At 54.4% G+C, this 115,343-nt stretch carries 90 protein-coding genes and 6 pseudogenes (2 of these 96 running past the window's edge); 50 read left to right on the top strand and 46 right to left on the bottom strand.

Annotated features, from left to right (window positions below; genetic code table 11):
• Positions 1-60, bottom strand: the 5' portion of a protein-coding gene (locus FYB92_RS11900) for a hypothetical protein (RefSeq protein WP_332828729.1). The gene continues 597 nt to the left of window position 1, outside the view; 60 of the gene's 657 nt are visible here — the first part of the coding sequence; it begins with the start codon at positions 58-60; its stop codon lies beyond the left edge, outside the window.
• Between the two features lie 229 nt (positions 61-289).
• On the opposite strand from FYB92_RS11900, the gene FYB92_RS11895 reads away from it, so the two are divergent.
• The 4 genes from FYB92_RS11895 to FYB92_RS11880 all read left to right on the top strand — a co-directional run bounded on the left by FYB92_RS11895 (position 290) and on the right by FYB92_RS11880 (position 3,348).
• A protein-coding gene (locus FYB92_RS11895; RefSeq protein WP_332829011.1) for an IS5 family transposase occupies positions 290-1,068 on the top strand; the annotation gives its coding sequence in 2 pieces (ribosomal slippage) (positions 290-629 and positions 629-1,068; 780 coding nt in all).
• A gap of 39 nt (positions 1,069-1,107) precedes the next feature.
• The gene (locus tag FYB92_RS11890) at positions 1,108-2,232 is read left to right on the top strand and encodes a DUF1176 domain-containing protein (RefSeq protein ID WP_332828728.1); all 1,125 of its coding nucleotides are present in this window, start codon (positions 1,108-1,110) and stop codon (positions 2,230-2,232) included.
• 535 nt (positions 2,233-2,767) lie between these two features.
• Positions 2,768-2,998, top strand: a complete 231-nt coding sequence (locus FYB92_RS11885) for a CopG family transcriptional regulator (RefSeq protein WP_040511764.1) — start codon at positions 2,768-2,770, stop codon at positions 2,996-2,998.
• 5 nt (positions 2,999-3,003) lie between these two features.
• Positions 3,004-3,348 carry a type II toxin-antitoxin system RelE/ParE family toxin gene (locus FYB92_RS11880; RefSeq protein ID WP_332828727.1) on the top strand — a complete coding sequence of 115 codons (345 nt, stop codon included), beginning with the start codon at positions 3,004-3,006 and terminating at the stop codon, positions 3,346-3,348.
• Positions 3,349-3,368: 20 nt separating this feature from the next.
• Here the strand turns inward: FYB92_RS11880 and FYB92_RS11875 are convergent.
• From FYB92_RS11875 to FYB92_RS11845, 7 genes and pseudogenes are all read right to left on the bottom strand, one after another.
• Positions 3,369-3,542: pseudogene (locus FYB92_RS11875) on the bottom strand (helix-turn-helix domain-containing protein); the annotation flags it as partial.
• 27 nt (positions 3,543-3,569) lie between these two features.
• Positions 3,570-3,791: pseudogene (locus FYB92_RS11870) on the bottom strand (transposase); the annotation flags it as partial.
• 38 nt (positions 3,792-3,829) lie between these two features.
• Positions 3,830-5,620 carry an NAD-dependent malic enzyme gene (locus tag FYB92_RS11865; protein WP_332828726.1) on the bottom strand — a complete coding sequence of 597 codons (1,791 nt, stop codon included), beginning with the start codon at positions 5,618-5,620 and terminating at the stop codon, positions 3,830-3,832.
• Positions 5,621-5,684: 64 nt separating this feature from the next.
• Entirely contained in the window at positions 5,685-6,242 is a 558-nt protein-coding gene (locus FYB92_RS11860; RefSeq protein WP_081380369.1) for a lipocalin-like domain-containing protein, read from the bottom strand.
• 24 nt (positions 6,243-6,266) lie between these two features.
• Positions 6,267-7,559 (bottom strand): cytochrome c, encoded by a 1,293-nt coding sequence (locus FYB92_RS11855; protein WP_239016008.1) that lies wholly within the window; start codon positions 7,557-7,559, stop codon positions 6,267-6,269.
• Between the two features lie 118 nt (positions 7,560-7,677).
• Complete coding sequence (locus tag FYB92_RS11850; RefSeq protein WP_332828725.1) at positions 7,678-9,321, bottom strand: GMC family oxidoreductase; 1,644 nt, start codon at positions 9,319-9,321, stop codon at positions 7,678-7,680.
• Positions 9,322-9,341: 20 nt separating this feature from the next.
• Positions 9,342-9,878, bottom strand: coding sequence for a sorbitol dehydrogenase family protein (locus FYB92_RS11845; RefSeq protein ID WP_332828724.1), 537 nt, complete (start codon positions 9,876-9,878; stop codon positions 9,342-9,344).
• A 534-nt stretch (positions 9,879-10,412) separates the two neighbouring features.
• Between FYB92_RS11845 and FYB92_RS11840 the strand changes: the two genes are divergently transcribed.
• From FYB92_RS11840 to FYB92_RS11830, 3 genes are all read left to right on the top strand, one after another.
• Positions 10,413-11,813: a sensor histidine kinase gene (locus FYB92_RS11840; protein WP_282759948.1), complete on the top strand. Its 1,401-nt coding sequence runs from the start codon at positions 10,413-10,415 to the stop codon at positions 11,811-11,813.
• The gene (fixJ, locus tag FYB92_RS11835) at positions 11,810-12,427 is read left to right on the top strand and encodes a response regulator FixJ (protein WP_075624220.1); all 618 of its coding nucleotides are present in this window, start codon (positions 11,810-11,812) and stop codon (positions 12,425-12,427) included. The genes FYB92_RS11840 and fixJ overlap by 4 nt, the downstream gene beginning before the upstream one ends.
• 194 nt (positions 12,428-12,621) lie before the next feature.
• Complete coding sequence (locus FYB92_RS11830; RefSeq protein ID WP_332828723.1) at positions 12,622-12,852, top strand: hypothetical protein; 231 nt, start codon at positions 12,622-12,624, stop codon at positions 12,850-12,852.
• 56 nt (positions 12,853-12,908) lie between these two features.
• Here FYB92_RS11830 and FYB92_RS11825 read toward each other — a convergent pair whose 3' ends face one another.
• From FYB92_RS11825 to FYB92_RS11800, 6 genes are read right to left on the bottom strand one after another with little or no spacing between them, the layout of a single operon-like run.
• Positions 12,909-14,447: an efflux transporter outer membrane subunit gene (locus FYB92_RS11825; RefSeq protein ID WP_332828722.1), complete on the bottom strand. Its 1,539-nt coding sequence runs from the start codon at positions 14,445-14,447 to the stop codon at positions 12,909-12,911.
• A gap of 18 nt (positions 14,448-14,465) precedes the next feature.
• Positions 14,466-17,801, bottom strand: a complete 3,336-nt coding sequence (locus FYB92_RS11820) for an efflux RND transporter permease subunit (protein WP_332828721.1) — start codon at positions 17,799-17,801, stop codon at positions 14,466-14,468.
• Positions 17,802-17,804: 3 nt separating this feature from the next.
• Entirely contained in the window at positions 17,805-20,969 is a 3,165-nt protein-coding gene (locus tag FYB92_RS11815) for an efflux RND transporter permease subunit (protein ID WP_332828720.1), read from the bottom strand.
• Positions 20,966-22,153 carry an efflux RND transporter periplasmic adaptor subunit gene (locus tag FYB92_RS11810; protein ID WP_332828719.1) on the bottom strand — a complete coding sequence of 396 codons (1,188 nt, stop codon included), beginning with the start codon at positions 22,151-22,153 and terminating at the stop codon, positions 20,966-20,968. Before FYB92_RS11810 ends, FYB92_RS11815 begins: the two co-directional genes overlap by 4 nt.
• A gap of 47 nt (positions 22,154-22,200) precedes the next feature.
• Entirely contained in the window at positions 22,201-23,550 is a 1,350-nt protein-coding gene (locus tag FYB92_RS11805; RefSeq protein WP_332828718.1) for an ATP-binding protein, read from the bottom strand.
• Positions 23,547-24,257 carry a response regulator transcription factor gene (locus FYB92_RS11800; protein WP_332828717.1) on the bottom strand — a complete coding sequence of 237 codons (711 nt, stop codon included), beginning with the start codon at positions 24,255-24,257 and terminating at the stop codon, positions 23,547-23,549. Before FYB92_RS11800 ends, FYB92_RS11805 begins: the two co-directional genes overlap by 4 nt.
• Positions 24,258-24,525: 268 nt before the next feature.
• On the opposite strand from FYB92_RS11800, the pseudogene FYB92_RS11795 reads away from it, so the two are divergent.
• Together FYB92_RS11795 and FYB92_RS11790 are read left to right on the top strand one after the other, a co-directional pair.
• Positions 24,526-25,346, top strand: a pseudogene (locus FYB92_RS11795) (IS5 family transposase); the annotation flags it as partial.
• Between the two features lie 24 nt (positions 25,347-25,370).
• Positions 25,371-25,754: pseudogene (locus FYB92_RS11790) on the top strand (IS5-like element IS1031C family transposase); the annotation flags it as partial.
• Between the two features lie 33 nt (positions 25,755-25,787).
• On the opposite strand, the pseudogene FYB92_RS11785 reads toward FYB92_RS11790, so the two are convergent.
• Positions 25,788-26,360, bottom strand: a pseudogene (locus tag FYB92_RS11785) (MFS transporter); the annotation flags it as partial.
• Positions 26,361-26,808: 448 nt separating this feature from the next.
• Between FYB92_RS11785 and FYB92_RS11780 the strand changes: the two are divergent.
• On the top strand, positions 26,809-27,684 hold the full coding sequence (locus FYB92_RS11780; RefSeq protein ID WP_332828716.1) for an arginase family protein: 876 nt from the start codon (positions 26,809-26,811) through the stop codon (positions 27,682-27,684).
• 42 nt (positions 27,685-27,726) lie between these two features.
• Here FYB92_RS11780 and FYB92_RS11775 read toward each other — a convergent pair whose 3' ends face one another.
• A complete protein-coding gene (locus FYB92_RS11775) occupies positions 27,727-28,617 on the bottom strand; it encodes a LysR family transcriptional regulator (RefSeq protein WP_332828715.1) in 891 nt (296 codons plus the stop codon).
• 95 nt (positions 28,618-28,712) lie between these two features.
• Between FYB92_RS11775 and FYB92_RS11770 the strand changes: the two are divergent.
• Both FYB92_RS11770 and FYB92_RS11765 read left to right on the top strand, forming a co-directional pair.
• A pseudogene (locus FYB92_RS11770) lies at positions 28,713-29,122 on the top strand (IS5 family transposase); the annotation flags it as partial.
• Positions 29,123-29,183: 61 nt separating this feature from the next.
• Positions 29,184-30,334, top strand: a protein-coding gene (locus FYB92_RS11765) for an IS3 family transposase (RefSeq protein ID WP_237915129.1) whose coding sequence is annotated in 2 segments (ribosomal slippage) — positions 29,184-29,442 and positions 29,442-30,334 — 1,152 coding nt in all. Because the reading frame shifts where the segments join, the coding sequence is not laid out codon by codon here.
• Here the strand turns inward: FYB92_RS11765 and FYB92_RS11760 are convergent.
• The gene (locus tag FYB92_RS11760; protein WP_332828714.1) at positions 30,288-30,599 is read right to left on the bottom strand and encodes a hypothetical protein; all 312 of its coding nucleotides are present in this window, start codon (positions 30,597-30,599) and stop codon (positions 30,288-30,290) included. The two genes, FYB92_RS11765 and FYB92_RS11760, sit on opposite strands and share 47 nt — an antisense overlap.
• Positions 30,600-30,730: 131 nt before the next feature.
• Here FYB92_RS11760 and FYB92_RS11755 point away from each other — a divergent pair, with 131 nt between their 5' ends.
• Positions 30,731-31,624, top strand: a complete 894-nt coding sequence (locus FYB92_RS11755) for a LysR family transcriptional regulator (RefSeq protein WP_062809342.1) — start codon at positions 30,731-30,733, stop codon at positions 31,622-31,624.
• A gap of 429 nt (positions 31,625-32,053) precedes the next feature.
• Here the strand turns inward: FYB92_RS11755 and FYB92_RS11750 are convergent, their stop codons facing one another.
• The 3 genes from FYB92_RS11750 to FYB92_RS11740 form a co-directional block, all read right to left on the bottom strand.
• Positions 32,054-33,268, bottom strand: coding sequence for an aspartate aminotransferase family protein (locus FYB92_RS11750; protein WP_332828713.1), 1,215 nt, complete (start codon positions 33,266-33,268; stop codon positions 32,054-32,056).
• A 129-nt stretch (positions 33,269-33,397) separates the two neighbouring features.
• The gene (locus tag FYB92_RS11745; protein WP_247067174.1) at positions 33,398-34,852 is read right to left on the bottom strand and encodes a sodium:solute symporter; all 1,455 of its coding nucleotides are present in this window, start codon (positions 34,850-34,852) and stop codon (positions 33,398-33,400) included.
• Between the two features lie 34 nt (positions 34,853-34,886).
• Entirely contained in the window at positions 34,887-35,984 is a 1,098-nt protein-coding gene (locus tag FYB92_RS11740; RefSeq protein WP_196760700.1) for a LysR family transcriptional regulator, read from the bottom strand.
• Between the two features lie 499 nt (positions 35,985-36,483).
• Here FYB92_RS11740 and FYB92_RS11735 point away from each other — a divergent pair, with 499 nt between their 5' ends.
• The 10 genes from FYB92_RS11735 (at position 36,484) to FYB92_RS11690 (ending at position 49,896) form a co-directional block, all read left to right on the top strand.
• A complete protein-coding gene (locus tag FYB92_RS11735; RefSeq protein WP_247067176.1) occupies positions 36,484-37,242 on the top strand; it encodes a class II aldolase/adducin family protein in 759 nt (252 codons plus the stop codon).
• 39 nt (positions 37,243-37,281) lie between these two features.
• The gene (locus FYB92_RS11730) at positions 37,282-38,667 is read left to right on the top strand and encodes an aspartate aminotransferase family protein (RefSeq protein ID WP_040511780.1); all 1,386 of its coding nucleotides are present in this window, start codon (positions 37,282-37,284) and stop codon (positions 38,665-38,667) included.
• A gap of 89 nt (positions 38,668-38,756) precedes the next feature.
• On the top strand, positions 38,757-39,704 hold the full coding sequence (locus FYB92_RS11725) for a glyoxylate/hydroxypyruvate reductase A (RefSeq protein WP_003619081.1): 948 nt from the start codon (positions 38,757-38,759) through the stop codon (positions 39,702-39,704).
• 292 nt (positions 39,705-39,996) lie between these two features.
• A complete protein-coding gene (locus FYB92_RS11720; RefSeq protein WP_075631469.1) occupies positions 39,997-42,468 on the top strand; it encodes a TonB-dependent receptor in 2,472 nt (823 codons plus the stop codon).
• Positions 42,469-42,586: 118 nt separating this feature from the next.
• Positions 42,587-42,790 carry a DUF3311 domain-containing protein gene (locus tag FYB92_RS11715; protein WP_003619084.1) on the top strand — a complete coding sequence of 68 codons (204 nt, stop codon included), beginning with the start codon at positions 42,587-42,589 and terminating at the stop codon, positions 42,788-42,790.
• 60 nt (positions 42,791-42,850) lie between these two features.
• Complete coding sequence (locus tag FYB92_RS11710) at positions 42,851-44,263, top strand: amidase family protein (RefSeq protein WP_075631468.1); 1,413 nt, start codon at positions 42,851-42,853, stop codon at positions 44,261-44,263.
• Between the two features lie 249 nt (positions 44,264-44,512).
• A complete protein-coding gene (locus FYB92_RS11705) occupies positions 44,513-45,934 on the top strand; it encodes an amidase family protein (RefSeq protein ID WP_332828712.1) in 1,422 nt (473 codons plus the stop codon).
• A 98-nt stretch (positions 45,935-46,032) separates the two neighbouring features.
• On the top strand, positions 46,033-47,475 hold the full coding sequence (locus FYB92_RS11700; RefSeq protein WP_282760076.1) for an NAD-dependent succinate-semialdehyde dehydrogenase: 1,443 nt from the start codon (positions 46,033-46,035) through the stop codon (positions 47,473-47,475).
• Positions 47,472-48,560, top strand: coding sequence for a phosphotransferase (locus FYB92_RS11695; RefSeq protein ID WP_225578648.1), 1,089 nt, complete (start codon positions 47,472-47,474; stop codon positions 48,558-48,560). Before FYB92_RS11700 ends, FYB92_RS11695 begins: the two co-directional genes overlap by 4 nt.
• Positions 48,561-48,642: 82 nt before the next feature.
• Entirely contained in the window at positions 48,643-49,896 is a 1,254-nt protein-coding gene (locus tag FYB92_RS11690; protein WP_282760008.1) for a M20 family metallo-hydrolase, read from the top strand.
• A 212-nt stretch (positions 49,897-50,108) separates the two neighbouring features.
• Here FYB92_RS11690 and FYB92_RS11685 read toward each other — a convergent pair whose 3' ends face one another.
• On the bottom strand, positions 50,109-52,460 hold the full coding sequence (locus FYB92_RS11685; RefSeq protein ID WP_332828711.1) for a TonB-dependent receptor domain-containing protein: 2,352 nt from the start codon (positions 52,458-52,460) through the stop codon (positions 50,109-50,111).
• Between the two features lie 602 nt (positions 52,461-53,062).
• Between FYB92_RS11685 and FYB92_RS11680 the strand changes: the two genes are divergently transcribed.
• The 8 genes from FYB92_RS11680 to FYB92_RS11645 all read left to right on the top strand — a co-directional run bounded on the left by FYB92_RS11680 (position 53,063) and on the right by FYB92_RS11645 (position 61,035).
• Positions 53,063-54,190: an FAD-dependent monooxygenase gene (locus FYB92_RS11680; protein WP_003619098.1), complete on the top strand. Its 1,128-nt coding sequence runs from the start codon at positions 53,063-53,065 to the stop codon at positions 54,188-54,190.
• Positions 54,191-54,286: 96 nt separating this feature from the next.
• Entirely contained in the window at positions 54,287-55,318 is a 1,032-nt protein-coding gene (locus FYB92_RS11675; protein ID WP_075623901.1) for a 2,5-dihydroxypyridine 5,6-dioxygenase, read from the top strand.
• Between the two features lie 51 nt (positions 55,319-55,369).
• Positions 55,370-56,032: an isochorismatase family protein gene (locus tag FYB92_RS11670; protein ID WP_003619102.1), complete on the top strand. Its 663-nt coding sequence runs from the start codon at positions 55,370-55,372 to the stop codon at positions 56,030-56,032.
• Complete coding sequence (locus tag FYB92_RS11665; RefSeq protein ID WP_332828710.1) at positions 56,032-56,787, top strand: Asp/Glu racemase; 756 nt, start codon at positions 56,032-56,034, stop codon at positions 56,785-56,787. The genes FYB92_RS11670 and FYB92_RS11665 overlap by 1 nt, the downstream gene beginning before the upstream one ends.
• A 23-nt stretch (positions 56,788-56,810) precedes the next feature.
• Positions 56,811-57,611, top strand: a complete 801-nt coding sequence (locus FYB92_RS11660; RefSeq protein ID WP_332828709.1) for an alpha/beta hydrolase — start codon at positions 56,811-56,813, stop codon at positions 57,609-57,611.
• Positions 57,612-57,794: 183 nt separating this feature from the next.
• Entirely contained in the window at positions 57,795-59,054 is a 1,260-nt protein-coding gene (locus FYB92_RS11655; RefSeq protein WP_075595834.1) for an MFS transporter, read from the top strand.
• A gap of 52 nt (positions 59,055-59,106) precedes the next feature.
• Positions 59,107-59,550, top strand: a complete 444-nt coding sequence (locus FYB92_RS11650; protein WP_040510643.1) for a MarR family winged helix-turn-helix transcriptional regulator — start codon at positions 59,107-59,109, stop codon at positions 59,548-59,550.
• 66 nt (positions 59,551-59,616) lie between these two features.
• A complete protein-coding gene (locus FYB92_RS11645; RefSeq protein WP_332828708.1) occupies positions 59,617-61,035 on the top strand; it encodes an NCS1 family nucleobase:cation symporter-1 in 1,419 nt (472 codons plus the stop codon).
• A 363-nt stretch (positions 61,036-61,398) separates the two neighbouring features.
• Here the strand turns inward: FYB92_RS11645 and FYB92_RS11640 are convergent, their stop codons facing one another.
• From FYB92_RS11640 to FYB92_RS11630, 3 genes are all read right to left on the bottom strand, one after another.
• Positions 61,399-61,983, bottom strand: coding sequence for a c-type cytochrome (locus FYB92_RS11640; RefSeq protein ID WP_332828707.1), 585 nt, complete (start codon positions 61,981-61,983; stop codon positions 61,399-61,401).
• Positions 61,970-63,193, bottom strand: coding sequence for a sulfite dehydrogenase (gene soxC / locus FYB92_RS11635; RefSeq protein WP_332828706.1), 1,224 nt, complete (start codon positions 63,191-63,193; stop codon positions 61,970-61,972). The genes FYB92_RS11640 and soxC overlap by 14 nt, the downstream gene beginning before the upstream one ends.
• 85 nt (positions 63,194-63,278) lie before the next feature.
• Positions 63,279-65,930, bottom strand: a complete 2,652-nt coding sequence (locus FYB92_RS11630) for a TonB-dependent receptor domain-containing protein (RefSeq protein ID WP_332828705.1) — start codon at positions 65,928-65,930, stop codon at positions 63,279-63,281.
• Between the two features lie 352 nt (positions 65,931-66,282).
• Here FYB92_RS11630 and FYB92_RS11625 point away from each other — a divergent pair, with 352 nt between their 5' ends.
• Entirely contained in the window at positions 66,283-67,155 is an 873-nt protein-coding gene (locus FYB92_RS11625; RefSeq protein WP_332828704.1) for an NADPH-dependent oxidoreductase, read from the top strand.
• 82 nt (positions 67,156-67,237) lie between these two features.
• Here the strand turns inward: FYB92_RS11625 and FYB92_RS11620 are convergent, their stop codons facing one another.
• A complete protein-coding gene (locus FYB92_RS11620) occupies positions 67,238-68,311 on the bottom strand; it encodes an LLM class flavin-dependent oxidoreductase (protein ID WP_332828703.1) in 1,074 nt (357 codons plus the stop codon).
• Positions 68,312-68,641: 330 nt separating this feature from the next.
• Between FYB92_RS11620 and FYB92_RS11615 the strand changes: the two genes are divergently transcribed.
• The 7 genes from FYB92_RS11615 to FYB92_RS11585 all read left to right on the top strand — a co-directional run bounded on the left by FYB92_RS11615 (position 68,642) and on the right by FYB92_RS11585 (position 75,046).
• Positions 68,642-69,766 carry an ABC transporter substrate-binding protein gene (locus tag FYB92_RS11615; RefSeq protein ID WP_332828702.1) on the top strand — a complete coding sequence of 375 codons (1,125 nt, stop codon included), beginning with the start codon at positions 68,642-68,644 and terminating at the stop codon, positions 69,764-69,766.
• Positions 69,766-70,656 carry an ABC transporter permease gene (locus FYB92_RS11610; protein ID WP_003619127.1) on the top strand — a complete coding sequence of 297 codons (891 nt, stop codon included), beginning with the start codon at positions 69,766-69,768 and terminating at the stop codon, positions 70,654-70,656. The genes FYB92_RS11615 and FYB92_RS11610 overlap by 1 nt, the downstream gene beginning before the upstream one ends.
• Positions 70,653-71,354 carry an ABC transporter ATP-binding protein gene (locus tag FYB92_RS11605; RefSeq protein WP_192264585.1) on the top strand — a complete coding sequence of 234 codons (702 nt, stop codon included), beginning with the start codon at positions 70,653-70,655 and terminating at the stop codon, positions 71,352-71,354. The genes FYB92_RS11610 and FYB92_RS11605 overlap by 4 nt, the downstream gene beginning before the upstream one ends.
• An 84-nt stretch (positions 71,355-71,438) precedes the next feature.
• Positions 71,439-71,825, top strand: a complete 387-nt coding sequence (locus tag FYB92_RS11600; protein ID WP_003619131.1) for a rhodanese-like domain-containing protein — start codon at positions 71,439-71,441, stop codon at positions 71,823-71,825.
• 369 nt (positions 71,826-72,194) lie between these two features.
• On the top strand, positions 72,195-73,199 hold the full coding sequence (locus FYB92_RS11595; RefSeq protein ID WP_332828701.1) for a TauD/TfdA family dioxygenase: 1,005 nt from the start codon (positions 72,195-72,197) through the stop codon (positions 73,197-73,199).
• A gap of 113 nt (positions 73,200-73,312) precedes the next feature.
• Positions 73,313-73,762 carry an Rrf2 family transcriptional regulator gene (locus FYB92_RS11590; RefSeq protein WP_192264580.1) on the top strand — a complete coding sequence of 150 codons (450 nt, stop codon included), beginning with the start codon at positions 73,313-73,315 and terminating at the stop codon, positions 73,760-73,762.
• Positions 73,763-74,035: 273 nt separating this feature from the next.
• A complete protein-coding gene (locus tag FYB92_RS11585; RefSeq protein ID WP_332828700.1) occupies positions 74,036-75,046 on the top strand; it encodes an aldo/keto reductase in 1,011 nt (336 codons plus the stop codon).
• Positions 75,047-75,276: 230 nt separating this feature from the next.
• Here the strand turns inward: FYB92_RS11585 and FYB92_RS11580 are convergent, their stop codons facing one another.
• The gene (locus FYB92_RS11580; protein ID WP_408902362.1) at positions 75,277-76,701 is read right to left on the bottom strand and encodes a DHA2 family efflux MFS transporter permease subunit; all 1,425 of its coding nucleotides are present in this window, start codon (positions 76,699-76,701) and stop codon (positions 75,277-75,279) included.
• A 17-nt stretch (positions 76,702-76,718) separates the two neighbouring features.
• Complete coding sequence (locus FYB92_RS11575; protein WP_332828699.1) at positions 76,719-77,288, bottom strand: hydrolase; 570 nt, start codon at positions 77,286-77,288, stop codon at positions 76,719-76,721.
• Positions 77,289-77,393: 105 nt separating this feature from the next.
• On the opposite strand from FYB92_RS11575, the gene FYB92_RS11570 reads away from it, so the two are divergent.
• Positions 77,394-78,017: a helix-turn-helix domain-containing protein gene (locus tag FYB92_RS11570; protein WP_332828698.1), complete on the top strand. Its 624-nt coding sequence runs from the start codon at positions 77,394-77,396 to the stop codon at positions 78,015-78,017.
• A gap of 316 nt (positions 78,018-78,333) precedes the next feature.
• Here FYB92_RS11570 and FYB92_RS11565 read toward each other — a convergent pair whose 3' ends face one another.
• From FYB92_RS11565 to FYB92_RS11550, 4 genes are all read right to left on the bottom strand, one after another.
• A complete protein-coding gene (locus tag FYB92_RS11565) occupies positions 78,334-78,837 on the bottom strand; it encodes a heme-degrading domain-containing protein (RefSeq protein WP_003619148.1) in 504 nt (167 codons plus the stop codon).
• Complete coding sequence (locus FYB92_RS11560; RefSeq protein ID WP_192264571.1) at positions 78,828-79,898, bottom strand: oxidoreductase; 1,071 nt, start codon at positions 79,896-79,898, stop codon at positions 78,828-78,830. Before FYB92_RS11560 ends, FYB92_RS11565 begins: the two co-directional genes overlap by 10 nt.
• Before the next feature lie 16 nt (positions 79,899-79,914).
• Complete coding sequence (locus FYB92_RS11555; RefSeq protein ID WP_332828697.1) at positions 79,915-80,322, bottom strand: hypothetical protein; 408 nt, start codon at positions 80,320-80,322, stop codon at positions 79,915-79,917.
• 78 nt (positions 80,323-80,400) lie between these two features.
• Entirely contained in the window at positions 80,401-81,831 is a 1,431-nt protein-coding gene (locus FYB92_RS11550; protein ID WP_332828696.1) for a PLP-dependent aminotransferase family protein, read from the bottom strand.
• Between the two features lie 101 nt (positions 81,832-81,932).
• Between FYB92_RS11550 and FYB92_RS11545 the strand changes: the two genes are divergently transcribed.
• Together FYB92_RS11545 and FYB92_RS11540 are read left to right on the top strand one after the other, a co-directional pair.
• A complete protein-coding gene (locus FYB92_RS11545; RefSeq protein WP_332828695.1) occupies positions 81,933-82,793 on the top strand; it encodes a DMT family transporter in 861 nt (286 codons plus the stop codon).
• A 443-nt stretch (positions 82,794-83,236) separates the two neighbouring features.
• Positions 83,237-84,151: a dihydrodipicolinate synthase family protein gene (locus tag FYB92_RS11540; protein ID WP_332828694.1), complete on the top strand. Its 915-nt coding sequence runs from the start codon at positions 83,237-83,239 to the stop codon at positions 84,149-84,151.
• A 125-nt stretch (positions 84,152-84,276) separates the two neighbouring features.
• Here FYB92_RS11540 and FYB92_RS11535 read toward each other — a convergent pair whose 3' ends face one another.
• Positions 84,277-84,945, bottom strand: coding sequence for a DUF1826 domain-containing protein (locus FYB92_RS11535; RefSeq protein ID WP_159107947.1), 669 nt, complete (start codon positions 84,943-84,945; stop codon positions 84,277-84,279).
• Positions 84,946-85,331: 386 nt separating this feature from the next.
• Here FYB92_RS11535 and zigA point away from each other — a divergent pair, with 386 nt between their 5' ends.
• Complete coding sequence (zigA, locus tag FYB92_RS11530) at positions 85,332-86,555, top strand: zinc metallochaperone GTPase ZigA (protein ID WP_332828693.1); 1,224 nt, start codon at positions 85,332-85,334, stop codon at positions 86,553-86,555.
• 372 nt (positions 86,556-86,927) lie between these two features.
• Here the strand turns inward: zigA and FYB92_RS11525 are convergent, their stop codons facing one another.
• Positions 86,928-87,821 (bottom strand): LysR family transcriptional regulator, encoded by an 894-nt coding sequence (locus FYB92_RS11525; RefSeq protein ID WP_332828692.1) that lies wholly within the window; start codon positions 87,819-87,821, stop codon positions 86,928-86,930.
• A 920-nt stretch (positions 87,822-88,741) separates the two neighbouring features.
• Between FYB92_RS11525 and FYB92_RS11520 the strand changes: the two genes are divergently transcribed.
• A complete protein-coding gene (locus FYB92_RS11520) occupies positions 88,742-89,602 on the top strand; it encodes an aldo/keto reductase (RefSeq protein ID WP_075624774.1) in 861 nt (286 codons plus the stop codon).
• Positions 89,603-89,689: 87 nt separating this feature from the next.
• On the opposite strand, the gene FYB92_RS11515 is transcribed toward FYB92_RS11520, so the two are convergent.
• Both FYB92_RS11515 and FYB92_RS11510 read right to left on the bottom strand, forming a co-directional pair.
• Positions 89,690-90,433, bottom strand: a complete 744-nt coding sequence (locus tag FYB92_RS11515) for an SDR family oxidoreductase (RefSeq protein WP_003619172.1) — start codon at positions 90,431-90,433, stop codon at positions 89,690-89,692.
• 30 nt (positions 90,434-90,463) lie between these two features.
• A complete protein-coding gene (locus FYB92_RS11510) occupies positions 90,464-90,859 on the bottom strand; it encodes a cupin domain-containing protein (RefSeq protein ID WP_003619174.1) in 396 nt (131 codons plus the stop codon).
• A gap of 115 nt (positions 90,860-90,974) precedes the next feature.
• Here FYB92_RS11510 and FYB92_RS11505 point away from each other — a divergent pair, with 115 nt between their 5' ends.
• A complete protein-coding gene (locus FYB92_RS11505) occupies positions 90,975-91,871 on the top strand; it encodes a LysR family transcriptional regulator (RefSeq protein ID WP_332828691.1) in 897 nt (298 codons plus the stop codon).
• Between the two features lie 316 nt (positions 91,872-92,187).
• Here the strand turns inward: FYB92_RS11505 and FYB92_RS11500 are convergent, their stop codons facing one another.
• Positions 92,188-92,787: a TetR/AcrR family transcriptional regulator gene (locus FYB92_RS11500; RefSeq protein WP_081254453.1), complete on the bottom strand. Its 600-nt coding sequence runs from the start codon at positions 92,785-92,787 to the stop codon at positions 92,188-92,190.
• Positions 92,788-92,918: 131 nt separating this feature from the next.
• Between FYB92_RS11500 and FYB92_RS11495 the strand changes: the two genes are divergently transcribed.
• Positions 92,919-94,142 carry an MFS transporter gene (locus FYB92_RS11495; protein ID WP_332828690.1) on the top strand — a complete coding sequence of 408 codons (1,224 nt, stop codon included), beginning with the start codon at positions 92,919-92,921 and terminating at the stop codon, positions 94,140-94,142.
• 210 nt (positions 94,143-94,352) lie between these two features.
• Here FYB92_RS11495 and FYB92_RS11490 read toward each other — a convergent pair whose 3' ends face one another.
• From FYB92_RS11490 to FYB92_RS11480, 3 genes are all read right to left on the bottom strand, one after another.
• A complete protein-coding gene (locus FYB92_RS11490; RefSeq protein WP_332828689.1) occupies positions 94,353-95,912 on the bottom strand; it encodes an oligopeptide:H+ symporter in 1,560 nt (519 codons plus the stop codon).
• Between the two features lies 1 nt (position 95,913).
• The gene (locus tag FYB92_RS11485) at positions 95,914-98,262 is read right to left on the bottom strand and encodes a TonB-dependent receptor domain-containing protein (RefSeq protein WP_080545423.1); all 2,349 of its coding nucleotides are present in this window, start codon (positions 98,260-98,262) and stop codon (positions 95,914-95,916) included.
• A 722-nt stretch (positions 98,263-98,984) separates the two neighbouring features.
• On the bottom strand, positions 98,985-99,449 hold the full coding sequence (locus tag FYB92_RS11480) for a hypothetical protein (RefSeq protein ID WP_040510661.1): 465 nt from the start codon (positions 99,447-99,449) through the stop codon (positions 98,985-98,987).
• A 720-nt stretch (positions 99,450-100,169) separates the two neighbouring features.
• Here FYB92_RS11480 and FYB92_RS11475 point away from each other — a divergent pair.
• Together FYB92_RS11475 and FYB92_RS11470 are read left to right on the top strand one after the other, a co-directional pair.
• Positions 100,170-101,234 carry a hypothetical protein gene (locus tag FYB92_RS11475; RefSeq protein WP_062809301.1) on the top strand — a complete coding sequence of 355 codons (1,065 nt, stop codon included), beginning with the start codon at positions 100,170-100,172 and terminating at the stop codon, positions 101,232-101,234.
• Positions 101,235-101,555: 321 nt separating this feature from the next.
• Positions 101,556-102,170 carry a YceI family protein gene (locus FYB92_RS11470; RefSeq protein ID WP_332828688.1) on the top strand — a complete coding sequence of 205 codons (615 nt, stop codon included), beginning with the start codon at positions 101,556-101,558 and terminating at the stop codon, positions 102,168-102,170.
• A gap of 124 nt (positions 102,171-102,294) precedes the next feature.
• Here the strand turns inward: FYB92_RS11470 and FYB92_RS11465 are convergent, their stop codons facing one another.
• The 7 genes from FYB92_RS11465 to FYB92_RS11435 all read right to left on the bottom strand — a co-directional run bounded on the left by FYB92_RS11465 (position 102,295) and on the right by FYB92_RS11435 (position 112,150).
• A complete protein-coding gene (locus tag FYB92_RS11465) occupies positions 102,295-103,209 on the bottom strand; it encodes a LysR family transcriptional regulator (protein WP_332828687.1) in 915 nt (304 codons plus the stop codon).
• Positions 103,210-103,690: 481 nt separating this feature from the next.
• Entirely contained in the window at positions 103,691-104,980 is a 1,290-nt protein-coding gene (locus FYB92_RS11460; protein ID WP_075623862.1) for a cation:dicarboxylate symporter family transporter, read from the bottom strand.
• Between the two features lie 25 nt (positions 104,981-105,005).
• Entirely contained in the window at positions 105,006-105,974 is a 969-nt protein-coding gene (locus FYB92_RS11455) for an LLM class flavin-dependent oxidoreductase (protein WP_332828686.1), read from the bottom strand.
• Between the two features lie 4 nt (positions 105,975-105,978).
• Positions 105,979-106,989: an LLM class flavin-dependent oxidoreductase gene (locus FYB92_RS11450; RefSeq protein WP_062809297.1), complete on the bottom strand. Its 1,011-nt coding sequence runs from the start codon at positions 106,987-106,989 to the stop codon at positions 105,979-105,981.
• Positions 106,986-108,767 carry a hydantoinase B/oxoprolinase family protein gene (locus FYB92_RS11445; RefSeq protein ID WP_062809296.1) on the bottom strand — a complete coding sequence of 594 codons (1,782 nt, stop codon included), beginning with the start codon at positions 108,765-108,767 and terminating at the stop codon, positions 106,986-106,988. Before FYB92_RS11445 ends, FYB92_RS11450 begins: the two co-directional genes overlap by 4 nt.
• A complete protein-coding gene (locus FYB92_RS11440) occupies positions 108,764-110,842 on the bottom strand; it encodes a hydantoinase/oxoprolinase family protein (protein WP_332828685.1) in 2,079 nt (692 codons plus the stop codon). Before FYB92_RS11440 ends, FYB92_RS11445 begins: the two co-directional genes overlap by 4 nt.
• A gap of 36 nt (positions 110,843-110,878) precedes the next feature.
• Positions 110,879-112,150, bottom strand: coding sequence for a pyridoxal-phosphate dependent enzyme (locus tag FYB92_RS11435; RefSeq protein WP_332828684.1), 1,272 nt, complete (start codon positions 112,148-112,150; stop codon positions 110,879-110,881).
• A 256-nt stretch (positions 112,151-112,406) separates the two neighbouring features.
• Between FYB92_RS11435 and cofH the strand changes: the two genes are divergently transcribed.
• Complete coding sequence (gene cofH / locus FYB92_RS11430; RefSeq protein WP_332828683.1) at positions 112,407-114,809, top strand: 5-amino-6-(D-ribitylamino)uracil--L-tyrosine 4-hydroxyphenyl transferase CofH; 2,403 nt, start codon at positions 112,407-112,409, stop codon at positions 114,807-114,809.
• 35 nt (positions 114,810-114,844) lie between these two features.
• On the top strand, positions 114,845-115,343 hold the 5' portion of the coding sequence (gene fgd / locus FYB92_RS11425) for a glucose-6-phosphate dehydrogenase (coenzyme-F420) (RefSeq protein ID WP_332828682.1). It continues 512 nt past the right edge of the window; 499 of the gene's 1,011 nt are visible here — the first part of the coding sequence; its start codon is at positions 114,845-114,847; the stop codon falls past the right edge of the window.

Genomic DNA, 115,343 nt, shown 5'->3' with positions numbered 1-115,343 from the left:
GGTAAAGTATTCCTCCTCCGGCTTGATGTCTGATCGCTCCCCGTATAATGAGACGTACACTTTATTCTTTCCACCACTAGGCTATATTGAAGTTGGTCAGCAGTATAATATAAAATTATCTGGCCATATCATTCTAACGCCGTTTACGGACCGGCCGCAATTGCCGTCATGTTGGATATCAGCCATTCAGGTTGTTCGCCTGAAAACGGACCCTATTACAAGGGTGGCTTTAGGGCCTGTTAGGCCTTGAATGACGGAACGGATTGCATAGCTGTTTATGATGAGCATGATGCAGTCTGTCTTTTCCGATACCGCATGGTCTGTCTGGGAGCCTTTGATCGAGGAAGTCCGTCCGAAGGGCAAGACCCCACCAAAGAACCTTCGACGGACGATATCCGCGATTTTCTGGCGCCATCAGAACGGCGCGAAGTGGCGTGCCTTGCCATCAGAGTTTGGTCCCTGGTGGATTGCAGCACAGTTGTTCATTCGCTGGTCGAAACTCGGTGTGTGGCAGCGCCTCTTTGAAAAGGCCAAAGACAGGGATCAAGACCTCGGCATGGTCTTTCTTGATGGCACGACAATCCGTGCCCATCATAAAGCGGCCGGAGCGGCTAAAAAAGGGGGCACAGAGAACGCCGAAAGGATCGTGAGGCTCTTGGCCGCTCACGTGGAGGATTTGGCACCAAGGTCTGCGTAGCTGCGGACAGTCATGGCAGGGCACTGTCCTTCACGCTGGCACCCGGACAGGCACATGAATTACCGTGTGCCTACGCCCTGCTTGACGCTCTGCCATACCCACCAATCCATGTCGTCTGCGATCGTGGGTATGCCTCACATAAATTTCGTGAAGATCTTTGGAACCGTGGATCTCGTCCTGTCATCCCGCCAAGGAAGAATGATCCAGAAGTCGCTTGTCCCAAATGGGCTTACAGACACCGGCATCTGGTCGAAAACCTGTGGGCAAGGCTCAAGGAGTGGCGGGCTGTCGCGACCCGATATGAGAAAACCGCCGCATCCTTCCTCTCCGTCATTCTCATCGCTGCTACAGCAGACTATATCAAGGCCTAACAGGCCCTAGCTTAATCAGACATGTAGAAAGAGAATAGGATGAAAAATGGATGTATGCCCTTAATCTTTCTATTCCTGATTGTGACCGGGGCAGCTCAGGCGGCAATGCCATCTTATGACGTTTATGGATCGTGGTTGATTGCATGCGACAATATTTTGACCTGCGAAGCCAAGGGATTTGTACAGGGTGATGACGATGTCACTTCGACCATGCCAGACGACAGGCCAATCAACGGATCGGTTGACCTGCGCTTTATTCGTGATGCCGGACCGGATGGTGTGATTGAAGCGCGGTTGGCCGCCGGGTTTCCCTTTGGGCTGGCGGATCTGCGTGTGGACGGCAGGCCGTTGTTGTTGGACCGTTCGGCATGGGCACTCAACACACGGGACGGAATCACGATTCTGTCTGGAAAACGGCCTGAAGTCGTTACGGCGTTTGTGGCGCAGTTGCGCAACGGGACAATGCTGCAGGTACGTGATGGGATCGTGCCATTGAACGGGTTAAGTGCTGCAATGTTGCACATGGATGACCGACAGGGAAGATTGGACGGTGTAACAGCACTGATCCGTACGGGGACGAAATCAGCCAGCGCCGTACCTCCCGCGCCATTACTGCCGCCCGCTCCATCCGCTCATCGCTCCATCGTTCTTGCCCGCAGAGAGCGGGCCCGCTTGATGGCATGGACAGAAAGAACGCAGGCTAAGCTCATAAAAAAGCAGAGTTGTGATAGTCTGGATAAAGGAACTGATAGCCTTCTGGAAACAGAGGCTTACGGGTTGGACAAGAACAATGCGCTTATTTTGTTCGGATGTTCGATGGCGGCATATCAGGGGACGTCCTTGGTTTTTGTCGTCCCGCGCACCGGCAATGGCCAACCTGAGCCCGCCAGCCTGCCAAGTCCCGTCCTGATCGAGGGGGACACAGGCGATGAAGGAAGTATTGTGACAAACCCTGATTTTGACGTGGCGACTGGAACGTTTACGGACTTTTACAAAGGCATGGGTCTGGCTTATTGCGGTGCTTCTCATGAATGGCGGTGGGATGGCCACCATTTTGTTCTGATGAGGATGACCTTTCAGCTTGGCTGTGGCGGCAGCATGTCGGGTGACTGGCCGGTTCTGTATCGATCGAAGGTCCAGCAAAGGGAACAGAGGACGGAGTAGGCAAGTTCTGTGTGGACGATCCCGCTCGCCTGGTATTATTGCCATGTCATGCAGCAAGCCCGGGGTATTCTGCAGCCAACCAATCGCAAGTATCGTTGGTTGTCTTTCCCCGCAACCATATATAAGTGTCTGAAAATACATAAGAAAAACCACCATCAAGGGTGGCTTTTTTTGCCCAAATCACACCGCAGGATGCAAATGGGAGTGAAAACGCAGCGTAGTTGGGGCTGATTTCATGTGTGCGTGAACATGGGAGCGAGGTTCTTTAGGCAGTCCGGTCAGACTCGAACCAGCGCCTCGATATCGGCGACCAGAGCCCGCGATGTCCGGGACGGATCATCCGAAAGCTTACGCTTCCTTCATCCATTGCGTAAATTTTTGCGCCACATCCTCGCCTTGCGCGTCGCCGATCAGCGGCGCCATGCGCGCGGGTGCTATGGACTGGCAACTCGGGCATCAGCGGGGGCTGGGATTATGACGCGGGCAGGCATGAATCATGTTGCCAATTTTTGCCATACTCGAGTATTCTGCCTCCATGAGCACCATGAACATCTCTCTGCCAGAAGCCCTGAAAAGCTTCGTTGACCAGCAGGTTGCCGGCCGTGGCTTTGGCACCAGCAGCGAGTACGTGCGCGAGCTGATCCGCAAGGACCAGGACAGGCAGCGTCTGCGTGGTATGTTGCTTGAGGGTGGTCGATCCGCAGCAGGCTCCACGGCGGATGCCGCATATTTCGAACGCCTGCGGTCGCGTGTGCGCGGTGCCTGATCATCATGACGACCAGACGTGCGGTACTGCGCGAGCAGGCCGAGCGGGATATCGATCGGATCATTGACGATTATGTCGGGAAAGCCGGAAGTGCTGTGGCCGACCGGTTTGTCGGTGCGCTCGAAGAGGGGATGACCCTGATCGGGCAATATCCCGGCATCGGCTCGCCGCGTTGCGGGTATGAACTCGATCTTCCGGGACTTCGTGCGCTCACTCTTCGGAACTGGCCGTTCGTGGTTTTCTACATCGAACGTGAGGACCATCTGGATGTATGGCGCGTTCTGCACGCCCATCAGGATATTCCGGGCTGGCTGCGAGATCCTGATGAAGGCGATAGTTCGGAACAGTGATCGAATGAGGCTGCACTGATTCAGTGATCTTCCAGGAGACTGGCAAGAATGTCAGCGGCATCGAGTCCGATGGCGGTTGTGATGTCGAGGAATTCGATCACGTCGATCCGGCGCTCGCCGGTTTCGTATTTCGCGACATAGGATTGGGGTTTGCCGAGCCGCTCCGCCAGCGTGGCCTGGGTCAGGCCTTTGCCGCGCCTTGCTGCGATCAGCAGTGACCTGCGGATGAAAAACTGTGCCGCCCGCCACCACGGCCCCAGTTCCGCAGGGATGCTTCGCCATTTTGCACCATTCTCATGACGCCAGAAAATCACTGCTATCGTGCGCCGCGGATCATGGGACGGCGTCTTGCCCATCGGGCGAACCGCCTCAATCAGAGGTTCCCAGATCGCCCATGCCTTGTCCGTAAAAGTCCCGCTACTGGTTCCGTCGCCTTCTCGCATCCCTATAAGATTGTAAGAATTTCAAGTTCTAACAGGCGCTAAATTGCGGTCACAGTTTCGTAAACAGGCCACCACTGATGGACATTCACGGCTTCAACTATATCCGTGATTTCAGACTGTGCCAGACCCTGCTCCTGTGCCTTGCGCGCAACCTCGATGGCGACAACGCTTGATGTTGCACGAAGGTCTGCGTTGGACGGCAATAGGGCCGAACCGGGAGCGGTATCTGTTGCCTGGCTGGCGACTGCTTGTGCGGCAGCAAAGATCATTTCGTCAGAAACCTGACGCGCTCGCGATACGATCGTCCCGAAGCCAAGGCCCGGATACAAGGCTGCATTGTTCGCCTGGCCTATTGTGTAGGAAACACCTTGATAGACGACATTATCAAACGGCGCGCCCGTTGCGACGAGCACTCGGCCTTCTGTCCACTCAATAAGCTGGGTGGGGGTAGCTTCGTGCAGGTTTGTCGGGTTGGATAGCGGAAGAATAATCGGGCGCTCGACATGCGCGGCCATATCCTTCACTAGTTCTTCGGTAAAGAGGTGAGGGGTGGTCGAGGTGCCGATAAGAATGGTTGGATGCACATTTTTAACGACTTCAGCCAGCTCGATAATGCCGCCATTCTGTGCTTTTTCATGACGCAAGGCAGCCATTGCCGGCCATCTGGTTTCGGTGGCAGCCAAAGTATCGGCTGAGGCACGAGTCCATGACTGAACTTCAGAAGATGGTCTGGCATAGCTGATCTGAAAATCAAGAAGTCCATGCTGCATGTCGTCGGTTAACAGGCCGGGCAGATCTACCAGCCAGATGCGACGGGTCGCTTCGTCCCGTGAAAGGCCATGCCGCATCATCTGATCACGAATTTGATCGGCAATACCCACACCGGCTGTCCCGGCTCCCAGAATGACCACACGCTGATCGGACCAGAGGGTATCGCTGCGTTGGACTGCATTGAGCAACGCCCCCAGTACAATGGCGCCAGTTCCCTGCATATCGTCGTTAAAGGTGGGAACCGTGTCACGGAAACGGCTTAAAATACGGCGGGCATTTGTTGAGCCGAAATCTTCCCAGTGCAGCATGGCTTTGGGGAAGAGTTTTCTGGCGGCTGTTACATATGCGTCGATGAAATCGTCATAAACCTTGCCGACAACGCGGCTATGCCGATATCCGATATAGAGTGGGTCGTTGAGAAGTTTTTCATTATTTGTCCCAACATCCAGAACAACCGGAATGACACGGTGTGGGTCAACGCCTGCCGCGGCGGTATAGACTGCCAGCTTCCCGATGGAGATATCTATTCCGTTGGCCCCCCAGTCGCCAATGCCAAGAATTTCTTCCGCATCACTGGCAACCAGCAGGTCAATGTCGTCCGCGCTGGCGCCGAACGCCGCGAGTTTTTCTTCAATTTTCTCAAGCTCGTTAATGTTGAGAAAAATACCGCGAGGGCGGGTTATGACTTCACTATACTGCTCTATGGCCTGCCCAACGACAGGATCGTACACAACAGGCAGCATTTCCATGAGATGACGCTGGAGCAAGGCGTAAAACAGCGTCACGTTGTTATCATGAAGCCGCCACATGTAAATGTGCTTATCGAGATCGCTTGGTGCTTTACGATAAGCAGACAGAGCACGGGTTAACTGGGGTTCCAGCTCAGTCGTGATGACCGGTGGTAGCAGCCCGTTCAGTTCGAGAGAATCCCGCTCATCTTGGGTAAAGGCTGTGCCTTTATTGAGCGCGGGGTCGCGCAAAACATCATAGCCTCTTGCTATCGTCTCGATTTTTCTCGATTTTCCTGTGCCAGTAATCTTTGCCTGTCTGCTGAACATTTCTCTCTCCTGGAGTGGTTTGATTTTCATGGTGCTGAAATTTTGAGATCAGGAATGATACAGATCATTCAATCCGTTTAAATCGAATGATGCTGCGCGACAGCTTTCCAGAGTCCCAGTTAGGCATTTTACGCCATGGTGTAATGACATTGGCATAATCGCCATTAATTTCTATGGTGCGTCTTTGCTCTGTACCAACCCACTCTGGTGCCCACGCCGTCTGCACACTGGTCACCCATTGGTTGCCTTCAACTCTGTAACGTCCGATATATGCAACGAGTGTTTTCATCAAATGAGCGCGGTCTGCATCTGTTTTCGCCGGCTGTCGGTCACTGCCTTCAAGATTGAAGGCAACCCACCCATCAGGCGTGAAAATGACACGCCCGCGGGGGGATGATCCCATGGCATCAATCATCTTACCCGTTTCTTTATCTTCCACTTTGTAAGAAACAAGTCCCCACACGCCAACGATATTTTTTTTCAGATTGGCTGTCCCTGCGGATGTTGATGTGGCTTCTTTTGTATCCTGTGCACATGCGGGCACTGCGGCGGTCAATACACTGACTGCACATACAGCAATCACTGATTTTACATGCAAGGAAATATGTTTTGCTAAGACCATGAAGGTTACTTCCCTTTTCGTTTTTTATTTACGGAATGTCCGCAAAAGCCAGAAACACCCGAGTGCGATGACAATGGCTCCCCCGGCCATGCCGATACGGCTTAAAACGAGGAGTGGTGATTTTGGACCACCCTGGCGGATCGTGGCGACTTGTGCTGGTGATACAGAAACCTGAGACCTGCCATATGTATCAAAAACATATTTTGTAAGTTTGGCTATTTCCTCATCGTTTAGCTGGACGGCATCTGTTTTCTTTCCTCCAAAGCCGGGCATGAACGCTTGGGCACCCGTGACATGACGGTCGATACCAAAAAGAATGGTTGCAATCAGATTGTCCGGGTTGGAGGCGCCTGTAACGGAGTTGTGCCATAATGACGGGTAATATCCGTCGCGACTACCCTGTGCCTTGTAATTATGGCAGGACGCACAATTTCCCATAAACAGTTCAGCATCAGAAATATCGGGATTATCTTCCGACCGAATGGGTTGATCGCCTCTGACACGGTCTGCGCTGGAAACCGGCTGCCCAAGAGCGAAGCGTGAGAGATTTCCATCAGCAGGGTCACGCACTGGCTGTGTTGATGCAAGGTATGTCGCAAGGGCGTTCAGGTCAGCCTCTGTCAGGTGCTGGAAACTGTGTTCGACGGCTTCTCCCATACCACCCGCGGCCTGTGCCAGACCGTCTATATGGCCTGATTTCAGGTAGGTCTTGATTTCATCCTGCGACCAGTTTCCTATGCCACTGATTTTGTCCGAGGTGATATTGGGAGCGTACCACGCACCAAGGCTCCCCCCGCCAAGGGCCTGGGAAGCTTCTTCCTGCATCAGAAAGCCACGAGGGGTGTGGCAGGTTCCGCAATGCGCCGGGCCCTGTGCTAGATAGGCCCCTCTGTTCCACTCTGCCGAGCGTGATGGGTCAGGCTGGTACGGTGTGTTGTTACGAAACAGGATATTCCAGAACAGCATTGAGCTGCGGATGTTCATTGGGAAAGGCAGGGCCGTTTTTGGCGGGGCGCTCTCGACTGGCTGAACGGACTTCATGAAATACAGGTACAGGTCATGTATGTCCTGATCTGTCATGTAAGAATATGCTGTATAAGGCATTGCAGGGTAGAGATTGCTCCCATCCTTGCGGATGCCTTTGCGGACAGCACGAGAGAAATCCGCTTCGCTATACTCCCCGATACCATATGTTTTGGATGGCGTGATGTTGGTTGAGTACATCGTCCCCAGCGGCGTTTTCATGGCCAGACCACCGGCAAACGGTTTGCCGCCCGGCGCGGTATGGCAGGCGACACAGTCTGATGTGACCGCCATGTAGGCACCTGGATCTGTATTGCTGTCATCTTCGGCTGACGCGGCGCTGCACAGGAGTATCGGCCCTGCCAGAGCAGCAAGGAATGAGAACCTGAAGGCCTGTCTGGTTTGTATCACTCTAAGCATGGTTCAGTTGCCCGACGATTGCATCCGCAGCTTTAAGTGCCAATGCGGCCATAGTGATTGTGCTGTTCCCGCTGCCGCCGGTCGTCATTGCGGCACCACCAGGCAGGAAAAGATTGTCATGGTCATGGGCCCGGCAATCTGCATCCACGACTGAATCGCTTGGATCATTGCCCATGATCGTGCCACCCATGATATGATCGCTGTGCAAGAATTCAGGTGAAATCTTGATATCTGTCGCGCCGAGTGCAGTTGCCAGTTTTTTAAGAAGGGGAACGGTATAGTTTTCAGCACTCCTCCGTACATAGTCGCCTACATCATAATAGATGCGAGGACGGTTGAGGCCGAGCCAATCCTTTTTGTCTGACAGGGTCAGGCGGTTGAAGGGGAGCGGCAGAGGTTCGTGCTCAACGGTCAGGCGGGCTGTGCAGGCTGACAAACGACGGATTTCCTGATCGAGGGCTTTTCCGTAAAGACCTTTTTCAAGAGCCGCCAAACCTCCGAGTGTGCTTCGCGCCATGTTTTCCATACGGAACATGGCACCGGCATACTCCCGCCGGAAATCACCCTGGCTTGTGTTCATGATACTGCTGCTCTGAACGGGGCCTACGCCGGTCCAGAGTGGTTCAGACATTTCAATGTCCGCGATCAGCTTTGGCTGATCCATCATGTTGCGGCCGACCTGATCTGAACTATTGGCGACACCGCGGGGGTTTTTGTCATCAGTCGATAAAAGGAGGAGCTTGGGCGTTTCTATGCCATTGCACGCCAGCACAAAGATCTTGCCTGAAACGGAATGTGAGGTTCTGTTCGGGTCGTAGTAGTGAACGGCCTCGACCTTCTTCTGGGCATTTGTTTCAACGCGATAGGCGACAGCATTCGTGATGATCCTGCCGCCTTTTGCCTCGATGCGGGGCAGGGCGGTTGCGGCATCGTATTTTGCAGCGATCGGGCAGACTGGAAAGCAGTTATTGTTTCCGCAGCAGGGGGGGCGGCCATCAAATGAAACGCCACTGTTGCGTGCTTGTGGGGCGGGAAGGTTCTGCATGCCAAGGGTTGCGGCAACATCGGTCAACCGCTGCTCGCCCGGACCAAAGGGAATTGGCCCCATCGGGTAGGGGCGAGAGCGCGCGGTGCGCGGCGGCCATTGCAGGGCTGGGTCGCCGGGGCCGCAGACACCCATCGCATGTTCTGCCCGCGCATAGTAGGGCTCAAGCACATCATAGCTAAAGGCCCAGTCACGCCCTACGCCATAGAGGCTTTTAAGCCGCAGGTCATCGGGCGTCATACGCCAGCAGATACCAGCCCAGTGCCAGGTGGCACCGCCTGCGTAACGCACGTAACCCTGCTCGTAGGCTTTGGCATTTGGTCCGGTCAGGTCAAGATACGATGCGGCCTCAGTCGGGGTCCGTGTTTCAAGGTGTGGCGCCCACGGTTTGGGGGGATACGGGGCGTTCCAGTGGTTGCGTAGTGTGGGGGGCAGGTTACGGTAGTTTTCAACGATGGTATCGCGACTGACACGGGGGCCTGCCTCGAGCATGAGCACGGAAAGCCCGGCATCAAGGGCCTGTTCTGCGATCAGGCAGCCGACGACGCCAGTACCAACAATGACGACATCGCTGTTGAGAGTGGAGGGCATGAACAATTCTCCAGAGAAGCTCAGAACGAAGGCATGTTCAGGAGGGGAACGGCAGTCGCATCCCATGCATTGGGTGCTGACTTCGCGTAGGACGGGATCGTCATGACATCGTTGGTGACTTTGAACATGAGCGCCTCTTCAAAGGCGACAACGCGATCCCCCGATTTGCCGTGCACTACGCCTGAATACCAGGCTGATATTATTTTCAGGGCTGAGTTTTTCAGTGCCGTATCAGTCAGTGCCGGCATGAGATGTTCAACATCCACAACGGCATTTTTCATGATGAAATCCTGAAGTGCTGTGACTGTATTGTCAAAACCCTCTTCGGCATCGCTGAGTGCGTTGTGGATTTTATGACCGACAAAGGGATCCAGTTCGTGTGGAACAAGAAGTTTCGAGACGAGCATGAACTGTACTATGCTGTCAGGCTCATGTATGTAACCGTTGGATGCAGCAAGGCCCGGAGACTGTGTAAAGCTGGCGGCGGTGGCAAGCACACTTATGCCAAGAAGCAGGCTTCGTCTGTTTATTTTGAATTCTTTACGGAAGGATGTCATCTACTGGCTCCTGCACACATCAACTGCATGTTGTGATTGCTTCGATAGTTGAGTGGACTTGAATATATAAATAAATATCCCAAAAAATATTTATTTATATATTCAAGAACGGATTGGGGATATTGAGGTGTTGTGAAGCACCTGTGTATTGTAATTATATTGGAAAATCCCTAATGTCTGGATTTTAATTATGGCATTAAGGAAAGTAAATGTATTTGTGAAAATTACGAATAACGCCATAATATGAAAATTTTAAAATAAAAATGGTGTTTTGTTGCTATCTGTACTATTTTTTTTGGGAATATAAAATGTTTAAATCAAGATCGTATTCCTCCATCCCTTGGAACCATCATAATGAGTGATGGCCGTTGAGAGCTTAAAGTTGTAGCTTTTTCTGAATGAAGGATACTACGTATAATTACGGAGTTGCTTTCGTCTGGTCGATCGTTCACCGTTAAAGTGAGAGCGCCGTTGAGGGACTTCTGGGATCTGTCAAATCAAGAGATCATGCTGCGGACACGGCATAGGCACCTCGTGACTGCTTCTCTGGCTGCATTGGGCCTCGTGATACTGGGCGCGCTCTCACGCTGTCTGATTTCACCGCTTCTTGGCAGCACCAGAACATTGTTTCTCCTTCTCCTTCCCGGGGTGCTTGTTGGTGCTGTGACCGGCGGCCTCTTGCCCGGTCTCGTTGCGGCGATCCTTGCCTCGGCGCTGGGTTCCCTGCTTTTGGCGTATGACGGTGCTCCGTCGATCGAAAACTGGGTTGAAACGCTCCTGTTTGCGACACTCTGCGTTCTGATCACCTGCGGGGGTGAATGGCTGCTGCGTGCCCGGCGGCGCACGGCGGCGATGGCGCAACGCATCCTTGAACGAGAAACCCATCTACGTTCCATTCTCGACGCCGTTCCGGACGCTATCATTATTCTGGATGAGCAGGGGATCGTGCAGTCATTCAGTCATGCGGCCGAGACATTGCTAAGGTGGAATGTGATGGAGGCGGTCGGAATGAATATCGCGGCCATCGTTCCGGAGCTTGGTGCGCCTCCAGTTCTCGACCGGCAGGGATTTGCGTCAATCGCCCGCCGTGGGGACGAGACGACGATTCCTGTTGATCTGTCCATAGGCCGCCTGAGTTCGGGAGGGCGCCCATTTGTGATTGTTTTCCTGCGTGACCTTACAGAGCGTGAGGAGGCAGATCGCCGCATGCGGCAGTTGCAGGCCGAAGTCACGCATATCTCCCGCCTGTCAGCAATGGGTGAGATGGCGGCGACACTGGCGCATGAACTCAATCAGCCACTGACGGCCATTACAAACTTTCTCAATGGCGGCCGTCGTCTTCTGCAGAAGGGAAGCGGGCAGAACGAGCGCGTGCAGGAGGCCATAGACAAAGCGGCGGCACAGGCTCTGCGGGCAGGTCAGATCATACGGTCGTTACGGGAGTTCGTCTCGCGAGGAGAAGGGGACCTGGGGTTACAGAGTCTGACAGCACTTGTAGAGGAGATGGCGGTGCTGGCGCTGGTCGGCATTGCGGAGCGCGGGATCAATGTGTCCTTTCGACTGGATTCCAATGTCGATCAGGTTATCGCGGACAAAATCCAGATTCAGCAGGTGCTGCTCAACTTAATCCGTAATGCCGTGGAATCTATGGAAGATTGCCACGAGCGGCGTCTTGTTGTCGCAATTGACGCCTTTGAAGGCATGGCACGAGTTTCCGTGACAGATACCGGTGCCGGAGTGAGGCCAGAGATCGCCGGTAAGCTGTTCGAGCCTTTTTCGACAACGAAGGATCATGGTATGGGAGTCGGCCTGTCGATCTGTCGCACCATCGTAGAAGCCCATGGAGGACGCATCTGGGCGCAGGCAGTGCCCGGGGGTGGAACATGCTTTCTCTTTACCCTCCCTTGTGCCCGGATAGAGGGGTTTGGCGAATGAATTCTGACTGCATCGTCCATGTAATCGACGACGACGAGGCCGTGCGCGAGTCCCTTGCCTTCCTGCTGCTTGCATCGGGGTATACCGCACGGACCTACGCATCAGCGGACGAGTTCCTCAGCATCCTCGACCGGATCGAGCATGGCTGCGTTGTTACCGATATCCGGATGCCCGGCATGGACGGCCTTGATCTCGTCAGCCATCTTCAGGACGTAAGGCCAGTCCTGCCGGTCATCGTGATCACGGGACATGCCGATGTTCCCTTGGCTGTGCAGGCGATGAAGGGTGGTGCTCGCGATTTCATCGAAAAACCGTTTGATGACCATTCCATCCTCGAGGCGGTGGCTTCTGCTTTGCAAAGCGACGGTGAAATCCCTGCCGGCCGGACGCCGGCGCATGTCGTTCGCCAGCGGATCGCCGTTCTGACGAATAGGGAACGACAGGTTCTCCGTGGCCTTGTCGATGGCCAATCGAACAAGGCTATTGCCCGCGAGCTTGAAATAAGCCCGCGAACAATAGAGATTTATCGAGCCAATCTCATGACGAAAATGGACGCTCGCACCCTATCCGAATTGGTGCGGATGGCGCTCGTGGCGGGAGAGCTGCTAGCTTAATCTGGAAGGATCGCAAGGCTTTGGATCAATATGGAGATTACCCCCTGATAGAGTAGAGTAGCTTTAATGGTGGTGCGAGAGGCCTCCTCGGATCGGGTTCATGGCTTATCCAAAGGTTATCGATGCTGTATGAAGTAGTGGCAGGGGCATAGGTGAAGGGAAACCAAGGAATGTACGGGTAGATTCGGTATCGCTTGCTGTTAAGCGGCGATGCGGGGTATTTTCCCGTCTACCAGTCGCAAGTATCGTTGGTTGCCTTCCCCCCCTTGCGATACGAACGTATCAAGAACGCCACTGTCCGGATGGACCGTGGCGTTTTTCTTGTGCGCGGCGAACTGCCGGATCGCCGCCAGATCGCCGCACAGGATGATCGCCAGTTCGCCGTCGGTCGGCTGGAGCGTGATATGCGGCGGGTCTGTCTGTAGGGAAGATTAAAGCGTACACTGCCTGAAGAAACATTCCCAAAGCAGGTTATAAAGGGCTACTTCCCGCTATGTTTCTCCAGAAAGGCCGGAATAAGGGGATTATCCTCCTGCAGGGATCCTTTTGATGGAAGCTGTTGAGTATTCCAGCCGCCCCCAAGATCGACGATCAGTTTCACACTCGCCACCAAACGACTTTCCTGAATTTGCAGCGCTGTTTCCTGATTGCTGAGCGCCGTCTGCTGGTTGGTCAGGACCGTCGTATAAATTGCTGTTCCGTATTGATACTGACTGAGTGACACATCTGCGGCATGGAGTGCTGCCTGAACAGCCTGCTGCTGCTCACTGGCCTGCTGTTTCAAAATCCGCAAACTCGACAATTGGTCTTCCGTGTCCTGTAAAGCTGTCAGAACGGTCTGTCTGTAGCTTGCCACGGCGCTGTCATAGTCAGCATTGGCTTCCTGCACGGCCGCCGTTCTTGCCCCCCCTTCGAAAAGGGTTTGCGAAGCGGATGCGCCCAGAGACCAGATACGATTGCTGATCTGAATGAGCGACTGCACCGGGTTGCCACTGTATCCATAGGAAGCCGAGAGAGAAAACTCTGGATAGAAAGCGCCGATCGCAACGCCGACTGCGGCATTATACTCCTCCATGGCACGCTCGGCAGAAGCGATATCCGGCCGCCGTTGCAGAAGACTTGCGGGGATGGTGACAGGAATATCAGGGACAACGGATGTCATGATATCCCGATCCAGTGAAAGTTCTGCAGGCGGTTTACCAATCAGAACAGCAATCGCATGTTCATACTCTGAACGACTGACATCGGTCGCTGTGGCACTGGCTCGTGCGGCATCCAGAGTATTTTGTGCCTGCCATTCATCACTGCCATTGGCCGTCCCCCCTTGGTGCTGGGCACGAATAATGGTCAGTGTATGTTCGTATAACCGGATCGAACGTTCCAGCAGCGCTTTCAGAGTGTCCTGATACCGAAGCTCAAAATAGTCCTCGGCCAGTTGCTCCTGATAGGAGAGTTGGGCGTTCGCCAGATCGGCTGCACTGGCCTGTGCTGCTGTCACCTGCTCCTGGATTTGCCGTCGGATTTTTCCCCAGACATCAATCGTCCAGTCGGCCGTCAGTTCGGCGGCATAGGTATTACGTGTCATGCCTGAACTATATTGTGTACCACTGGTGGACGTTGCTGTACCACCCTGACTGTTACGCGAGAAATTCAGGCTACCTGAAAGAGTTGGGTACAGGCTGGCTCGTGCTGCTGTGACAAGTGCCCGGGCCTTGCGATATTTGGCTTCATATTCCTTGACGTTCTGATTGGAGAGCGACACCTGCTCCTCCAGGGTATTCAGAACAGGATCATTATAAATTGCCCACCATTGCCCTTTTGGGATGGCCGCCATCTCGGGGCGGGCTTTATCCCATCCCGGGGCGGGTTGCGCCTCTTTAAAACGTGCAGAAAGAATGGCTTTCGGACGTTTATATTCTGGACCGACAAGAATACAGCCGGACAGAAGAGTTGGCGTCAGCAACAGAAGCATGGCTGTTGCCGTGCGCACACGAAGCACCGGAGGAAATTGCAACATCATTTTTATATTCCGAAATGCTCAGGAGCGGAGGAAAGAGGATGGTCTGAGACGCTGGACGAGACCGCGCAGAGTAGCTGGCAATTTCTGCCGCCCCCACATTCCCAGACGATCAAGGTAAATATAGACGACCGGCGTTGTGAAAAGCGTAAGGATCTGGCTCAGGGCAAGGCCACCAATAATGGCGATGCCAAGGGGGCGATGAAGTTCAACGCCATACCCATTCCCGAACACCAGCGGGACAGCACCTAATGCTGCGGCCAGAGTGGTCATCAGGATCGGTCGGAAACGCAGCATGCAAGCTTCGTGAATGGCCTCGTGTGCGCTCTTGCCATTCTGCCGTTCTTCACCAATGGCAAAATCGACCAGCAGAATTGCATTCTTCTTGACGATCCCGATCAGCAGAATGACCCCGATCAACCCAATCAGATCAAATTCCTGACCACACAGGTAAAGCGCCAGCAAAGCACCAGCCCCCGCTGATGGAAGGGTCGACAGAATGGTGAGCGGGTGGACATAGCTCTCATACAAAATGCCAAGCACAACATAGACAGCAGCCAGGGCAGCCAGAATGATCAATGGTTCGCTGCTACTCTGGCTCTGAAACTGGGCCGCGGTCCCGGCAAAACTTCCATGTATGGAGGACGGCATTTTAAGGCGGACCATTTCGTTGCTGATAATACGGGTCGCATCAGACATTGATGCACCTGATGCCAGATTGAACGAAAGCGTTGCCGCAATGGCCTGCCCCTGATGATTGACGTTGACCGGCGTTGTCCCGCGGGACATCCGTGCGACCACGGAAAGTGGGATCATCGTTTCAGCATCTGAAGAAACGGCCGAGCCACTCGACGCGCTGCTTCCTCCTGCCAGACTGTTTGCGATCTGATTGGTAAAGGACTGGCTGTTCTCTGATGAGGAAGATGTGTCCGTCGTATCGGAGGAACTGCTGGACGACGACGAGGAACGGATACTGTTACTCTGCGTGCTGCCACTTGCTGTCCCGCCGGAAGCACTGACCCAGGCCAGTTGCAACATGTCAGCGTTTTTCCAGTATTGCGGCTGCACATTCATCACCACACGGTACTGGTTCAGGGCGTTGTAAATGACCGAAGCTGAGCGCTGACCAAAGGCGTCATAAAGCGCATTGGCAACAAGCTGTGCAGTAATATTCGTACGTCCTGCCAGATCGCGGTCCAGCACCACTTCTTCAGCAAGACCTTTCTGCTGAATATCCGTGGAAATATCTTTTAGCTGAACGTGCTTTTGCAAAGCCTCCTGAAGGATAGGAACCCAGTGATAAAGGTCTTTGGCGTCATCACTCTCCAGGGTATACTGATAGGCGCCGTTACTGCTCCGGGGACCTGTTGGAAGCAGACTGGGGACCTGAGCAATAAACTGCCCCCCGGCAACACCCGAAGTACGGCGTCGGAGGTCCGCTACAGTCTGCTGAATTGAAACCTTGCGATCTGACTTGTCCTTAAGTTCCACGAACATCATTGCCTGATTGGCGGAGTCACGGCCACCAATAAAGCCCACGATACTGTCAACTTCCCTGTTCCCTAAAACCGTGCCTTCTACATCTTTGACCTTGGCCATCATTGCATTGAATGAAATCGACTGATCCGCCACAAGATGAGCCATCAGCGATCCGGTATCGCTTTCTGGGAACAGGCCTTTCGGCATCAGGAAAAATAGTACGCCCATCAAAAGAATGGTGGATGGCAGAGAAAGGAGGACCAGAACCGGGTGCCTGAATGCATGATCCAGAAGACGACCGTATGTTGCGTGCATACGGTCAAACATTGCCTCGATCTGAATTGATACTGCAGCCAGTCTGCCACGATGCTCAGAAAACCTGTGGGCTTCTTCGTCGTCTTTAGAGCGCAAAATATAGGCGCACATCATGGGCGTCAGTGTCAGGGAAAGAACCATCGAGACCAATACTGTGATCGAGATGATCATGGCGAATTCATGAAGTAACCCACCAATAATACCGCTGAGCATGGCAACAGGAAAGAAAACAGCCACGAGGGAAATAGAGACGGAAAAGACCGTGAAAGCGACTTCCTGCGATCCTTTCAGAACCGCCTTGGAATGCGGCACGCCAGCTTCAATATAACGACTGATATTTTCAAGAACGACAATCGCGTCATCAACGACAAATCCAGTCGCAATCGTCAGAGCCATCAGGGACAGGTTGTCCAGGGAATACCCCATGAATTTCATGACTGCGAACGTCGCGATCAGAGACGTCGGAACAACGACGGCCGGAATCAGGGTTGTCCGGGGAGAGCGTAGAAAGACCAGTACCACCCCTACGACAAGCAGGACCGACAGGACCAGCGTACGCTGGGTGTCATCCAGAGCGGCCCTGATCGTCTGGGAACGATCGCTACTGACATGAAGCTCCACATCGGCAGGAAGCGCAGAAAGCAACGTAGGAAAGCGGGCACGGATCTCGTTGATGGTCTTGACGACATTCGCTCCCGACCGTGGAAAAATAATCGCCAATACAGCCGGAGAGCCATTGAAAAATCCCCCTGTTTCCACATCCTCCACACTGTCTGTAACTGTCGCCACGTCTTCCAGATGGACAGGCCGATTGCTTCTGTAAGCAACGATCAGTCCCTTCAGGTCCTTTGCTTTACGGATCTGGTCATTGGTTCTCAAAATCAGGCGCTGTTTTCCGCGGGTAATAAAACCTTTGGGCGTGTTGGCATTGGCCGATGACAGCGCAGCACGGATATCTTCAAACCCGATCCCATACTGATAAAGTTTGAGGGGATTCATCTCGACACGAACGGCAGGAAGCGCACTCCCTCCCAGTTCCACCTCTCCCACACCAGTTACGGAATCAAGATGCTGTTCAAGAACATTGGTCGCTTCATCGTAAAGCTGGGCAGATGTCCGGGTTTTCGATGTCAGCGCCAGCACCATGATCGGCATCCCTGACGTGTTTGCGGCACGATATGTCGGGTCCTGTCGCAGGGTTGATGGCAGGTCACTACGGGCGGCACGGATCGCTGCCTGTACGTCTCTGGCCGCGCTGTTCACATCGCGCGAAGATACGAACTGCAGCGAGATATTGACCTGTCCCGTGACGGATTCCGATGTCATGGAATCCAGCCCCGCAATCGTCCCTAAATGTCGTTCCAGCGGTTCGGCAATAGTGCTGGCCATTTCCTCCGGCGTGCCACCAGCCTGCTGAGCCGAGACCTGAATCATCGGCATATCGACATTGGGAAGATCGGAAACCGGGAGCTGATTATATCCTATAATACCAGCCAATATCATACCGATTACGATCAGGGTTGTACCAATCGGGCGCTGTATGCACAGGGCGACAGGAGACATTTCCTACTCTCCCGCCGGGGCTGAGACGCCACCATGGCGTCTGTTCTGCCAGGCAGTCGCATAGAGACGCAATTGCTCCATTTTCAGGTAAATGACGGGCGTGGTGAAAAGGGTGAGCAACTGACTCACCATCAGCCCACCAACAATCGCATACCCCAACGGATGGCGTAGCTCAGACCCCACGCCTGAGCCAATGGCCAGCGGGACAGCACCAAGCATGGCAGCCAGCGTCGTCATAAGGATGGGGCGGAAACGCAGCTTCGCGGCCTGCACGATGGACGCTTCAGATGACATACCCTCAACACGCTCGGCCTCAAGCGCGAAGTCGATCATCATGATCGCGTTTTTTTTGACAATGCCAATCAGCAACACGATGCCGATGATGCCCATGATATCCAGCCCGGCCCCTGTCATCCAGAGCATCAGCAAAGCTCCCACGGCAGCGGACGGCAGCGTTGAGAGAATGGTCAGGGGATGGACAAAACTCTCATAGAGCACACCCAGCACGATATAAATGGCCGCAAGAGCCGCAAGAATCAGCCAGACCTCACTGGACATACTGCTCTCGAAAACCTGAGCTGTTCCCTGAAAGGATGTCTGCATGGTTGCTGGCAGACTGAGCTTCCTGCGTGCCTGCTCAATGGCAGAAACGGCCTCTCCGAGTGCATGCCCCCTCGCCACGTTGAAGGAAATCGTAGCAGCGGGAAACTGGCCCACATGGGTTATGAGCATCGAAGCCTTGGCAGGTGTGATTTTGGCAACCGCCGAGAGAGGGACAAGCCCGGATGTCGGCTGCCGTGTGGGGCCTGACGTACTGCTTCCTGTCGTCGCACTCCCAGCCATATAAAGTTGGTCCAGTGATTCCGGGCGTCGCTGGAACTGGGGAAGCGCTTCAAGGATCACGCGGTACTGACTGGACTGCGTATAGATGGTCGAGATCTGACGCTGACCGAATGAGTCATAAAGCAGATTGTCCACGGTCTGCGGCGTAATGGAAAATCGTGCCCCGGTGCTACGGTCCAGTGTGACATCGGTGGCCAGAGCCTGTGCCTGAAGGTCAGATGTGACTTCAGACAATGCGGTAGATTTCTGAAGCTCCTTGACCAGTCTGGGCACCCAGGTTTCGAGGCGTTCCGTGCTCGAATCCTCAATCAGGAACTGATATCGCGTGGCGGACACAGTGGTATCTAGGGTCAGATCCTGTACAGGCTGCACGTAAAGCTGTGTGCCGGGAACCTGCAAGGCTTCCTTCTGAAGACGTCGGCCGATTTGCGCAGCAGTCAGGGTCCTCCTGTCATGTGATTTCAGATTGATCTGAAACCGGCCCCGGTTCAGCGTCGTGTTGTCGCCATCAACACCAATATAGGACGACAGGCTGGCAACATCGGCATCCCTGAGAAGCACGTCTCCCAGACTCTTCTGCAAAGCCTTCATTTCATCAAAAGAAATGGAGGCATCCATCACGGAAATACCCTGCAGAACGCCGGTATCCTGTTCTGGAAACAGTCCTTTGGGGATGATCATCACAAGCCCGGCCGTAACGACGAGCGTTATCACAAAACAGATCATTGTGAGTGTCTGATGCCGCAGAACATGAGCAAGTCCGCGGTCATAGGCACCAATCACACGAGCGATAAGCCGATCCGTCGCTGCGGCCCAGTGCGGTTTGGCTTTGGTATGATCGTGGTCCTTCAGCAGACGGGCGCACAACATGGGCACCAGCGTCAGGGACACAATGGCTGAAATAACGATCGTTACGGCGAGCGTGACAGAGAATTCATAAAACAGCCTTCCTATCACATCGCTCATAAAAAGCAGTGGGATCAGAACGGCAATAAGGGAGACCGTCAGAGAAATGATTGTGAAGCCAATCTCGCCAGCCCCATCCACGGCAGCCTTGTAGCGATCATTACCTTTCTCGATATAACGCGCGATATTTTCGATCATGACGATGGCATCATCAACAACAAAACCTGTTGCGATCGTCAGGGACATCAGTGACAGGTTATCAAGGGAAAAGCCCTCGAAATGCATGACGGCAAGTGTTCCCACAATCGACAAGGGAACAGACAATGCCGGGATCAGTGTCGCGAAAGGATCGTGCAGAAAGACGAAAATAACACCGACGACCAGAGCGAGAGACAGCAGAAGTTCAAACTCGACGTCGGAAACCGATGCCTGAATTGTCGTTGTACGGTCCGTCAACACCTTGATTGTCACGCCCGCAGGCAGATCAGCCTGCAACTGGGAAAGTCGGCTTTTGATCGCGTTGACTGTGCTCAGGATATTGGCCGAAGGCTGACGTCGGATATTCAGGATAATAGCTGGATCAGCATCGGACCACCCTGCCAGTTCCGTATCTTCCGGCCCTTCGGAAACCGTCGCAATGTCGCGGATACGGATAGGCCCCTTGCTGGTGCTGGACCACCCCACCACCTGATCAAGAAGTTGCTCCGTACTGGAGATCTGTCCCTGGAAATTGATGGTTTTGCTCTGGGACTCTCCGTTGAAACTTCCTGTGGGCGTATTGACGTTGACGTTGCCGATCGTCGTGCGCAACGTATCCATATCCAGCCCGTAGGCGGTCATTTTGGGAATATTGACCCGGACGCGATACGCTTTTTTATTTCCCCCCGAAAGCGAAACTTCGCCGACACCTGATATCTGACTGATTTTCTGTTCCAGACGGGTTGCCACGTAGTCTTCGACTTCAGGAAGAGGTAACGTCGTGGACGTTACACCGAGAATGAGGACTGGCGTATCCGCCGGATTGACCTTCGAATAAATTGGGGGAGCCGGAAGAGAGGATGGCAGAAGTGAGTTGGCTGAATTGATTGCCGCCTGCACTTCCTGTTCAGCAACATCGAGAGACGTTGCGAGCGAGAAACGCAGGGTCACGACCGAAGCCCCGGCAGAAGACTGGGACGTCATCTGCTCAAGGCCGGACATCTGTCCCATTTCCCCTTCAAGCGGCGCTGTCACGGACGTCATCATGACATCCGCGCTGGCTCCCGGATAAAAAGTCCGCACCACAATGGTCGGATAATCGACTTCAGGAAGAGCCGAGACGGGAAGGAAACGGTAGCTGATGAGGCCTGCCAGCAGGATGGCAAAAGACAGCAGCGTCGTCGCAACAGGACGATCAATAAAAAGCCGGGACAGATTCATTTTACTGTCTCAGAACCAGACGGGGAGGACGAATTTGCGGGAATGGAGATTTTAGAACCGTCATGCAGGTGATCGACGCCTGAAATGACGACCCTGTTTCCTTCCGTAAGGCCAGACGTCACCACGAGCGTATCATTCTGGCTGGTACCAGTCTTGATGTTCTGAACTTTTACAATGTTATCCGGCCCCGCGACGTAAACATATGATCCATTGGGTCCAGTTTGAACGGCGCTCTCCGGCATCAGCAGCACATTGTGTTCTGTTTTTACAACGAGATGGGCATTTACAAACTGGTTCGGAAAAAGCTCTTCAGTCGTATTGGGAAGAATGGCCCTGAGCTTGATTGTTCCCGTTGAGGTATCCAGTTCACTGTCAAGAGAACTGACTGTGCCTTCAGCAAGCTTCTCCTCATTGGCACTGTCCCATGCTTCGACAGGAAGTTCCTTTTTGCTACGCAACGTTTTCCAGACAAGACCAAGTTTATCCTGAGGAATAGTGAAAATAACAGAAATGGGAGACATCTGCGCCAATGTCGCCAAACCATTGGTCTGATCAGCACTGACATAATTTCCCCGGTCAACGGCGCGGATACCAATCCTTCCAGAGGTGGGAGCATAAATATGGCAGTATTCAAGATCCAGTCGATAGGTATCGACCAGTCCTTCATCTGATTTTACGGTTCCTTCCAGTTGCTCGACTTTGTATTTCTGATCCTGAAATGTCTGGGTGTCTACAGCGTCATGCTTCTGCAGTTTCATGTAACGCGCATAATCCATGCGCGCCTCTGCCAGTTGCGCTAGGTCGGCTGCCAGCTGTCCTTCGTACTGCTTCAGTTGGGCCTGATAGGGACGCGGATCAATGACTGCCAGCAAATCGCCTTCCCTGACGTCCTGACCTTCGGTAAACAACACCTGTGTGAGGTATCCGGAAATACGTGTCTGAACCGTGACATTCGTAATGGGAATAACGGTTCCCAGTTCCGTAAGGATAACCGGCATATCACCGCGCTTCACTGTTGCGACAGCGACAGGTGTTGTATCTTCATTCTCACCGCCCTTTTTTGAAGGAGCCGTGACATAGTAAAGACCGGTTGCGATACCGGCGACAACAATCCCAGCACCCAGTAACTTCCAACGAGATATTTTTTTCGGTGCATGCACCTCAGGATTGTTCTGATCAGACATGGAGTTTCTACCCTCCTTGTTAGGGTGATTGATGACTTAAAAAGATCTTATTTTTTCTTGAACAGGGAATAGTTTTTCCCAATAGGAAGTGTTATGCGCACGACAAGGCCGGATGGTTTATTGTCCATAAGCTCAAGTAAGCCATGATGACGTTCGACAACCTGCTGCACGATGGAAAGGCCCAGTCCCAGCCCCCCGTGACTGGTACGCGCCCGGTCGAGGCGCGTGAAGGGCAGCAACATATTGTCCCGCTCCTGCTTTGGTATTCCCGGGCCATGATCTTTCACAAGAATAAACGCTTTTTCCGAATTGTTTTGCAAAATAACCGATACAGAACCGCCGTATTTCAGGCCATTCTCGATCAGGTTATTGATGGCGCGGGACAGTGCTATCGGTTGACACTGGCAGACCATCTGACCGACGGGAGTATAGGAAACCGGTTTTCCCATATCGGAAAAACCTGAGCAGAGACTTTCGATCAGCGAGTCAAGATCCGTTGTCTCTTCGGGTTCAAGGTCATTTTGATCCTGAAGGTACGAAAGTGTTCCGTTCAGCATTCTGGTCATCAGGATGACCTCACGCCGAACAGTGTCGGGACTCAACATCTCTGCGCCGAGTTCCACACGCATTGCCAGACGTGTCAGGGGCGTACGCAGGTCATGTCCGATGCTCATCAGCATACGCGTCCGTTCTTCAACATAACGCACAATATGGGCCTGCATACGATTATAGGCCCGTGCCAGACGCTGGATTTCCAAAGGACCAGTATCTTCCAGAGGCATCGGGGTAATATCCTGCCCGAATGCCTCGACGTGCTCGGCCAGAAAGGAAAGCGGCCGGTTGATTCTCCTGACAGACCAGACGGAAAGAGCAACCACCATAAGAAATACGGATGCAAAAGCGACAATCAAAGGCATTGTCAGACGCATGATCTGCGGCCAGTGAAAATTGACCCCGTCATGCGCCTGAACAGCATAATAGCCATTATTGATGACCAGAGTGCTTGTCGTCATACCCGAACTGTCGGCCGCGCAGCTATAGGCCTCGACGATGAATTCAGGATGTTTGTCCTGCAGAATACGGCGCAGGTCTTCTGTAGGCATACGGGTTGGAATCGTTTTGCACGATGCTCGTTCCCCGACGACGAACCTGAGATCCGGCGTAGAAATCATTTGCGCGAGCTTTTTTCTTTCCGGCTCGGGTACATGCTGCAATGCGGTCAGGCCGGTTTCAATGGCAAGACTGTTTGGCCAGGGACCATCAGGCAAAGGCGGAATATAAGGCCGAAAGGCGACGAGCAGGAACATGATGACTGAAATGGTCGTTGCCATGCACAGGATCACGATCGTCACCATCTGCGTTGAGATGCTACGAGGCCACAGAATAGTCTTGCTCATCGGGCCGGAAATCCGCCTTTTGGTTTCTGGAGATGGGGTTGAAAAACGTAACCTTCGCCACGGATTGTCCGGATCAGTTCTAGCTGGCCACCCTCTTCAGCCAGCTTACGGCGCAATCTGCTGATGATCAGGTCAATTGCCCGCGGATCGATTTCGTCAGCATCCCCCTTGAGGGCTGCAACCAATGTGCTTCTCGCCATGGCCTTGTCGGGATTCTGGCAAAATTCCTGAAGGAGTTTTGTTTCCGCGCCCGTCAGGGTAACGCGAACACCCTTCTGGCTATAAAGAATGCTTTTTCTGGGAAGGAAGCGCCAGTTTCCAAAACAGTATTCCTGTGGTGCTCCGGCATTTTGGTTCCGACGAAACACCGCACAGATCCGTGCCTCAAGTTCGCGGGGATCGAAAGGTTTTGCGATGTAATCATCAGCACCAAGATTAAGACCCACAATCCTGTCGTCTACTTCTGATAAAGCGCTGATAATCAGAAGAGGAAGAGCCGTGTTTTTCTTGATGTACCGGCAGAGAAATTTTCCGTCTTCCTTGGGCAGCATCAGATCAAGGAGAACCATATCAACAGCTTGTTCATGCAATACAGCCTGGAGACCAGCCAGATCCTCAGCCGCATAAATGATGTAGCCTTTCTGCGACAGGAAATGCTTTAGAAGAGATAGAATTTCAAGATCATCTTCAACGATCAGGATATGCAATGGCCGTGCGGATAGTGATGTCCCGCTCGTCTCAGTTTTGCATTGTGACCGATCCGACACCTGAGATATTTTCCTATGTGCTACGTAGTGATGACGATAGCCAGATAGTGACACAAAAATGGAAATTATGAAGGTAGGATAATTATTTATGTCATTTTGACATATAGAGACCGGAATGCTCATTCTTTAGTGTCTGTCCAAGAACATATTGAATTATTGGAATTGTTTATGATTTTCTGTCAGCGCGCCTGATTTGAAGGAGTTGCTGATGTGGACCGCCGAGAACCGGGCCCGATATGACCGGAGCCAGCTTCGCTATCCGAGTGACCTGACGGAGGAGGAATGGTCGCTGATCGCACCGCTGATCCCGGCTGCCCGGCGTGGCGGCAATAAGCGAACGGTGAATATACGCGAGGTCATGAACGGCCTGATGTATGTTCTTGGAACGGGTTGCCAGTGGCGTGCGATCCCGAAAGACCTGCCGCCGCGCAGTACGGTGAATTACTACTTCTGCCGCTGGCAACATGACGGTACACTCGATCGTCTGCACCATACACTCTATGTCCTGTGTCGGGAGCAGGCGGGCCGTAAGGCCAGTCCTACAGCGGCGATCATCGACAGCCAGAGCGTCAAAAGCGCTGAAAAAGGGGGCGGCGCATCGATCCGTCCGGCTTTGACGCCGGCAAGAGGATCAAGGGCAGGAAGCGGCATCTCCTCGTCGATACGCAGGGCCTGTTGATGAGGGCAACGGTCCACGCGGCCGATATTCAGGACCGTGATGGCGGTGTCATGCTGATGGCGACACTGTTCGGACTGTATCCGTTCCTCCTGAAACTCTACGCCGACGCGGGCTATCAGGGGACGAAGTTCCAGCAGGGACTGGCTCATGTCTGCCATTCTGTAAACGTCGAGATCGTGCGACGCTGTGACCTCGGAAAGTTCGTGGTGTTGCCCAAGCGCTGGATCGTGGAGCGCACCATCGCTTGGTTGAACCGCTGTCGACGCCTGAGCAAGGATTGGGAGTGTCTCAATCACAATGCGCTGGCTTTCCTTCAATGGGCATCAGTCCGTTTGATGGTCAGAAAGCTTAAAAACAATGTTCTTGGACAGACACTGCCGAAATGCTTTCCACCGGTCTCGACCGTCAGGCGCTACTTTTACGCATGGCGTGATGCCGGACTGTTCGAAGCGATGAACACAGTACTGGTCATGAACCTGCGGGAGATCGAAGGGCGTAAGGCCTCCCCGAGCGCGGGCGTGATTGATAGCCAGTCGGTGAAAACCACGGAAAGTGGGGGAATTTCCGGTTATGACGCTGGAAAGAAGGTCAAAGGTCGCAAGCGCCATATTCTGACGGATACCTGCGGCTTCCTGATCTTCCTCCTTGTTCATGCCGCTGACATTCAGGATCGTGACGGGGCTGTCGATGTCCTGGCGGCAATACGCAAACACTTTCCATGGCTTCGCCACATCTTCGCCGATGGCGGCTATGCCGGTAAACCGCACATGGCTTTCCGCTGGAATAGTTGGAAGCATTCTCCACTGCATAAGTAAAGCGGCAATGGCAATGATTGCGGCAGCCACGAATGCACCGCGCCAGGAAGAGTATTCTGCCACAAGAGATCCCATTGGAACCCCCAGGATCATGGCTGCTGTGACCCCTGCGAAAACAGCCGCGGCTGCCTTATGCGCTTTTTGCTTGGCAACGAGTTCTACTGCAACAGAAAGGCCCATCGCCTAGAATGCGCCAAGACTGATACCGACCAGTGCCCGACTGAGCAGCATCACTGCAAATGTCGGTGCCAGGGTGGCAATAAGGCAACCTGCCAGCAGAATAAGGGAGAGCCATAAAATAATCCTGCGACGATCCGTGCGCCCTGAAAAAAGCATGACCCCAGGAGCAGAAAGCGCTGCCATCATGCCCGGAACGGTCATGGTAAGCCCTGCCGTTCCAGGAGTTACAAAAAATGTTCTCGAAATATCAGGCAGGATACCTACGGGAAGAAATTCGGTGGTGACGGACGCAAATGATCCCAACGCCAGAGACAGGACGGCCAGTCTCTGGCGAGCAGGTGAAAGCTCCCGAGCAATCAAATGCTGCATGATGGGAGCCTTTTTTTCTGAAATTTCATGTTGCAAAAATATACTCCAACATTTCACACCAATAATACAAACGAAAATTAATGTATTATTTTCTGAACATAAAATAATTATATTCATTTATGGTGCCAATTTCCATATGAACTCAGATAGGACCAATCCATACGATGTGGATACAGCCTTGGCCTTTTTTAGAGATTTTCCTGTCTTAAAATCGAAGGGTTTGCATGACTATAGAGTTTTTCATCAAAATGTTTGTGAGTAAATTTCAGCAATGAATGACTATTAATTCTATCCCCCTCATGAAATACTCTAGTGTATGAAGTGGTTCGGAAAATCTCGGATTTTTTACGAAAGAAGAAAGATAATCGCCCTCACGTCTGGCGTGATGGCGAGTTGTCTGATCGGTGCCGAGGCATACCGCATGCACTTACCTGACAGGAGGTCTTCCATGACGGATCAGAATGCCCAAACTTTGAGACTCATTTTCCCTCAGTGGCAGGGCGGCGATAATCCCCCCTATTATCTTGGATCAAAACTTCTGGCCTGGCTGGCTCCCCCTTCTGCTGGCCCTGTTGAGGAAGTTCCGGTTGACGCTCCGACTGACGTTCCTTTGCCAGTCGAGGATGAAATGCGTGGACGCAGTGTGCTGCTGAAACAGATTCAGGAAGCCCGGAAAATCATTGAACGCCATCAACCAAAGTCACTGGCGGTTCTGGGTGGGGACTGTCTTGTCTCGCTCATGCCTTTTTCGTGGCTTTCAGAACGTTATGGTGACAGGCTGGGGGTGCTCTGGATTGATACCCATCCAGACGTTCAGACCCCAAAGCAGTATACCAACGCACATGCACACGTTCTGGGGGCTCTGTTAGGCCATGGCGACCCCGACCTGACGAAAGCAGTGACAAGGCCGGTTCCTGCAAAGAATGTGATGATTGCGGGCATCCACGATCCACTTCCGTTCGAAGCCCAGTTCATTGCGGATCATGGATTGCGGACATGTTCACCCCAGCAGGTGCGTGATGGCGCACAGCCGGTCATGGAATGGCTAAAAGACAGTCAGATCGAAGTGCTTGCCATTCATCTGGATCTGGATGTGCTGGATCCGCACAACTTCCGTTCTTTACTGTTTGCAAAACCGGGTCGGGGCAAGCATGATTTTGGAGACGTTGCCGAGGGAAAACTCAATATTCCCGATGTTCTGAAACTCATTCAGGAAGTGACGACCGAAAAAGAAGTGGTCGGTATGACGATTGCCGAGCACATGCCCTGGGATGCGCTAAACCTGCAGGAAATGCTCAAACAGCTTCCTCTTATCGGCGGTTGAACCATCGCCCGAGAAAGCCTGTATTTTCGAAGACAGGCTTTCTCATTTTACTTTCATTTCCTCGACGAACAGCGACAGAGGCATCGAATGGCGATGGTGTCGGGGGTAGAAGAGATGAAACCCCAGATGCGTCGGACAGAAGGGTTCCAGAACTGATATCAGTTTGCCATTCTGGATGTGTTCTTCTGCAACAATTTTAGGGATATAGGCGAGGCCAATGCCGTCCAGGCAGGCATCTCGTGCACCGAATACATTATTGCATACAAATTGGCCGACAGGCTGAAACTTCAGGTCTTTTCCCTTCTGTCTGAAACGCCAGGGATAAATCTTTCCATGGGTTGGCAGGCGAACCCCGATACAGTTGTGCTCTTGCAAACTGGCCGGGGCTTTGGGGAGGGCATGGCTTTTGAAATAGGTCGGAGCCCCAACAACTGCAAATTGGATGTCAGGCGATACAGGCACTGAAATCATCCCCTGTGTCACCAGTTCTCCAAGGCGCACGCCAGCGTCGAAGCCCTCATCCACAATATCAATCAGGCGCAGATCCGTTGAGATCTCAAGGGAGATTTCTGGGTAGTTCTTTAGAAAATCTGCAATGCGAGGTCGAAGAAAGAAGCCCAGAGATTCATCTGTTACGGTGATCCGCAGATTGCCTCTGGGACATTTGCGGAATTCATCAAGGCTAGCCATCCGGTTCTCGATTTCGTCGAAAAGCGGCTGAATATTTTGCAGCAGATAGTCTCCCGCAGGCGTGGGAACGACACGCCGTGTTGTTCTTGTCAGAAGGGTGACGCCCAGTCGCTCTTCCAGAAGACGCATGGTGTGGCTTATTGCAGAGGGCGTAACACCTCTGCGGGCCGCCGCCTTTGTAAAGCTCCGTTCTTGGGCAACCGCCAGAAAAGAAAGCAGTTCGCTGAAATTTTCTCGTGACACTTGCTGACCTGAATGCTGTTTTTATCACTTAATCACTAGGGCCTGTTAGGCCTTGAATGACGGAACGGATTGCATAGCTGTTTATGATGAGCATGATGCAGTCTGTCTTTTCCGATACCGCATGGTCTGTCTGGGAGCCTTTGATCGAGGAAGTCCGTCCGAAGGGCAAGACCCCACCAAAGAACCTTCGACGGACGATATCCGCGATTTTCTGGCGCCATCAGAACGGCGCGAAGTGGCGTGCCTTGCCATCAGAGTTTGGTCCCTGGTGGATTGCAGCACAGTTGTTCATTCGCTGGTCGAAACTCGGTGTGTGGCAGCGCCTCTTTGAAAAGGCCAAAGACAGGGATCAAGACCTCGGCATGGTCTTTCTTGATGGCACGACAATCCGTGCCCATCATAAAGCGGCCGGAGCGGCTAAAAAAGGGGGCACAGAGAACGCCGAAAGGATCGTGAGGCTCTTGGCCGCTCACGTGGAGGATTTGGCACCAAGGTCTGCGTAGTGACGTGCCCCCCGAAAATGTAACCATTTTAAAGTAGAGTCCGATCGAGAAGGATACGGACGAATGAAACGCAGTCGTTTTACGGAAGAGCAGATCATAGGGGTGCTGAAGGAACAGGAGGCTGGGCTCAAGGTCTCTGATCTTTGCCGCAAACACGGGATCAGTGATGCGACGTTTTACAAATGGAAGACCCGCTATGGTGGCCTTGAGGTATCTGAGGCCAAACGACTGAAGGCCTTGGAAGATGAAAACGGTCGTCTGAAGCGTCTCCTGGCGGATGCGATGCTGGATAATGCGGCGTTGAAGGAAATTGTTGGAAAAAAGTGGTGACGCCTGTCGCAAAGCGGCAGGCGGTCCTACACCTTCAAAAGGCTCTGGAGGTGAGTGAGCGTCGCGCCTGTGCCCTTGTTGGTCTTGCCAGGCGTGTTGCGCGGTATGTTTCCACCCGGGCAGATGATGCCACCCTGCGCCAGCGCCTGCGGGATCTGGCGAGCCAGAGACGCCGCTTTGGCTATCGCCGCCTGGGTTATCTTCTGGCACGCGAAGGGTTCAGCCCCAATCACAAGAAGCTGTTCCGTCTTTACCAGGAGGAAGGGCTGAAAGTCCGCCATCGGGGCGGCCGCAAGAGGGCACTGGGGACGCGTTCTCCCATGACCATCCCTCAGGAACCCGGGCAGCGCTGGAGCCTGGATTTTGTCTCGGATGCCCTGATCTGTGGCCGCCGGTTCCGCATTCTGGCTGTTATCGACGATTTCAGTCGCAAGAACCTGGCATTGGTTGCCGACACGTCATTATCAGGTGGACGTGTGGCGCGGGAACTGACGGCCCTGGTGGAACGATATGGCAAACCCCTCATGATTGTCAGCGACAACGGTACGGAGTTCACATCCCATGCCATCCTGAAATGGGCGGATGAGATGAAGGTTGAATGGCACTATATCGCCCCCGGGAAACCGCAACAGAACGGCTTTGTCGAAAGTTTCAACGGCCGGTTGAGGGATGAATGCCTCAACGAGACGCTGTTCACGTCTCTCAGCCATGCCCGACAGGTTCTGGCTGACTGGCGGGAAGACTACAATACGGTGCGTCCCCATTCCCAGCTGGATGGCAGGACACCGGATCAGATCGCCAGACAAGGGTCTCGGGGGCATGCCCCCGAGACCCTTGTCATTCCATCAACCCCAAGCCATAAAAAACGGGAACTCTCCTTTTAAGTGGATACAAAAAAGGGGGCACGTCAGGGCGTACATCTTCGATCGGTCCGCCCTCACGCTGAATCCAGCCGAAACCTTCAGTGATGAGGAGAGTCTGGCCGAGCGGATGTGCGTGCCAGGCCGTGCGTGCGCCCGGCTCAAAAGTGACGGTTGCGCAGGAAAGTGCACCACTGCCGGCAAAGGGTGCATCGACCCGGACCGTGCCAGTAAACCATTCGGCTGATCCTTTAACGGAGGGTTTGAAACCAGGACGACGGATATCCATAAATATCCTCCTTCAAAGAGGGCCTGACGGGTAAAAAACACACCCCAACAGGTTTGTCAGACATCAAAGCATGAGGCCATTTCCATGATTAGATGCTAGGGTCCGCTTGATCTTATGCTTGGAGTTCATAAATGCGTCGCGAGGAACTGGTCGATCTCAATGCGTTCATGACGGTTGCGGAAGAACAGAGCTTTACACGGGCGGCTGCGAAACTTGGTACGTCCCAATCCACGCTGAGCCATACGATCCGCCGACTGGAAACTCGTCTGAATGTCAGGCTTCTCACCCGCACGACGCGTCGGGTCTCTCCTACGGAAGCCGGCGAGCGCCTGCTCACAGCGCTGGTCCCCGCTCTCGATACGATCAGCAGTGAAATTGCCTCCCTCAGCGAACTTTCTGAAAAACCGTCGGGGACAGTCCGGATCACGACCTCGGAACATGCGGCCAATACGTTGCTGTGGCCAGCACTCAGCAAGCTTCTGCCCAAGTATCCCGATCTGCATGTTGAACTGGCGGTCGATTCCAGTCTGACCGATATTGTTGCCGAGCGTTTCGATGCCGGCGTGCGTCTTGAGGAAACAATCGCCCGCGACATGATTGCCGTTCCCATCGGACCGCCGTTGCGTATGGCCGTCGTCGGGGCACCGTCCTATTTCGAACGGCATCCTGTCCCAAGAAAGCCACAGGACTTATCCCATCATACCTGTATCAATCTGCGTCTTCCGACCTCTGGCGGTGTTTATGCGTGGGAGCTGGAAAAGGGGAAACGTGCGCTGCGCGTGCGTGTGGATGGGCAACTGACGTTCAATAATGTGCCAATGATCCGACAGGCCGCGCTGGGTGGATTTGGACTGGCCTGCATCATGGAGGACCAGAGCGCGCCTTATCTGGCAGACGGGCGTCTGGTCCGTGTGCTGGAGGACTGGTGCCCCCCATTCCCCGGCTATCATCTGTATTACCCCAGCAGACGACAGTCTTCCGCCGCCTTCCGGCTGGTTGTTGAGGCCTTACGCTATCGCGGATAAAGCCGACATTTACTCAGGACGGCCTTTTTCCACATCATACTGTAACCACAAAACACCGTTCTCACGGTTTTCAACGTGTTTCAGACGCAAGGCCTGTCCATTTGCAGGTCCTCATCTTTGGCGCCAATCCAGTCAAAGCTGCTGGCGACACCGCAGAGTCCGTCAATGCCCGGATAAATCATGAGACTGGTCATCGTTGATGACGCCTGCCTTCAGGAAAGCCCCATTGATTCGACCGCCTCCTTCAAGCAGGAGCTTATTACGTCCAAATATCTTCCCCAGAACCTCGACAGCTTTCCGGATGTCATGTCCGTCTGTACCGGCGAAGCAGTAAGATCCCCCACGTTCCTGAAGCATGCGCAGATAGTCGTCTGTCACTGCCTCGCCAGGCACGGCGACAATGGCATCCCCATCGATGAGAGATTGGTATCAGCCATCCGCCAGAGCCACTTCCAGGGCAGCTGCTGCCGTGTCGTTCAGGATATCCGCCTGTTCACGGGAGAATATGAGAGGCGGGCGGATTTTCAGGACATTCCCGGCCGGGCCGGAAGAGCTGATGAGCACGCCGCGGGCGCGCATTTCATTGACCACCCGCGAGGCGATGGCCTCATTCGCCAGTTCGGCGCCAATGAAAAGTCCTGCTCCGCGAACATCATGAATGCCTGGGTGCCGGGCCAGTTGTGTCCGCAGGTAGGCACCCACGGTGCTGGCGTTTTCCATGAGGTTCTCGTCCTGGATCACGCCCAGTGTTGCCATGGCGGCGGCCATGGCGACCGGGTTGCCGCCAAACGTATTGAAATAACGGATGCTGGAGCCAAAATTCTGGATCACGTCCGGCTGGCATACAAGCCCTGCAACCGGATATCCGTTGCCCATGGGCTTGCCCATCGAGACCATGTCCGGCGTGATGCTATGGCGTTCAAAACCCCACATATGGCTGCCAGTGCGCCCGAAACCGGGTTGCACTTCATCGGCCAGGAACAGCCCGCCCGCGTCATGGATTGCCTCAACCGCCGGAGCGAGGAACCCGGCGGGATCAGAAAATATTCCATCCGAGGAGAAGATCGTATCCACCACCAGCAGGGCAGGCCGGATACCATGGCGTTGCAGGTCCGCGATGGCGGATCTGACACCTGCGGCAAAATCTGTGCCTGCCACAGGGGCGGGCACCGTGCGTACATGCGTCCCGAGATTGACGCTTTTGCCCAGAGAGGGAGAAATCTCGGCTGTTGTGGAGGTCACGCCATGGTAGGCATTTTCGGTTATGATCAGCCCGTCGCCGCCGGTGACATGGCGGGCAATCCGGATGGCCAGGTCGTTGGCCTCGCTGCCCGAGCACGTAAATGTTGCCTGCGCGGGGAAGGGAAAGGTCGCGAGCAGGGCATCCGCATAATCCACGATGGTATCATGCAGGTAACGTGTATGCGTGTTCAGCCGTTCCGTCTGGGCCACGATGGCGGCCACAATGCGCGGGTGGCAGTGCCCGGCGGGGACAACATTGTTATAGGCATCCAGAAAGCGGCGGCCATGCACGTCGGTCAGCCATGCCCCCCGGCCTGATGCAAGGTGCAGCGGTTCATCATAGAACAGCCGGTAAGACGGACTGAGCAACTGATGGCGGCGTTCAAGAAGGGGCTGCGTCATGGGGTATCCAGTCTGGGATGGAAAATTGAAACAGGCAGGCGGGGGCATGTGGGTAGCAGCGGCCTGTGGATGGCGGAAAGGGCCGGAAGGCACGAACCGTGAGGCAGGCCATGTCCCCACGGAACGGGATCATGATCCCGAAGATGTGGATAAGGGGCGGTCTGTCCAGTTTTCCTTGATCACAATGTATTCCTGCTCCGCATGATGCCGCACCTTCTGCGGCCGCTGGCAGTTGCCGGCCAGAAACACGATGGCCGTGTTGGCAACAAGGCCGATCAGGCCGGGATTGATGCCGAGCGTATCTATCCCGCTCAGGTACAGCCCGCACCCTACGGCATCCCCCAGTATGATCCCGGCGCACAACGCCCGGGGTCTGGCGCGGATTGACAGGATTGCCAGAAGGAAGCAGGGCAGCAACTGTGTTACACCAAAATACGTCATGTTATACAGGTGGGAAACCAGTGTTGGCACCATGGTCGCCAGAATCATGGAGACAACAATATAAAGCATGATGACCATCTGCGATGTGGTTTTCTGGTGTTTTTCCGGCAGGCCCGGCACAAGGTTGCGCGCCACCAGCGACCCGATGACAAGGCACGTGCCAGAAAGCACCACCAGCGCGGACAGGGCAGCCCCGCCGGCCACAATCCCGATCATGGCGGGCGGCAGGAGGGTTTTTACCGTCTCGATAAAGGCATCATTGGGGGACGTGAGTGCCAGGTGATGATATTTTGCATAAAAGGCGATCAGCATCATGAACGGAAAGATCACCATGTAAAGCGGCATGAAGATCTGTGCCCGCATGACGGTCCGTGCGCTGCGTGCCGTCATGAGGTAAGCGCAGCTCAGTGGAAAGATGGGCAGGCCAATGGCCTGGAAAAACATCGTGGACATGGCAAAGCTTTCCTGCCGACCGCTGATCCCCGTATTGTGCAGCTCATCCGTGCCGATCTGGAACAGGGTGGCCGGATTGTCTGTCTTGAGCAGCGCCATGACGATCGTGCCGATAATGAACAGCACGAGCAGATCCTTCATGACCGAGACATAAGCGGAGGCCCGGATGCCGGAAATGGCGATATACAGGAAAACGATCCCGCCCGCGGTCAGCATGAGCAGCCAGCGCGAGGAGACGATGTTCAGCCCTGACAGCACAAGGGTCAGGCCGGAAAACTGGATGGTCGCCCACGGGATCATGAACAATATGATGTTGAAGGCAACGGTAATTTCAAGCGCGCGGCTGTTGAACACCTTGCGGAAAATGTCTGGCACCGTCGCGGCGTTGGTATTGCGCGCGAGCTGCCAGATGCGTGGGGTCAGGAAATAGCCGACAGGATAGGCCAGGAGCACATAGGACAGGAACCATGACGCGAACGGGTAGCCGGAATGATAGATGCCCCCGGGGAAGGCGGTCATCATGCCGATACTGTAGGTCTCGCCAATGCCGAGGAAGAAGATGAATATCGAACCAAAGGACCGTGAGGCCGTCAGGTAGTCCTTGATGTTCTGCGCACCGGCACGCCGCTTTGAAATGATCGCCACGATGATCGACGCGGTGAGGATAAGAATGAAGAAGATGATTGCCATTAATATGCTCCCGGCGTGCCAGACAGAAGGTCTTTTATTTCAACATATTCTGTAAAGGGTAGCTTTTGGTCTGCCCTGTTTTGGTCTGCCCTGTATTGGCGGCAGTGGTAATTTCAGGTCTGCCTTCAGGTGCTGATGGGGATGCCTGTAGATGGTTCTGGAACTGCTCGAGAAAGATACGTTCACTATTGCTGTAACGACCGTCACGGTTCCACAGCAGGAATATCCCCGATGTAGTGATGCCCGAGGCCGGTGGCAGGCGCCACAGCCTGCCTGCATCTACCCATGGCTGTGCGATATGTTCAGGCAGGCACCCGATTCCGTAATTCGCAACAATCATGCGAGTGATTTCCTGGATGGAGTACGATGTGCCCGAGATCCACCCGCTGAAATCCATCTCGTTGCGAAAGATGGTGATGTTGGAGAGAAGCCCGTCAATCCTGTCCGCTTCAGAGCGGACAAAATTCTCCTGCGCCAGTTCCCGCAGGGAAATGTCACTCTTGCCAAAAAAGCGGTGGGGCCGACCGCAGTACAGGCCATAGGACTGCTCCATGATCAGTGAGCGCCCGATGCGGGGCAGGGGGCGCGGGCAGAGCCCTATGCCAATATTGGCCGTTTTCTTCTGGAGGGAGCTTAGGATGTCCTCGCTGCGTATGCAGATGATTTCAAGCGATATGCGCGGAAAGCGTTCATGAAAGTTGGCCAGGAACGTGTCATACGTGACGGATTCAATACTGCTGAGCGTAAGCAGGCGGATATGGCCGCCTACTTCTTCCGTCCCGGATTCGATCTCGTTGCTGATCGCCTTGATCGAGCCATAGATATCGGATGCCAGACGCAGCACTTTCTCGCCATGGCTGGAAAGTGTAAAGCGGCTTCCGTTACGGACAATAAGGGCATAACCGATCTGCTTTTCCAGCCGCCGCAGGGCCTGGCTGACGGCTGACTGCGTCAGGCGCAGGCTGCTGGCCGCGCGTGTTATGTTGCCTTCATGCGCGATGGCGATGAACGTGCGCAGCAGGTTCCAGTCCAGCCGGTCGATCAGTTGTTCACTTTTCCTGGGGATGTCATGGCCCGTTTCGGCCTTTCGGTTCACAGGGTCGGGCATGGACGGAAAAGAGAGCATGGTCATGGGGATACAGCCTGATTTCAGTTTTCAGGGTACGGGGTTTCATAAACCTAACCTGCCGCATTGCATGAGGCTCGTTCGCGATTTCATGGCGCTGGGCGCCGGATATTGCACCAGACCTGCAGCGGTATTGCTGACAGGGCACAGAGCATCAAAACGTTACATATACATAATGATTTACCCGAAAGCATGATGTCAATTAATCATTTGGCCTGCCCATCATTATTTCTGTTTCTGGCCATCACATGCGGATGAGAATGCGATGCGGCAGAGTCTGGACAGATGAAGGATGATTTGCAAGAGTATTAAAGTATATATTCTCTATAAATAACGAATATATTTCACAAGGCATGCAGTTAATGGGCATTATTATCAATTTTAATGTCTATTTATCGTTTTCATATCGAAAGGTTCGTGTAATCATCTATGCCATAGTAGGAAAAATGATACGGCTGCGTCCGTTCGCCCTGTGTGCATCTTTATGTTTTCCGGAGGCTTGCCTGTGACCCTTCCATCCGAATCCTTCTCCGCAAATGAGTGGAAAGCACGTTGTGAACTTGCTGCGCTTTACAGGCTGATTGCCTATTTCCGCATGACGGACCTGATCGACACCCATATATCCATGGCCATTCCGGGTGATCCGGGGCATTTCCTCATCAACCGCTACGGCAAGGTTTTCGAGCAGATGTGCGCCAGCGATCTGGTGCGGATTGATAAATTCGGCCATGTGAAGGACCTGCAGCTTGAGCAGTCCAATGTGAATGCGGCGGGCTTTGTCATCCATTCTGCCATTCATCAGGCCCGGCCTGACCTGAAATGCATCATCCATACCCATACGCCCCACGGGGCAGGGGTCTCGGCGCAGGAGGAAGGGTTGCTGCCCATCAGCCAGCATGCCCTGAAATTTTATGGCTGCCTGTCCTATCACGGGTATGAGGGGATTGCGCTGCGGGCCGAGGAAAAGGAGCGCCTGATTGCCGACCTTGGCACCAATAATGCCATGATCCTGCGCAACCACGGCCTGCTGGTGGGGGGGCGGCATGTGGCGCATGCCTTCCACGAAATCTATTTCCTTGAACGTGCATGCCAGATACAGATCCATGCCCTTGCCGGAGGCAGGCAGCTCTCCTACCCGCCGGAGGAAGTCCGGCTGCGCACGGCGGAGCAGTTCCAGCGTGATGAAGCTGAAGAAATCATCCAGCGTGCCTGGACAGCGGCCCTTAGCCTGATTGCGGATGAAAAAGATTCATACTGTTCATAATGCGACAAGTGGTCAGAAGGTTTGGGAATGATGGAAAAAATGTCTGACGAAGCCGATACCCTGGAAATGACCGATGCCCGTTACCTGATGCATCCCTTTACGGATGCACGGGCCAACCTGCAGGGCGGCGGGATGGTGATTGATCGGGGCGAAGGCGTCTTTGTTTATGATAATGCGGGCAAAAAATATCTTGAGGCGGTCGCCGGGCTGTGGAGTGTCGGCCTTGGGTTCAGTGAACGCAGGCTGATCGATGCGGCTGTCCGCCAGATGGAGAAGCTGCCTTACTATCATACCTTCACCGGAAAATCGCATGCGCCGCAGATAGAACTGGCCGCCCGCCTCGTGCAGATGGCGCCTGTGCCGATGAGCAAGGCGTTCTTTACCAATTCCGGGTCGGAAGCCAATGATACGGCGATCAAGATGATCTGGTACCGCTCCAATGCGCTCGGAGAGACAAAGCGCAAGAAGATCATCAGCCGCAGGCGGGGCTACCATGGCATCACGATTGCCTCTGCCAGCCTCACCGGCATTCCTGTCGATCACCAGTCCTTTGACCTGCCGCTGCCCGGCTTCCTGCATGTGACCGCGCCGCATTATTACCGCGAAGGCCAGGAGGGCGAGAGCGAGGAGGCCTTCTCGACACGGCTAGTGAACGAAATCGAGGCGCTTATCCTGGCCGAAGGGCCACAGACCATTGCCGCCTTCTTCGCCGAACCCGTGATGGGGGCAGGCGGGGTGATCGTTCCCCCGCAGGGCTACTGGGAAAAACTGCAGCCCGTGCTGAAAAAATACGGCATCATCCTTGTCGCGGATGAGGTCATCTGCGGGTTCGGCCGGACCGGACGTATGTTTGGTAGCCAGACCTTTGATATCAGGCCCGACATGATGATCCTGTCCAAGCAGCTTTCATCATCCTATCTGCCTATTTCCGCCATTCTCATGAATGACATGGTGTTTGAACCGATCTCTGATGAGTCGCACGCCATTGGCGCCTTTGCCCATGGCTTTACCAATGGCGGCAACCCGACGGCCGCTGCCGTGGCGATCGAGGTGCTGAATATCATGGAAGAGCGCGACCTTATGACGCATGTCAGTGATGTCAGCGTGCATTTTCAGGCGCGGCTGCGCGCGCTGGGCGCATCCTCGGCACTGGTGGGGGAGGCGCGTGGCGTCGGGCTGATCGGGGCGCTGGAACTGGTGACGGACAAGGCCACGCGTTCCTCGTCGCTACAGGCTGGGCAACTGGCAAAATATGCGTTCAGGCTGCTCCAGAATAAGGGGGTCATTGCCCGTGCCATGGGCGATACGCTGGCATTTTCGCCGCCATTGATCATTACGCGCGATCAGGTCGACATGATCTTTGATGGCGTGACGGAGGTTCTTGCGCAGATGGAACATGAGATCGGCTCCGGCCAGTTCCACTGAGTGATAATTGGAGGAGGCTTATATTATTCAGGTAAAACTGAATAATATAAGCCATTAATAAAGAAATATTCTTGTAATGGAGTCAGGGAATGGTTTCCATCGCCGTTTATGTTGAAGACGATGCTGACTATCCCAGGCAGGTAAAGGAAGCATTTGCTGAACGGGCGCCAGATATCCATGTAGTGGACTGGGCGACCGCCATGGGGGCGCCCGACAGTATCGACTATGCGCTGGTATGGATGCCTCCCATAGGCGATCTTGCGCGCCTGCCTGCGCTCAGGGCAGTTTTCAGCCTGTCTGCGGGGGTTGATCATATCGTGGCGCGCGACCCCGACTGGCCCGCCTGTCTGCCCCTTATCCGCATGGCGGGGGAGGAAACCGGTCGCCTGATGGCGGATTACCTGCTGTGGGCCTGTATCAGCACGATCCGTGGCGCGCGGGGGTGGGCGTTGCAGCAGAACGAGCGGGTGTGGAAACGCATGGTCGTCACGCGTTCGACTGCGGACTGTGTGGTGGGCATCATGGGGCTTGGGCAGCTTGGCCGTTACGCGGCGCGGCATCTCAACCGGTGTGGCTTTGCCGTGCAGGGATGGTCACGTTCGCCCAAGGTGATCGAAGGGGTCAGGACTTTTGACGGGGCGGCCGGGCTGGAGCCTTTTCTGGCCGGGACCGATATCCTCATCTGCCTGCTGCCCAATACTCCCCAGACCCGCAACATCATCAATGCCCGGGTGCTGCGTGCGCTCCGGCCCGGAGGGGCGTTCATCAATGTCGGTCGCGGGGAGCATGTTGTTGAGAGCGATCTTTTATCGGCACTGGATGACGGCGTGCTGTCAGCCGCTGTTCTGGATGTTTTCCAGCACGAACCGTTACCGGTGACCTCGCCCTTGTGGGCGCACCCATCCGTAATCGTCACCCCGCATATCGCATCTCAGGCATCGGTCGTTGCCCGGGTCGATTACCTGATTGGTTGCATAAGGAGCATGCAGCGTGGGGAACGCCCGGAGCAGATTTTTGATATCAGCCGGGGTTACTGAAAGCGCAGGCTTTCCACCATCTGGCATAAATAAATTTATGCCCTGCATTATCATAAATTATACCAATACTTAAATTAATGCATCCATCACGCATATTGATGCAAAAACAACAATATAATTTGGAATATTAAAATAATTGGCATTTATCTCTTGAAAAATGTTACGAGATGATAATTAAATGTCGTTACGGTATTCCTATTGAAAATGCAGGTGCCCACTGGTTCCTGCTCGGTCTTCATCTTTTCATTTATGCCATCAGTTTTTCCCGAACGGGACGACAGGGAGAATATGAATGCGATTTTGTTCCTTCGGTGCTCTTGTGTTGTCTACAACCGTCCTGTCGGGCCTGATTGTGACAGAGCACAGCAATGCAAAAGCGGCCACCCCTGCGGCCACGGTCCGCAATCGGCCCGCCAGAGTGCATGCCGGCCCGCGACCGCGACCGCAGCAGGATGCCCAGCCTGCGGGTATTGCCGCCCGGGGTGATGGGGAAACCATTCACGTCAGAACCGGCATCCGCACGCCAAATGGCGTGACCGGTACAACCCCCGGTGGTGGCCTCATGCCGGTACAGACCGTGCCAAAGGCGCGCAGTGAGGTGACCCGCGATTTTATCGCCAAGCAGAGCTCCAATACAACGCCACAGGCTCTCGTGGCCATGATGCCGGGTGTGGCTTACGCCCGTACCGACCCCTACGGCCTGACATCCCGCGCCCTTGTGGTGCGTGGCATGAACCAGAGTGAAATCGGTTATCTGGTTGACGGCGTGCCATTGGTGGATGGCGTGTATTACCAGCCGGATTCAATCGGCAGTTCACCAGATGCCGAAAACATGTCTTCGGTTTCCCTTACGCAGGGGTCGCCTGATATCACGAGCCCGTCCTATAACGCGGTTGGCTCGTCTATTGATGTCACCGTGCGCGATCCTTCCCGCCGTCGCGGCGGCATGATTGAAAGCAGCTATGGCAGCTATCACATGAAAAAGGAATTCGTCCGTTTTGATACCGGTGAAATCGGGCATACAGGCATCCGTGCTTTCATGTCCTATTCCTACATGTTCAGCAATTTCTGGCAGACCCCGGGTTCCATCAACCGTCACCATGTCGATGCAAAGCTGGTAAAGGAATGGGGGCAGGGGAACCGGGTTGCCATGGAGATGATTTTTGGACAGTATTCGTCCAGCGGGATCAACTCCAACGGTGCGGCAACGCCAACCAAGGCAGTCTTTGAGGCTGAAGGCACGTCCTCCCTTTACCTTAACCCCACTTATACCCCAGGCAGTCCAAATTATTATCGCATGAACCGCCTGATGAACAAAACCATCGCGGTCATGGCGCCGATGAAGTTCAACCTGGGCCATAACCTCAACCTGCATTTGACGCCCTATTTCATCAACTGGGACAAGGACAGCGGGTTTGGTGAAAACATCAATGATTCACAGGCCTATCTCGGTACGCAGAATGTAGGCGCGCTCAACCTGCCAACGGCCGTGACCCTGGCCAATGGCACAAGGGTCGATACGACACAGGTCGTGGATGAACAGCACCAGCACACTCTGGCCCTGATGGGGCATCTGGACTGGAAGTACAAGAACAACCTGTTCCGCATCGGGTCCATGTATTCCTATCTTGATATGGTTGAACCGGCCAATTATGCCGCCGTAGGACCCAAGGGCCTGCCCGCCAATGCCTGGGGGCGATACAGTATCAAGGATGCAGCGGGTCAGTCGCTCAGCCCGTGGAACCTTGTTTTCCGCCAGCAGCAGGTCTCCATCTATTTTGACGATACGCTATCTCTGCTCAATGACCGCCTTAAACTTACGGCTGGCTTCAAGGAGGTTATGATCAATAGATGGGCTACGAACGACCTGCCCGGCATTTCCGATCGCAAGAATGGCGGCAATTATGCGGAGCCGCTGCCTCAGGTCGCCATCAGCTATAATATCACGAAGCATGACCAGATATTCGTTAACGGCACTACCAGCTTCCGCGCCCCGGACCGGACCGAAGCCTATCTGGACATGTATGATGCCAAGTCTCCCACGCCCATTGATGTGCATCCGACAAACCTGAAGCCGGAATATGCAATTGGTGAGGAAATCGGCTTCCGCCATAACGGTCTGGTGCATATTGCCGCATCACTGTTCAACTATAACCTGACCAATCACGATGTGAACTCAACCGCCTATTCAGCAGGTGGTTCGCTCGTGACCACGCCGATCAACATGGGGGGTGAAACCGTGCGCGGCGCCCAGCTGGAGGTCGGGTTGCGCCCGTGGCATCATTTCAGCCCCTATATTTCGGGGTCCTATGTTCATGCCACAACGGACAACAATTTTCAGATCCAGGGTACCTATATTGACACCCGTGGCAAACGTTCGGTCAATACACCGGAATTTACAGGGGCGATTGGTCTTTCCTATGATGACGGAACGTTTTTCGGTAATTTTGGCCTGAACTATATTGGCAAGCGTTACACTACGTTCATGAATGACCAGAGCATTCCTGGTTACCTGACATCCGACATCACGCTTGGCTACCGGCTACACAATATCCGTATCGACAAATTCATGGTCTACAAGCCGCAGCTCCAGCTCAATTTCATGAATATCGGCAACAACCTGTATTATGCCCAGGCCGCCAGCTTCACGCCCACGGCCAAGGGTGTCCGCGCGGCAAACGGGCAGTGGATCGCCGCTGGCCAGCCCGGCTACAATATTGGTGGTGGTTTTGCAATGTCCGGTGCGCTGACGGTCGGGTTCTGATACCGCGCGCATCTGGTCACAGGGCGGGATGGGGCAGGGATGGTGAGGCTCCTGCCACAGCCAGTCATTTCCTGTTCCGGCCGGTTCCGGCATCCCTTTACATGAAAGCGAGCTTCCGATGCCTTCAAAAAGCAGCTTTGTTATTGGACTTGTCATTCCCATGGTCATGATCGACCTGCTTTTTCCCATGATTGACAAGGTCAGGATTGAAGTGGCGGGACTACCTTTCTTCATGGTCTGGATATTCGCATGGTTCCTGCTCACATCGGGTTGCCTTGGCCTGTGCTGGGTCATGTTCGACCGCAGGCACTACCCGGAATGACGGAACATGACCCCATGTGGCGGACAATGTCCCTGCTGCACAAGGTGGGAAAAATAAGCAATGTCTGACGAGGAAATCGGCTTCATGTCCGCCGCGGAGCTGATGGTGCATTATGAGCGTGGCCGTCTTTCTCCCGTTGAGGTGGTGGCGGCAGTCCTGCGCCATATTGAAGCCACGGAACCGAAGATCAACGCCATGGTCGAGGTGACCGCCAGGCACGCCATGGACAGCGCCCGCCGGGCGGAGGCAGCCTACCGGGCGGGCGTGAACCGCAGGCTTGAAGGCGTGCCGGTGACGATCAAGGACCTTCAGGAAACCGCGAACATCCCGACCCGCTATGGTTCATGGTCGCGCAAGGATAATGTGCCCACCGTCGATGCCCCGTGCGTCACGCGCCTGCATGAGGCCGGGGCCGTCATGCTGGGAAAGACCACCGTGCCGGAATTCGGCTGGAAAGGGGTCAGCCAGAGCCCGCTTACCGGCGTGACCAGCAACCCGTGGAAGGCGGGCTATAACGCCGGTGCCTCATCAGCCGGGGCGGGGGCTGCGGCCGCAGCCGGGTATGGCCCCCTGCATCAGGGTGGTGACGGGGCCGGTTCCATCCGCATGCCCGCGCATTTCTGCGGGGTGTTTGGCATGAAACCGACCCATGGCCGGATACCGAACTGGCCCATCAGCAACAATGACCTTGCAACGCATATGGGGCCGCTCACACGTACGGTAAAGGATGCGGCCCTGATGCTCGAGGCCATGAGTGGCCCGCATCCGTGGGATTATACCTCCCTTGAGGCCGCGCCGCTGCCCTATTCGACCATGCTGTCCGCCCCGCTCAAAGGACGCCGGATTGCCTACAGTCCCGATCTTGGCCATGCCCGTGTCGATCCTGATGTGGCTGCGGCCGTTGCGGCGGCGGTCAGTGTGTTTGAGGGCATGGGCGCCACGGTGGAGGAAGTTACTCCGGCCTGGGGGCCGAAAGGGCCGGAACTGGCGCGTTTTTTCTGGCCTGCCACCTATAGCGCAAAATGCACGCTCCTGTCGGAGTGGGGACCGCTGATGGACCCCGGTCTGGTGGCGATGATCAGGGAGACGCAGGGCCGCACGATGCAGGAATTCACACTCGCGCGTGAGAAGCGTTTTGCCTATGCGGTCGAGATCCATGAATTCTTTACCCAATGGGACTTCCTGCTCACGCCCGCGGCCAGTGTGGCGGCATTCCCCGCCACGCAGCTCCAGCCCGATACATGGCCGCGACACGACTGGGACTGGCTGGGCTGGGCGGAGTTTTCCTATCCCTTCAACTGGGCGGGCAATCCGGCGGCCAGCATTCCGTGTGGCTTTGGCGCGGACAATTTGCCCGTGGGCCTACAGGTTGTCGGCCGCCGTTTTGATGATCTGGGCGTGCTGCAGGCCTGCGCCGCATGGGAAGAGGCCAGACCATGGAGCGCGGTGCGGCCCGACCTGAAACTGTCGTGAATACATAGGGAGAAAACATGATGATATGCCCATGCCATTTCACAAATCCGCATGATCTGGCGCATCGGGATGAAACGATGTCGCAATGACCTCGCTGCGTGGTCTCGTGTGTCAGATGTCCCGTTCCCGGGGTGAAGTGATTTTTTCCATATCCGTGTTTGTCTGGCCGGTCCGTGGCGGTGCGCATGGTGATCGCCCCCGGTGTACGTGCTCCGCTTTGGGGCACATCAAGAAGCAGAGATGATTTCCATGACTGAATTATGTGAACTATCGGCTGTTGAGCTTCTGTCTCTGTATGCAGCGCGGAAACTCTCGCCCGTAGAGGTGATCCGCGACGTCATTGCCCGGTCCGAGGCGGTGCAGCCGGTGCTGAATGCGTTTTGCAGCCTTGACCCCGAGCGCGCCCTCGCCACCGCTGTCGCGGCCGAGCGGAGCTGGATGGCTGGCCTGCCCACACGCGCGCTGGAAGGCGTGCCGGTTTCCGTCAAGGATACAGCCATGGTGAAAGGCTGGCGCTTTGCCCGTGGGTCGCGCCTTGCCGAACATAATCCGCCCGCAACACAGGATTCCCCCTCTGTCGGGCGTCTGCGCGGGGCGGGTGCCGTGCTGTTCGCCTCCACCACCACCTGCGAAGGGGGGTGGAAGGCGGTCACTGACAGCCCGCTGACCGGCATCACCCGCAACCCGCACAATACCGATCATACGCCCGGCGGCAGCAGTGGTGGAGCCGGAGCCTCCATCAGCGCCGGCTGTGGCCCGCTGGCGCTGGGCAGCGATGGCGGCGGCTCCATCCGTGTTCCGGCCAGTTTCAGCGGCATATTCGGATTTAAGGCAACCTTTGGCCGGGTGCCGATGTACCCCATTGGTCCGCATTATTCCGACATGGCGCATTTTGGCCCGATGACCCGCACTGTGGCGGATGCTGGCCTGATGTTCTCGGTTATTGAAGGGCGCCACCCGATGGACCCCTTTACCACCGACCCGCTCCCGGCCTCTGATTTTCCGGTTACGCCACTGCCACTGGCAGGAGTGCGGATCGGGGTGACGGAAGATTTCGGCTTCATGAAGGTCGATCCGGAAGTGGCGGCGGTCTATCGTGCCGCCATCGCGCGTATCGAGGACGCAGGGGCCGTGCTGGTGCCGCTGGCCCCCATGGAGGACTGGCGCCCGACCTATCGCACCTTGTGGCAGGTGGGGGCATGGCAGTCCCAGCGCCGCCTGAGCCCGGCCGAGCGTGACCTGCTCGACCCCGAATTCCGTGGTTGGGGCGATCATGGCGCGCATATTCCCACCGGGGATTACGTTGATGCGATGATAGCGCGGCTGGCCTACCGCCAGGAATGCGCCCGCCAGCATGCAACGGTTGACTTCGTCATCTCGCCCACCGTTTCCATCCTGCCGCTCAGGGCGGGGCTTACGGTGCCTGATGACAGCTGGCCGGACTGGCTGGAATGGGCCGGGTTCTCCCTGCTGTACAACATGACGGGCCAGCCCGCCTCGTCGCTGCCGGCAGGATATTCTTCCTGTGGCCTGCCGGTGGGCATCCAGATCGGGGGGCGTATCAATAATGATATCGGCGTGCTGCGCCTGAGCATGACGCTTGAAGCCCTGCTGGCGGAGGCCCGCCCCGACCCGTCGGCTGTCTTCGACAGGGCCATGCGCAAAGGCTGATCCGCACGCGGCCGCAGTGCCACGGGTGCTGCGGTCGCGTCCCTTGTGGTGCGGTGCCCCTGCCACGCCTGTGTCGATACTTCCGCAAGAGAAACATGATGATGTCCTATCCCGATACCCTGTTGTTTATTGGTGGCCAGTGGCAGGCGGCCAGCGATGGGCGGACGCTTGACGTAATCAACCCCGCGACCGCACAGGTGATCGGCACGGTTGCCCATGCGGGGCAGCCCGAACTGGCGCAGGCGCTGGCCGCGGCACGGCGCGGCTTTGCCGTATGGAGCGCCACGCCCGCCTTCCAGCGCTACCAGATCATGCGCCGGGCCGCCGTGCTGCTGCGTGAACGTGCGGAAGAGGCGGCAGGCTACATGTCGCTCGAACAGGGCAAGCCCGTGGCGGAGGCGCGTGCCGAGATGGCCGCTGCCGCCGATATTATCGACTGGATGGCGGAAGAGGGGCGGCGCGCTTACGGGCGCCTCGTACCGGCGCGGTTCATGGGGGTCACGCAGTCCGTCATCCGCACGCCGGTTGGCCCGGTTGCCGCATTCTGCCCGTGGAATTTTCCGGTAAACCAGGTCGTGCGCAAGGTCAGCGCGGCCCTTGCCACGGGGTGTTCCATCATCGTCAAGGCCCCGGAGGAAACCCCGGCCTCGCCCGCGATGCTGATCCGCGCCTTTGCCGATGCGGGCGTACCCGCCGGGGTGATCGGGCTGGTATACGGCACGCCCGCCGAAATTTCGGAAACGCTGATTGCCGATGACATCATCCGCAAGGTCACGTTCACGGGGTCAACGGCGGTGGGCAAGATCCTGGCCTCCCTTGCCGGCGCGCACATGAAGCGGGTGACCATGGAACTCGGCGGCCATGGCCCGGTCATTGTCACGGCGGATGCCGATATTACGCGTGCCGTCTCCCTCCTTGCCGAAGCCAAGATCCGCAACGCCGGGCAGGTCTGTGTCTCCCCCACGCGGTTCCTGATCGAAAAGGGGGTCTTTGAGGCATTCCGCTCCGCCTATGTCGCGCACATGCAGGCGCTGGTGGTGGGCAATGGCCAGTGTCCCGGCACGCAGATGGGACCCGTGGTCAGCCAGCGGCGGCTGGAGGCAATCGAGGCTCTGGTCAATGAGGCGCGCGACAGCGGCGCAAGGGTGGAAACCGGCGGCACCCGCCTTGCAATGCCGGGTTATTTCTATGCCCCTACCGTGCTGACGGGGGTGACGGCCGATATGCGCATCATGAACGAGGAGCCCTTTGGTCCGATCTCGCTGCTCTGTCCCTTTGATACGCTGGAGGACGCCATTGCCGAGGCCAATCGCCTGCCATACGGGCTTGCGGCCTATGCCTTTACCGGCTCGGGTGCGGTTGCGGGTCGCCTGCGTGATACGGTGCGCACGGGCATGCTGACCATCAACCATATAGGCCTGTCCCTGCCGGAAATTCCCTTTGGCGGGATCGGGGATTCCGGTTATGGCTCGGAAGGCGGGTCGGAGGCACTCGACGCCTATCTTGATACCCGTATGGTGACATCAATGGATTATATGTGAACAGGGGGCATCCGATGGGCGTGCCTGTCTCTTCTACCGGCATGGGAAAAACCGGGGCCGATTTTGAAACGGCGCTGATCCTGCTTGAACAGCCATCGCGGTCCGTATCGGTGGAGGACGCAACCCGGATCGCGCATGACATGTTTGGCATGACCGGCGTGGTGTCACGTCTGCCGGGAGAGCGCGACAGAAATTTCCGCCTTCGTACCACGCAGGGCGGCGATTACGTGCTGAAAATTGCCCACTGTGCCGAACAGCCGGAAATGCTTGACCTGCAGGACAGTGTCCTGCGCTACCTCAGGGTGAAAGACCCGACGCTGGCCGTGCCGGAACTGCTGGCCCCATCCGTGCCGCAGGCCGTATGGCGCGATGGTGCGGGTGAAGGGCGGATCGTGCGGATGGTGACATTCCTGCCCGGCACGCCCTTGGGCAACCGGCCGGCCACAGTGCCGTTATGCACCTCCATCGGGGGTATGCTGGGGCGGCTGGACCAGGCCCTGGCGGGCTTTGACCACCCGGCCCAGTCCCATGCGCTTTTATGGAATTTGCGCAATGCGGCCTATATGCGCAATTTCATCCGCTATTTCCCCACCGGGGCGCAAAGGGCGCTGGCCAGCGGGGCACTGGCGGCATTTGAACAGCAGGTGCAGCCTGTCATGGCGACGCTGCCAGCGCAGGTGATCCATAACGACTTCAATGTGCATAATATCCTGTGTAGCGATCAGGTCATCGAGGGCGTGATCGACTTTGGCGATGTGATACGCGCCCCGCGCGTGCAGGACCTTGCAATTGCCGCATCGTACATGATGGGGAGTGGCACGCAGCCGCTGGAGCAGTTCATGGCCATTCTTTCCGGCTATTGCCAGACCGTTGCGCTCACACGGGCGGAACTGGCGTGCCTGCCCGCCATGATGGGGGCGCGGCTGGTCATGTCGCTGGGCATCAGTTCATGGCGGGCCAGCCGCAATCCCGCCGATACCGAATACATCACGCGTAACCAGGCCATCGCCTGGCAGGGCCTGTCCCGGCTGGAAGCCCTGCAGGACACCCTGCGCGACAGGATGCTGACCTTCGCAGCAGCTTAACCGCAAGGGATATACGGGCTGATATGATACGGCCGGCCATGAGCCGCGCATCAGCACAGGACCATGAAAAAAGGTTAGTCAGATGCACAAGAATGCAAATATCACGATTGATGGTCCCCGCCTGAACGAGGACATTGCCTTCACATCCCGTTTTGGCGCGACCCCACGGGGCGGTATCCGCCGGCTGGCCCTGTCGGCGGAGGACCGCCTTGTCCGTGACTGGCTGGCCACGCATGGTGAGGCGCTTGGGTGTTCCATTACGATAGACACCATGGGCAGCCAGTTCCTGCGGCTGGAGGGGAGTGATCCCACCCTTCCGCCACTGATGATGGGCAGCCACCTCGACACCCAGCCCACGGGCGGCCGGTATGATGGCATTTATGGCGTGCTCGGGGGGCTGGCGGTATTGCGTGCCTTCCGGGCGGCGGGATATGTGCCTCGCCATTCAATTGAACTGGCCAACTGGACCAATGAGGAAGGGGCACGTTTTGCCCCGGCCATGACGGCATCGGGCGTTTTTGCCGGTGTTTTCACGCTGGAGCAGGCTTACGCCCTGGCTGATCGTGATGGGGTCCGTCTGGGTGATGCCCTGCAGGCGATTGGCTACAGGGGAGATGAACCCTGTGGCGCGCACCCGCTTGCCGCCTATTTCGAACTGCATATCGAGCAGGGACCGGTGCTGGAAAATGAAGGCAAAACCATCGGCGTCGTGACAGGCGTGCAGGGCATGCGGTGGTTTGACGTGACCCTGACCGGCCAGGAGGCCCATGCCGGTACCACGCCCATGGATCTGCGCCGCGATGCTCTGCTGGCAGCGGCCCGCCTGATGGTGCTGGCGGCGGATGTGGCGGCGGCGCATGGGCCTGATGCCAAGACAACCATCGGCATCATCGACGCACGTCCGGGCAGTCGTAATGTGGTGCCGGGTGAAGTGCGCATGACGCTGGACCTGCGCCACCCCGACGATGCGGTGATAGACAGGATGGAAGCCGACTTTCGTGCCCGGGCGGATGAGATTGCATGCGGAGCGGGCATCGACCTGTTGATCGAGGAAAGCTGGGCCTCGCCTTCCGTGCCGTTTGACCCCGCCTGCATCGGCATAGTGCGTGATGCGGCGGCAAAGGCGGGGCTGAGCCATCGCGACATCATTTCCGGCGCGGGACATGATGCGGCCTATATGGCCCGGATCTGTCCGACTGCGATGATCTTTATTCCCTGTCGTGATGGATTGAGCCACAATGAGGCGGAATACGCCGAACCGGAGGATATCGTGGCAGGCGCAAACGTGCTGATGCGCGCGATTATGGCGGCGGATGAACATTTCGACCCTGCATGAGGTCTATACGGCGTGTCGTCATTTAAGCCCTGAGTGTGGCACGTGCGGGGCTACTTTGTGGCTGTGTGTGCTGACTGTTTTCCCGGTTTTTGGGGGAGACAGACGGATGCGGCGATACGGTTTACGCGATGACCAGTGGGAGCGGATACTCAAGCCGGTAATCAGGAAGACAACCCGTAAGTCATCTTCCCAGTCAGCTTTATGCAAACAGATCAGAAATCCGCGCTTATGGTGCCATAAAAGGACCGGGGCGCGCCAACCTGCAGGCTGTTGTAATCACCCGAAAGCGGATTGCCTCCACTACCCATGTTGGAGATATAGCGTTCATTGGTAATGTTATAGATGTTAAAGTCGAACTTGAGGTTCTTGGCAACCGACACATCATGCAGGGTGTAACTGACACCGAAATTCTCCAGCCAGTAGGATGGAACGCGGGAATCGTTGGTATAGCTGAGGTATCTTTTGCCCATGAACAGGGTATCGAAGTGAATGTTGATCCCCTTGATCGAGTATTTCAGGGAGTTCTTGTACATCAGATGAGCATAGTTGGGTTCCTGCTTGTTCTTGAGATGATACAGGACACCGCCCGAAGTCAGATTATTTTCAAATTTGGAACTGTTGTAGCTGATGCTGTTATAGATCGACAGATGGCGTACCGGAATGAAGGTCACGCTGGCATCAACACCATTCATATTGACGCTGCCGACATTTTCGAACAGCGAGTGGGCAGTAACCAACGGCCCTACGGAAATTGACTGCTGACGGTTTGAAAAGTCGGTATGATACAGATTCAGCAGGCCGATAACGCGACGGGTCTGCAGTCGATAACCGATTTCATATACCCAGTCGGTTTCAGGGCGAAGGTTTTTCTTGAGTGCATTGAAATCGGACTGCGTTTTAGCGCCCCATGGCGAGAACATGTTATAGCCCCCTTCCGGATAGGCCTGCATGTTCTTGGAGATATCGAAATAGAATTCATTATTGGGTGCGAAACGCCAGTTGCCGCTGAACTGTGGCAGGGCGGCGGCTTCTGCCGTAAGTGAACCGGCCGGAATCTGCGTGCTGTTCGTGTAACGTATGTCGTTATGGGTCACGCGGTCGCTTGCATTGACGACCATGGTGCGGAAACCTGCATGCAGGGTCAGGTTAGGTAGGATTTTATAGGTATCCTGCAGGTGAAAGACATAGGTATTCGTGTTGAATGCCTCGCCATATCCGATCATGAACGGCTCACCCTTGTGGGCGACTTCGTTATAAGGCGTACCATTGGCGGAATTGGGTTCGTTGAAGTAATCCATTTCCGGGTTGTAGGTGGAGTTCTCGTACCAGAAGCCCGCATCAAAGGTATGATGCCGAAAATGGTAGATAAGGTCGGTCTGGAACCCCAGCCTGCGTGAACTCATGGCCTGGTCCTGTGCCGCCAGCGGTGCGCCGCTGGGTGAACTGACATAGGGCGAGGTCCACCACGCATCGTAACGCTTGCCCACACCGTAGAAGGTGGTCTTGGATTCCAGGTTCGTAGTGAGCTTGCTGTCCAGGCTCATGCCGCCCACGTAATAGGAACTGGTTTCGATGCCGCGGTAATAGGCCGCATTCTTCGGATCAGACAGGCCCTGATATTTGGAGGGATAGTTACCGTTGGCGGCATTCAGTGCCGCGCCGTAGTTCGGATAGTAATAATCTGAATCGTATCCAACCTTGTTCAGCATTTCGAGTGAATTGTCCAGATAGGAGGCAGCGGCCTCGCTGGACCAGTCGAAATAGGCCTTGAAGGTTGTGTGGTCGTTAATCGGCTGTACCAACTTGGTATTCACCATCTGCTGAAACTGTGAATCCCCACCCAGCCATTTATCCTCGGCGCGACGGTCATAGGACATATAGAACTTCGTCCCGCTTTTATTCAGCTTGCCGCTGTCAAACCGTGCGAAAGTACGGAATGCATTATAGCTGCCGAATGTCTGCGAAACTTTTCCCCCCATCTTGTCGCTTGGGTCGTCGCTGTAAAAACGTACGGTGCCCCCAAGGTTGCTGGTGGACGGGGTATCAAGCCCACCGGCGCCTTGTGACACGTCCGTATGGGAAATGTTTTCGTTGCTGATGACGCGGTTGACGGGCACGCCATCATGGGATTCATATCCTTGGCCGCCCAGAGCTATACCATCGACGGTAAAACCAAGCTGGTCGCTGGTAAAACCATGCATGTAGAAGCTTTGTGACCACAGGTCGATGCCCAGCGGATCGGATGAACTGAACTGTACGCCAGGCATATTCCCCACGGCTTTGAGTGGCGTGGTGCCTGGCACAAGATATTGCAGGTCACGGCGGGAGAGCGACTGCATCTGGCGGGTCGAACCTGATCCCACAACGCTGATCTTTTCCGGTGCCGCCGTGGCATTGGCACCTGCATGAATGACCCTGTGTGTGGCAGTGTTTTTCGGGGCGGTATGTTCTTCCGCCTTCTTGTGCGGGGCGGATGCGGCATGCGCGAAGTGCTGGGTGGACAGGGCCAGCATGATGATCGGGGACAAGGGCAGGTACAGATATTTCACATGCTTCCAGATCATGCATGTATTCCTTTCATATCAGGGAGAGGTGGGTAGGCAGGCGGCGTTTTTGCCCAAGCATCTGTTTTTGAAATCTGTTCTCTGGTCGTGAAGGTCGGTGCATCCTCGGCACGGATTGAAACCCCTTCTGCTTGGCAGGATACAGCCGATTCCGGCATTAACGTTGTATACGCTACTTTATGCAGGCGCCCCTTTGGAATTGTTTTTTATTCGTTATGAATTTAAATAGGACGAATTGTGTCTTTTTAGACACAGCCTTATTAAGGCTCGATATGATTCCTGTCTCTATCAAAGGAGGATGAGGCTTTTTCCTGGATACGGAAAAATAAGAATAATTTTGTTTATAAACAATGTTTTATTAAAATTAAGGGCGCAGTTTATAGATCTGGGGGAACGATTTTTTTCAGCGTAACCTTGGCCGATACCGTTTTTCCAAGGAGGGAGTTTCCCTGGTTTTCGGGCGTTTTCCGGGAGAGAATCTCAATAACGTTATTCAGGGATAATAAATCTTGATCCGGGCATATGTGGTGTATACGTTATATGTCATGAATTAACGCCTGGCGGCCGTGCGTGCCCGCCAGATCAAGTTGAAAGCAGGATGAATGGAACGCTCTCTTCGTATTGGAGTTGTTGGCGCTGGACTGGGCGGTACGACCGCGGCGGGCCTGTTGCAGCGCGCGGGTTTCAGTGTGGTGCTGTATGATCAGATGCCCGCTTTTTCCCGGCTGGGCGCTGGCATACAGCTTGGTCCCAATGTCATGAAAATCATGCGCCGTCTTGGCATTGAAGAGAGTATGGCCGCAGTCGCGAACGAACCACAATACTGGTGCAGTCGTAATGCGACGGATGGTGCTTATCTGTCGCGTATTCCGCTTAATGCCGACCGTGCGCGTTATCAGGCGCCGTATATTACCATTCATCGTGGTGAAGCCCACCAGATCATGCTGGGTGCGGTGGATGTCGCCAATGTGCAGTTTGGCAAATGCCTTGCCGACCTGCATGTGCATGACAGGGGGGTGCGTCTATCGTTCATGGATGGTACATCCGATGACGTGGATATCCTGATTGGTGCCGATGGCCTCAATTCATGTGTGCGGGCAAAGCTGCTTGGCCCGGAAGACCCGCTTTTTACTGGCTGGATTGGTCATCGCGGTATGATAAAGGCCAGCAAACTGGCCGGTCTGGATGTGGGTGAATGCGTGAAATGGTGGTCGTCTGACCGGCATATGATGACGTACTTCCTTGACCACAAAAAGGAAGAATTCTATTTCGTCACGGGTGAACCTGCCGAAAGCTGGCCGCTTGGGGTTTCATGGGTGCCAAGCACGCATGCGGAAATGCACAAATCCTTTGCTGGTTACGATCCGCTGGTTCGGGCCTATATTGATGCGGCCGAAAACATTACCAAATGGCCGCTCTATACCCGCAGGCCGCTGCCTGTCTGGCACCGTGGTCGTGTGGTCCTGCTTGGTGACGCCTGCCACCCGATGAAGCCGCATATGGCACAGGGTGCTGCCATGGCGATCGAGGATGCGGCCATGTTGGTGCGCTGCATGTCCGAAATCGAAACGAACGATCCCAATACCTGTTTCGAGGCCTATCGTCACCATCGCATGGGGCGTGCCTCCCGCGTGCAGGAAGTATCGAACGCCAATACATGGCTACGCACGAATGAAGATCCATCATGGGTCTATGGTTATGACGTCTACGGGATCGACCTGCACGCATAAACCGTTCTCGCGTGTGGTCATGGGGAACATGGCCACACGGATGTTCCGACTGGTGTTCCGGCCCACCCGCAGGCCCTTATTTATGGAGCAGGTCCGATGCCCTCAATCAGCGATGCAGAACTCATTCAGGCATGGACGCAGGTGCTTGACCTGTCCGACATGACCACAGGACAGAGCGTTACGGTCCTGACTTCATCCGAGACCAATCGCCAGACCATGCGCTGTGCCATCATCGCGGCGGGGCTGAAGGGGCTTGTGGTCAACCGGCTTGACCTGCAGCCCACCAACGGCGGCCTGTCGCTTTCACGCGATCCGCTGGCCTATGTCGGGACCACGCCGCTTACGGGTAACCGTGCGGCCATGGCGATCCTGAAGGAAAGCGATCTGGTCCTCGATCTCATGACATTGCTCTTTTCGCCCGAACAGCATGAGATCCTGGCATCGGGCGGTCGTATCCTGCTGGCGGTGGAACCGCCCGAGGTGCTGGTGCGGCTGCTGCCTACGCTGCAGGACCGTGAGCGCGTGCTGGCGGCCTCTGCCGTGCTGCGTGCGGCGCGTACCATGCATGTTGTGTCCGATGCGGGCACGGACATGCAGTGTGCATTGGGTGATTTCCCCATTCTGGAGGAATATGGTTTCTGTGACCGCCCCGGTCGGTGGGACCACTGGCCCAGCGGCTTTTTGGCCACATGGTCGAACGAAGGATCCGCCAACGGTGTGATCGTGCTGGATCGTGGCGATATCCTGTTGCCCCATAAATCCTATATACGCGATCCGATCACCTGTACCATCCGCAACGGGTACGTGACCGATATTTCCGGTGGGCTGGATGCGGACCTACTGAAATCTTACATGGATTCCTTCCGCGATCCTGAAGCCTATGCCCTGTCGCATGTCGGGTGGGGGTTGCAGGATCGCGCGCACTGGTCGGTCATGGGGTTCTATGATTCTGAAAATACGATCGGCATGGATCCGCGCGCCGTGGCTGGAAACTTTCTGTGGTCCACCGGTCCGAATAATGAGGCCGGGGGTACGCGCGATACGGCATGCCATATCGATATCCCCATGCGCAACTGCACAGTCATGCTTGATGGCAGGCCCGTAGTGGAAAAGGGACGCGTAATCTAATATCATTTCTTATAAGTTATGATATGATCTGAAATACGAAAAGGATAGACAATGCCGCCTATCGAGACATCCGCCCCCGAACAGGACAGCGCGCTGTACCACCGCCAGGGTTTTGGTCGGTCGCTTGGTCTTGTTGGCAAGGTTGGCCTGCTTATTGTCGATTTTGTAAATGGCTTTGCCGATCCGCAACAGTTCGGTGGGGGCAATATTCCCCCTGCAATCGCGCGTACCACTACATTGCTTGCGACGGCGCGAAAGCTGGGCTGGCCTGTTGCACATACGCGCATCGTCTTTGCTGATGATGGCGCGGATGCCAATATCTTTTCTGAAAAAGTGCCCAGTATGCTGGGTTTGACCGAGCATAATCCCGCAAGTGCCATCGTGCCCGAACTGGCGCCCGATCCGGGGGAATATGTGGTGCGTAAGACCGTCCCTTCCGCCTTTGCCGGCACACCGTTGGCAAGCTGGTATGCAGCGCAGGGGGTGCAGACCGTGGTGGTTGCAGGTTGCGTAACCAGTGGCTGCGTGCGGGCCAGCGTGCTTGATGCCATGCAGCTTGGCTTTCGCCCGGTTGTGATTGCTGATTGCGTGGGCGATCGCGCCATCGGCCCACATGAAGCCAACCTGTTCGACATGAGCCAGAAATGCGGCGATGTGATTACGCTTGATGCACTGCTTGAACAGCTTCCCCCTGCAACACTGGAGGCATGCTGATGCGCGGGACGTCCTACCGGATTGGTCAGATCGTACCCAGTTCGAACCTGACCATGGAAACCGAAATTCCGGCTCTGCTGGCCGCACGGCAGTTGATCCGGCCTGAACGGTTTACCTTCCATTCCGCGCGTATGCGCATGAAGACGGTGCGCAAGGAAGAACTGGCGGCCATGGATGCGCAGTCCGACCGCTGCGCGCTGGAACTGAGCGATGCACAGGTTGATGTGCTGGGCTATGCCTGCCTTGTGGCGACCATGTCCATGGGATCGGGCTATCATCGCGTTTCAGAAAAGCGGTTGCACCAATGTACGGTCGATAATGGCGGCCCTGCGCCGGTTGTAACCAGTGCGGGTGCGCTGGTCGATGGGCTGCGGGTACTGGGTGCGCGTCGCATCGTGCTGGTTGCGCCTTACATGAAACCTCTGACGCGGATGGTCATCGACTACCTGACCGACGAGGGATACGAGATCATCGACCATATTGCCCTGGAAATACCCGATAACCTTGATGTTGCCCGCCATGATCCCGGTCTATTGCCTGACATCGTGGCAAAGCTGAATTATGCCGATGCCGACGCCATCGTGACCTCGGCCTGCGTTCAGATGCCTTCGCTTTCTGTTGTCCCCATGATCGAGGCGCAGACCGGCAAGCCCGTGCTGAGTGCTGCCATCGCGACAACGCACGCCATGCTGACCCGGCTTGGGCTGGAACGTATCGCCCCGGGCGGTGGTGCGCTGCTGTCCGGTGCATATTGATTATTCGAAACAGGAAACCCGTTATGACCTCATCCCTTCAGTATGGTGCGCATGTCCACGCCAATGGCATCCGCCAGCATTACCTGCGTTATGGGGGCAAGGGCACGCCGCTTGTGCTGGTGCCTGGCATCACGAGCCCTGCCATCACATGGGGGTTCGTGGCCGAGGAACTGGCCCGCACACATGATGTCTATGTGCTGGACATACGTGGACGCGGCCTGTCGCAGGGGGGAGAGGACCTTGCCTATGACCTGAATGCCTATGCAGGCGATGTACGGGGCTTCATTGATGCGCTGGGCCTGAAGGACTGCGTGGTGTTAGGCCATTCCATGGGCGCACGCATTGCCATCCGCCTTGGGCGTCAGGATGCATCGGGCATTGCGGCACTTGTTCTGGTTGATCCGCCGGTCAGTGGTCCGGGCCGCAGGCCTTATCCATCCAGCCTGCCCTGGTATGTCGATTCCATCCGCCTTGCGCGTAAGGGCATGGATGCCGAGGCGATGCGCCGTTTTTGCCCAACATGGACTAAGGAACAGCTCCAACTGCGTGCAGAATGGCTGCATACCTGCGACGAACTGGTCACCCGCATTACCTATGAAGGTTTCCATACCGAGGATATCCATCAGGATCTTCCCCACCTTACGGTGCCGACCTATCTCATGATCGCGACGCGCGGCAATGTCATCCTGCCCGAGGATGAAGCAGAGATTGCGGGCCTGCTGCCTTCCATCACCATGGATCGGGTGCCTGATGCGGGCCACATGATCCCATGGGACAACCTTGCTGGTTTCATGGCGTCGTTCAAGGGCTTCAATCTGCCCTGAACCATGACCTCATTCGCCCCGTATCGGGGCGGGTGGCCGGGGAATGAGTGCCGGACATAGCGGCGATCAAAAGAACGTACTGGGCCTGAGCAGGGTATTTTGATGAATGCACCCCCTTCGACGACTGACGCGCCTCGTGTGGATAACGCTCTCGCTTCCTTGTGCGGCCGCGTGGCATGGAGATTGCTGCCGTTGCTGTTCCTCGGGTTTCTGGCATCCTACCTGGACCGGGTGAACGTAGGCTTCGCCAAATTGCGGATGCTGTCCGACCTGTCCATGAGCGAGGCCAGCTACGGGATGGGGGCAGGCCTGTTCTTCCTTGGCTATATCGTCTGTGAAATGCCCAGTAATGCCCTGATGGTGCGCGTTGGTGCGCGGCGGTGGCTGGCGCGTATCCTGATTACATGGGGGCTGTGTTCCGGGGCGATGGCGTTTGTCCGTTCCCCGGCCGAATTCTATGCCCTGCGCCTGCTGCTGGGCATTGCCGAGGCCGGTTTCATGCCCGGTGTGCTGTTCTATCTCTCGCAATGGTTTCCACCCGAATACCGTGCGCGTGTTACTGCACGGTTCATGATCGGCATTCCGCTGGCCAGTGTCCTGGGCGGCCCGTTATCGGGCATGATCCTGGACATGATGGCAGGATATGGCGGGATTGCAGGCTGGCGCTGGCTGTTTTTTATGGAGGCGGTTCCCCCCGTTCTGATCGGGATCGCCGTTTTCCTATATCTGCCCGACAGTATTGCCCAGGCACGTTTTCTGACGCCTGAGCAGAAAGTCCTGCTGTCGGTACGTTGCGTGCCCGTCGATCATACCCATTCCCTGCGTGCCATGGTGGATGCTTTGCGTAACAGACGCATATGGCTGCTGGGCCTGGCAGATGGTGCGCTGCTACTTGGGCTGTATACCATTGCCTTCTGGCTGCCATCCTTTTTACGGGAGGCCGGTGTGGTGTCTGCGCTGCAGGTGGGGCTGCTTACGGCCATCCCCAACATTGCCGCCGCCATCGCCATGATCGTCAATGGGTGGCATTCGGACCGCAAGGGGGAGCGCAAGCGCCATATTATCGTGCCCGTCCTGATCGGGGCGGCGGCCCTTGCCCTGCTGCCTCTGGCGCAGGGGAGCGTGATGGCGGCGATCATGCTGATTACGCTTGCCAACATGGGTATCCTCGGCGCGCTGCCGCCATTCTGGACCTTACCCTCGCTCCTCCTGCCAGAGGCGGCGACGGTTGCAGCCGGGCTTGCGCTTGTCGGGGCGATCAGCAATCTTGCGGGCTTCATGGCAACCGACCTGATCGGTTGGGCACGCAGCATCATGCCGGGTTCATGGGGTATCTTCGTCGTCTTTGGCGGGTGTGTCGCCGTGGGGGCCGGACTGGTCGCGACAATTCCAGCACGGTTGATCAATGTTGCCCGTACTGCCCCGACGGAACACAATAGCTGATGGCGTTGCGTCAATGGATCGCGCGCCATGCATGCAACGGGCAGGACTGCATATGACCGAGACAGACGACACGACATACACCACCTATGACCTGCATGAGCAGATCGGCCATCTTCTGCGCCGGGCGTACCAACGTCATACTTCCCTGTTCCAGACCGTCATTCCCGATGATCACCTGACGTCCGTCCAGTTTGCGGTCCTTGCAACCGTATTCAGGGAAAAGGAAGGCTCGCTCATTCATATCGGCCGGATTACGGCCATAGATCATGCCACCCTGCGTGGCATCTGTTCACGCCTGAAGCAGCGTGGCCTGATCAATATACGCGGGAACCCCGACGACAGACGCGAACGCCTGTTGTCGCTGAGTGAGGAGGGCATGGAAATGGTCCGTACCTATCTGCCTCAGGCCGCCCGTGTCTCCGAACTCACGCTTGAACCGCTTGATGCGTGCGAACGGATCGCGGCATTGCATGTGCTGCGCAAACTCGCGGAATAATACGATCATGATCGGGCGCCCGTATGGCCCCTGGATTACCATATATCGAGCAAGCGGGAGAGCTACATGCATGATGGGGTCGGCGCACCCGATACGCATCTGACCAATGCGGATCTTGCCCCTACCGGCACGCGGACGTGGGGCTGGTTTGATTATGTCTCGTTATGGATGTCAAACATCCATAGCGTCGGGGGATATGTCACGATGGGTAGCCTGTTTGCCATGGGGTTGCCTGTGGTGGATGTGTTCATCGCGCTGATCGCCGCGATCATTATTGTTCAGGTCCTGTGTAATCTTGTCGCGCGCCCCAGCCAGATATCGGGCGCGCCCTATCCCGTCATGGCGCGTATGGCGTTTGGTGTGCATGGCGCACTTGTCCCTGCTTTCATACGCGGAATCATTTCAGTCGCCTGGTACGGCATACAGACATGGCTGGCCTCGAACGCGGTTGTTGTCCTGCTTTTACACCAGTGGCCGGGCCTGATGTTCTGGGCGCAGGCCGACAGCCACGGTTTTGCCGGACTGTCGGCATTGGGATGGGGGGCGTTTATCATCCTGTGGATTGTACAGGCGTTGGTATTCTGGCGGGGGATGGATGTAATCCGCCATTTCGTCGATTGGGCCGGACCTGTCATCTATATCGTGATGATCGGGCTGGATATATGGCTGCTGTGGCATGCGGGATGGCGTAATTTTTCATTCGATATCCCCGGTGTTACCCATCATGCGATTTCGGCGCGGATCATGGGAATGATTAATGCCATTGCCCTTGTGGTGTCCTACTTTGCCCCCATTGCGCTCAATTTTGGTGATTTCTCACGATATGGCATCTCAATGCCAGCTATCAGGCGCGGTAATTTCTGGGGTTTGCCTGTCAATTTCATGGTTTTTTCACTTCTTACGCTTGTCACCATTGTGCTGACACAGCCCGTCTTTGGCCGCATCATCCTTGATCCGGTTGAAACCGTGGCCCAGATTGACAGTCCGGTTGCCGTTGTGGTGGGCGTGCTCACCTTTGTCATGGCGACGGCAGGGATCAATATTGCTGCTAATTTTGTCTCGGCTGCGTTTGACTTCTCAAATCTTGCGCCCCATCGAATTTCATGGCGCTGTGGGGGCATGATGGCGGCGGCCGGGGCTGTCGTCATGACGCCGTGGAATCTTTATGCGCGCCCTGAACTTATCCACCTCACACTGGATGTGCTGGCTACTTTCATCGGGCCACTGATTGCCATTTTATTGACTGATTATTATATCGTGCGTCGCAGCGTGATGGATGTGAATGCCCTTTATCGTCGTCAGAGCAACCTGCCGTACTGGTACCATAACGGCATCAATCCGGTAGCCATTCTGGTTATGGTGGTCGCGGTTATTGCAGGCAGTGCAGTTGTCTTCATGCCTGCATTAAAGCCCATCCATAATATGTCCCTGTTTATCGGTGGGGGGATCGCTGCCATATTGTATGGGCTGCTCATGCGCCGGTAGTCAGGCTATCTTATTATAGACCGTGCTTTTGAATATAATAATTCAAGTAAAACATGTAAGAGTCCTGAAGGAAAAATCGATATGATGAGTTTTCAAGAGGGCTGAAGCGTGTTTCACATGCAGGCTGCAAGCGGGGATTGCCCAGTGCAAAAACAATCAATGCGTTATGGCTGGAGAACTAGGATAGTAATCTATGCAGAAAATTGGCTATGAACTACCTCGCTACTGATGAACTCACGATTATCTCCATGCTGTAAATTACGCATTGGGAGTGATGGAGAGGGGATCTGGTATCTGTATGCGTTTTTATTTTTAAATAAACGGAAATATTTCATATAATATGAATGCGTATAACGTAAATCATCATGGGTGTAAGCAAATTCCTAATCGTGAACGCAGTTCATCGCGAGGGGTAATTTTATTTAAATTTCCTTCTTTTTCATTAATGAACCCATCCTTGTTTGGCATTTTTATGGAATGAATATTTTTTTCATTGAGGGAAAATTCCTGCGGAATAATATGATTCATATAAAACAGATAAGATACAACAGAATATAAATCATCGGTGTTTAAAGATTGAGGCGCATTCAAAGGCATTGCACGTCTGACATAATCAAGAACACTTTCTGGATATGGCCAGAAACTTCCAACTGTCCGTAGGGGCGTTGTTGTCGCAAGACTGCCTATACCACCGCTTAGCGCAGGATATATACCCATCATTCCTTCACCGGTTTCCCCATGACATGCAGCACATTTTTCAAGATATATCTTTTTCCCCATTAATGGCGTGCCACTTCCCGAAGGAAGTGGAGAGTTTTTGGAAATATCTATGTTCCATCGTGAAATATCATTTTCAGATATTGATGTTCCTGGGCATTGGGCGGCCAGGCATGGTTCGCTAAAAATAAAAATAGCAATAAAAAATGCACAAATATTATATGAATACATTTGAGATATCGCCCGATTCAGAAACCAGCCAAGATTGAATGCCATTGTTATGGTAATATAAATTATCCCCATAGCGTGCTCGCAAAATCTGACGGGTTTCCTGAACATTGCCAGCTTCATCGTAAGCCTTGCTTTGTAGGATTGTTTTTTGTCCATTCCATACCCAAGGAAGAGTAAAGCGTGTCAAGCATTTATCTAATACCAATCCATCAAGACGGGCAGGTGTCCATTGTTTTCCACCATCTGTTGAAACATGGACTTTTGTGATTTTTCCATGTCCACTCCATGCCAGACCATTGATTTCCTGCAAGCCTGGAGAGGAAAGCTTCATGCCACCAGAAGGGCGAACAATGACAGATTTGACACCCATCGTAAAACTGAACTGCCGTGCTTTTCCATCAGGTAGCAGATCAGTATATTTAGATGTCTCCTCACGCGTATAGAATGGATACTGGCCCAGCTTTAAACGCCGGAGCCATTTTATGTTCATGTTACCTTCGTATCCGGGGCAGATCAGCCGTAACGGGTATCCTTGCTCTGGACGAAGTGCTTCGCCATTTTGGGCATACGCAACAATGACGTCATCTAGCCCTTTTGCCAGGGGGATACTGCGTGACATGGCTGCTCCATCAGCGCCTTCCGCAAGAATCCATCGTGCATCTGCTTTTATGCCAGTTTCAGCCAGAATGTAGGGCAAAGGAACGCCAGTCCATTCAGAACATGAGAGCAGTCCGTGAGTACTTTGCACGTCCGTTCTGGTCGCTTTTGTCCATTCGGTGCCTGTGTTGCCCGAACATTCGATAAAGCAAAGGCGCGAAACAGAGGGAAGACGGTGCAAATCATCCAGAGAAAAACGCATTGGTTGATCGACAAGACCATGGACGATCAGAGCATGCTGTGCCGGATCAATATCCGGCACCCCGGCATGATGCCGTTCAAAATGTAATCCGCCCGGTGTTATTATGCCATGTAAAGAGGCCAATGGGGTCAGGGTTGATCCTTGACCTCCACGCATCTTGGTAAATGTTCGTCTAACAACATCTTTTTCAAAAGATGACGGTTTTCCATACGGGTTTTTTAAAATTGGTGCGCCTGGCTCCCTGGTCCAGGACGGTATATCGAGGTCAGCAGCTTCCGACGTTTTGTTTTTTTGAAACAGTGTTGAAAATAGAACTGTTCTGGTCAGAAGTTTTCTACGATTCAGTGTCATTTACCGTACCTTGTGTCCCGGAGGGGCGGCATCCTGTTATCATTATGTCATATAAAAAATAATGATAATAAAACTGGTGCTGGAACTAGAAACCCATATGCATTGTGGCACCAAAATAACGTGGTCCTTGTTGGGTCAGGTCCACAGATTCCGGGGAACTTGCACTGCCGGGGCTGTATCCTGTCCATGGACGGGCATCCAACAGGTTTTTGGCCCATAATGTCACACTGAAATTCTGATCTGCCGTACGTAAACCGATACCAGCATTCAGGATGGAATAAGAACGTTGGTAAAACTGATGTGCTGCAAGAGGGTCTGTCAGGCGATTTCTGCTCCACCATGCTTCATTGATATATCCAAAAGCCGTAAACGCACGTTGCAGCCATGCGGCACGGTGTTGACGGGATGTCAGAAAATTACTGAAAATCGCACCTACGGGGTGCTCGTAATTTGCACCGATATTAAAGGTAAAGCTTGGTATGCCAGGCAGGCTTTGACCGGATTCATCAACCGTTGATGATCCTCCTGAATAAGCATAGCTTGTTGGTGCAGGGGCACCGTTATATTTTACATATCGAACCTGTTGCCATGCCCCACTGGCATGAATATTAAGGCCAGGAATAAAATCAGGTGTCAGGCTTTCAGACAATTCAACACCATATAGTCTGGCATGGGGGGCATTTCCCATATAACTGACATTAGCGAGATCACCATTAGAGAGATAGTAATTGTAAACGCGATTTGTTTGGTAATTATATAAATCATTCCAGTAAAAATTCGCGTTGGAAACAAGCTGCCCATTAAACGACATCGTTTTTACGCCACCTTCATAATCCCATGATGTCGTGGGTTTTGAAAAATATGGTGACCATCCATAAAATGTATACTGTTTCGTTGTGGAGTTATATTCATTTATCGGAACGGAATTTCCGTTTGCGGAAACGGTTTTGTCACCATGACCAATAAGGATATAGAACATAGTGTTCTTGTTCAATTGATATTTGGGATTGATGATTGCTGTTACGCCATCATGGTCATTACGCTGTAACCCGGTGCGTGCGTCACCACCGGCCCCCGCGGCCATAAGCGCCTGACGCTGCTGATCATAGGAATATGCCGTACCAGGGACATATCCAACCTCAAATTTATTATTGAATTTCTGGATATCGTAACTGTTTCGCAGGCCAAGTGTCAGAGAGAATTTATTATTAACATGTATGACTGTCTGCGCGAAAATCGCGGCCTGGATATTGGTATTATAGTTTTTTTCCCATTGCGTCAGCCCGGTCACAGCAGCGGGGCGGGAATACCAGGCTGCCGCATCGGTACCAAACGCGGTATGATGCATCCTGTTCCACGCCGAATTATCAACGCCATACAGTCCGACAGTCCATGCAATTTTATCTTCCTGAGGAGAAGCCAAGCGAATTTCCTGTGATCCCTGGACACCATAATCATCCATTTCACCGCCAGTACCAATCCATACATTCTGGTTGTCTGTCGTTCCGCTATTTACCCCAGAAAAAAGCCCCATGGCACTGATTGAAGTTAGCGTATTTCTTCCAATATGATAATTAAGTTCATTTGATGCTGTATACACATTGCTTCGCTCCTTCCCTGGATCAGCAAGGGCCGGACGATAAGGATTATATGTCAGCACGGATTTATTTAAACGCGATGCTAATGTCGCGGCATAGCTTCCGGCATATCGCCCATTCCCGTAAACCAGCACCGAATCCCCGATTGGGGCACTTGCACCACCGGTGCCTGCTGATTCACCATACTGACTATATTCACTGGAGCCATTATAAGAAAAAATAAAGCGATCGGTATAATTCTCCTCCGTCGCCAAGAGCTGCGCGCGAACGCCGCCACGATTTATGTTCTGGTAACGTTTTCCGTTCAGGATATCATGAATCCAGCCATTGGCATTATCATAGTATCCAGTAATACGATATGCCAAATGGCCACGTACAATGGAACCTGTACTATCAAGCTTTTCAATGGTATGGCCGTAATTTCCAACCGTCTGTTCATATTGTGTACTACGTTTGAAGGAAGGCAATGCCGTCATGATGGAAATGACGCCAACATCAGAATTATGCCCACCTGCTGTTCCGCCCGGACCATAACCGATTTCAAATGAGCTGATATTACTCCAGTCTCCGGCCTGATAATCGGGTTGTAACCAGGTTACGTTATCAACAGAAAATGCTGTTTCTGAGAGATATCCAATCCCGGCAGAGCCGGATAATGGTTGTCCCAGGCCACGGATCGACATGCGCGAATAATGTGGTGTTGTTGTATTGGGGCGGAATCCTGGAACCTTGTATGAATAATCATTCAAAGTTGTAAATTGCTGTTCTTGGGCCTCTTTCCCTGTTACAACATCACCAAAACGCGATGTCTTCATCATGACTTCATGCATTTTGCGATCTCCTGCACTCATTGCAGAAGTCACATGAATATTTTCCGTTGCGCTTCCCATATTGCCATTATCATCATCCATGTCGTGATTATGATGGCCAGATTTGGCATTATGTCCTGTCATATGGGCATGTGAATCATCATGATGCTTTTTCGATGATGCATGATGCATACCAGATGACATCTGCATATCTTTTGCAGATGCCTTGCCTGTATACCCAAGACTACTTCCCAATGGCAGTGTTACCAGCACAGCAGGTAACGATCGCTTTAATAGCGGGTGCTTACTCCAATCAAGTTTGATCAACATACTAAAACTGCTCCAGAGTGTCGCCTAACCGATGGCGCGTTTTCAATGAATTAGAAGGCGCCAGATGTGTGAGAAACGGTGTTCTGGTCAGCAACAGGGACAGGAATGCATTTTCATTACTTTCGATGTATGTCCGTGATGCCTCCCGGTTTGATCTGGGCAGCATTGCGGACAATTTCACTTATAAACTACGTTATTAATCATATCTGCAATTAATTTTGTATATCAACAAACCATATTAAACAAGTGTGAAATGTATAGTATGTGAAAAGTGCCGTATATCACGAATAAAATTAGTAATATACGGTGCCATTCGTACCCGTGCCTTGATTTTCAATGGAAGGAATTTGTGATGACGACCCATATGACCCATGCCTCCGGGATCGAGACACAAGCTGCTGGCGACGTTCGGCTTACTACGTTGCTATTGGCACGTTATGGCGCTACGGCGCCGAATCTGGACGTATGGAATGAAACACTTAAAACAGTGCTGGGGCATCGTTCTGTCCGTCATTATCGCCCAGATCCTTTACCGGAAGGTACAATAGAGTTGCTGGTAGCCGCAGGACAATCCGCTGCAAGTTCTTCCAATCTTCAGGCATGGAGTGTCATAGCTGTCGAGGATTCCAACCGTAAGGCACGTTTGGCCGCATTGGCGGGGGAGCAGGCACAGATTACCCAGGCCCCGCTGTTTCTGGTTTGGCTGGTGGATCTTCATCGGCTGGAAACGATTGGCCGTCTTGAAGATTCGCCATCCGAAGGATTGCAATATCTGGAAAGTTTTCTGCTTGGGGCCGTGGATGCAACGCTTGCTGCGCAGAATGCCGTCATTGCGCTGGAGTCCATTGGTCTGGGGGCGGTGTATATCGGTGCAATCCGCAATAATCCGGAAAAGGTAGCAAGGAAACTTGCCTTGCCCCCGCATGTCTTTCCCCTGTTCGGACTGACTGTTGGTTATCCAGACCCGACGATACGCACTGCAGTAAAACCGCGTCTGTCACAAGAAGCCGTTCTGTTTCGCGAAACTTATGCACTGTCTGAAATTACAGAAACTACCGCTTTCAACGATTACAATCTGCGCTTGAAACATTTCCAGACGAAACAGCATATGTCGCAGCGGAACTGGACAGAAACTGTGGCGCGGCGTCTGCATGATGCGGCGTCCTTACATGGTCGCGATCGTCTGGCAGCAGCGCTGCGCAATATGGGGTTTGGGTTGAAGTGAGAGGCTTTCCCACATCTTCCGGGATTCGAACGGATAGGTTCGGATCCACGGAAGGATGTTGCCATGGTTGCAAGAAATCGGATCATTCCCGCAGCAGGGGAAGGAGTTCACGTCCCTGGCGGCCAATTTCCGTAAGATATGGGCTGTCTGACAGGATGAAGTGTGAAATGCCCAATGCCGCATATTTTTTTAATGAGCGGGCAACGTCTGCCGCTGAACCGACCAGCCATGTCGTGCCGGCACCACCGCCGCCATACCGGCCTGGCGTAGTATAAAGATTATCGTCCAGAACATCTCCCCGGGCCTGCAGATCAAGTAACCGCTGCTGTCCGACGGCTGGTGCGCCACGATGGTCCTGCCAGCCCTGTCCTTGAATGCGGGCCATTTCCTGGACTTTCGCTTCGGCGTCCCTCCATGCTTCTTCGGTCGTGTCGCGGATCAGGGTAGTAATGCGTAATCCGAATTCCAAAGGGGGAAGATTGCGATCAAGAGATGTGGCAAGTGATGTCAGGCGTGCAATGCGCGCTGCTATATCCTCCAATGGTTCGCCCCAGAATAATTGTACGTCCGCCTCGGTCGCGGACACTTTTTCTGCTGCTGCCGAAGCTCCACCGAAATAGAGTTTGGGATGACGACGTCCGTTGCGTTCAATAATTTTGGGGTTCACTGTGGAATTAACAAGGTGAAAATGCTGCCCTTCGAACGTGACATTTTCTTCGGTCCACAGACGACGGAGGACATGCATGAATTCGCGGGTGCGGTCATAGCGTTTGTCCGGTGTCCCTTCGGTGTCGCCATAGGCGGCCAGGTTGTCCTTGCCCGAAACGATATTGATCCGTAAGCGCCCGGCTGCCAGATGATCCAGTGTCGCTGCGGCAGAAGCAAGATGTGCTGGCTGCCAGTAGCCGGGGCGGATGGCGACCAATGGTTCGAATGTGGATGTGCGGGCGGCCAGGGCTGTCGCCAGTGTAAATGTATCTGGTCGTCCCCATCCTGTACCGATCAGGGCGCCTGTCCATCCATGGGCCTCAATCGCATGGGCATGCTTGGTCAAGGTATCAAGGCTGTTGTGATTGTCCTGTGTCGGGTCCCCACGATGGCCCGGCGCGATCTGGTTGGGAATGTACCACAGAAATTCTGTGTTATTGCGTGACATGTCCTTGTTCTCCGATGTTTCGAAGGCGGTTACGGTGCGCGCGGCCGGGAAGGAATCCTATTATATCTATTGAAATAATAGGATTTAAGGCGCGCCAACCTCATGCCGAACGTAAAGGGATGGTGGTGTGATACGATTCAGGCGTTGGTGCATCAAGCATTCGGATATGTCCTTCGCGGATAAAAATTCTGCAGGGAATAATACTATATTTAATCGCATATTAAGATCCTTCCCCAAGGCATAAATACACCAACAAATTTGAATTGCATAAATTATAACGAACGTGCAAAGTTATATTTATTAATAACTATTATCTTGGTGTGATTGCCGATGACAAAGGGAGACCGCATAGGGGCAGCCGTCGTGGCCATCCTGTTGTTTTTTGCCCTGATCCCACTGGTGCTGCACGGTGTCAGGAGCAATCCTGCCGTTCGTGGCGGGCTGGCGTTATCCGAAGCTCTTCCTCAACAGGTGCCCCCAGGTGTAACGCTTGCGATCGGTGATCCCATGACCCAGCAGGTCCTGGCTTATACCGGATGGGAACGCGAACTGCCGTTCACTGTCCGTTGGGCCAATATTACGGGGGGACCTGCAACGACCGAGGCCTTTCATGCGCGTGCCATTGATGTTGGCAGCGGTGCCAATATCCCACCCATCAGGGCAATCTGGGTCGGTATACCGGTTAAGATCATTGCTGTGCGTCTGCGCCAGCAACCGCTTTTACATCCGATTTACGTCTTGGGCGTCGCGCCAAAAGCGGATGTGAAGACGCTGGCGGACCTGCGGGGCAAAAGGATCGCATTCAGCCCGGGGCAGGCCCAGGGAGTGGTTGTGCTGCGTGCCCTGCATGCCGCCGGTTTGACGCCGGCTGATGTGACGTTGGTGGATCTGCCGACGACGCGGATAAATAATTACAACGGCGCCCTGGGGGCGGGAATTGTTGATGTGGCGCCGATTGCCAGCGGGGCGCTGGCGGCACGTTATCTGGCTGAATGGGGCAGTTCGGGTGGAACGGTCATTGATCATGGAGCCTTTCGTGACGATCCTGATGTCCTTTATGTGCGCACTGAGACTTTGCAAAATCCGGCAAAGGCTGCGGCGTTGCAGGCATATGTCCGCATGTGGGCCAGGGTTGCCGCCTGGAGGGATGCGCATCCTGATGAATGGGCAAGGCTGTATTATGTGAAATTCCTTGGATTATCGCCCGACGCCGCCTGGGCTGAGGTGAAGCGTGCTGGACATGCCGATATCCCGCATGACTGGTCGTGGATGGTGGGCTACCAGCAGGAAACGATTGATCTGCTGGCAAAAGAGACCGGTCGCCATTCTTTCGATGCGGAGCATCTGTTCGATCGTCGTTTTGAATCTGTGGCGACCGACGGGTTTGCGAATTATACGGCACCCGCCATGCAGGAAAAAAGCCGTTTGAATCACCAAGAAAATGGAGCCTTGTAATGAATGTAAAATCAACGCTGCCTCCTTTTCTGACGATGTTCTTTGCCTGGTCACAGCCTGATCCCCTACAGGACAAGGCAGCACAGGACGATAGCAGACATATGAGGATGACCACGCAGCGGCTGTCACCGCCACCAGCCCTGCGTTATGGCTGGCTGGCCGGACCGGTTTTCCTGCTTGCCTATTGGGCGGCGGCATCGGCTTCCGGCCTGATTGACACGCGGATACTGCCTGCACCGTGGGTTGTCGTCAGTACAGGGGTGGATCTGGTGCATGATGGACGTCTGTTGGGTAATCTTCTGATCTCTCTCGTGCGTGCTGTAGAAGGTTTTGTAATCGGGGGGCTTGCCGGAATAGCTCTTGCCTTACTCTCTGGGCTCAGCAGGGCTGGTGATTATTTTGTCGATGGTATTGCACAGGTCAAACGTGCGGTGCCCGCAGTGGCGTTGATTCCGTTTTTCATTCTCTGGTTCGGTGTGGACGAAGGCATGAAAATCATGGTCATAGCCGTCGGCGCCTTTACACCGGTCTATCTTCATACCCATACGGCACTGCGTGCGATCGATATTCGTTATGTCGAACTGGCAGAAACGCTGCGTATTGGATACTGGAAGTTTGTTTGGCATATCGTTCTGCCTGGCGCCTTACCGGGAATGATGCTGGGGCTGAGGTTTGGTGTCATGGCGGCACTGCTTGGCCTGGTCGTGGTCGAAGAAGTGAATGCCACCAGCGGTATCGGCTATATGATTGATCTTGCACGCACATATGCGCAGTCGGATGTCATGCTGGTTGGTCTGGTAACGTATGTTGTCATTGGCGTTATTGCGGATCAGACATTGCTGAGGGTTGAAAGGAGGGTTCTCTCCTGGCGACGGACCCTTGCGGCATGAGCGTCGTGCGGGTTCGAAATCTCGAACGGCATTTTACGCGTAAAGGGGTGCTGAATGGTGTCGATCTCGATATCGCCAAAGGTGAGTTCGTTGCTTTGCTTGGGCGTAGTGGTTCGGGTAAGTCAACGCTTCTGCGCGCTTTGGCCGGTCTTGATCATGAAGCACGCGGTAGTGGTGTGATTGAAGTTCCAGAAGATCTGGCCGTCGTTTTTCAGGATGCGCGGTTACTGCCGTGGAAGAACATCATGGATAATGTCGTGTTCGGGCTTGACGGTTCTGATGCCGCTGCGCGTGCGCAACATGCTTTGGAAGAAGTTGAGCTTAGTGGGCGGAGCACATCATGGCCACATGAATTATCAGGTGGGGAGCAGCAGCGCGTTGCTCTTGCGCGTGCTCTGGTCAGGAAGCCTCGTCTTCTTTTGGCGGATGAGCCGTTCGGTGCCCTTGATGCGTTGACAAAAATCAGGATGCACACGCTGTTGCGCCGCCTGTCGGTCATTCATAGGCCAGCCGTTCTGCTTGTGACCCATGATGTCGAGGAGGCCATTGCTTTGGCGGACAGGGTTATTGTTCTTGATCATGGAAAGGTGATGCATGAGGAAAGAATTGTTCTGCCTGACGATGAGGATGCGCGCGCGATCAGAAGTTTAGAGCTTAGAAAAAAGCTGTTATGTTATCTTGGTGTAGAGCCGCAGTAATAATGCACGTCTTTTACGGTCGTGAAGTGTACAGTCATTCATAATATTACATGTGAAATGGGACAAAGAAGGGAGAAATGTGCGATGTCTCGTTATGACGACATCCGGAAACTGGCGGCTGAGGCACGGTTACGCATCGTGGAGATCAGCCCGGAGGAAGCGCGTGTCAGGATTGCGCAGGGCGTTCTTGTCATTGATGTGCGTGATGAAGAGGAAATCCGGCGTAATCGTCCATTGCCCGGCGCGTTGCAGTTCAGTCGGGGACGGTTGGAATTCCTGATTGGCGATGCAGTCAGCGATCGTCATTCGCCATTGATCCTGTATTGCGCAGGCGGGAACCGTGGTGCGTTGGCCGCGGATAGTCTGCGACGTCTTGGTTACAGCCAGGTCTATAATCTTCGTGGAGGGCTGCATGCCTGGCGTGTCGAAGCTGGGCAAACTTGGATAGAGCCTCTTTTGTCGGAATATTAAAATGATCGGAGCGATGGAAGTATCTGCCGACTTGTAAGAAAGGAAAACTTCCCGTTTCTGGAAACCTGTGTTGAAACCTATGAAAAACGAATAAGGGAAAATGTTGTTGACTAACCATACTTAATTGATGTGTTTTATGTGATATGGATGAAAGGCAGGCGTTCCGTAGGCCAGATTCGCTTCAACGACCCAGACTTCCTGCAGGACACCGGGCACCATGTCGCCCATTACAGGGATCTTGCGAAAATGGCAGACTATGAAAATTTTTGGCTGATATAGCCGAAAAACCAGTTTTCTACCAATCGGATATAGTGATTACGCAACATCTTCTCCCCGATTACTGTGCTCGTATGATACGGAGTTTACATCATGTCTCAAACCATTCTTACCGAAGTCCGTGAAGCTTCAAAATCATCTGCTGTGGGTGGAGGGGAGGAGTTGACCGTTATTCCGACCGGTCCTGTTATCGGTGCGGAGGTTCTGGGAATAGACCTGAAAAATCCGCTTGATACTGCCACCATCGCAGGATTGCGGCAGGCGTTGCTGCAGCACAAGGTCCTGTTTTTTCGCAACCAGCCAATCACCGATGCTGAGCAGGTCCGTTTTTCGCGTTATTTCGGTCAGGTGACGCCCGCGCATCCTATCAAGAATGGCCTTGTCGAGCAGCCAGAGGTCATGGAGAACATAAAATCTCTCAAGGCTTTGCGCGAGAACATCCTGAGTGATGTGGAGCAACAGCAGCTTCGTGCAAATAGTCGGCATTTCCGTAGCCGTGGCTGGCATACCGACATCACATTCGTTGCCAACCCGACATCTATTTCTTTCCTTCGTGGGATCGAAATTCCTGAATTTGGGGGGGATACGGCCTGGGTTGACCTGGAGGCTTTATATAATAGTCTGTCGGACACGCTTCGTGGTTTCCTTGACGGTCTGAGCGCGGTGCATGGTCGGGATGATGCCCGGATTGGCTTTCCGTTGCCACCACGTCGGGATGGACGGTACAATGGTGCTTTCCTTGCTGAACATCCTCTTGTGCGTATCCATCCCGAAACGGGACGCAGGTCGCTTTTCCTCAGTCCGGGGTTCATTCGTTATATCCCGGCATTGCGCCAGGGGGAAAGTGATACGCTGTTGTCCTTTCTGATTGAGGAACTTGCTGGACGGATTGATTTGCAGGCGCGATTCCATTGGACGCCGCATTCGCTTGCCGTATGGGATAATCGTGCAACGGCGCATTGGGGACCGGTCGATGATCCCTATTTTTCAAATGAACGTATCGTTCACCGCACCACTGTCGATCCTGATGTCGCGCACGGTCCCGGCGGGTTTCAGTCGCGTCAGATCCTTGGGGAACCGTTTTATGCGCACCACTGAATGTAAAGAGGGACACATTCTGTTCCGTGATGCCGCTTCTCAGTCCGCATGTATGACCATATAATACCAACCAGATCAGGATTGTGGATAATCTTTAGGGAAAGGCATCGAAAATGCTCTCGCAGCGTGCACGTTATGCGCTTAAGGCGCTCTTGAATCTTGCGAGGGCTGATCGACCGTCACAGCAAGTAGGAAATATTTCGGATCAGGAGAATATCCCAAGAAAATTCCTGGAAACCATCATGAGTGACCTGCGTCGCGCCGGACTTGTGACCAGCCAGCGTGGCAGTGGTGGCGGTTACAGGCTGGCGCGTCCGGCTGATCGGATTATGTTTGCGGATATCATTCGCGTTACGGATGGTCCAATTTCGATGCTGCCATGTGTCAGCCGCAATTTCTATGAACAATGCGAGGATTGCAGTAACGAGGAAATTTGTGCCTTGCGCAAAATTTTTGCCGAGGTCCGCACCGCTGTTGCGGATATTCTGGATCATCGTTCCCTGGCCGATGCCCTGTTATTGGAACGCTCTGAAAAAACTGTTCCATCCAAGGCTTCTGTGTAGAATATTAAAATGATAAATTTCAAAGTTAATATTTAAAAAATAATCGTCGATAACTCACGGAATCATAAAAATTTTATAACATTATTTTATAATATCACGAACAGGGATTTTATTTATATATTATAAATGTATTTTAAAATTATTTTCTAAAAAATATTCAGTTTTATATGCACCATAATTATGTTTCTGATGACTGATATATAAAACTCACGGGATTGCGGTATAGGCGAAGCGAAAAAATGCCGACTGCCTGAAATCTAAAGGAGAATATTCGTGGATGACTATCGTTATCTGGGGCACAGCGGATTGAAAATTTCACCGCTGACATTGGGGACAATGATGTTCGGCGGTGTCACGGATGAAGCCGTGTCACGACGTATTATCGAAAGTGCGCGCGATCATGGCATCAACTCCATTGATACGGCCGATGTCTATAATGCTGGTCAGTCGGAGGTTGTCGTCGGTAAGGCGATAAAGGCGCAGAGAGATTATTGGGTCCTTGCGACAAAACTGGCGAACAGGGCGGGGAGTGGCCCTAATCAAGGAGGATTGTCGCGTAAATGGATTATCGAGCAAGTTGATCATAGTCTTCGGCGCCTTGGAACAGATTATATCGACATTCTATATTTCCACCGTGCGATCTTTGGCATGAGGCTGGATGAACCGGTGCGTGCGGTTGGCGACCTGATTCGTCAGGGTAAGATCCGTTATTTCGGAATTTCGAATTTTCGCGGCTGGCGTATCGCGGAAGTCTGTCGCATTGCGGATATGCTGGGGGTTGAGCGTCCGATTGCCAGCCAACCGCTTTATAACATCGTGACACGACAGGCTGAGGTCGAGGAATTGCCTGCGGCGGCTCATTATGGCCTGGGTGTTATTTCCTACAGTCCTCTGGCCAGAGGTGTTTTAACGGGAAAATACCGCACTGATAGCGTTCCGCAGGGAGATAGCCGGGCAGGGCGGGCGGATAAACGTTTGCTGGAAACTGAGTGGCGGCCACACTCCTTCGAAGTGGCGGAGAAAATTCGTTCCTATATTCGAAAAAGAGGAATTTCGATCGCAGATTTTGCCGTTGCATGGGTGCTGGGTAATCGACTTGTCACATCAACGATCGCGGGGCCACGCACGGAGGAGCAGTGGGCAGGATATCTGCAGGGACGGAAGGTCAGTCTGACAAAGGAAGACGAGGAATTCATTGATACTCTGGTGGCCCTAGGTCATGCATCTACCCCCGGTTTCAGTGATCCCGGTCATCCTGTGGAGGGAAGAGTGGTCCGTGCATAAGTGCATATCAATCGGATGCAACACCCCTTTCGTGTGGGATCTATGACATGAAGTTCCTGACCTAACCTGAGCTGATGACCGACATTGTGCCGTACGGCCTGACTGAACCATGATCGTCTCTGACGCCTCGCAGGGGACAATATTTTCTCCTGTGTGCGCGGTCGGGGGGCGTGCATCACGTCCCCGATATATGGGGTTGATGAATGAACAGGGCCAAATTTTGCGCTGTGTTATGAACGGGCTGCGCCTGCGCGGTGTCGGGGTAATCTCAAAGTTCCCAGAAACAGCACAATATGAAATATGCAGAGTAAACCGAATGTTTCGGAAAATATCCCTGACACCCCGGTGGTAGATATTCTCCAGTCAAGGAATGTTGCACATAATGTTGTCAGGGTTGGCCCCCCGATCCGCTGCATGATGTTCAGGGCGGTTGTTGCCATGGGAATGTCGGTGCGCCTGACGGCGGCATAACCCGCGCTCATCGTGGGGATTCCAACAGCGCCCATTCCGGCACCGCGCAGGAAAAGGGCGATCACCAGACCACCGATGCCGAGGCCGGTATGGGCAAGGACGGCCAGCAGGGCTGTGCCCGCAATGGCGCACAGGGCACCACAAGAGGTGAGGCGGCGAATGCTGAAACAATCCGTCAGGCGTCCCATCAGGGGATAGGTGCAGAACATCCCCAGGCCCAGCGGCAATATGAACAGTCCCGTACGTTCGGGCGAGACCCCGCAGGCATGGATAAGCCATACCGGCAGGAGCATCTGTCCCGCGAACGAAACACCATTCATCATGAACAATATCGCAGCCGACGTTGAAAAGGTCGCGTTATTGAACAGGCGCAGGTCGATCAGCGCCAGATCACCTTTCCGTCGCGCAAAGCAGAAATAGGCGATGAAAAGCAGCAATGCCCCACACAGCGCGGTCTGCCCGATGCGCAGTCTTGCATGATCCATGCCGTAAAGGAACGCCGTCAGGGCAGGGGCCAGAAGCGCCAGTCCGATAACATCCAGCGGGCGGGGGCGTATCGTATCCTGATCATCAGGTAGAAACAGGAGCGCGAGGAGCAGCGCAAGCAGGCCGAATGGCAGATTGAGAAGAAATATCCATCGCCAGGATGCCACCGACAGGATCACTCCCGCCACGACTGGACCAAGAAGGGGCGCCAGAAGGATCGGCATGGTAACAGCGCTGGCGACTCTTGGCATATGTCTGCCCGCCACCCGTGCAACGGTCATTTGTGCCATGGGCGCCAGCAGGCCGCCTGCCATGCCCTGTAGCAGGCGGAAGACGATAAGGGAGGGGGCGGACCACGCCACGGCGCATAGGCCGGAAGTGATCGTAAAGGCTGCGAAACAGAGCAGATACACTGCACGACTGCCGATCCGGGTGACAAGCCATCCATTCAGCGGGAGCGTCAGTGCAAGGGCCAGCAGATATCCGCTGACCACCCATTGGATGACAGAAAACGGCGCATGCAGCGTCCCCGCAAGATCCGGCAGCGAGACATTCACGATCGTCGCATCAAGCTGTGACATGAACGAGCCGATTGCAGCAACGCTGACAATTTTCCAGATGCCGGCTGGAAGCTGGCCTGTCTCCTGCTGCTGCGCGGGGGCGGTGTCCATATCGGCGTCATGGTTCGATACAGGCATGCCGGATGAGCCCGTCTTCATGCGGCAAGGGTGATGAGATCACTTGTTGTCACCCGCCCGAGCATTGGGAAGATGTTATCACAGGCGAAACGCTGCATGGCTTCGGAAAAGGTTGCTGTCAGGTCTTCGGCAATGACAACGCCATATCCATGTTCATGGGCGGCACGGGCTGTCGATTCAACGCCCATATTCGTCGCGATCCCCCCAAGTACAACGGTTTCGATCCCACGCCGCCTGAGCTGCAGATCAAGATCCGTGCCATAAAACGCCCCCCATTGCCGCTTCGTCACCAGAAGGTCCGTGGGTTTTGCCAGCCCTTCGACAAGGTCGGTCCAGTCCGGGGCGAATCCACCTGCCGGAGGTGAGAGGGGACGATCCACCTCTGTGCGCACGGCATCTGCGAAATCCGGTGCGAAGGCGACGTTGACCAGGATTACGAGTGATCCTGCCGCGCGGAAACGGGCGGCAAGTTTTTGGGATCGTTCGACGACCACTTCGCCTGTAAAAGGGACCACGGGACGCCTGACGATGCCTTTTTGCAGATCGATCAGGATCAGGGCCGTCCGGGATGCCGGGAGAGAAATCATGACCAGTTGTTTCCCGTCTGTGCGCGCTTTACGCGGACTTATTGTCCGACAGTCGCAGGGTGGATAAAAGTTGAGGATTAACTCAAGTATGGACATTATTTGAGGATGAACTCAAATACGTCAAGTGAGAAACGCCAGCCCCTCCAGCCAAGTCGGGCGGCCGGACGTCAACGCGTGGCGGAATTGCTGCAAGCGGCGTCCGATCTCATGGCAGAACGGGGCTATGACGCCACCACCATGGCAGAAATTGCCGCACGCGCCGGGGCGAAGGTCGGCTCGCTCTATCGCTTCTTTCCCAACAAAGAAGCGATAGCCGAAACGCTGTTACAGCATCAGATGGCCGTTCTGCATGATGAATATGAAGCCTTGGCAGGGCGGGCATCGACGCTTTTGCCCGAAGAACTTGCCGATATCCTGATCGACCTGATGGTGACACGTTATCCCCGTGTCAAATCGCTTCCCGCATTGATGCAGGCACGCACTGACAGCGTGGAAATCCGCAATGTTTCGCGCGCGCAGGCAATACAGGGGATTTCAGCAGCATTGCGGGTCTGTGCGCCAGCATTGGACGAAGTGGTGGCAAAAGATATTGCGGCAGTGGTGCTGAACAACATGAAAGTTATGCTGGGCATGGCACTCAAGGAGGCCCCGACGACACCCGGTGCCCCCGATGAACTGCGTCGCATGAATCGCCTGTATCTGTGCGCACGGCTTGATCCCTGGCGATGATGAAACGGTTTCTGGCGTGGTGGTGCCCATGATATCGCGTGTAAAGTCGGTGCATCATGACAAAAGAACAGATGGCGACGATGGCCCCTTGATGGAAAAGGTTGGGGCATGTGTATGATGGAGGCCCGATAGGCAAAGAGCGGCTGCCTGACCATGCTCAGACGGTTTGAGGTCGCATGTGGGCGATCAGGCAGGCCGCAGATTATAGACAGGCCCGATCGTCCGTGCTTCCGGGGGCATCAGTCCACTGCGATCCTGCATCATGCCGGGTGTAGGTAAATGGGCGGGCAGGACCCGTGGTGCGGTAGGAGGAGGTTCAGGGGATGTTGCTTTCAAGGGTATGCTGCTTTGGGTCCAGCCCGAGAGCCACGCAGAGTGCCGTGACAACCAGATTATGGTCTTCGCGCTGATCCAGCCCTGATACAGTCACGGAACCGATAATGCCGGTTTTGTCCAGTATGATCGGGAACGCCCCACCATACGGAGCATAATCCTGAAGTGACAGGCCATAGCGTTCCGTGAGGGTTGTTCCCTTCGCCTTCAGGTCCAGCCCGATTGCATAGCTGCTTCGCCGATAGCGATCGACCATATTGCTTTTGCGGCGGATCCAGTCGGTATTGTCCGGTGCCGATCCCGGCAGGGCGGCAAAGAACAGGGGGCGATTGAAGGTACGGATATCTATGGCGATCGGTGCCCCGTTCGTCTGTCCCCATTCCCGAAGGAACTGGCCAAGCTGCCACGCATTGGCTTCATCGAATGTTGGAAAAAGAAGTTCGTGTTCCTGCTGCGCGATCATGCGCAGGTCATCTGCTATGGCCATGCGGCGATTTCCTCACTTGTCAGATCCAGCCCGACAGAGGCTTTCGCCCGGGCGGATTGGTTTGCGGCTTCGATAACGGCCATTACGGCCAGTGCCTGGAACGGGGGCACGGGATTCGCCCCGACACCTGTCAGCGCATCCGCAATATGGGCATAATAGCGTCGCTGATCCCCCATAAGTGCAGGAATTTCCTGCTCTGATCCATGTTCATCATACATCAGGAGCGGGTCTGGATCATATCCCCAGCCATCATGACCAGGTGCCATGCCTGCAAGAAGCTGGGCTTCCTGGCCATCGGGCTTGCGTTTGAGAATACTGCCTTTTTCACCATGCATGACAAAACGCGGCACGCCGCCGGCAACCAGCATGCTGCAATGCAGGATGACACGATGGTGATCATATTCCAATACGACATGCGCCCAGTCGTCCGACACGGCGCCATTGCGTTGCCTCATAAGGTCGCCATGCACGGCAATGGGCAGGCCAAACAGGCATAGCGCCTGATCCACCAGATGCGGGCCAAGGTCGAACCACAGGCCGGCGCCCGGCTGATCGTCTTCACGCCAGCGTTTGCGGACCATGGGGCGAAAACGGTCAATGTGGGATTCAAAATGCGTAATCCGACCGATCAGACCGGTTGTGAGCGCGTTTTTCACACTCAGGAAATCACTATCCCAGCGCCGGTTGTGGAAGACCGACAGCAACTTGTCCTGCTGTGCCGCCAGCGCCACCAGATTACGCGCCTGTGCCAGCGTCAGTGTGAAGGGTTTGTCCACGACGACGTTCTTGCCCGCAAGCAGTGCCTGTCGTGCCAAGGGGGCATGGTGCGCGTTCGGGGTTGCGATGATGACAAGGTCAACATCCTTGCATGCGATAAGGGCCGCGGGATCAGCATCAACCGTAACGTCCGGCAGGTCGGCATGCACCTTTGCACTGTCACTGGATGCGACACGGGTGATCCGCATGCGCGGTTCCGCCATCAGCAGAGGTTTGTGAAATGTCTTGCCCGCAAATCCGTAGCCAATCAGGCCAACACGGATGGTGGAAGGAAGCTGGCTCATGATCGGATATATCCCTTTAGGCTGCGATGATGAATCCCTTGCCGTGCCTGCCTTGCCCCGGTTCTGGCCGGGAAGTGCCTGGCGAAAAGCAGCAGGCGAATCGTGCCGGGATTGTCACGGGGTACAGATTGTACGTGACCGAATTCGAGATGATCGGCAAGCGGCCATGCGATGGTCTTTGTCTGTTCTGCTGGAGTTCGGAATTTTGCATCATGCAATAATATATACAGCCCGGAGATACCGGCGCTCCATGAGCAATCTGTTCCGCGATGATCTCTCGCAATTTCCGGTAATACAGGGTTGCTGTATTACGATTGACACCGACAAGTTCGGCGGCCCCCCAGACCGGCGGGTCCGCAACAAAGTGCTCCAGAAGGTATTTTTGGATGCTGACAGGCAGCCGCCCACGATGACGTGTTTTCATGTGACATACCAAGCCTTTATTGGCGTACCTATGCCAGCCCCTTCTGTTTTTCCTTGTATGGAATTTGTGGGATAAAAATTATCGACGGCCTGTCAGTATGTTTTCAAGAGAATGAAAGATTTTTTCATCCATGCATTGCGTGACATTGAAACGCATGAATGAAGAAGCTGACTGACTGACACTAAAGACGTTCCCTGGGGCATGAATGATTTTGTCATCCAAGCTACGTAGGGCGATCTGTGTGGAATCCTGCCCATCGGGCAGTCGGCCCCATAAATAAAAACCGCCCTTTGGTACGACCCAGGGACATATCCCCAGCATTTCCAATTTATGTATTACTGTTTTGCGGGATTTCTCCAGATGTCGTTGAATTTCAAGCATGTGTTTGCGATAGCTCCCCCCTTCCAGCACATCGGAGATTACTTCGGTAATCACGGGACTGGGGCCGCCAAAACTGGTTGCTACTTGCAGATCAATCAGGCCGTCAATCAGATCCTTGCGTGCAGAGATATAGCCACACCGGACGGAGGCAGAAAGCGTTTTTGAAAAACTTCCAACCCGGATCACATGATCCAGCCCATCCATCACAGCCAGTCGGGGGGAGGGTATCGTTTCGAAATCTGCGAAGATATCATCTTCAACAATCAGGAGACCCGCAGCAGAAGCAGTATTTAAAAGGCGAAAGGCAGTCTGGGGTGAAACCATCGCCCCCGTAGGATTGTGCAGCACCGAGTTGGTAAGATAAAGATGCGGTTTTTCATGCAGGACAATCCGTTCGAAAGCTTCGATGTCCGGGCCAGTTGCGGTATATGGAACCCCTATAATCCGGATTTCATGTGCCCGGAGCAAGGCTTGGAAATTGAAGTAACATGGATCATCCACCAGTACCGTATCACCGCGACGCAGCAGCAGGCGGCAGATCAGGTCAACAGCCTGCGTACCCGAACCTGTCAGCAGAACCTGATCGGGGCTGATCTCCAGCCCTTCTTCAGCAAACTGGGCTGTCAGGAAGCGGCGCAGGCGTATTGCGCCCCTGGTACTGCCATATTCTGACAGAATGGCGTTTTCTCTACGTGCCACGGCCCGAAATGCCTTGCGCAGGGCTGCATTGGGCATCCATTCCGTCGGAAGCCAGCCGCATCCCGGCTTTAGAACTGTAGGGTCGGAATCAAGGGACTGGCGCGATACCCAGAACGGGTCGATGGCCCTTGCCGCCGGTGTCGTGGCATCTGCCAGCGCCAGAGGAGGAAGTGCGCGCCCTGTCACATAAAAACCCGATCCCTGACGTGGTGCAATAACTCCCTCGGCAGCAAGCCGATCATAAGCCTGCACGATGGTGGAAGGGGAGGCCTGCATGGTTCTGGCCAACTGTCGGATGGATGGCAGGCGATCACCAGGAACCAGGGCGCGGGTTGCTATGCGCTGTCTGATCGCCTCCATGATGGTGGATGTGCGTGTCTGTGGATGTCCCAATGCCAGCCCCGGAAAGTGTATGGGTATTATTACCAATACAGTTTTTTACAACTGTATCAGATTGTGGCTGGTCCGGGCAATTTTATCTTCATAATTTCGAATATACGCAGACATCATGATACCAAGGATTCCCGTCGATGAAACGGACAACAGAAGGATGGGGCAGCGGTTTGCTCGCTGTCATCATCTTCAGCGGTTCTCTTCCTGCAACGCGGGTTGCGGTTGCTGATTTTTCCCCGATTTTCCTGACCTGTGCACGGGCCGTGATTGCTGCCCTGCTGGGGGGCATTTTCCTGGGCGCATTCCGTCAGCCTCGGCCGCAACGATGCGATAGTGTTCCGCTCATTCTCGTGGCGGTCGGTGGGGTGGTTGGTTTTCCACTGCTGACGGCACTGGCGCTGCAGCATATTACCGCTGCCTATTCAATTGTGTTTATCGGCTTGTTACCACTGGCAACAGCAATTTTCGGGGTTTTGCGTGGTGGCGAGCGACCAAAGCCTGCTTTCTGGTTATTCTCCATTATTGGTGCGACTGCTGTCGCCGGGTTTGCATTTTATGGCAGTCAGGCAGGGAATTTTACAGGTGATCTCCTGATGGTGGCGGCCATTCTTGTCTGTGGTCTTGGATACGCGGAAGGGGCAACACTCTCCCGCCGCCTGGGGGGATGGCAGGTCATTTCATGGTCCCTGCTGTTGTCTCTACCGCTCATGGCGCTGATTGGCCTGGCCTACCTGCCCACCAGTTGGGGGAATATCCATGTCTCTTCATGGATTGGCCTTGGTTATGTTTCAATTTTCAGCATGCTGATCGGCTTTATCTTCTGGTATCGTGGTCTGGCGATGGGGGGGATTGCCAGTGTCGGGCAGCTTCAGTTGCTTCAACCTTTTTTCGGGCTGCTGCTTGCCGCATTTTTGCTTCATGAACCGATTGCGTGGACTATGCTGGCTTCAACGTTTAGCGTTGTTTTGTGTGTGGCTGGTGCAAAACATTTTTCCTGACTGTGGTGGATAATACAGATCGTTGTATAATCGCGACTTCTGCCGACCTATGTCCTCGCCGAAACCAACGACTGCGGGGGGCTGACTACCCGCAGGATATGATGGAATGCAACAGGTAATTTCATCATCGTCGGCGTAATGTGCTATCCGGGAGTTTTTCCTGCTCTGGAAGGGGATAGTTCCGCGCCAGATGCCTGCATGTGCACATGGGCGCTTGTGCAGCCAGTACTTACATATCTGGGGAGTCTGGAGTTTTCCAGACGGCCTCTGTGCCCATGCCAGGGTGGCGGCTGTCGCAGCGATTGGATATCGTGCTCAGGGCGAAGGTTCTGCCTGTGTCGTAGTGGTGGTAAACAAACAGCGTCTTTGCCAGGTGACGTGCTGAATCAAGCGTTATCTGAAATCGATGGGCCTCAATGTTTCATCAGGGAATGATATTTAACATGTCTATTTTTCATGGTCTGTCGGCGTTTCCCATTACACCAGCCAATGAACATGGTGCCGTTGATGCGGAAGGTGTCATGCGTCTGACAGATCATCTGTCGATCAATGGCGTGGATTCCATTGGCCTGTTGGGCAGTACCGGAACTTATGCCTATCTAAGCCGTGTCGAGCGGCGTCGCGCTGTTCGTGCTGCGGTCAAGGCTGTCGGGGGGAAAACGCCCCTGATCGTGGGCATTGGTGCGCTGCGTACTGATGATGCGCAGAACCTTGCACGTGATGCCGCAGCCGAAGGGGCGGATGGATTATTGATGGCCCCGGTTTCCTATACCCCCCTGACACAGGACGAAGTGTACCAGCATTATGTTGCAGTGGCCGGTGTCACGTCTTTGCCGCTGTGCATTTATAATAACCCCAGCACGACCCGTTTCAGTTTTGGACGTGAGTTACTGGAGCGGCTGTCTGATGTCCCTAATATCGCGGCCATAAAAATGCCCCCTCTGCCAGAGGGGGCATTGGCACAGGAGTTGACGGCATTACGGGGCAGCCCGATTGGAAAACTCAACATCGGCTACAGCGGGGACTGGATCGCCGCTGAAGCCCTGCTGGCCGGATGTGATGCATGGTTTAGTGTGCTGGGTGGTTTCCTGCCAAAACTGGCCAAGGCACTGGTGACTGCGGCCTATGCAGGTGATGTTCATGCAGTGAACCATTACCAGCAAACCCTGCAGCCGATGTGGCTGCTCTTCAGGGAGTTTGGAAGCCTGCGTGTGGTCTATGCTGCGACCAATGCCATGGGGCTTTTGACGGCCCGACCGCCTTTGCCGATCCTGCCACTCGACTCCCACAACCAGAACAGAGTTGTTGAGGCACTGCAGGCATGCCTTGGCCATGAGGGCGCGATGATTATGTCGTGACGCATGCATGATGATGGTGCGCTTATGACTTCATATGGACTGATGTTGAGCCGTGATGGTCGCATGGCCTGTGACAGGCGAGGGCGCAATGAAAAAGCGGGGTATCTCCATCTCCGTCTCCGTCATCAGATGACGGTATCAATGATGAGGTGAATGCCAGATGTCGTCTCGTCAGGGGCCGCACGACAGAAGCGATGCAGGCATCCATGCCCACTGTCACGCGTCCCTTTGATTAACGCCACGGCGTATGGTGGCAGGGACGTGATACCCGCTGAACTGCGCCACTCTGTGCTGCTGGACCCATAGCAGCATACAAGCCTGAGCCTGTTGGGGGCAGGCGCAAACTCGGGCCCATCCGTGGCCCCCACCAATAATCTGAGGTGTTGTCGGCTGTCATGTGTGATCGCCGAAAACAGGCTTGATAATTCGATTGCATCGCCAAGGACCAGCGGCGACAGCTCCCGGTTTGCGGCTTTCGATGCAAGGACATTGGCAATCTCAGTGGAACTGGCCAACATGTCAAAGATCGTCCCGGACGAAGCGGGCTTCCCCAATGCCATCTGCCATGTGTTCGGAACCCTGCGCCCCCAGACGACCATGTCGATTTCTGCGCGATGCAGATCCAGCAGGACCGCAGCATGGGCACAGGCAATCACATGAGGGGCAGGATACGCCGAGGGAGGAGGGGCGGTATCGCCGAGTGCTGGAGCCGGCCAGCTTTCCATGAACAGCATGGCGGTGCCGTATTGTTGAGTCTTCTGGGGCGGGATGTCGAGGGCCGCTTGGAACTCCATGGGGTGTCTTTCCATAAAAGGCTATGTCCGGGGAAGCGAAGGCATGAATCGGATGCTTGACGTTATGTGATGGTCGCCTGTATTGTTATATTATAACATAACGTTTTTCAACGCCGATCACGAGGGCCTAATGGACACAACCGTCGAGATGCATCCATCGTCGCGGATGCTCGCCCGAATATCATGGGTCAGTACGGCTGGCTTCGGGGAAAACTGCCATGTGGGGGATTGGAACTGCTTTTATCGGCATGTCGATCTTCCTGCCGATGATGCTGTTCCGGTGCCATTAGCCCGTCTTGTTTTTTGCAACATACAGAAGGTTTTCGGCCCGACTTTCGCGTGCGGCGATGTGCCGAACCCGACACAGCACTGAAGGACGATCTCTGATGGATAACAGGCTTCCCGTTACCGTACTGTCCGGCTTTCTTGGCGCGGGCAAAACGACCCTGCTTAATCATGTCCTGAACAATCGCCAGGGACATAAGGTTGCGGTTATCGTAAATGACATGAGCGAGGTCAATATTGATGCTGATCTGGTGCGTGAGGGCGGCAGTAATCTGTCGCGTACAGATGAAAAGCTGGTCGAGATGACCAATGGCTGTATCTGCTGCACCTTGCGTGACGATCTTTTACAGGAAGTGCGACGTCTCGCAGGAGAGAATAAATTTGATTATCTCCTTATTGAATCGACAGGGATCGCCGAACCATTGCCAGTGGCGGCTACGTTCGAATTCCGTGATGAAAATAATATCAGCCTGAGTGATATTGCGCGGCTTGATACGATGGTTACGGTGGTGGATGCGGTGAACCTGCTACGTGACTACTCTTCGCGTGATTTCCTCAGGGATCGCGGCGAAACTGCGGGCGAGGATGATGAGCGCGCTTTGGTTGACCTTCTGGTCCAGCAGATTGAATTTGCGGATGTCGTCGTGATCAACAAGGTCTCTACCGCCATGCCCGATCAGGTGGAGGCAGCCCGCAAGATCATTCGTGCCCTGAATTCAGATGCCGATATCATCGAAACCGATATGGGGCAGGTTCCAATCAACCGGATACTGAATACCGGGCGTTTTGATTATGACAAGGCGCATCAGCATCCATTGTGGTTCAAGGAACTTTATGGTTTTTCCAATCATATGCCAGAAACTGATGAATATGGCATCCGTAATTTCGTTTATCGTGCGCGTCGTCCCTTCGTGCCTGAGAAATTTCAGGCATTTCTGGACAGAAGTTGGTCCGGGGTTGTCCGTGCAAAAGGGCATTTCTGGCTGGCGACACGTCCTGAATGGGTGGGGGAGATGAGCCAGGCAGGCGCGCTGGTGCGCAGCGAGGCCATGGGATTATGGTGGGCCTCAATTCCAAAAAACCAATGGCCAGACAGCGATCAATGGCGTGACTTTGTTCTGGGGAACTGGGATCCAGTTTACGGCGATCGTCGGCAGGAAATTGTCTTTATTGGAACGGGAGAGATGGATGAGATCGCATTGCGTCGTGATCTCGATGCCTGCCTTGTCGCTGAGGTGAGATTTTTTGATCCGGATCTTTATACCGGTTTGGCGGACCCGTTTCCCATCTGGCGGCGGCAGGTCGAAAATCATGAACCAGCCTGACCGATGAGATCACCACGCATATAGTTATCCCTGGGATATTTATTATTGGCCTTGATCTGGCGTAGGTCATGGTCATGAACTGAGTGTTTAATATGTTCAGGATATGATCTCGTGGCGCAGTCCCCTGTCATTTTCGATCATGACGCTGGGACTGTATCAATAATACCGGTAGATCCGGAACCGTAGACCATCTGCCATGATACGACGCGGTGACGGGCAGAGAGATACGTTCCGCTTCTGTTGATGTGTCATGGGTATATATTTATGGTATTTAAGTAGGTTATGTATGATAAATTTATCTAAAATGTCCTGTATACATTTCTTTATTATTAATAATTATATATAATATTCATCTTGTTTCATTTCTATACTTCAACGGTGGCGTAGTGCTTCAACCAGGGTAAGAAAAGCCGGTGAAGATTGGCGCCTGCTGGGATAATAAATGTAATAACCATCCCAGTAAGGCGACCATTTTTCGAGGACACGAACAAGGCATCCCTGAGAGATATAGGGAAGTGCAAGGTCTTCCGGCAGGTAGGCAAGGCCAAAGCCGTCAAGTGCTGCCTCGATGATATTAAAAATATTGTTGAAGGCAAGCTGACCATCGACCCGGATCTTGATCTCTGGTCCGTCTTTCTCCTGAAACTCCCAAGGCCAGAAGCCACCCAATGTCGGCAGGCGATTGTTGATGCAGGTGTGGCTGACCAGATCGCGGGGATGAAGCGGTGCTGGATTATTCTTGAGGTAGGATGGCGCGCCGACGACCGCAAACCGGATATCGGGACTGATCCGGGCAGAGATCATGTCCTTGGCCAGTTGTTCGCCCATGCGGACGCCTGCATCCAGGCGTTCGGTTACGATATCCGTAAGCCCATTGTCCTGTACAAGTTCCACCTTGATGTCCGGGTATTGGTGCAGGATGGTCCGTAATTTGGGCCACAGGATGTGCTTGATTGCATGGTCCGACGCACTGAGGCGAATGGTGCCAGCAGGCTTGTCACGTAACTCGCTAAGTGCATCAATATGGGCATCGACCTCATCAAGCAGTGGTCCCACCCTGTTTAACAGCCGTTCGCCAGCCTCGGTCGGGGATACAGCCCGGGTTGTGCGGGTCAGGAGCCGGATGCCCAGCCTGGATTCAAGATGACGTATGGTATGGCTGAGGGCTGATTGCGAGATGCCGATTTTGGCTGCTGCTCTGGTAAAGCTCCGTTCCCGCGCGACGGACAGGAAAACTTGCAGATCATTGAGGTTCTCGCGCGGCATTTATGAAATATCCTCATCCTGATGTGCGGGATGTAGTGTTTAATTGAAAAGACGGGCAACTGGTAGGTGGTTCTTTGCATACTGTTGAAATGAGCAAGGCGGAGGGCAGAGAGCCGATGCATCTGTCCTGCGGGATCAGGGGGCTTGGCAGATGACAGGTGGGTCGTTGTGGGAATGAGGACGGTCACTGATAATGTGCGCTTAGAGAGGGGAGGGGGCTGACGTCTGGCTATTTACCGTGGGCATGTTCATAATACGGGCCGGCAAGATCAGAGCCTGTACCATCATTTGCAGCATATCCGTTTATGTTCTTTCTGGACACGGCATTGGTCTGGAGTTTTTATTTATTAAGTTCTGATTTTTGTTTAAAATCACGGATTTCCAAATGATTGGAAAATAATTAATTTTTATTTGTTTGTTATTAATTTTTATTTAATAATGTTAATGCGGGATGGGCTGCTAAGTTATAATATTTTCTTTATATATGTTGTGTAGAAGGCATTCTTATTTACAAAACAAGGCAGCGTATCGCCCTTATTTCTGATTGATGAATTTTTCTCATAACAACATGCTGATTTGGTGCGCTAGTGGTCAGTGAGGTGTATTGATAAATAAGGGCACCCAGCAAATGATTGACATGTGTGGTGTATGCGATGTGCAACACATGCATCTCAGTGGCGGTAGGAGTTGGAACGGACCATTTTGTGCATTCAGGTATCAGGCCAGTCGTAACCAGATCCTATGCCGGATTGTTGGGGGATGGGCGCAAAACTGCAAGTGTTAAGGAATGCAGGTGCAGGCTCCGGTTGCATGGCATGTGACGGATCGTGACGATCAAGGCGTGTCCTTATGCCCTGCCCTGATGATGGTGGGCGTCCACATCATCTGCTTTGACCTGTTTGGATAAGGAGGCGTATGACATGACGCAATGTCCCATTGTGACACTGAATAACGGCGTGGAAATGCCCCTGCTCGGGTTTGGTGTTTATCAGATGGCGGATGCGGTTGAGTGTGAAACCGCTGTACTGGAAGCTTTGCAAACAGGTTATCGCCTGATTGATACTGCTGCTGCTTATGAGAATGAAGAAGCAGTAGGACGTGCAATCGCTGCGAGTGGGATTCCACGAAGCGAGATTTTTGTTACCACAAAGCTTTGGGTGCAGGATGCGGGCTATGAAAATGCCAAGGCAGCGTTTCACCGTTCCCTTGCGCGTTTGAAACTCGACTATCTCGATCTCTATCTGATCCACCAGCCGTATGGGGATGTGTATGGGTCCTGGCGCGCAATGGAGGAGCTTCAGGAATCTGGCAGGACCCGTGCGATTGGAGTAAGCAACTTTCATCCTGATCGGGTCATGGACCTGATTACCTTTAACCGGATCAGGCCCGCGATCAATCAGATCGAGACGCACCCTTTTCATCAGCAGAGAGCAACACAGGAATTCCTACGCGAAAATGGTGTTCAGATCGAATCCTGGGGACCTTTTGCCGAGGGCAGGAACAATTTGTTCAGTAATCCTGTATTAACGGAGATCGCGTCCAGGCATAATCGTTCCGTCGCGCAGGTCGTGTTGCGATGGCTGTTGCATAGACAGGTGGTGTCCATCCCAAAGTCAGTCAATGCAGAGCGTATTCGAGAAAATTTCTCGATCTTTGATTTTGACCTTGATACAGAAGATATGATGTCAATTGCTACGTTGGATACCGGGGAGAGCGCTTTTACCGACCATCGTGATCCAGAGCGTATCAAGAAAATTGCCAAGATACGCTTCAAGACCTGATGTCGGTGCTGCGTTGGTCTGCCAACGCCAACGCAGCATATTTTAAATTTTATGGTATCAGAAGGATTTTTTCTATGGAGTGGTACTTTACCATGCCTGATTCGTGGGACCGACTGTAAATTCGTTAATTGTTGTATCTGCCGGGGCTGAGATGGCAAATGCGACGACATTGGCGACCCGCTCGGCAGGGATGGCATGCTGATCGTAAAGTTTCTGCATAGCGAGTGCAGATCGTGGATCAGAGATACCGCCAAGCAACTCGGTCTTTACGGCTGCGGGATAAATCGTGGAAGTCCGGATATTGGTGCCTTCCAGTGCGGATTCCATGCGCAGGACCTCCATGAAATCACGAACAAACCACTTGGTGCCGCCATAGATCGCACTGCCCGGATAGGCCTTGAGGCCAGCGACTGAGGAAACGGCAATCACCTGTCCTGATTTCTGCTTCAGAAAGTGTGGCATGACGGCGGCGACACCGTTCAACACTCCTTTGATGTTAATATCAACGGCAGCATTCCATTCATCTGTTTTCAAGGCAGACACAGGTGCTGTTGGCATGAAACCGGCGTTGAGAAAGATGACATCAATGTGGCCGTATTTTTTTATGGCAGTGTTGATCAGCGCTTCATTATCTGCCGCTTTCGTCACATCCGTTACAGCATAGGTAGCTGTGCCCCCTTGTGCTTCGATAGCACTGACAATCGTCTGAAGGCGGCCCTCCCTGCGCGCACCAAGAACAACCTTTGCCCCCTGCTGCGCCAGAAGGCGTGCTGTTGCTTCGCCGATGCCTGATGATGCACCGGTTATGACCACAACCTTATCTTTGATCATTGAATGGATACTTTCTATAAATGCCTTTATTCAGGCGCCATATTGTTGATCGGAAACCTGCTCCATCCAGTCGACGACCTTCCCGTTCTCCACTTCCTGAATGGCGATATGCGTCATGGCTGTTTGTGGTGCCGCCCCATGCCAATGCTTCTCCCCTGGTGCAAAGAAGACGACATCGCCAGGATATATTTCTTCGATAGTTCCATTCCATCGTTGCACACGACCAACGCCTGATGTCACAATGATGGTCTGGCCAAGCGGATGCGTATGCCATGCTGTGCGCGCACCCGGTTCGAATGTTACGTTCGCGCCCTGCACCCGATCGGGGGCTGTCGGATTGAAAAGCATATCAACACGAACCGTCCCCGTGAACCAATCGGCGGGCCCCTTGAGAGATGCTGTATGACCTACGCGGAAAATTTCCATGATATGTTCCTGTCTGTTTGGGTGGCTGACTGGCCAAGCCTGAAAACAGGTAAAGTATCTTGTTGCGCCTGATTAGACTGTTTGGCGTACGTGCATCATTGAAATAAGTTCAGCAATGCCACGCGATCATATCAACGAAATGACGGCCTTCCTGACCGTCGCCAGGGAACGAAGCTTTACGCGCGCTGCCGCGGAACTTGGCGTGACGCCTTCTGCATTGAGTCATACGGTGCGGGGGCTGGAGGAACGGCTTGGACTCCGTCTGCTATCTCGTACCACAAGGAATGTGGCAACAACAGATGCCGGGGAACGGTTGCTCAGACGTGTGGGGCCACTGCTCGAGCAGGTTTCCGCTGAACTTGACCTCATCACATCTCTTCGTGAAAAACCTGCCGGCTCACTTCGTATTACATGTACGGATGCAGCCATAGAACTGGTTTTTCGACCAAAACTGGCAGAATTTTTGCGGAAATATCCAGATATCCATGTCGAACTGAGTATGGATTATGCCTTCGTCGATATCGTTACGGAACGTTTTGATGCTGGTGTTCGTATTGGTGAATCTGTGGAAAAGGATATGTGTGCCACACGCATAGGTCCAGATTGGCGTTTTTGTGTTATCGGGTCGCCGGATTATTTTGATCGCTGTCCCGCACCTGTCATGCCTCGTGAATTGGGCAACCACAACTGCATTAATATGCGGATGACAACTGCTGGTGGAAATCTTAGATGGGAATTCCGTGAACCAAAGGGGCGGGAGGTTGCACTTCGCGTTTCGGGACAAACGACATTCAGCAATTCAATGCTGGTCCTGGGCGCGGCCATTGATGGTATTGGCCTTGGATATGTCCCTTATGATCTTGCAAAACCCTATATCGAGGCAGGGAAATTAATGGAGGTTCTATCTGATTGGAGTTTGGAGTGTGAAGGGCCCTATCTTTATTATCCCAGCAGACGTTTGCATTCACCAGCTTTCGCGGCGTTTGTCGAGGCAATGCGTTATCGAAGCTAATCATGAAGTGGGGAGTTGGCAGAAACCTTTGATTATGGAGGCATTTTTTGTAGTCTCCACATGCCTTTTGTATGTGTAAGCACGGGCTGGACTGAAACCTTCATGATCGGAGTGCCCATTCATTCTATGGTGATGTAATGGGATGAAACATCTTCATGAAAATTGTGATTTTTTGATCTGTATTTATTGAAAATTCTGAAATATGAAATGAAAACGGCATTCCTAATAAATTTAGAATATCTCTCTGTCGGGAAAAGAGTATTGTATAATAATCGCCTTATCCTGCATCCCTTTGTGGAACTGGGATATTCAAAAATCATTCTTGATCCGCCGATATGCCTGATGATTGAAGAAGCAGTCGTGCCAGTTTTCCGGCCTTTATCACAGGTCCGGGAGGGTAAAAGACTTGGCCAGCAGTATAGACGCCTTCCATTAACAGGATCAATCCGTCCGTCAGCAGATCGGGGTCATTTGCTTTCAGGTTAGATACTTTCTGCTGTATCCATTCGCGTATTTCGTGTTTCAGACGTGCAGCCTCCCGGCGTACGGGATGGTCTGGATCTGGATATTCGACAATTGCATTGGTCAGCGCACAACCACGATAGCCGGGTTGGGCTGCCCGCAGGGCCAGATCGTCGAAATAGGCCAGAATCTGTGCGCGGGGGTTATCTGGGTGGTTGTGACAGATTGCGTCGATCCGCCCCCAGAACGTCTGCTGGTAATCAATTAGGTACGCAGTCGTCAGCCCATCCTTGGATTCAAAAGCCCTGTAGAGGGAGGGTTTGGTGACGCCAGCTTTCTGAACGATCTCATCGACCCCAACCGCACGTATCCCCTGATTATAGAACAGTTCACGCGCCGAGCTTCGGATTTTATCTGCAGCACAGGGATGGGGCACAGCTTTGTGAGACGACATTTCCAAACTCATGACTTGACGATGTTACCGATCGGTACTTATGGTTGGGATAACAGAACTTACCGGTCAGTAATATGAAGATTTCCGTTCCCCGAAACAAGAGAACACAACGACCACATGTTTTCGTTCTGGTGGTTGGGCTTACGTTTCTCTCTCTGCTGGTTTCTGCCGGTGTGCGGGCGACACCGGGTGTTCTGATAATGCCGTTGCAGGAAACATTGGGCTGGAGCCGGAGCAGCATTTCCATTTCTGCCGCTGTAGGAATCTTTCTTTATGGTCTTGTCGGGCCATTTTCCGCGGCTCTTATGCAGAAATTCGGAATCCGCCGCATGTTGATCGGTGCATTGTTGCTGATTGGCCTGTCCGCATTGCTGTCACTGGATATGACACAGCCGTGGCAGTTTTTTCTGACCTGGGGCGTATTGACCGGTTTCGGCACCGGGGCGGTGGCAATGGTGCTGGGGGCCACGGTGGTAAACCGCTGGTTTGTGGCCCGGCGCGGTACGATCATGGGCCTGCTGGCCGCCAGCACGGCAACCGGTTCATTACTGTTCCTGCCTGGCCTGGCCGCACTTGTTCATCAGTTCGGGTGGCAGGCCGCAGTCATGGCTGTTGCCGCAATGACCCTGATATTGGTGCCGCTTGTGGCTTTTTTCCTGCCCGAACATCCGCAAGATCGTGGGTTGGTGCCCCATGGGGCCGCGCCGGATCATGCGCCGTTGCGATATATGGACCAGAACCCATTACAAACAGCCATCACAGCATTGGTGATGGCCGCACAAAAGCGGGATTTCTGGTTTTTGTTTGCCACCTTTTTTGTCTGCGGCTTCACCACCAATGGCCTGATTGGCACGCACTTCATCGCGATCTGTGCCGATCATGGTATCGGTGAGGTCCCGGCGGCGGGATACCTTGCCATGATGGGGATGTTTGACCTTTTTGGCACCACATTTTCTGGGTGGCTGACGGATCGGCTGGATGCGCGCTGGTTGCTGTTTTCCTATTACGGCCTACGGGGTGTGTCGCTCATTGCGCTACCCTTCATCGATTTTTCGCCCGAAAGCCTGACCATCTTTGGAATATTCTATGGTCTCGACTGGATCGCAACAGTCCCGCCAACCCTGCGTCTAAGCAACATTGCGTTTGGTGAGCATTCGGCCCCCATTGTGTTTGGCTGGATCGTTTTCGGACATCAGATCGGGGCTGCCTGCGCTGCGTCTCTCGCCGGCCTGCTGCGAGAGGCGCAGGGAAGTTATCAGGATATGCTTGTGCTTGCGGGTCTCGCAGGCGTGATGGCTGCCTTCCTTGCCATAGGTATTGGCGGTCATCGGAATTTGCCAAAGCCCGTGAGCTGAGCAAATGGGGGACAGCAATACGGGTCATGCAACATTTGACAGGATGGGACCGCATGACTTTTGGGGGTGTTGGGTGCCGCTCTCCCTACAGGTGCGCCGTTGCCTTGTGGGCTGAACTCCCTTGATACGGGCAACGGCTATTCAGGCAGTTTCTCAGGTTGTGTGGCTATGGCTGTCCCATCGGGACATCATGTAATCTACTGTTTTTCATCAATTCGGGGCTGTTTCATTTTCCTTGTACCTGTCCTGATGTGTCGGGATGGGACGCGTGCGTTTTTCCAGTATGCGCAGCACTGGTAACAGGAGGATAATCATTACCGCCCCCGCGGCAGCCAGCAGGGTGAAACCCTGAAAAAATGTATGGAAGATGGAGAGGCTGTCCCTGATAGACGCCGTGGTGTGCAGATGGCGGATGCCCATTGTATTTGCCAGTACGCTGCCGCCGTACATCGCCACACCGGTGGAAATATAATAGACGGCAACGGACATATTGCGCACACGTGGGGCCAGGTAAGTCATGATGACCGACAGGCCGAGGCCATTCATGATCAGTCCAGCCACCGAGATGGCGGCATAGGCCCCGAACATGCCCCATGGGGCGCGGAGCCCGGATGCCGGACCCGCCGTATTCATGTATAGGATCAGAAAGCCTATGACGATGAAAAGTGATCCGCATGCATATTTCGTCGAGAGTGCAATGGTGCCGAACTTTTTATCCAGAAAGCGGTAAAGCGCGACGAATGCGGGCCCGATCAGCATGGTCAGGCCCGCATTGATGGCGACAATCTGCGGTGCATCAAGCTGGAAGAGCGTAATCCCCCCCAGGCTGAACTGGCGGTTGAGGTTATGTAAGGCATAAAGCACAAAGGTCGAAGTCGTCTGTTCATCGAAAATGCCGTAGAACATGGCCTCCGCAACCAGGATCAGACAGAGTATGATGCCTGGACGCTCCGTGACTGTGGCATTGTGCCATAGCACGGTCCAGAATACCGGGATTGCGCTGGTAACGATCCAGAATATCCAATGACCGCCAGCCGGGAAATTCAGGATAATCCAGTAGAACAGGGCGACAAGGCCGATCTCGCCCATCGCCCGGGGGACGGCCTGTCCCGCGTCAGACCTTTCGCCAGCACGATTTGTTGTGGTGCCCCCTTGCGGTTCACCGCCCAGGCTATGTCTGTTAAGCAGGGCCGTTATCGCGCCGAGGAACAGCCCCGTCGCACATATCCCGAATGCAAAGGCATAGCCATACCGCTTGCCGATCCATGGCACGAGGAGAAACGAGAACATGGCCCCAAGATTGACGGCAAAGGTATAAAGGGTCGCAAGACCGTCAGCCGATCGTTCCTTGGTTGCATGGCGTAGGACCAGCATTGCCATATTCGTGCGTGTCAGGCCGTTCGTAACCGCGATGGTTGCCGTGGCCGGAAGGAAGAGCATGGGCCATGTCGTAGACAGACCGAGCAGGACGAGGGCTGTAAACTGGATAAGGCAGCCATAAAGGACCGTTCGCGTTGGGCCAAGTAGCGCCTCACCCAGACGGCTGCCCAGCAGTGTGCTGACCAGTGCAAGAGCGTTGAAGCTGCCAACGAACAGGTTGGCCTGCGGCGCGGGCAGCCCGCGTATATCCAGCAGGTAGATCAGCAGAATGCTGAGCATGCCATAGAAGCTGAACCGCTCGGCAGCTTCCAGGAACAGGGCCACCGCCAGACCGTATTGTCGCGCTGGTAAGGTGGCTGGCAGGGGGCTGCCCGGTATTTTGGGGGGCATGTTAGAAAGACGCGTGCACGGATCCGAAGAACTGTCGGGGTGCGCCAATGAACAGGGTTGGAGAATCCCCGGAGATGGGATAGCCGAACAGCCCCATGCCGCCGACATAGGTGGTGTTGAAAAGGTTATAGATGTTGAAATTGATGCCGAAGTTTTTCATGAACCCGATTGATCCGAAATTATAGGATGCCGACAGACCGGCCAGCCAGTATGGCGCAACATGGGTATCGTTGACATAGGAAAGCGGGCGGGAGCCGGTATAAGTTGCATTGAAGGTCACGCGTGCCCGGCGATAGGCATAGGACAGGCTGGTTTTGTACATCCAGCTTGGATAACCCACCTGCTTTTTCCCCTTCAGGTTATAATAGGTCCCCTCATAGTCAACGCCACCGCCATATTGTTCCTTGGCGTAGCTCAGGCTGTTGAAGAATTCGAGCCCCTTGACCGGACGTAACGTCAGGGATGCATCCACGCCGGTGATTGCCTCCTTGCCTGTATTGACGAAGGAATTGATGGGATCGGTTGGTGTTCCCGCCGTGATATTTTCCAGCCGGTTGTAATACTCAACGTGGTAGGCATCTGCCTGTGCTGAAATTTTTGCGCCATTGTAACGATAACCTCCAAGGAAGGTCCAGGTACGTTCAGGGCGGATTTTTGTTTTGACAGACTGGAATTCAGACTGGTTTTCAACCGACCACGCGCCATCGGACATCAGGAAAGGGTTATAAGTATAGGCGCGCATGTTTTCCGCAATGTCGATATAGAATTCGTGATGGCTGAGGAAATGATAATCTAATGAAACATGCGGGAGAAAGGCGCTAGCGGCTGTCAGGCTGCCGCGGGGAAGTTCGGCCTGTCCGGTCAGGGACTGGTTATTATAGCTTGCACCGCCATGGGTCGTCGTTATCAGGGAGCGGAAACCCGCACTGATCTGGAGATTGGGCAGGATGTCGTAAGTGTCCTGCAAGTGAAACTGGAAAGTGTTGGTGTTGAAGGAATCCGAAAACCATGTTGCATAGGGATTACGGAAAGGGCCCATCGCATTGCGTGGCGTTCCCTGGCCAAGTGCTGGCTGACTGTAGAGTTCGGCAGGGAACGAGTATGAATTGTTTTCATACCATACGCCGGTGTCAATGTGATTTCCGGCGATCGTATAACGAAAAGACTGCGTGAACCCGATCCTGCGAATGCCCTGGTGGCTGACGAGTTGGGAAAATGGTGCCCCGGTCGGGGATGGGAACGTCGGGCTTGCTTCATAGTCACCACTGGACACATGGGCATACAGGACCGTATTTTCTTCAAGATGCGGGGCCAGAGTCAATTGGCTGGTAATGGCGGACAGATAATTACGCTGGATCTGTGCACCGTCATATTGTGTGGCATTTGATTCATCGGTCGCATTGCCCAGTGAGGCGATGTTGGATGTGTAGTTGCCCTGTGCCGCAGCATATGCCTCCGCATAATTGGGTGTCAGGAAGTCAGAGCCTGTCGCCCCAAATTTCTTTAGCATGTTCAGGCTGTAATTCATGTAATTGTACTGGTTGAATTCGGACCAGTCGAAGATGGCGCTGATCTTGCCCCGATCCTGGATCGGCTGGACAAGTTTGAAGTTCGCCTGATACTCTAGCTGGTCGCCGTACCCCTTCCATTTGTCGTTGTCGGTGCGGGCAAAACTGGCACGGAATTTTGTGCCTGTTGCATTAAGGGCACCACTGTCAACGCTACCAAATGTGCGGAATGTTGCGTTGCTGCCAAATGTCTGTGACAGGTTCCCTCCGGCTTTGTCCGCTGGATCGGATGTAAAATACCGGATCACGCCGCCCAGGTTTTGCGCCGATGGAACATCCACGGCCCCGGCCCCCTGTGAAACACCAATCGATGAAATATTGTCCTGAATCACGGCTTCGTTAATATCGAGGCCATTATATTGCATGAACCCCTGATCCCCCAGAGGAATGCCATCCAGCGTTGCCCCGATCTGCGATTGGGTGAACCCACGCAGATATAGCGTATTGGCAACCCCATCGAGGCCGAAAGGATCATCCGAACCGAAGCTGACGCCAGGCGTGGTTGCGGCAAGGATCTGGAGCGGGCTTGTGCCAGGCACGAAGCGATCCATGACTTCGCGGCTGACGAACTGTTCTGGCCCGTGGGAGACATGCCGGTTCCCTGATACAGCAATGGATTCCATGCTCGGTGCGGTATCAGGGTGTGGCTGTTGCTGCCTGTCGTGATGACGTGCCTTATTCCCACCACTGATCGTACGATGTGTGAGGGCAACGTCCGCTCCGTAGGACCGTCCAGTCCATATGATGACCGTTGAGAATAGGAACAGACTAAACGTTTTCATGAGTGGAATCCAAAATTAACTTTTTAAAAGTTGTTTTTGGCTTCTATCTTTCGACATATATCATGTCAATTGATTAATATATGAAATAACAATATATAAACACTATATTTTATAGCTATTTATGGGGAGATATCACGTCCAACAGATTTCTATATGTAACTGTAAAGGCATTTGTTGCCTGATCTGATACGGCTTCGGCATCATGGTAGTAAGAAATGGCATCAAGTTATTGCGGATTTTTATAAGGTATTTATATGTAATTTGGTATTTAAATTGTATAATAATAAAGTTTTTAATGGTGCTTATTTTTGTTTTTATATTTGTTTTATTTTATATGTATCTCTTATGGTCATTTTGTAGTGTTGAATCTGCTCCATACTGTCTGATTTTCTTATCAGATCGAACATGTCAAATTTCACGAAAAAACATGATAAATAGTCTTTGGTTTACGTAAAAATAAACCGGAAATTTACTGTCGGCCGCCTATTTTCAAGGCATTCAACCTTGGGTAAAATCTTGCAACCTGCTCTGAACAGGCAAGGCCGGGCATTATGGAGGCTTGAACCGTCACTCGGGCCACCACTGGCTTTGGGGCATGGCACGATGTTTTCGTGTGTCCTTGTATCGGGCTTACGTTTAAGCAAACCCGAGAAAGGTCAGGATTGTAGGGTCAATGTTCAGTAATCGTTGGTGTTCCTGTGAAAATCTGTGGCAGATTTTCATTACTGATCTATTGACCCGGACTGTTCGATAATAACCCTTATGCCCCATGTCTTCCCGGCATCATTTGTTGTGAGAACAACCTGATATGTTCCATTATTGGGAATGATGATATGGTCGAGTGGTGTATCTGTTGCAGGCCACGTAATGTTTTTGTCATCATAATGCTTCAAAGACACCGTCATAGGCATAGATGATGTGGCGGTAATACCGCTTATGATGGCAGCCTTTTGGATATCTTTCGGCAGCAATGTTTCAATCGCGCGGATATCCACGTCCCCCCCGCGGTTGGACGGAATGCTCAGGATGGCGGAAATACATGTTCCGTATTCCTTATAGCTATCACTGGTGCAGGGCGATTGGGTTGTCACGCTGGCCGGGGTGCCATCGGGCAGTTTCACATCGGTCGCATATGCGTGACCAATCATTGTCAACGCTGGAACAAGGGCAAAAAACATTTTTCTCATAGTTACAGAGACACCTTATGGAGAATTACGATAAACTCACAATCCTATCTGATGGTTTAAATTTCTCCCCACAGGATACGCGTAGCAGCATCGGTCAGTTAACATACGATCTTATAATAACATATTCCCTTTGGAAAATCTTTCCATTGAGTGAGGTGGAGTGCCATATGAGGCCCGGCGATGGCATTTGTGGGGATATATCATGCATCCAGTGCAATGCATGACGGTGGCATGTTATATCATCCCTTGGCATGTTTTTGTCCGCTATGGCTTTGGTGGGAAAATGCAGTTCCGGTTGAACGGGCCTTATCTCCCTCGCATCGAAGTTACAAAAAATTTCATCCAGTGCTTTACCGACTGTCGCGATATGGGGCGCAGAATGCGACATATCAAGATAAGTCAGGTGATAGGTTAATAAACCCGGCTGTAATTTTATGTAGGCCAATATGTGATGAGATCCATCATCAATGATATGTTGCTTTTTTGTAACTTGAGACTGAGGCTCTGACCTGCATCCTCAATGAATATGCCTGCAATGATGACAGGTCTGGTTATGGTCGTTGAGAGATGAAGTCTAATGCTGATATAAATTAAGAGAAGAACATGTTATATGATATGAAATGACCGGGTCATTTGTAACGGCAAGTGTTCAGTCAATGCCCTAGAATATTCGAAATACGATATGACGCACCATATTGAGAGATACAGAGTTATATTTTTATGAAAAAACTTACGATGGTGCCGCTCATTCTGTTATTGAGTAGCTGTTCTGGTGTCGGTTCCCAGAGACTGGATCGTGATCAACTCGATTATTCCCAAGCACTGATTGGCTCTTCCAAGCAGCAAACGCTTTTGAATGTCGTACGCTTGAGATATGCGGATACGCCAGGATTTCTGGATACAACCCAACTGATTTCTGGGTACCAATTGCAACGCAACATTTCCATCGGGGTGGGGTCAGACTCTAATCCGCTGCGACCTGCAGGCTCTATCGGGGCGCAGATACAAGAAAGCCCGACTTTTACATTCCAGCCGGTGACAGGGGATGCTTATGCCCAGACGTTTTTGCGTCCGCTTCCTCCAGGTAGCCTGCTGCCCCTGGCGATGGGGGGATTGCCGATAGACATCTTGTTCCGTCTGGCGGTTCAGTCTGTTAATCTGATTAATAATGCGGGTTCCATAGGGGGAGATGTCGGGAAAGGTTCGCCCGAATTTTTTGAACTTATCTATGACCTTCGTCGCTTGCAGATAGCTGGCCTTTTAGGGATTCAGCTTGAACATAGTGAGGAAATACCGGGGAAGACCCCTGCGTTTGATCGGGTATTCCTTACGGTGTCACCAACCAATGATCCACTTCTGGCCGAAGTTGTGAAGGCTACGCGTCGTTTCTTTGAAATGGGTCCAAAGGATGAGCGTGTGGAAGTGGTATATGGTGCAGGAAAACCGCAACATGGCCAGATCAGGCTTCTGACCCGCACAATGCTGGGGGTTCTGGGGCAGATTGCATATCAGATTGATGTTCCCCAAGAGGATATTGATTCTGGGCGCACGCTTCCAAAAATAATATCAATTGGTCGCAATACAAAACCTACAGTTTTTATTCATGTCAGCAATGAACTCCCTCGTGTGTCATTTGTTGAGATAAAATACAATAAAAAATTCTATTATATTTCTGATACGGATTTTCCTAGTAAGCTTGGTTTTACAATGCTTCAGATACTTATGGAACTTTCAAAAACCACAAAAAATCCAGGTGCGGTTCTTACAATACCTGTAAATGGATAGTTTTTTATTTTTCACTTTATATGGCAGAAGAGTTTTATTTTTTTTGATGGGTGAATTTTATTCCAAGACGTCTACTATCTACCACTCTGGCTGGGATCGGGAAGAGGGGGCGGTCCTTCATTTCGTCGGAAGCCATGGACGTCTTATCCCTTCTTTCCGGCGTGGCTGGTGTAGTATTGTTTCCTGTATGGATGGAATGACCTTCCGCACTTTTCATGGATCAATAGCCCCTACATGGGCACAATGACCATGCTTGGCATGCAGGTAAGCTCTTGAGGTCTTGCATGCTGTGGTTTCATGCTGTGGTTAAGGATCTTTGCCATGTATCAACGTCTGTCCCGTACTGTCCTGCTGGTGGCATCCATTTCCGCCATCCCGACCTTTGCCTCTGCCCAGGCTGTTGCCGATCCCGCACAGGTCCAATCGGGTGCCTACACCATCGAACCCGGCCATACACAGGTTGGTTTTTCACTCCTGCATTTCGGGTTTACCTATTATGATGGTATGTTTTCGAATGTTTCCGGGACACTGGATCTGAATGCCAGGGTCCCTGCACAATCGAAGCTGTCTGTAACGATCCCGATTGCCTCCGTGCAGACAACAAGTGATAAGCTTACGGCGGAGCTCAAGGGGGAGCAATGGCTTGATGCTGCGAAATTCCCAACCGCAACATTCATTTCCACAGAGGTAAAGTCAATTGGTAAGGCCGACGCCATGGTCAAGGGCAATCTGACCCTGCATGGTGTGACGAAACCCGAGATATTGAAGGTACATTTCATCGGTGCGGGCACCAACCCGATGGACAAAAAATACACTGCTGGATTCGAAGCAACGGGTACAATAAAGCGTAGCGATTTCGGTGTGAAGACGTACGTCCCCTATGTCGGTGATGAAGTGAAGTTGCGTATCGCAGGCGCATTTGAAAAGCAGGAATGACGTTTTGCACCCCCCTGCATCGGGCCTGTCGAAGCCACTGGTTTTGGCAGGCCGGGTGAAAGCAGGCTGTGTGCGGCATGGCTGTTGTCGATGTCCAGCCGCCTTTGTGGAAGGTTGCTTGTGGTTAGTGCATATCCCATTCTGGTTTGCCCTTGAAGTGACCGGCAAGAAAATCTGATAGTACGCGGACCTTTAAGGCAAGATGGCGTGCTGAAGGATATAGTGCGTGAACGCCAAGCGCAGGTGGTTCAGCATCGCGCAGAAGCGTAACCAGCGTGCCTTTGTAAATTCCGGGACCAGCGATGAAGCTTGGCAGGCATGCGATGCCCAACCCCCGCTCCGCCGCAGTCATGCAGGCTTCACCGTTTGAAAATGCAATCCTCCCCGAGATGGGCACTGACATAGGTTGACGCGAAGTCGGGTTGCAGAAGGACCAGATGTTGGGCGTTCGGAAATTGGTATCGATGATACAGGCATGGCGTGACAGTTCGTCCGGGTGGGTTGGGACGCCGTGTATCGCAAGATACCCGGGCGAGGCGACGGTAACGATCCGGGTGTCGCATAACCTGCGTGCGATCAGACTGCTATCGGAAAGCCGCCCGATGCGCACGGCAAGATCAAAGCCATCCTCCACAAGGTCAGCCAGGTGATCCGAAAAACTGACGTCGAGGCGAATGCTGGAGTAGCGGTCCGCAAAGGCAAGCAGGGCAGGCATCAACTGGATATTGCCAAATGACATTGGCGCGGTGATTCGCAACCGTCCTGATGGAGTGCCGGAGATATTACGTATGGAAGCATCCAGGTCGTCGCGTTGTGCGAGGATGACCTTGATCCGTTCGTAATAGGCCTGCCCGATTTCCGTTGGGGACAGTGCGCGCGTCGTCCGCTGTATCAGTTGTACGCCCAGTTCGGATTCCAGGCGGGACAGCATCTTGGATGCCTGCCCGCTGCTGACGCCGATGCGTTCAGATGCGGCGACAAAACTTCCCGTCTCCAGAATGGCGACAAACAGTCGGTCAAGGTTCAAACGATCAACCATGGAGCATCATTATAGCAGATGCCCCAAAAAGATAGCAGGCAGGCATGTAAGGGACTGTTGAAAAATATGGGACTGATAACATACTGGGATGATAAAAGTTTTTGTGATGCTTCTGCCAAAAGTTCTGAGAGGTATCGCTTTATCAAGGGATAAGATAACGTCTGGAATGTTCCCTTTGCTTATCAATGGGTTGTTTTTGAATGGTCTCTGAATGTCAGTGAGATGCCATCCGGTGTGGCCGGGACGCACGAAAGATGATGTGGGTGATTTTCATGCGCAAGCCCGCACTTGTAATCCCTGTGTCCGGGGCGGACGAAGGGGCGCAGGGCTAAAAGCCTGCTGTCTGGAGCATTTCCATCGAAAACCGGTTCGGTGAAAATGCTCCAGTTTATGGTTTTTACGCGCATCTTCATCTGTTTGAATGCACGCATTCAAACAGGATCTGCCCTAACTTGCTTGTCCCGCCATTTCCGGCCCATGCCTATCCAAGTTCGCGTGCCATTTTTTCACGATCCAGCTTGCCTTCCCATGCACCGATAATGACCGGGGCGACGCAGTTCCCCGCCAGGTTGCCCACGGCACGGGCAATCCCGATAAACCAATCCACCGCCAGTAACATGGTCAGGCTGGCGAGCGGGATGGAGGGCATGGCCTGCAGGGTTGCGGCCAGCACTACGATCGCGATGCCGGGCACACCATGTGCACCCTTGGATGTAAACAGTGCCGCCGTTAGCATGATGGCCATCTGCCAGAAGCTCAGGTGCGTTCCCGTTGCCTGCGCAAGGAAGATCACCGCAAGCCCGAGGTAGATCGACAGGGCGTCAAGGTTAAAGGAATATCCCGCCGGAACCACAATCCCGACAACCTGTGAGGATACACCCAGCCGTTCTAGTTTTGCCATGACACTGGGTAGCACCGCATCAGATGTGGTGGTCGTGAAGGTGATGGCCAGTTCTTCGCGGAAGTAGCGTGCAAAACGCAAAGGCCTGACCCCTGCCATCCGCAGGCAGCCGCCCAGCACCACGGTCAGGAACACGATGATGACAAGATAGTACAGCCCGACGAATGCCGCCAGGTGCATGATCGCATTTATGCCATAGCGGGCGGTTGTCGTTGCCATCGCGCCAAAGACCCCCAGCGGGGCAAGCGAGATGATAACGCGCATCATGCGTGAAAACAGGGTGGAAAGGGCCTCCAGCAGATGCACAAGCGGCGTTCCCGCCGGGCCGATCAGGCTGAGGCAGCATCCAAACAGGATCGCAAAGAACAGGATTTGCAAGATGTTGGCCTGGGCAAAGGCGTCGGCGGGCGAATGTGGGACCAGTGATACGATGAACCCCGTAATGCCACCATCATGCAGGAGGCTGGCATTATGCGCATAAGACGCCACCATGCGGGTGTCTTCGTCCGTCGGGGTAAAGACAATGGCCCTGCCGGGCTGGAGCAGCATGGCCACCCCGACCGAGCCAAGAAGCACGAATGTGGTCATGCCCTCGAAATAGAGCAGGGCTTTCGCCCCAAGACGCCCGACGTTGCGCAGGGAGCCGGCCCCCACAATGCCCATCGTCACGATGCAGAACAGCAAAGGCCCCACGGCCATCACGATCAGGCGCAGGAAAATGTCCGTGACCCAACGTGTCTGCATGGCAAGGGCAGGGTCGATCACCCCGAGCCCCAGGCCCAGCACGCTGCCGATGACAACCTGCCAGAACATGCCGGGACGCCATGTGCGATGTGCTGTCCCGGTGGGGGAAAGGGGGGCGGTGTTCATGCAGCTATCCTCGGGAAGGGGCCGGTCAGGCGGCTGGGGCAGGGGGGGCGATGATTTGCCGCAGTTCGTCGGGAAAGCGGAGCGATGACAGGACAAGTTCGTCAAGCCCTATATCCCTGTAGGCGTCGATGGCGGTACGGACTTCCCTTGCCGTGCCTGCAGCGGCATGGTTGGCGATAATGCGGTCGTCAATCAGGTCGTCCACCCGTGCCCAGTCGCCTGCGGCATAGGCTTCGCGTAATGCGTTCTGGTCCAGGGTGCTGCCCGCGCAGGCAAGGTTTTCGCGATGATGTTCCCCACGCAGGACAAAGGCCAGAGCGCGGCGGACCTGCTGGCGGGCTTCGTCACCATCAGGGGCGACGGCGGTGTAAACGAGTGCCGATTTATACACCGTCCGTCCACTGCGTGCCTCGCCCGCCCTGACGTGATCAAGCGCACGGGCGATGAATTGTGGTGAAGTGCCCGCACTGATCAGTACGCCATCGGCCTGCGCTCCGGCCAGTTCAAGCATGCGTGGCCCTGACGCGGCCACCATGATGGGAATATCGTGCGGCCGGGCGGAAAGGGTACGACCGGCGATCGTGAAACATTGGCCCGCATAAGTAACGTTGCCGCCATCAAGAAGTCGGCGGGCGATCTCGATGGTCTCACGCATGGTCTGCAACGGACGGGCCGCCTGCATGGATATGGATTCAAGGTCGCGTGGTGATCCCGTGCCAAAGCACAGGACCACACGGCCGGGAAACCATTCATCCAGCGCAGCCGCCGCCATCGTGGCATAGACCGGGTGAACGGTGTAGGGACTCATGGCCATCAGCGCGATACCCAGCCGTCGCGTCTGCTGCAACGCCATGGTGCTGTTGACGATGGGTTCGCGCTGGAACAGGTGCGATGCCATCCAATAACGCGCCAGGCCGCATTCATCCGCCGCAAGGGCCAGTTGCGTCAGGTCGGCGGGAGGTGTCGCCCCATCGGACGACAGGCTGAGTTTCATTCCGTCATAACTCCGGGATGACCTGTTCGGCGAAAATCTGCATCTGTTCACATAATTCGTCGGGCGAACTTGCGGCAAAATACAGACCAAGGAAATGGGTTACCCCGGCGGCTATCAGCCTATGCATCTTGGCCACCACGGTCTCCACGCTACCGACAAGGTTGATGTCCTCCATCCCTGTGGCGGACTGTCCCTTCAGGGTGGATGAACGCAGCGACATCAGGTGTTTGTGCATCTGGCTTTGCTGGTATTTTGCAATCGCTTCCTCGTCTGTCCTGGCGACATAGGCGACGAATTGCGGGGCAATGGCAATCGTGTCGGGGTCTCGGCCTTCCGCCGCGGTATAGTCACGCAGCATGGAAACCATATTGCCAAGCTGCCCCGCAGGCATGCCGGCGGGGATCCATCCGTTGCCCCACCGCGCCACACGTTGCAGGTGCTGCACCGAATTGCCACCAAAATATAGCGGCAGGTCGGGTTGTAATGGTTTGGGAAAGAACTCGACATCGCGAAAATGATAGTATTTACCCTGAAAGCTTGCCTCACGTTCATTAAACAATTCGCGCAGGGCACGTACGCCCTCTTCAACCATCTCGCCACGATGCACCTTGGCATCTGGCCACAGGGCGTTGAACTCCTCCCGGTAGGCACCGACGCCCACGCCGATTTCAAGCCGGCCGCCTGACATGTGGTCCAGGGTTGCGATCTGTTTGGCTGTCACCACAATGTCACGACGCATCGGCAGGACAAGGATGCCCGTGCCAAAGCGTAGCGTCGTGGTCTGCGCGGCCAGCCATGCATAGGTTATCAAGGGTTCCCAAAAACGTGGCGGCGTGGGGAATTCCGACCGCACATAATTCTGGGTCGTCATGTGGTCATTGCCCCACACGGAATGATAGCCGAGGGCCTCGGCATGTTTTGCAATCCGTAGCAGCGTTGACGGGTCGGAAAATGGGATGGGGAAGGTCAGCCCCTCCATCCCGGTCGGGAGGCCGACACTGACGAGTACGGTCATGTTCGTGTTCCTGCCTTGGCCATGCCATTACGATGACGATATGTTGCGTCAAGATCAACCTGTTCATTGGCATCAAGCATGACGCCATAAAGCGTGACGGCACATCGGGGGGAAACCAGGCCATTCCTGACATCGTGTGCCACGCGTTCGGGGCACCGTCGCGTGGGATCACCGATCCCGCCGCCGCCGGGCATCTTGATGGTCAGGTGCATGCCTGCCGGGATAACCTGGCGCCCCTTGCCACGCAGGGGCGTGGAATCGCCCAGCACCAGCCGCCCGGCCAACCCATCCATTCCACCCGCACGCCCACGTGGCGGGTGAAGAACGCGGTCGAAATTCGCGCTCAGGGTAAAGGGGCTGTGCTCGGTGCTGGAGACTTCCATGACCTGTCCCAGTCCCCCCCGGAATTCGCCCGCCCCCCCGGAATCGGTCCGGTATTCCTTGGAATGGATCAGGATTGGTGACATGGATTCCGTAATTTCCACCGGCACGTTGCGTACCCCGCTGGGGAATGCGGTGGCGGACAGGCCGTCGCGGCCGGGTCGTGCGCCGGTCCCGCCTGAATGGAATGACATCACATTGAATGTCCGTGCATTTGCAAGCTCTGCAGGGGCGACATCCACCATCCCTGCGCCGCCAGAGGCGAACAGGTTCCACAGGCATGATGTGCCTTCCGCCGGTACGGCAGTCGGGCCAAGGATCTGTGACAGGCACCCGATGACGACGTCAGGCAGGAGCTGTCCTATGATATGCCGTGTTGCGACTGGTAATGGATAAGGGGCGTTAAGGATCGAATCTTCGGGCGCGCAGATGCGTATCACCTCCAGCGAGCCCGCATTGTTCGGGACCCTGGGGGCGACCATGCATTTCACGCCAAAACTGGCATAAGCCTCCGTATAGCAGAACGGGACGTTGATACCGAAACGCGACGGAGGGGACGACCCTGCGAAATCGACACAGATCCCATCGGTTTCGATGCTGAGGGTCGCGCGGATCCTTATGGGCAGGTCATATCCGTCGGAATACATCTCGTAATGGCTGCGGCCAGGGGGCAGGGCGCGTATCGCATCAAGCATGGCAAGGCGCGACGTGTTGATGATGTGTTCCGAAAGCATTTCGATGTCATCAAGGTGGAATTCATCAAGCATCTGTACGAAACGCTGCTGGGCTACTGTATTGCATCCCATCAGGGAATAGACATCGCCCACCACCTGTTCGGGTTCACGCACGTTACAGTGGATGAGGTCCATCAGGGTCTGGTCGACCTCTCCCCCCCGGGTCAGATAACGGATCGGTACAAAAAGGCCCTCTTCAAAAATGGTGCGGCCTTCTGGTCCCATGCCGCGACCGCCAATGTCGATCACATGGCAGGTGCTGGCCGCCATCGCCACGACTTTCGCTGCGCGGAAAATTGGTGTCAGAACGGTAAAGTCATGAAGATGCCCGGTACCTTTCCACGGGTCGTTGGTAATGAACGTATCCCCCTCCCGCATTGTGGCGACGGGGAAGCAGTCGATGAAATGCCGGATCGCGCGTGCCATCGAATTGACATGGCCCGGGGTTCCGGTCACGGCCTGGGCGATCATGCGTCCCTGCACATCGAAAATCCCTGCGGACACATCGCCTGCTTCACGGGTGGAGGTGCTGAACCCTGTCCGCACCAGCATCAATGCCTGTTCCTCCACGACCGACAGCAGGCGGTCCCACATGACCTGTAACCCGATACGTTCCAGGCCGTCCGTCGGCGGGGGGGGCGTGTTCTTATCCTGGCTGGTCATGCCTCGATCCTTGTCATGACGATATGGCCCAGTTCATTTATTGTCGCGCCAAAGCAGGCGGATACAAAAGTTGTCGTTTCATCTTCCACAATCAGGGCCGGGCCATTGACGGTGGTCGTAACCGGCAGTTCCGCGCGCTGGTATATGGCGACATCGATCTGCCGTGACGTGCCGGGGGCGATGATCCTGCCCATGACCGGTTGCGCCGTGCCCGTGGTGGGAATGCCCGATGGCGGGGGCAGCCGGGCATCAACCGGCGCACTCAGCCGCAACGTCCATCCCGTTATCTGTACCGCAAGGTTGGGGATGGTCCGCCCGAACTGCCGGGCGTATGCTGCCTCGAACAAGGTGCGCAGGGTATCTGGGTCGCGTATCCGCGTGGGCGGGATGTGTACCTGCACTTCATGCCCCTGCCCGTGATAGCGCATGTCAGCAACCCAACGGGCTTCCAGCCTGTTGAGATTACCGCGTATCGCCGGGCCGATGACAGCATGCGCTTCCTCAAGCATGCCCTGATGCAGGCGTTCAAGGGCACCCAGCCCGGAGGTTGCATCCAGCGTCAGCAGATGGGTGCGCGCGATGTCACAGGCGATCGGGGTCAGCAGAAAGCCGATCGCCGATCCTACGCCCGCGCCCGTTGGGACAATAACCTGTCGGATACCAAGTTTTTCCGCCAGCCGCGACGCATGCAGGGGGGCGGCGCCCCCGAACGCGATCATGGTGCGTGATGTCAGGTCACAACCTTTTTCCATGGCGTGTACACGCGCGGCATTGGCCATTGATTCCTCGACAATCTCGATAACGGAACTGGCTGCCGCCGCGGGGGACTGACCCGTGATCATGCCCACGGCATCAACAAGGGCCGACTGTGCCGCAGTCGTATCGAGCTTCATGCTGCCCCCGGCGAAGGTTTCGGCACGAATGCGTCCACAGACCACGTTGGCGTCCGTGACCGTCCCGCATGTCCCACCGCGACCATAACAGGCCGGACCTGGGGTTGATCCCATGCTTTGCGGCCCGACCTGGATACGTTTCATCGCGTCCACTGTCGCGACGGAACCGCCGCCTGCCCCGATTTCCACCATGTCTATGACAGGAATGCGGATGGGAAGCCCGCTTCCCTTCAGGTGGCGGTAATGGCGCGCGACCTCGAAAAAACGTGAAAAGAGGGGCTGGTTATTGTCAATCAGGCAGATTTTTGCCGTCGTCCCTCCCATGTCGAATGATACGATTTCCGGCAGGCCATAATGCGCGGCCAGTGCCACGGCCAGTACAGCCCCACCGGCAGGCCCGGATTCCACCAGCCGGATCGGAAAGTGACGCGCATGCGCGCATGTAGCGAGGCTGCCTGAGGAGGTCACCATGAACAGGGGCGCCGTGACGCCCCGTTCATGCAGCCGGGTTTCAAGGCGCCCGAGATAGGTGTCCATCACCGGTTGCACATAGGCATTCGCACAGGCGGTGGACCAGCGTTCGTATTCCCGGATTTCGGGCGAGACCTGTCCCGACATCGTGATGGAAAGGTCGGGCGCATGGGATTGGAGAATTTCGCGTGCCCGCTTTTCATGGGCAAGGTTGGCATAGGAATGCAGGAAACATATTGCCACGCTCTGGATATCGTGGCGCCGAAAGACGTCAATGGCGGCAATGATGGCGTCTTCGTCCAGTGGCGTTATGACCTGGCCCGCAGGCCCCAGCCGTTCACGGATCGGCAGGCGCAGGTGACGCGGTACCAGCGGCGGTGGCCGTTCCATCAGGATATCGTACTGTTCGAAACGGTTTTCATAGGCCATTTCAACAGAATCACGAAAACCCTCTGTCACGAGCATGGCGCACCGTGCGCCCTTGCGTTCAATCAGCGCATTGGTGGCAAGCGTCGTGCCATGGATGATGAGGGATAAGTCATTATATCCCACATCTGCATCGTGCAGGATCAGGTCCATCCCCTGGAGGAACGCATCATCGGGCATTGCAGGGGTTGTCAGTACTTTGCGCGTGTGGACCCTGTCCCCCATGCTTAATACAAGGTCGGTAAAAGTCCCGCCTATATCAACGGAAAGTTTCGGAGTGGGCATGATATTCCCTGACTGAATTCTGGGTGTCCGGCATGGTCATGCGCCATGCCCTGTATGAAGTGAGGCCAGATCCACGCCATAGACATCGCGTGCCGTATCAAGGGCATCATCGAGGATGGCGGAATCCAGCATGGCGATGGGTGGGGAGGAGGGGGTTTTCATACCACTCGCGGTGCCCAGTACGACCACGCGGTCATGCGCGGAAATCGTGCCTGCGCGTACCAGATTTTCCACAGCGGAAAATGCAGCGGCAGAAGAAATTTCAAGCCAGGAACCTTCTGTTTGTGAAATCCTGTCCTGCCATTGCAGCATGCTGGAATCCTCGACCTTGACCGCGATCCCTTGGCTTTGCCGCAAGGTATGAAGTGACTGGAACGTGCCACGGTCGGTCCCGATGGATGTCGCGATCGACCTCCTGTTCTGGCGCGTGGCGGTTGTATATTGCGCCCCTGTTTCCATGGCATGACATAGGGAACCAGAGCTTTCCGCCGCGACCATGCGTGGCAAGCGCCGGGTCCACCCCATTTCAAGCATTTCCTTGAACCCGCGCCAGATCATCGAAAGCGCGTCGCCATAACAGACAGGGAGTACAACCCATTCCGGAATGTCCCAGCCCATGTCTTCGGCGATTTCATATGCGATGCTCTTGTATCCCTCAATCGCGATGGGGTTGCTGCCTGTCACCGGCATGCAGAAAGGGGAGATTGCAAACCAGCCCATCCGCGTGACGCCCTGCCGCAGGAGGGCAAGTCGGTCGTCGGCATGCGCAGTGACAAGGACAATCCCGCCAAGAGCGCGCATCTGTGTCATCATGTTGCGTGGTGCGTCGGGTGTTGTGAAAATCACGCAGGGCATCCCCGCCCTGGCGGCGTAGGCGGCAGCGGATGCCCCAGCATTGCCCGAGGAGCTTGAGACGATAACGGATCTGCCCGATGCCCTGGCATAGGACACCCCCACGCAGGCCAGCCGGTCCTTGAACGATCCGGTTGGGTTGCGCGTTTCATCCTTGAGCAGCAATGTCGCAAGCCCAAGTGCTTCTGCTGTCCTGTCCAGCGCAAGCAGTGGCGTTCCCCCTTCGCCAAGGGTAACGGCCTGTTGCGCCGCGACCGGCAGCATGGGGCCATATCGCCACAGGCCGCGTCCCTGTGGTGTACACGGACGTGGCGCCGTCAGGGCCGGGTCATATGTAACTTCCAGGCCGGCCGCCAGGCTCCCCGTGCAACGGGTGCATCCGTCGAGGCTGTCGCGCAGGGGGTAGGGTGTGCCACATCGCAGGCATCTTAATCCCGTGGCATAAGTGTCAGGCATGCGTGCGTTCCCGATATCAGGGTTCACAAGAATAAATCTGTTCCGCTGAGCGGAATAAACAATATGTTTCCTTGAACACGTTTCGATGATGAATTGAGACTTGCTTTCTTGTCAATTCATTGTTTAAGTTATTTCACGAAAATAACAAAATCGCGTTTTTTGTTCCGTTATATAGAACATTTTGTTTCTGGTTCTGGTTGGTATCCTGCTTTCGTTACGGATGTATCGCAACAGGTGTGTATCGTGGGGCAATGTGATGGCCATATTTGAAACGACGCAATACGCCCCGGAACATCATGCACAGGCGCAAGCCCTCCTGCGTGAAGTACAGGGCATGTCGGCACAGTCCTTGCATGCAGGGGCATTCGCCCGTGCGCGATCGCTGTCCGGTCGTGTCGTGACTTATTCGCGCAAGGTTTTTATTCCACTGACACGACTATGCCGCGATCAGTGCGGGTATTGCACTTTCGCCGCGCGCCCGGTGGATGTGCCCGCGCCGTATCTCTCGGTCGAGGAGGTATTGGCGATCGCAGGGGCCGGGCGGGATGCCGGCTGTCACGAGGCCCTGTTGACGCTGGGGGATCGACCGGAAAGCCGGTATCACGTCGCACGCGAGGCGCTGGCGCGGATGGGTTTTGACTCCACGGTTGATTATCTGGTGCATGTCTGTGACGCCATCATGCGGCAGACAGGGCTGATGCCGCATGTAAATGCGGGAATATTATCCAAAGAAGAAATGCAGCGCCTGCGTGCGGTCAGTATCTCGCAAGGGATCATGCTGGAAAGTACGGCGACGCGGTTGTGTGAACGTGGGGGACCGCATTTCGGGGCGCCGGACAAACGCCCCGAAATCCGTCTTGCCATGATCGCCGAGGCGGGGGAACAGGCTATTCCCTTTACCAGCGGGATACTGATCGGGATCGGGGAGACACGCCTCGAACGTATCGACGCGCTTCTTGCCTTGCGTGATCTTCACCGTAAATACGGCCATATTCAGGAAATCATCGTCCAGAATTTCCGTGCCAAGGCTGAGACGCGTATGCATGGGTGCGCAGAGCCGGATCTTGACGACCTGTTGTGGACCGCAGCCATGGCGCGGCGTATCATGGATGATGAGGTCAGCATACAGGTGCCCCCCAACCTGTCCTATGCCGTGTTTCCCCGTATCCTCGAAAGTGGCATTTCTGACTGGGGCGGCATTTCGCCCGTGACGGCGGATCATGTCAATCCCGAGGCGCCATGGCCACAGGTGGCGCAACTGGCCCGTGCCTGCCGTGAATACGGGCTGGAACTGGCGCAGCGCCTGCCGATTTATCCCCGGTATGCGCAGGATCTGGAACGGTGGGTCGATCCGGCGCTGCATGCGATGGTACGGCGCAACATGGATGCGGAAGGTTTTGCGCGGACGGATGGCTGGAGCCCCGGTCTGGATGTCGGTCTGCCCGCGCCCGCCATGGGCGGGAACAATGTCGGGCGTGACCTGCAGTGCATCCTTGGGCGTGCGATGCATGGTGACAGGTTGGGTCGTGCGGAGATCGTGCGCCTGTTCCAGGCCCGTGGGGATGAGGTCGAGGCCGTACGCATCGCGGCCGATGACCTGCGGCGTACGACCTGTGGTGATGTTGTGCGCTATGTCGTGACCCGTAACATCAATTATACCAATGTATGTGGGCTTTCCTGCCGTTTTTGTGCGTTTTCAAAGGGGAAGACACATGAACATCTGCGCGGTGCGCCTTATGATCTTGCGTTGGAAGAAGTTGCACGACGCGCGCGTGAGGCATGGGAACGCGGGGCAACGGAGGTGTGCATGCAGGGCGGGATCAGCCCTGATTATACACATCAGACCTATATGCAGTTGTTGCGTACGGTCCGGCAGGCAGCACCCGGATTGCATGTCCATGCATTTTCCCCGCTGGAGATCGCGCATGGCGCCCGGCTGGCCGGTGTATCGCTGACAACATATCTCGAACGCCTTCAGGAAGCTGGCCTGGGGTCCTTGCCAGGGACAGCGGCCGAGATCCTTGATGATGGGGTGCGTGAGCGCCTTGCCCCCGGTAAGCTGGGAACGCGCGGATGGCTGGAGGTGGTGGAGGCCGCGCATGCGGTCGGGCTGCGCACCACGTCCACGATCATGTTCGGCCATATCGAATCCCCCCACAGTTGGGCCGCGCACCTGCTGCACCTGCGTGACCTGCAAGGCAGGACGGGGGGATTTACCGAGTTCGTCTGCCTTCCTTTCGTACATATGGAGGCCCCGATGTTCCTGCGCGGTGAATCGCGCATCGGGCCGACCTGGCGCGAAGTGGTCCTGATGCATGCGGTCGCGCGGCTGGTGCTGAATTTCTCAATCCCCAATATCCAGGCATCATGGGTCAAGCTTGGCGCGCCGGGGATCGGGCGGTTGTTATCGTGCGGGGCGAATGACCTGGGCGGGACATTGATGGATGAGAGTATCTCGCGTGCTGCTGGCGCCGTGCATGGGCAGGAGTTCAGCCCGGCGCAGATGGAAGACGTAATCATGGCATCGGGGCGCCTGCCCCAGCAGCGTACGACATTGTATCAGGCGGTACACGAAGAACGCCGGGCCTGCAGCATGCAGGCGCGCCCACTGGAGGCCAGGGTGCAGACACCGTGGAAAAAACGCAGGGATCATTTCTAGCAAGCAAACGTTATCCCGATCGGGATGGGGGTATAATGCTCAGGTTTGGTTACAAGGCTTCGGCAGAACAGTTTTCGCCCACACAACTGCTGGCACTTGCCTGCGCGGCGGAGGAGGCGGGGTTTGATTCCGTTTTCATCAGCGATCATTTCCAGCCGTGGAAGCATACGGACGGGCATGCGCCATTTTCGCTATCATGGCTTGGCGCGGTTGCGGCCCGCACCGACAGGATCGTGCTGGGCACCAGTGTTCTGACCCCTACATTCCGCTATCACCCGGCTATGGTGGCGCAGGCGTTCGCGACGTTGGGGGTCATGTTTCCCGACCGCTTCATCGTCGGGGTCGGAACGGGTGAATCCCTGAACGAGGTCCCGGCGACAGGTATTGCATGGCCGGAATTCCGCGAACGTTTTGCCCGCCTGCGTGAGGCCGTCGATCTTATGTGTGCCTTGTGGACGCAGGAGCGGGTCACTTTTGACGGGCAGTATTATCATACCCGGAACGCCACCCTGTATGACCGGCCAGATGTCGCGC

The organism is Novacetimonas sp. GS1, from assembly GCF_036686925.1.
Taxonomy (GTDB): domain Bacteria; phylum Pseudomonadota; class Alphaproteobacteria; order Acetobacterales; family Acetobacteraceae; genus Novacetimonas; species Novacetimonas hansenii.
Note: the sequence above shows the minus strand (reverse complement) of the source record. Positions and strands in the feature narration are given on the sequence as shown.

Coding starts and splice junctions, on each gene's coding strand:
- FYB92_RS11690 (WP_282760008.1), top strand. CDS start 48,643: ATGCACAAGAATGCAAATATCACGATTGATGGTCCCCGCCTGAACGAG.
- FYB92_RS11500 (WP_081254453.1), bottom strand. CDS start 92,787: ATGTCGTCTCACAAAGCTGTGCCCCATCCCTGTGCTGCAGATAAAATC.
- FYB92_RS11675 (WP_075623901.1), top strand. CDS start 54,287: ATGCCCTCAATCAGCGATGCAGAACTCATTCAGGCATGGACGCAGGTG.
- FYB92_RS11885 (WP_040511764.1), top strand. CDS start 2,768: ATGAGCACCATGAACATCTCTCTGCCAGAAGCCCTGAAAAGCTTCGTT.
- FYB92_RS11620 (WP_332828703.1), bottom strand. CDS start 68,311: ATGTCACGCAATAACACAGAATTTCTGTGGTACATTCCCAACCAGATC.
- FYB92_RS11490 (WP_332828689.1), bottom strand. CDS start 95,912: ATGCCCCCCAAAATACCGGGCAGCCCCCTGCCAGCCACCTTACCAGCG.
- FYB92_RS11710 (WP_075631468.1), top strand. CDS start 42,851: ATGTCTGACGAGGAAATCGGCTTCATGTCCGCCGCGGAGCTGATGGTG.
- FYB92_RS11600 (WP_003619131.1), top strand. CDS start 71,439: ATGTCTCGTTATGACGACATCCGGAAACTGGCGGCTGAGGCACGGTTA.
- FYB92_RS11555 (WP_332828697.1), bottom strand. CDS start 80,322: ATGAAAACACGTCATCGTGGGCGGCTGCCTGTCAGCATCCAAAAATAC.
- FYB92_RS11730 (WP_040511780.1), top strand. CDS start 37,282: ATGTCTGACGAAGCCGATACCCTGGAAATGACCGATGCCCGTTACCTG.
- FYB92_RS11670 (WP_003619102.1), top strand. CDS start 55,370: ATGCCGCCTATCGAGACATCCGCCCCCGAACAGGACAGCGCGCTGTAC.
- FYB92_RS11825 (WP_332828722.1), bottom strand. CDS start 14,447: ATGATGTTGCAATTTCCTCCGGTGCTTCGTGTGCGCACGGCAACAGCC.
- FYB92_RS11640 (WP_332828707.1), bottom strand. CDS start 61,983: ATGTATTCATATAATATTTGTGCATTTTTTATTGCTATTTTTATTTTT.
- FYB92_RS11700 (WP_282760076.1), top strand. CDS start 46,033: ATGATGTCCTATCCCGATACCCTGTTGTTTATTGGTGGCCAGTGGCAG.
- soxC (WP_332828706.1), bottom strand. CDS start 63,193: ATGACACTGAATCGTAGAAAACTTCTGACCAGAACAGTTCTATTTTCA.
- FYB92_RS11460 (WP_075623862.1), bottom strand. CDS start 104,980: ATGAACACCGCCCCCCTTTCCCCCACCGGGACAGCACATCGCACATGG.
- FYB92_RS11650 (WP_040510643.1), top strand. CDS start 59,107: ATGACCGAGACAGACGACACGACATACACCACCTATGACCTGCATGAG.
- FYB92_RS11850 (WP_332828725.1), bottom strand. CDS start 9,321: ATGCCCTCCACTCTCAACAGCGATGTCGTCATTGTTGGTACTGGCGTC.
- FYB92_RS11740 (WP_196760700.1), bottom strand. CDS start 35,984: ATGACCATGCTCTCTTTTCCGTCCATGCCCGACCCTGTGAACCGAAAG.
- FYB92_RS11455 (WP_332828686.1), bottom strand. CDS start 105,974: ATGAAACTCAGCCTGTCGTCCGATGGGGCGACACCTCCCGCCGACCTG.
- FYB92_RS11880 (WP_332828727.1), top strand. CDS start 3,004: ATGACGACCAGACGTGCGGTACTGCGCGAGCAGGCCGAGCGGGATATC.
- FYB92_RS11580 (WP_408902362.1), bottom strand. CDS start 76,701: ATGCCTGTATCGAACCATGACGCCGATATGGACACCGCCCCCGCGCAG.
- FYB92_RS11865 (WP_332828726.1), bottom strand. CDS start 5,620: ATGTTCAGCAGACAGGCAAAGATTACTGGCACAGGAAAATCGAGAAAA.
- FYB92_RS11505 (WP_332828691.1), top strand. CDS start 90,975: ATGCCACGCGATCATATCAACGAAATGACGGCCTTCCTGACCGTCGCC.
- FYB92_RS11565 (WP_003619148.1), bottom strand. CDS start 78,837: ATGGCCATAGCAGATGACCTGCGCATGATCGCGCAGCAGGAACACGAA.
- FYB92_RS11485 (WP_080545423.1), bottom strand. CDS start 98,262: ATGAAAACGTTTAGTCTGTTCCTATTCTCAACGGTCATCATATGGACT.
- FYB92_RS11520 (WP_075624774.1), top strand. CDS start 88,742: ATGACGCAATGTCCCATTGTGACACTGAATAACGGCGTGGAAATGCCC.
- zigA (WP_332828693.1), top strand. CDS start 85,332: ATGGATAACAGGCTTCCCGTTACCGTACTGTCCGGCTTTCTTGGCGCG.
- FYB92_RS11680 (WP_003619098.1), top strand. CDS start 53,063: ATGGAACGCTCTCTTCGTATTGGAGTTGTTGGCGCTGGACTGGGCGGT.
- FYB92_RS11725 (WP_003619081.1), top strand. CDS start 38,757: ATGGTTTCCATCGCCGTTTATGTTGAAGACGATGCTGACTATCCCAGG.
- FYB92_RS11750 (WP_332828713.1), bottom strand. CDS start 33,268: ATGACGCAGCCCCTTCTTGAACGCCGCCATCAGTTGCTCAGTCCGTCT.
- FYB92_RS11540 (WP_332828694.1), top strand. CDS start 83,237: ATGTCTATTTTTCATGGTCTGTCGGCGTTTCCCATTACACCAGCCAAT.
- FYB92_RS11820 (WP_332828721.1), bottom strand. CDS start 17,801: ATGTCTCCTGTCGCCCTGTGCATACAGCGCCCGATTGGTACAACCCTG.
- FYB92_RS11720 (WP_075631469.1), top strand. CDS start 39,997: ATGCGATTTTGTTCCTTCGGTGCTCTTGTGTTGTCTACAACCGTCCTG.
- FYB92_RS11705 (WP_332828712.1), top strand. CDS start 44,513: ATGACTGAATTATGTGAACTATCGGCTGTTGAGCTTCTGTCTCTGTAT.
- FYB92_RS11645 (WP_332828708.1), top strand. CDS start 59,617: ATGCATGATGGGGTCGGCGCACCCGATACGCATCTGACCAATGCGGAT.
- FYB92_RS11535 (WP_159107947.1), bottom strand. CDS start 84,945: ATGGAGTTCCAAGCGGCCCTCGACATCCCGCCCCAGAAGACTCAACAA.
- FYB92_RS11815 (WP_332828720.1), bottom strand. CDS start 20,969: ATGAATCTGTCCCGGCTTTTTATTGATCGTCCTGTTGCGACGACGCTG.
- FYB92_RS11445 (WP_062809296.1), bottom strand. CDS start 108,767: ATGACCAGCCAGGATAAGAACACGCCCCCCCCGCCGACGGACGGCCTG.
- FYB92_RS11630 (WP_332828705.1), bottom strand. CDS start 65,930: ATGTTGATCAAACTTGATTGGAGTAAGCACCCGCTATTAAAGCGATCG.
- FYB92_RS11450 (WP_062809297.1), bottom strand. CDS start 106,989: ATGACCGTACTCGTCAGTGTCGGCCTCCCGACCGGGATGGAGGGGCTG.
- FYB92_RS11465 (WP_332828687.1), bottom strand. CDS start 103,209: ATGGTTGATCGTTTGAACCTTGACCGACTGTTTGTCGCCATTCTGGAG.
- FYB92_RS11605 (WP_192264585.1), top strand. CDS start 70,653: ATGAGCGTCGTGCGGGTTCGAAATCTCGAACGGCATTTTACGCGTAAA.
- FYB92_RS11440 (WP_332828685.1), bottom strand. CDS start 110,842: ATGCCCACTCCGAAACTTTCCGTTGATATAGGCGGGACTTTTACCGAC.
- FYB92_RS11480 (WP_040510661.1), bottom strand. CDS start 99,449: ATGAGAAAAATGTTTTTTGCCCTTGTTCCAGCGTTGACAATGATTGGT.
- FYB92_RS11780 (WP_332828716.1), top strand. CDS start 26,809: ATGACGGATCAGAATGCCCAAACTTTGAGACTCATTTTCCCTCAGTGG.
- FYB92_RS11475 (WP_062809301.1), top strand. CDS start 100,170: ATGAAAAAACTTACGATGGTGCCGCTCATTCTGTTATTGAGTAGCTGT.
- FYB92_RS11610 (WP_003619127.1), top strand. CDS start 69,766: ATGAATGTAAAATCAACGCTGCCTCCTTTTCTGACGATGTTCTTTGCC.
- cofH (WP_332828683.1), top strand. CDS start 112,407: ATGGCCATATTTGAAACGACGCAATACGCCCCGGAACATCATGCACAG.
- FYB92_RS11685 (WP_332828711.1), bottom strand. CDS start 52,460: ATGATCTGGAAGCATGTGAAATATCTGTACCTGCCCTTGTCCCCGATC.
- FYB92_RS11845 (WP_332828724.1), bottom strand. CDS start 9,878: ATGACATCCTTCCGTAAAGAATTCAAAATAAACAGACGAAGCCTGCTT.
- FYB92_RS11860 (WP_081380369.1), bottom strand. CDS start 6,242: ATGGTCTTAGCAAAACATATTTCCTTGCATGTAAAATCAGTGATTGCT.
- FYB92_RS11665 (WP_332828710.1), top strand. CDS start 56,032: ATGCGCGGGACGTCCTACCGGATTGGTCAGATCGTACCCAGTTCGAAC.
- FYB92_RS11560 (WP_192264571.1), bottom strand. CDS start 79,898: ATGAGCCAGCTTCCTTCCACCATCCGTGTTGGCCTGATTGGCTACGGA.
- FYB92_RS11890 (WP_332828728.1), top strand. CDS start 1,108: ATGAAAAATGGATGTATGCCCTTAATCTTTCTATTCCTGATTGTGACC.
- fixJ (WP_075624220.1), top strand. CDS start 11,810: ATGAATTCTGACTGCATCGTCCATGTAATCGACGACGACGAGGCCGTG.
- FYB92_RS11435 (WP_332828684.1), bottom strand. CDS start 112,150: ATGCCTGACACTTATGCCACGGGATTAAGATGCCTGCGATGTGGCACA.
- FYB92_RS11545 (WP_332828695.1), top strand. CDS start 81,933: ATGAAACGGACAACAGAAGGATGGGGCAGCGGTTTGCTCGCTGTCATC.
- FYB92_RS11660 (WP_332828709.1), top strand. CDS start 56,811: ATGACCTCATCCCTTCAGTATGGTGCGCATGTCCACGCCAATGGCATC.
- FYB92_RS11755 (WP_062809342.1), top strand. CDS start 30,731: ATGCGTCGCGAGGAACTGGTCGATCTCAATGCGTTCATGACGGTTGCG.
- FYB92_RS11590 (WP_192264580.1), top strand. CDS start 73,313: ATGCTCTCGCAGCGTGCACGTTATGCGCTTAAGGCGCTCTTGAATCTT.
- FYB92_RS11470 (WP_332828688.1), top strand. CDS start 101,556: ATGTATCAACGTCTGTCCCGTACTGTCCTGCTGGTGGCATCCATTTCC.
- FYB92_RS11510 (WP_003619174.1), bottom strand. CDS start 90,859: ATGGAAATTTTCCGCGTAGGTCATACAGCATCTCTCAAGGGGCCCGCC.
- FYB92_RS11745 (WP_247067174.1), bottom strand. CDS start 34,852: ATGGCAATCATCTTCTTCATTCTTATCCTCACCGCGTCGATCATCGTG.
- FYB92_RS11525 (WP_332828692.1), bottom strand. CDS start 87,821: ATGCCGCGCGAGAACCTCAATGATCTGCAAGTTTTCCTGTCCGTCGCG.
- FYB92_RS11575 (WP_332828699.1), bottom strand. CDS start 77,288: ATGATTTCTCTCCCGGCATCCCGGACGGCCCTGATCCTGATCGATCTG.
- FYB92_RS11810 (WP_332828719.1), bottom strand. CDS start 22,153: ATGTCTGATCAGAACAATCCTGAGGTGCATGCACCGAAAAAAATATCT.
- FYB92_RS11855 (WP_239016008.1), bottom strand. CDS start 7,559: ATGGCGGTCACATCAGACTGTGTCGCCTGCCATACCGCGCCGGGCGGC.
- FYB92_RS11805 (WP_332828718.1), bottom strand. CDS start 23,550: ATGAGCAAGACTATTCTGTGGCCTCGTAGCATCTCAACGCAGATGGTG.
- FYB92_RS11715 (WP_003619084.1), top strand. CDS start 42,587: ATGCCTTCAAAAAGCAGCTTTGTTATTGGACTTGTCATTCCCATGGTC.
- FYB92_RS11615 (WP_332828702.1), top strand. CDS start 68,642: ATGACAAAGGGAGACCGCATAGGGGCAGCCGTCGTGGCCATCCTGTTG.
- FYB92_RS11625 (WP_332828704.1), top strand. CDS start 66,283: ATGACGACCCATATGACCCATGCCTCCGGGATCGAGACACAAGCTGCT.
- FYB92_RS11595 (WP_332828701.1), top strand. CDS start 72,195: ATGTCTCAAACCATTCTTACCGAAGTCCGTGAAGCTTCAAAATCATCT.
- FYB92_RS11515 (WP_003619172.1), bottom strand. CDS start 90,433: ATGATCAAAGATAAGGTTGTGGTCATAACCGGTGCATCATCAGGCATC.
- FYB92_RS11760 (WP_332828714.1), bottom strand. CDS start 30,599: ATGGATATCCGTCGTCCTGGTTTCAAACCCTCCGTTAAAGGATCAGCC.
- FYB92_RS11570 (WP_332828698.1), top strand. CDS start 77,394: ATGAACTCAAATACGTCAAGTGAGAAACGCCAGCCCCTCCAGCCAAGT.